The sequence below is a fragment of the Galliscardovia ingluviei genome (assembly GCF_014635685.1).
GTDB lineage: Bacteria > Actinomycetota > Actinomycetes > Actinomycetales > Bifidobacteriaceae > Galliscardovia > Galliscardovia ingluviei.
This window is the reverse complement of the sequence record NZ_BMDH01000002.1, coordinates 346,029-461,371: the sequence shown is the minus strand read 5'-3', so window position 1 is coordinate 461,371 and position 115,343 is coordinate 346,029. Positions and strand designations below refer to the sequence as shown.

Sequence of the window (115,343 nt, the reverse complement as noted above, 5' to 3'; positions counted from 1 at the left end):
CCACTCTTGCCATTAGCTGAGCTTGCCACTCACACTTTGTAAACAATCACACTCGTATGCATGCCTTTTCATAAACGCTAGGTATATACTGATTCGGTGCTTCAGTACACTGCTTTTTGTACGCCAGCCTGCACTGCCTTTTTAATCAGTGGCTGTCTCTGCAGTGCATCCTGAAATGTGAAACGGAAAATATTGCTAATGCCGCATTTGCTGAGTAAATTCTCACGTTCTCGCTCATCTTGCACTATTGCAGAGATAGATTTCCCCTGAGTCATTGACGGATTAACGTATTTCTCTTCTCCATCCAGCTCGCCAGCAACAATTCGTCCAGACGCACTATACCATGCAAAATCAACTCGAAAAGACATGTTATATATTTTAAACGTCACTTGAATCGAAGGTACTTCCAGCCCTGCTTCAATAAAAGTTCCCCTGCAAAATGATTCTCCTCCATTCTCGCTTTTCGGATTCGCATACCGTAGAGCGTGGAGAGTCTGACTACAATCTCTGCGTAGCGTATTGCAATAATGTTGCAGGTCTGCAATGCTTATTCCTTGCCGAACCGCGCTGTCGATAATTGGTAGTGCTTCTCTTAGTGGCAGGTAGTTGCAACAGTCAACAATGGTGCGTTCGATTGGTGCTATTCTTAGTCCCTGAATAGTTTGGAACCTAGGATCTGCGCAATAGAAGCGTTGTATAGGTTTATTAAGCTTCTTTGTGGTGTTAGTTCGGCTGAGCACATTAATTGGAATGTTGTGGTGGCTACTATGCATGTGGTCTATTTGATAGAAATCAGCGGCGGTTAACCCTGTAAATATGCAGTCTTGATGTGTGCAGGCGTAAGTATTGGCAATGTATCGTATACGTTCAAAATGAGTAAGTATGTCCCAATGTTCTTGAGTAATGTAATAAGTTGGGAATGGCGATATAAGTAGTCCCTTTTTGCATAGATAGGCAAGCGCTCGTTGCTCGCCTTGTGTTCGTGCTTTCAGACACAGTGATTGTTGCTGGTAATCGATGACTTGGTTAAGTAAAGAATCTCGTAACATAGCTGAACTGTACAATTGTTGTGTTAAGTAGGTAAAGCTGTTTGGTAATTGTGGACAAGCATGGTGTTCGTTGTGTGGATAAGTATGGTATTTGCAGCTTCGTTTGAGTAATTGGGCTCTTATTCGTGATTTCTATAGTGTTTTGTTGTTTGACATTGTGTTTTGTTCTTGGATTCTGTGTGGTTCGAAACATCTGATATTTCGAAGTAGCGGTTTTTGTAGGACAAACGTACGCATTTGAAGAGTTGATGTTCTAAACTAGCGACTTTTGTCAACTTGAAGCTTGCATTCTGTACTCTTTTGAATAGTTGCTGTTGCGGAGTAGCTGGATTGGTGTGGGGAAGTATACATGTTGGAAGAGTTGCTATTGCAAACTAGCGACTTTGCTGTGTTTTGCTCTTGGATTCTGTACGGCTCGAAACATCTGATATTTCGAAGTAGCGGGTTTTGTAGGACAAACGTACGCATTTGAATATCTGATGTTTCGAAGTAGCCATTTGTAGAGAGCGGGGATTTTGCGAACAGGGGGGATCGTTATGAATAGCAGGTGTTTCAAAGTATGAGACAATCAGCAGGGTGTGTGCGTGCACAATATGCTGTAAAAGCGTGTAAAATAGCGAAAGTAATGTTCGACGATGAACAAAACTAAAAAGAACGCCCACGTTGTGGAACGACTGCGCGATTTTGCCGCAATATAGATAGGATAGACCCAAGTTTGAGCGACACAATCGCTAAGCCCCTCGAAATGGCAGCCTACGCATGTGGCAACGCCCGCAATGCCAACGGCTGCAAGATAGTGCTAGAAAGCGCTGAAAGAAAAGGAGTGCCGGCAATGGCTGCACAAATCTGGTATGAAAACGATGGTGATCTCTCTGTACTCGACGGCAAGAAGGTCGCAATTATTGGCTACGGTTCTCAGGGTCATGCCCATGCGTTGAATTTGCGTGATTCTGGTGTGGATGTAGTTGTTGGTTTGCGTCCAACTTCAAAGTCTGTTGAATTCGCTAAGGAACAGGGCTTGGAAGTTAAGTCTGTTGCTGATGCCACTGCCGAAGCAGATATCATCATGATTTTGGCACCAGATCAGTATCAGCGCACTATCTGGGCAAATGACATTGAGCCAAATATTAAGCCAGGTGCTGCTCTTGCGTTTGCTCATGGTTTTAATATTCATTATGGCTATATCAAGCCAAGCGAAGACCACCCTGTATTCATGGTGGCTCCTAAGGGTCCTGGTCATATTGTGCGTCGTGAGTATGCTGCTGGCCGTGGTGTCCCTGTGGTGGTGGCAGTAGAGCAAGACCCACGCGGTGACGGCTGGGATATTACTCTCGCTTATGCTAAGGCTTTGGGTGCGCTTCGTGCAGGTGCTATTAAGACCACGTTCAAGGAAGAGACTGAGACTGATCTCTTCGGCGAGCAGAACGTGCTGATGGGCGGCGTGAACAAGCTCGTAGAAATGGGCTTTGAAGTATTGACCGACGCTGGTTATCAGCCAGAAATCGCTTACTTCGAGGTTTGCCACGAGCTCAAGATGCTCGTTGACCTCATGAATGAGGGTGGTTTGAACAAGGCTCGCTGGTCTTGCTCTGATACCGCACAGTACGGCGACTATGTGAACACTGTTATCGATGAAAGCTGCCGCGAGCGCATGCAGTACCACTTGAAGCGCATTCAGGATGGTTCCTTCGCTAAGGAATTCATCGACGATCAGGATGCAGGTGCTCCACACTTCAAGGAACTGCAGGAGAAGTACTCCAACGAGCGCATCGAGACTGTAGGTCCTAAGCTGCGTGCGATGTTCTCTTGGAATAATCAGGGTGTGGCTGATGCTGATGAAGCTAATTCCTTCACCGGTAAGATTGCTCGCGCTCAGGTGCAGGAGTAATTGCAGATTAAACGCAATTGTTACGGTGTAGCTAGCAAATCGCACGGTTACTAGCAAAAGCATAAATCGTAATAAGTAAAGTAAATCGTAATAAATAATAAAGGCGTGACTTCGAGGTGTTATTTACTTCGAGTCGCGCCTTTTTGAATTTGGAAAAATTGCAAGTTCTTGAACCTTCGGATACACAAAAACACAAACTACGACTAAGGTAGTGTGAGTGTGTAATCGGTCGTGCGGATACGCATACCGATGCGATAGTCCAGTGGCTATAAATACCTAACTTGAGTAGATCATAAAACGAGGAGCAACGTTGTCATCTCAGTCAACTCAGCATGTAGAGCATTCGCGTCATGCTCAATCTCATATGCGCGGGCAGCATTTTGCACAATCCCAGCATGTTGAACAAGAAGCAATTGCTACCTACCCAATTCGCAAAGCCCAAACAATGCGGTTTACGCTCGGTGCGCCGCGATCGGCAACTACAATAGGCGATGGTACTTTTGCCGTATTTTTGCGTTCAAGTGGTGCTGAGGATACACAAACTGCGCTGTGGGCGAGCTGGTTTGATGCCAACGGAGAGCATCACGAAACCTTGCTTGCTGACCCGCATACCTTGATGCAACAGGTCGGTGAACGCAATAAAGAAGATATTCCTGAGCAAGAGCGTGCTCGCCGTGAACGTGCAAGAGAGTCTGCTGCCGGTATAGTTTCATATTCACTCAGTGCTGACGGTAAGCGTATTGCATTTGTATTAGATGGCAATATTTGGCTTACTGACTTGGATACTACGCAGCCTGAGCAGTCAAACACGCGATTAATACAGGCAGAACCGGTATTGCCAGCACCAATTCTTATGCCAACTATTTCCCCAGATGGCAAACTTTTGGCGTATTCAACTGGCAAAAGCGTCGTGATTTTGGAACTTGGTAGAAGCACTAAAACAGCGGGAAGAGGCCATACTCGCCGCTCTAATAGTAAAACGCAATATGCTGATCACATTGCCTGCATGTGTGCTACTGCGAATGCACAAAACAGCGTACAAGTAGGTCTTGCTGAATTTGCTGCCGGCGAAGAAATGGATCGCTACGAGGGCTTCTGGTGGGCTCCCGATTCACAAAGCCTGATTATTGAACGCACGGACGAGTCTCCAGAGCCAGTATGGTGGATTACGGACCCGGCGCACCCTGACCAGGCGCCGCGTGCTACACGCTATCCGCGAGCGCTTACTGCCAATGCTGATGTGCAGTTGTATTACGTGGATTTGCAGCAGGTTAATAGCCAAGAACTGGTATTAGAGGAGCTTCCTGAAATTATTTGGGATAGGAAAGCCTTTGAATATATGGCTGCGCTTTCATGGACGCGCGGTCAGCAGCCAGTGATCCAAGTGCAAAACCGTGAGCAAAATATTACGCAAATTCTTGAGGTTGATCTAGCTGGTAAACGCAGTGAGAGTGCTGAAAATACTGCAAAAGGGACTGGCTGTGATACTACAGGTGCTGCTGCTAATGCAAATCAGATTACAACTACAGTGCTCGAAGAACAGCATCAAGGTCCATGGATGGATTTAATTCATGGAGTGCCGGCGCTTACTGAGTCTGGTGTATTAGTAAATGCATACGTGGATATGAACGCGGATACTGTGCGTCTGCATGCCAATGGTACGTTTATTTCGCCAGCTGGTTGGCAAATTCTTGAAGTACTGCAAGTCAGCGATAAGGCAGTTATTGCAAGGGCTACACGTGATTCACGCGGTGTTGCAGTAGTACGCTTTGCTATGCCACAGCAGGTGCAGAGCTTACCAAAGCGCGATACTGCCAAGCATGATTTGGCGCGCAATAGCGTGAGCCAGCATGATGGCGTCATTCAATACACGGAATCTGAACAAACTGCATATGCTGCCAATGCCTCATATACTGTACTTTCTCAAGAGCAGGGTGTGGCAACAGCGACTTGTGCAAGCCAAGGCATGGTACTTACTCAGCGCACCATGGATAGCACTCGTGTTTCCGTAACGCACACATATAAGGACTACCAGCCTGCAATGCTTACTGATAATTCTGCAGAACTGGGCTTTGAGCCAAACACGCATCTAGTGCATTTAGGCGAGGATAAGCTGTGTGCGGCAATTACACTGCCATCTGCAGGAAGTAAGTATGCTGCAAGTAAGCAGCTGCCAGTATTGCTACGCCCATATGGTGGTCCAATGCATCGCGAAGTTATGTTTAGCCTCGCCATGTATGCTGATTCGCAGTGGTGGGCAGATCAGGGCTTCATCGTAGTGAGTATTGACGGGCATGGTACTGGTGCTCGCGGCCCGCACTGGGATTATGCGATTAAGGATGCTTTTGCTGAGGTAACGCTGGCTGATCAGGTAGCTGGTGTAAAAGCTCTTGGTCCGGCGCTTGAACAGTTGCGTGCAGAGCTTGGCGGGCATCGTAGCGGCAAATCGCGTCACGCTGCAGCGGTGCAAATTCCGCAGCCAGATATGGGTCGCGTGGCTATTATGGGATGGTCGTATGGCGGATACTTGTCTGCTTTGGCAGTATTGCGTGCGTCTGATGTATTCCGTGCGGCGTGTGCTGGCGCTCCTCCGACGGATTGGATGCTCTATGATACACATTACACTGAGCGGTATTTGGGCTTAGATCCTGCGGTTTATGAGGACAATAGCTTGATTAACGATGCGCGCAAGTTGCGTAGTAAGTTGATGTTAATTCACGGGTTTGCTGATGACAATGTGACTGTGGCTCATACGCTGCGTCTTTCTCAAGCGTTGCTGGCTGCTGGCAAAGAGCATACGGTGTTGCCGCTTACTGGAATTACGCACATGACTAATGATCCAACTGTTGCGCAGAACCTCTTGCTACTACAGCGTGATTTCCTGTATGACGCACTCGCATAGCAGCGCAATGCAGTATATGTGCAACGTATTGCAGTGTAATGCAGCGGTTTGGGGCTTGCTTTTTGTAAGGCGATATTTGCAAGTCGGTGATTGACCTATTTTCGAACACGGTAAGGCGTGCCCTCGTGGTACGCCTTACGCATATCTAGTGTTTGCATATCTGTTTTATAGGGCAGTTTGTGTATCTGCAGCTACACTCCTTCTGTATGTTCTGAAACATTTAATATTTCGATGCGTCCACTTCGATATGAAACGTGCATGCGAATGAATAGTTACTGGTCTGGGATAGCGGGTTTTTTTGACGCTAGATCTTCAGAAAGAGTGCTTACTACTGCTTCGGATACTTATAATGCGCGGGTAAATGTGCCCCAAGCTCATCTGGATTAATACCAAGCTCCATAAGTCGTTGGCGGCGCTCGCGTGCAGCTTCAACCAGCATATGCTGCGTATACGTCATATGGTCAGATAACTCAGTAGGTAGTGGAGTACCGTGCAGGATATGCTGGCGAATAGCCCAGTGAGCGCGCACAACCTCATGCCAATCATGCGGGGCAAGCGGCGTATGTGCACTCAAAGCATCAAGGGAAAGGTGCGGCGCGAGTAATGGGGAATGCGCTTGCTTGGTTTCGGTGCTATCCAGCTTAGCGCCATCTGTGGTTGCTGCTTCTGCTTGCTTTACTAATTCAGTTTGGGCTGAAAGTGCTGCCGTTGCCTGCGCTAATTGTGTGGCTACTGGTTGCACCGTAGTAGTAGGCGTAGAAGCAGATTGCATAGTGGTAGGTTGCGTGGTGTCAGCAGTTTGCGCGGCTGTGGCAGTCTGAATCAATTCGGCAGTTTGCATATCTGTAGTTTGCATATTTGCAGTTTGCGTGCCTGTAGCTTGCCACCCTCGCATAGTACGAATCTCTCGCTCAGCACGCGCAATTTCACGCACTGCCTCGACAGGATGCATTTCTGCAATACGGTAAGTGATGCTGCCAAGCAATGGCATAAGAAACACGGTTACCGCGCCTGCAGCAACCAGCGTAGAAGCAGTTGCCTGGCTCATAGTGCCGGCAGCGGTCGCCACACTGGTTACAGCAACAATAATTGGCAAAGCAGTTGTGCAGTAAATAGCAACAGTAATGCGATGATATGCGGACATTGGATTGGCTTTGCAATCAAGTGTCATAGCAAGAAATACTGGTATTGCGCGAATTAAGAGTAGTGCAACAATAAACGCGATAAGCAGTGCAGGATTGCCAGCAACCGCAGAAATATCAATATCTGCGCCTGAAACAATGAAGAAAATAGGAATGAGAAAGCCGTAAGAGACGCCTTCTAGCTTCAATTCAAGAGTATGCACGCCATCTGGGCTGACGAATCGCAAAATAAAGCCTGCTGCAAATGCGCCGAGCACAACGTCTAAGTCAAATAGTTTAGAAAGTGTAATTAGTCCGATCAGCATAAATACTGTCAGGCGCATAAGGGTTTGCGAGGAAGTGTTGGCGTTGGAGGTGAGGAAGCGGTAGACCGCGGTGCCGGCTTTGCGTGCCTTGATTGGTAGGGCTGCCGCAAGTATGCAGATTGCTGCAAAAAGAGCCAGAATTGCAAATGTTTTCCAACCTGAACGTGAGGAAAGTAGGATTGCCATGGCAAACACTGGCCCGAGTTCGCCCCAGGTGCCGTAAGCAATAACAGCATTGCCAACGGGCGTTCCTTCTAATCTGCGTTCTTTAAGGATGGGCATTAGCGTGCCAAGTGCTGTGGTGGTGAGCGCGATCATTGTGGCGATGCTGCCAAGCCCGTTTGCACCGAAAAATGGGATAAAAGTGACTGCTGCTGCGGCAATGGCAAGAGTGATAAGCCATGTGGTAAGGCCGATTCTGCCTTGATGTCCGGTGATTTGCTGGGGGTTGATTTCGTAGCCTGCGAGCAGGAATAAAAATGCGAGGCCAAGTTCACTTAGTAGCTCTACTGCTGGGCTGAGAGTGATAACGCCGAGCATATGCGGACCAAGGATGGAGCCGGCGACGAGTAGCAGTACAGTTTGTGGCACAACATTGCCGGGAATGATTTTGGCAATAATTGGGCTGAGTACTGCTATCAGCATGGCAATAGTGAGTGAAAGCAAATCAGCAGTCATAGTGCCTATTATGGGCTTGGGTATGGAGTGCTGTTGAATCAGCGGTTGGTGTGTGGTAGGGATGCGGGGCGTGTAGTAGGGATGCGCTTGGCATGCATGTGGTTGATATAGGTGTTTGCCGTGTGCGTGGAGCGTGGTTGCTGTTCGGCTGGTGGTGCGTCTGCGGATGAGTCTGTGAATAAGCGTGTTGATATATAAATACACGAATTTCGGGGGGGGGGGAGTACAACTAAGCGATCCTATACAAAAACTATGTCCAATATTCGTATAGTGGAAAAGTGTTGTTCTTACAGGAAAATAGTTTGCTTTTATGTATAGAGGTTGAGCATAATTGGTATAGAATAATATTTTATAGTGTGCTATTTTCTGCTACTTAGGGGGATGGGTAGCGTAGGATTGCGAAACTGTTGATATAACTGATATTTGGGAAGGGGCTATTATGGCTCGCACAAGAGTAAAACAAGCGCTTGCGGCACTTGTAGCTGTGTTTACCATGGCTTGCATTATGCCGTTTGCTGGAGCTTCACTTGCTCATGCAGAAGATGCTGGCACAGCACCTGCGACGCATGCAATTAGTGCTGACGATTTGAGCAAAGCAGTCGAACTCAAGTTGACAGCAAATGAATCCATCCAAGGACACCAATTTACAGCTTATCGTTTGGCAGATTATGTTGCTGCTAAGAGTGATGGATCGCAGCTGCTCGGTGTGGACGTGACTACTACTTCTGGGTATGCTACTGCTGTCGCTGATGCTATTAAGAATGCAGGCATCGCTACTACTAACTCTAATCCAGTGGCATATGATGCAACAAATCCAATGCCTTGGGTTATCTCGAACCTACTTCAGGCTTCAAAGTACCCATATGCCGACGATAATCCTGCTCAGCCAAACTTGCGCGCGTTCCTGACAAACTTGGTTGCTGAGTTAAATAAGATCTCAGCCCCAACTGCTGGTACTACCTACGATATGACTATTGGTTCTGACAATAAGAGCGCTACGGCAACGGTTATTCCAGGTGCATATGTCATTTGGAATAAGACTCCAGCAACTACTGGTACAGCGGAGAATACCACTGATACACCTGCAGCTGATAAGGCATCAATTCCAATGTTCAATGGCACTGGCATTTATGATGGCGAGACCTTGCTGACAACACTCAAGGATTCAACGAACGACCAGGAATATACACTCGGTAGCGTTGAGTACAAGGTCAGCCAGTCTACTCTGGAAAAGAAGGTTCTTGACTCCGAAAACAAGCCTGCTGATGCAACAACAGCATCCATTGGTGATGAGCTGACATTCACCTTGTCAACTACTGTGCCAAACTGGACTGGTTACGATCATTTTGTACTCAAGATTGCTGATAACCTCTCTAAGGGGCTCAAGTTTGGTGCAACGAAGAGCGTAGTAGTTGGAAATACTCCGCTTGTTGCTGATGAATCTTATAAGGTTAATGCTGCAACTACTGCTGCTCAAGATGGTTCAAAGTCTGTAGAATGGATTTTTGCTCCAAAGTCAGACGGCACTTCAGATTTGGTGCAGAACGATAAGTTCAAGGGGCTATTCTCTGTGGGAGCAAAGATTGTAGTAACATACACTGCTTATCTCACTAAGGATGCCGTTATCAACAGCACCGGTAACCCTAACTCCGCAAATGTGCAGTACTCTCATAACCCAAATGATTCCAACGATTTAGAGAAGTCTCCAGATGATACGGTAAAGGTGTATACCGGCCAGTTCTCCATCACCAAGAACGATATGGAATCACACGCACTTGCTGGCGCAAAGTTCCAGATCTTCAAGAGTACTGATACTACAAAGCCGTTGAAGTTTGTTGCTGATACTGTAAATGACACCTATCGCTTGGCTGATGCGGACGAGGAACAAGCAAATCGCAATCTGGTTGCTGATAATAAGCTCACAAGCCCTCAAGGCGGTAAGTTCACGATTACTGGTCTGGCTCCTGGCAGCTACATCGTGAAGGAAACAGATTCCCCATTTGCCGGTGGCAATTTGTTCCTGCCAGAATTTACTACGACTTTGAGAGTAACAGCTCCAGAGCCTTCGGATACGACTGGCGCAGCATCTGTATCAACTATTGCAGGCGATAATGGCGATAGCAATAACTTGGTAACTGTTGCTAATGATAATGCCACAGTGAAGAATCCGCGCAATTTGATGCAGATGCCTAAGACTGGTGCTGCTTGGTTGGCTATTTACGCAGTAATGGCTGTACTGTTCATCAGCGCTGGCTTCATCTTGGTATGGCGTTCACGTCGTCAGGAGCAGGAGTAAGCTGCATTGTACTGAGTAGGTGAATACCACGTACAGGTGCAATGATTGTGAACACTTACTCTCCCAAATATCAGGTTGACCGCACAGTAATGCTCGTGCAGGAAGGCAGTGATCATGCTATGTTTACGCTTTCCTCATGTGGCATTGCTGTGTGGTGTCTCTGCGTCTGGCAACTGATTAACTGATTAGCCGATAAACTAATTAGCAAAATCTCAATCTGCACTACCTGCATGCATAGTTTGCACTGCCTGCATAACTATCTGTACCAGCAGAACTATCTACGCTATTAGCGGTTTACTGCAAACAGCAGCATGCATAGGACTGTCCTACGTACCAAACCTAAATTTGCAGAACACGTATCTACAATAAGGAACTTCAATGAGCCGGACTCGTTTTATACGAAATATTTTCGCTTCACTCGCAGCATTAGCATGCCTGTGTAGCGGCATTATCGTATTTGGAGCGGCTCGTCACGAAGCTCAAGCCGCAACGCAGAAGTCTGCGTATGCCACCGCTACGATGAACAAAGTCAGCGATGGAACGGGTCATGGCACAGATAACCAAACATTCGTCAATGCGCAGAATGGCTTTGAGCCGGGCGATAACACGCCGAACGATGGTATTGTTGCTAGCGGCGACTTCGTAGTAAATAACCTTTCATTGCGTTTTACTGCAGCTGGTGCGCGTAGTGTGCGTGTGCGCTGGGATTTAAGTAAGGCACCGTGGCTGATGGGTGATACTTCGTTTTGCTACGATGGTGCTCAGGTGAAAGCAGAAGCACAGCCAGATGGTTCGTGTGTGTTTACTATCGGCACGGGCGCTGTAGAAACTATGGATCGCACACTGTTTTTGGTGGGTAAAGATACTGTCGGCACAGTGCGCCCAGACAACCAAGCAACGTTGATTGTGGAGCGCGTAGCAAAGAACAAGCAAGGCGAGTGGGTTAACGACGGTCAGAGTTTTGAACAGAAAACTGCCCCTGTAACGGTTGTCTCTGCCCCAGCTGCTGATTTAACGATTCAAGATTATGGTTTAACTGGTTCTGAGCGCCGTCCGCAATGGTCGGCTGGTCAGGATCTTTCTGGATATTTTGATGTGACTATTAATCCACTCGGCTATCCGGGGTGGTCAAGTCATGGTGCCTCTACTAAAGGTGAATGGTGGGGCAAAGCTAATGTAAGCGAATTCCCGACTGATACAGTGTGGAGCATTGTGCCTATTGACGACGAAGGCAATGAAATTACGGATAAAGCGCAGCAGATTGGTAAAGCTGATGCTAATGGTCAGATTGACTTGCCGAAGATTTCTGGCAATGCACGCCTCAAGTGGACGATTAGCAAAGATCATTATCAAGATTATGCCAATAAAGAGGATCCAAGCGATAGTAAAAGCTACGCATGGAAGATCCAGCTGTTTCCCGATAAAGAAGCGTTTTCTGCAGCTGACACTGGCGACGGCACAACCCGTATGCTGAATATGGGCACAGGCGGCGAACCTGGACTTGGTGAAAAAGAAACCTATAATACAGCGAACCCTGAAACGAGCGCACTCAAGGGCTATCCATTTGCCAATAATGACTGGTCACAAGCACTGGTAACAGTGTTGGGCAATGGCAAGGCTCCTGGTGCTAAAATGCTTTTCCGTCCGTATACCTCTGGTAAAACGGCATTTGAGGATGAGAATCGATTCTTTGACCAAGCTGCAGGAGAAATCTCAACTCGTGAAAAGATTGGTGAGACGGACGTTGTTGCTCAAGGTGCGCAAGTGCGTACAGTACTTTCTGCAGATCCATCCAGGCCAGAAGCCAACCGTCCAATTCTCGGCACCCCGTTCACTATGCAAGATATGTGGGCGCAAAATGAGCAAATCTATGATGGTGCATTAATTATCAAACAAGGTCAAACCGTTATTGACCCAAGTAAATACACAGTGTACTACACCACAGATGCAAAGCCGAATGCCGATAAACAATGTGATACGAGCTTTACTGAGCCTCAATGGGTAAAAGGCACTCCTAACGCTGGCGATACATCAGTACGTGGTATTCGCGTAGTGTTTAAGAACGCAGACGGAGACTTGCAGTGGGGTGATGGAGCACCGCTGATTACCGTGTCGTTTGTGGCAAAAGCAAACCAGCCGAATAATAGTGGGTCCTCGGAAGGTGACGGCACAATTTCAGACCGCTATCGTCTCGGATGGACGCAGCCAGACCCAACTAGCGCAGATAATCAGAAAGCTATGACGCGCTGCATGGCGCAGAGTATTTGGGTGACGAAACCGCGTCCAATTGCTGCGGAAATTTCCATGGGGCTGAAAATTAAAGCTCCTGATGGTACTGAGCGTACGGGTACTGGTGCTCCGGGAGACACTGTTACCTACAATGTGATTGCTACTCCGAAAGAGGGCGCAACAAAGGAATCGTTGCAAAAACCAGATAATCAGTATCTCTCAGTCAAGAGTGTTATGCTTGCAGGCACTTCTATGCTGCCAACACTTCGTATTCCGCTGCCAGATGGTTTGGTTGATCCGGTTTCAAGTTCGTCGTTCTGGAAAATGGAAGTACGCCAAGAAAAGAACGAAAAAGGCGAGCTGCAAGATGTTATGTACTTTACGCCTGCGCAAGGCAAAATTACGCCGGAAGTTTCATCAGCAGGTACAGCAAAGTTTGAGCCACTGCTTTGGAGTGCGCGAGTTTCTAATACTGCGTCTGGCTATATTGGCGCTACCGCATCGATGACGGTCGATACTGATGCACACGATGCTGTGACTGCACAAACTGCCAGTGCGGCAGCTACTGCGGAAACTTTTGCTGTAAGTGATGACTGGCGTCAGGGCGCTGTACTTAATCCAGTAACCCCGGTAGTGGAAATTACAGAAGATGTAGCATTTAAGTTTAATTTAGCAGCTTCCGGTACAGGGCGTAGCGGCACGATGACAACTGTCTTGCGTATGCCAAACTCTGGTGCAGATGTGCCGACTAGTGGAGATAATGCTGGCAAAGACGATCGTGCAATGCGCGGTAAAGGCTGCGATCCTGTCGCGTCACAAACTGCAGAAGGCTGTAAAGGTCTTGACGGGCAGTGGAATGAATACCCTGGTGATTATTCTTCATATCAGGGTGGCACGGTGATGACGAAGCCTGTAGAGCTTGCAACGAAAGAGTCCACTAATACTGAAGTACTCTACGCTGTTGATAACGTCTACAGTGAGGATCCGAAAGATTTCACATGGCTCACATGGGATAAGCTGACAGTAAAGTACGGCAGTGCACCGCGCGTAACGGCGTTAAAACTGACTACGGATTTTGAAAAAACTGATCCTGATCATCCTGATTATCAGGTAGCTTCTTCTGTAGGTAAAGTCTATGTGTCGATTGATAAAGATAAGCCGAACCATTCTGGCGATAAGTACGTGATGTGGCTCGGCAAAGCACGCTATAGTCAAGAGCTTCCTGCTGATAAGCCTGCGCCAACGGTGCCATTCCCTGCACAAGCAGAGATTGTGGCTTCGAGTATTGAAGGCACGCTGTGGTGGGATCAAGACCGCTCGACTTCCATCAACAAAGATAGCCAAGGAAATCCAACTGAAGAGCTGATTTCTGGTGTCAAAGTGAGTCTGTACAAGCTTAATACTGACGGCAGTAAGGCAAGTGATACGCCGATTGCTACTCAGCTGACAGATGCTCAAGGGCACTATAAGTTTACAGAGCTGCACTCTGGTAATTATGCAGTAGAAGTAATCCGTAATGAATGCTCTGATAATGCGCAAACCTCCTGTGAAGTAACAGGTACTACAGCGTTTCCGGGCGTGCAAACCAAGAGCCGTACTTACTACAACCAGCAGTTAGATGTAGACACGACACGCTCGTGGAAAGCCGTGGGTGATGCGACCAGCGATAGTTCAGGCATGATTGGATTGCCGGTATCGACAGCACAGAAGAAAGTAGATTTTGGCTATGTGAAGCCAGATCCAAAAGTGACACTGAACAAGACGCAGCAAAGCCTGAACTGCGACGACGCTAAATGCGTGGTCAATTGGGATGTAGTTGTAGAAAACAAAGGCACAGAGCCAATTCCTGCGGGCACAGAGTCGGTGTTGAATGACCGAATGAGCTCGCTTGTACAGCATGTGAGCGCTACTGTTGGTGTGGAGACGGAAGACACTAATAAGAAGGTTAATTTCACACAAGTAGATAGCGGCTATGATCACACTCTTGCCCTAGATGAAGAGGGTCATGTATGGGGTGCAGGAGACAACTCCCAGTATGAATTAGGTGATGGCACTACTGTTGGAATTACTACGCCAAAGCGCTTGATAATTGACTCAACCAACCCTGATCTGAAATTCAAGCAGATAGCGGCTGGTGAGAACCACTCTTTCGCTATTGACGAGTATGGTCGTTTGTGGGGCTGGGGAGACAACAAGAGTTGGAGAATTACTGGCGCGCCCCTCGAATTCAATTCGAAGCAGACAACTCAACGGCAGTCAGACAACAGCCTTATTCGATGGGGTGATCAAGATAGTATTAACACTCCTAATGACGGTTCTCTCGCTTTTCTTGAAACACCACAGCTAATTCAGTTCACGCAAAACGGACAGCCAGTTTCTGATACTAACCCTGCGAAAGACATGAAATGGCGATACATTACATCAAAATATAACTCAACTATCGCTATTGATGATCAAGGACATATGTGGAGCTGGGGCTCTAACTGGGGTGACGCACTCGGTCGTGGTGTAGGTACCAGCGTGCTCATGGGTATTGGAAAAGTAATTAATGTATCTGATGACGAAAAGTTTACGACAGTGCATTCGGGAGATGCGCATAGTATTGCGCTAACTGAAAATGGACATGTTTGGAACTTTGGTTTTAACGAGTACGGTCAGCTAGGTCGTGAAGCAGTTTCTTTGTCAGGTGGTGGAAGTAACGTGCCAGCGCAAGTGCAAGGCGTAATCGCCAAGGATATTGCTGCTGGTGAGCGTGCTGAATACTATATTGATACTTCAGGGAATGTGTATTCTACGGGTGCGAATGGTTTTGGTCAGCTTGGTTTAGGGTATAAAGATAGCAGTGATGAGACTATCGGAAGTAGGAAAAAGCAGTTCTACAAAGTTGATGGAGTAACGGCTGACAGTATTTATGCTTCTGATGCTAATGCTGTGGTGATTACTCCAAGTGGCGATGTGTATGGCTGGGGTTCAAACCTCCGCGGACAGCTTGGTACAGCCGCATCAGATCCACAGCTCACACCGATTAAAGTATTTGATAAGGAATATCAGATTACTGCATTAAGCGTTTCAAGTGCGTTAAGCCGTTCTCATTGGGCGTTGGGTGGTAAAGTGACCGCTTCAGAGGGGGTGACCACCATCGCAGCTGTAACAGCTGACGGCAATGGAGTAGGACTGGGCAATAATGCGTCTGGTCAGCTTGCAAATGGAATGAAAACAAATAAGCAGGCCACACCAATCATTATGAAAGGATATGTGCAGCCAACCACACCACCTGTCGATCCTACTGCACAGCCAACGACTCCAACATCAGAGACTACTGCAGAGACTACTACCGGTTCGGAGGTGACGCGCACATACACTGTGCCATTTACTGTCAATCCTGGTGGGCGCATTGTCTGGCATATGCAGGGTACGGTTATGCGCACAAACGATGTGCAAAAGGCTTATAATCAGGCATGGTTCAGTTCCACACTTACTCCATATGCCATGGCTCCTGATGCTGCTGCAGGTCGTAGCCAGTGGGAAGGTGTGCCAAGTGCGCGTGGAGCGCAAGTTACCTTGCCAAAGGAGCCAAAGGACGCAAATCTGAACGAGAACACGCGCGATATTACCGGCAATACAGTGGTGAAAAACAATACCACATACAACGTGTGCTTAACAGGCACTGATGTAAATAGCGTAGATAAAGAGCACTCTTTTGCGACTAATGCGGAAGATTCCTGTGACCAAGTGGGCTTGAAGATTAACCCGTATACTACCGAGCCTATTCTTGGTAAGATTTCCGGCGTGATGTGGCGAGATAACGATAAGAATGGCGTGCGTGATGAAAACGAGCCAATGATTGCAGGGCAGAAAGTGTATTTACTTGACCAAGACGGTAACGAAATGCCAGGCTACGTCACGACCACTGACGCTAATGGTCACTATGAGTTCACCAATCTTGAAGTAGGCACTGCTGATCAGCCGAAGAAATACTCGGTACGTTTTGAGCCGGTCTACCGTTCGGAGTTCACAAAAGAGGATATGAACGACAGCAATCCTACGCTTGATACAGCTACAGACCGAGACTCTGACGCATCCACGAATCCAGACACCTACGGTTATGCCACGGTATACGCTTCACTTACCGATACGCATACCGAGCAAGACCATCTTGACGCAGGCGTAACCCCCGAAAAGCCGTGGCTTGCTTCCATGCCGCATACCGGTTTTGGTTTGTGGGCTTTGGCAATTGTTAGTGTGCTGCTGCTGGCAGTTATGAATATGCTGGCACTCTTGCTGCGTAAAGAACACTAGAGGCACATGGTGCAAGAGACTAAAACTATGAAGAGCGCATCAACTGCAGACAAACCGGCTAAGTTGTTCGAGCAGAACGAACCGAGCAACTCAGTCAAGCTGGATAATTCAGCCAACCAAGATAAACATACCAACCCAAACAAGGTGGGCAAATCAGACAAGGCAAGCAAATCTGGCAAATCGAGTAAATCTAACAAGGCAAGTGAATCCGGCAAGAAGAAGCTGCCAAAATCGCTGATCATCGGTTTAGTATTTGTGGGTATTGGCATTTTATTTGCCACACTGCCGTTCTTATTCATGGTGATCAACACGTATCAGTCGCATGAACAAGCAGATAGCCATGCCCAAGCAGTGCAAGCGCTTAAGCCTCCAAGCGGTGATGTCGCCTTACAGGAGGCGCGTCAATACAACCAAGACTTGTACCGTGACGGAGCCAAAGCTATTGGTGAAGTGCAAGACCCTTGGAGCGGCTCAAGTGATTCAGCATCCGAAAAAGATACGCGCTACCAGAAAATGCTTGATATTCCAGACGATGGCATTATGGCAACAATCCAATACCCGCGTTTAGGGATTAACTTGCCGATTCGTCATGGCACGGGTAATGAAGTGCTGTCGGCGGGAGCTGGGCATTTATATGGCACTTCGCTGCCAGTAGGTGGCGTCAATACACATGCGGTAATTAGCGCACATACGGGGTATGATCGCTTGATGTTTGACCGACTTTCGCTGCGAGAAGGTAAAATTGGCGACTTTTTCTATATTCAAGTGCTTGGCGAGACGCTTGCCTATCAAGTGCGCAGTATTGAAGTGATTGAGCCTGATGATTTCAGTCATTTTGGTATTGACGCAGGCAAAGACCAAGTGACATTGCTCACGTGCACGCCATATGGTGTGAATAACAAACGCCTACTAGTGACCGGTGAGCGGGTGAGTATGCCTGAACCTGCGCCAGATCCTGCTTCGATGCCGCAATCACATCCTGAGCGCGTGCTTATTGCAAGTGTGCTTGTGGTATGGCTGCTTTTTACGCTGTTCGTGTTGCTGTATTTACGTAAGAGGCGTCGTAGGAGTAAGAGCGCCGTTGGGCGTGCGTTGCACCGTGCCGAGTGATTGAGCATGACTTGGGGCGATGTTTTACGCTTTTGCCTCATCCATGCGTTCTACCTTCCAAGTTTGTACAGTTTGGAATATCATCCTCGTGTTTTACCTCCCAATTTTTTGTATAGCTCGAAACCTCAATTGTGCGTTCTACCTTCCCATTTTGTATGGTTTGGAATATCTGATGTTTCAAAGTGGCGACTTCACCGTGGTTACAGCCCCTATTCTGTACTGTTTCAAATATCTGATGTTTCAATGTAGCGGGTTTTTATGACGGAACGTACGTTCAGGAATAGTTGCTATTGCAAACTAGTGAGTTTGCTGCGTTTTGTTCTTGGATTCCGTACAGTTTGAAACATCAGATATTTCAAAGTAGCTATTTTATATACAGATCCGAAAAAAATAAATTGCGCAGCGCAAGAATTTGCAGTATACTAGTCACCAGCATTGCGCAAGCGTTTGCGCAACCTGTCGGTAAGCGATTGCTGGCATTGATACAAATGTGGATAGTAGGGTGGTGTTTGAGGGTAAGCGCACCTACAGGCTGCATAAGTAGGAATGTGGTAATTGGCGCCAACATGACAATGATAACAACGCCGTTATGAGGAGCTGCAATGACTCAAATAACCAACCCTGCACAAGAAGCAACAAACTCTCAGCAAGCAGAAGAACCTCAGCAATCCCAACAAATCCAGCAATCTCAGCAAGATCAGCAGGCTAAGCAGGTAAGTGGCACAGGTGCAGTTGCTGATCCAAAGGTATGGTGGCAACATGCCGTGGTATATCAGGTGTATCCGCGCTCCTTTGCTGATACGACTGGTTCTGGATTGGGTGATATTGCAGGTGTCACTTCAAAGATTCCGTATTTGGCAAAGCTGGGAGTAGATGCTATTTGGCTCAGCCCGTTCTACCCATCGCAGCTTGCTGATGGTGGTTATGATGTGGATGATTATCGCAATGTGGACCCTAAGTTGGGCACAATGGACGATTTCGACAAGATGGTAGAGACGGCGCATGCAGCTCATATTCGAGTTGTTGTTGATATCGTGCCAAATCACAGCTCCAACCTGCACCCTTGGTTTAAGCAAGCACTTGCTTCGGAGCCGGGGTCAGCTGCGCGTAACCGCTACATTTTCCGTGATGGTAGAGGAGAGCACGGCGAATTACCGCCAACGAACTGGGATTCTATTTTTGGTGGCCCAGCATGGACTCGAGTGCCAGACGGTCAGTGGTATTTGCACATGTTTGCAAAAGAACAGCCTGATTGGAATTGGGAGAATCCAGAAGTGCGCGAGGACTTCCTTAAAACCTTGCGTTTCTGGTGCGATCATGGCGTTGATGGCTTCCGCGTAGACGTAGCTCACGGACTTGCCAAGGACTTAAACCGTGATGACCTCGACGATTTTAACACTTCCTCGGCAGTGCTTCCAGCTGACGGCAGTCATCCGCTTTTCGACCGCAACGAAGTCCATGAAATCTACCACACGTGGCGCAAGCTCTTCAATGAGTACAATCCTCCACGTTTTGCCGTTGCGGAAGCGTGGGTCAATCCTGCTCGCCAGTACTTGTATGCAAGTGATGATGAACTTGGACAGGTCTTTAACTTTGAATATGCCAAGCATAATTGGGTGCGCGATGACATACATAAGGCTATTGAAGAGGGTTTGGCTGCGTCCAAGCGATCTGGTTCTACAGCAACTTGGGTAATGAGCAATCATGATATTCCTCGTCATGCCAGCCGCTATGGTTTGCCTCAAATTGCTTCCCGCACACATCATCAGCTTGCAAACGATTGGATTTTGCGCGGTGGCACCACGTATGTGGAGGATCGTGAGCTTGGTACCAAGCGCGCTCGCGCAGCCATTATGCTGGAACTGGGTTTGCCTGGTTCTACATACTTGTATCAGGGTGAAGAACTTGGTTTATTTGAAGTTCCTGATATTCCATGGGATCAGCTCGAAGATCCGACGGCATTTAATACCGAACGTGCCAGCATTTCCAAGGGTCGTGATGGTTGCCGCGTGCCATTGCCATGGAAGAGTGAAGATAATGAGCACACTGCATCCTTTGGTTTCTCTCCTGTAGTGAAAACTCTCGGCGCGGGTGTCAGTGAGCAGCAGGTTGGGCAGTCGGCTGAGCCAGCCCATTTGCCGCAGCCAGCATGGTTTGCTGATTTTGCTGCTGATAGAGAGGACACAGACGATAGCTCAATGCTAAATCTGTACCGTCGCGCTTTGCAGTTGCGCCATGAGTTAATGCCTGCTGATCACACGCTTGAATGGCTTCCTGAGGATCGCAATTCTGGCAAACGTGATGGAGCTGATGGCAACTTTGGTGGTGTTATTGCGTATAAGCGCCCTAGTGGTTGGGTTGTTATGACTAATTTTGGCGCAGATCCAGTTGATTTGCCTGAGGGTAAGGTGCTGCTCACTTCTGACGACCTTACGGAAGACGGCAAGTTGCCGCAAGATACTACGGTGTGGATCGCTCAGTAAATAGATAGCAATAACAATCGCAGCAACAGTAGCAATAATAACAGAATCAAGCATTAGTAAGTATGCATACGCACATATGGCGGCTGGGGGTTTCAACTTTCAGTCGCCATTGTGTAAATGCGGTATTGCTATTTGAGTAAAATCATACTGTGTATGAGCATTGATGTGAGCTTATGACGGCGGCATGGTAGATTGTGGTAGATAATGTGCAACATACACATGGCGCGTAGCATACGGCGTATAGCGTATGGCGCGTAGCAAACCATTGCGTAGCATACGGCGCATAGCATATGTTATACAGCACATGGCGCATAGTGTAAACGCATAGCACATAACGCACACCAAATAGCAAGGAGTACCATGCAAGACGTTGATGAGCTCGATGCTTCTAACGAAATGAGCCGTGGGCTGACCAACAGGCATGTGCAATTTATTGCTATTGGTGGCACGATTGGTACCGGACTGTTCCTAGGATCGGGCAAATCTATTGCGCTCACCGGCCCAAGTATTATTTTGGTGTACATTGTGGTGGGCTTTATGATGTTCCTGCTGATGCGCGCCATTGGTGAGCTGATGTATAAAGACCCAAGCCAGCATACCTTCATCAATTTCATCACGCGCTACCTCGGCCACGGCTGGGGGCATTTCGCAGGTTGGACATATTGGATTGCCTTAGTTCTGCTTGGAATGACTGAAATTACAGCAGTTTCTACATATTTTGTCACATTCTTCTCAACATTTGGTATTGATGTAAGTGGCTATAAATGGCTGATTGAACTGTGTTTTCTACTCGCGCTGATCAGCATTAATCTCATTGCAGTTAAAGTATTTGGTGAAGCAGAATTTTGGTTTGCCATGATCAAAATTACGCTTATTGTTGGCATGATTGTCACTGCCGTGGTAATGCTAGTTATTCATTACCACTACCCTGAAGTACGTGTCACTGGTTCTGACGTGGTTTCTCCTGCCGGCACGGTAAGTATTCATAATATTATTGACGGCTTCCAGTTGGCACCAAACGGATGGATGGCATTCCTGATGAGCTTCCAGATGGTGTTTTTCGCCTACCAAATGATTGAGTTCATTGGGGTTACCGTCTCAGAAACAGAAAACCCGCGTAAAGTACTGCCAAAAGCGATTAACGAAATTATTGTGCGCGTACTGATTTTCTACGTGGGTGCGCTCGCCGCTATTATGGTTATCGTGCCATGGCGCAATTTCCAGCCGAACGCTGATGGTTCTTTTGCTTCCCCGTTCATTATGGTATTCAAATACGCAGGTCTTGATTGGGCTGCAGCTCTGGTATTTTTTGTAGTTATTACTGCGGCTTCTTCTGCATTAAATTCGCTGTTGTATTCTACAGGGCGACACTTGTATCAGTTGGCATTGGATTCTCCGAGTGTAACTATGCGTAAACTGGGCGTTATTTCTAAGAATCAGGTGCCAAGCCGTGCCATTATTGCTTCTGGAGCCGTGATTTTGCTCTCTCCTGTGATTAACGCTTTTCCGCAGATTCATAGTGCGTTTGTGCTCTTTGCTTCGGCGTCAAGTTCGGTGGTGATTGGTATTTATGTGCTCACCATGTTGGCACATCGCAAGTATCGCCAGAGTGCTGATTTTATGCCGGATGGTTTCGTGATGCCTGCTTGGAAAGTTACTAATACACTGGCGATAGCGTTCTTCGTATTTGTGTTTATTACGCTGTTTTTGGCGTCTGATACGCGAGGTTCTGCAATTGCTGCCATAGTATGGTTTGTAGTATTTGGCACGTTCTGTATGCTTCGTGAGCGTTTTGTGAACCGTGACTTGAAGCACGCATTGCGCAGTAGCACAAAATAATAACAATATGAACACGCAATTGGAATTTTTGGTTACGCTAACATATACTTGAACACATATATTGTGAGCCCTCACAACTACGCAATAAAGACAGTTTGCGGCAAACCTAGTATCTGCTAATAACCTAGGTTTTACGCAAAAGTTGTTTGATAATTCATTCGAGCGTCAAGCTCAGTGAATGATAATACATGCAAGTAGAAGTGAGACTTACTACACATATAAGTGCGCAAACTAGAAGTTGCCAACTTCGCGGTACGGCAACCAAGTATCTACGTTAGGGTATAGCAGCCAAAAGGCAGATACGAAAGTGCGTGCGAGCAAACCTGCCAATGTCGGCAGGAGAGGACATTGAGGAGGATGTCTTATGAGCACAGGTGTAGGCACAGGTATGCGTCCTGAGTACAAAGAATCAGGAACGTATGCGGCGTCTCCGAATCATGGAACGAAAAAACAGTATGCGAAAACCGCACTAGCTTCAGCCGTTTCCGCAGCGACACTACTTGCTGTATGTGCAGGTGTGCCAACTGCTCTTGCAGCAAATGAATCAGATGTCGCGGCATCTGACACGACTTCGCAACCACAATTGGTGGCAAGCTATGATTTCACCGGCGGAAGTACGAAAGATACTACCGGACATTACGATATTACCTTGCAAGGCGGCGCCAAAGTTGAAAAATATGGGGACCGCAATAATAACGAGGCGCTTAGCCTACGCGGCGGCAGTCAATACGCTCAGCTTCCTGATAGTCTTTTTGCAGATTTGGGCAACTCATTCACTATGGAGTTCACTGCAAAATCACGCCATGATGATGATCGCCATCACTTCACATTTGCAGTTGGAAAAGACAAATCGAAGTATTTGGCGTACTACATGAGTACCACGAACTTCCGCATGATTATCTCAGATAATATGTGGAATAATGAACACGGTATTGGCTATACCGATGTTTCCAATAACAATAATATCTGGCACAACTGGAAACTTGCTGTTGATGGCACCAAGATGGCGGTGTACCGCGATGGTCAGCTAGTAGGTTTCAACCCAGATACTACACTTACTGTTTCAGATATTGGCAACACTGTTGCATACATTGGAAAGTCTCCATATGGCAGTGATGACAAGAATTGGGATGGCGCTATGGACGATATTCGCTTCTATAAGGGAGCGGATATCAATATCAGCGAACCACAATCAGTATCACTTTCCGGCGAAGGTGTTGTGGATGGCAAACTTACGCTACCTGTTGATGAGACTGCAAAATTAACTGCAACAGTAAGTCCAGAGGACGCTTATGATACTTCTGTACAGTGGAAGTCATCTGATCCTAATGTTGTAACGGTTGATAATGGAACGCTTACTGCAGTCGCTCCTGGTGTAGCCACTATTACTGCAACCACCAAACTGGGCGGTAAATCTGCAAGTGTAGCAGTAACAGTTAAAGATCTTGATGATGCTACGCGAGCACAAGTTGATCTGGATAAAGCTATTTCCCAAGTAAAAACCACCACTTCTGAGAATTTACCATTAGTTGCCCACGGTAAGCACAATACATCTATCACGTGGAAATCTGCTAATGAACAACTAATTTCCGGAACTAAAACGGACTATAAAGCACCTGCTGTTGGTGCTGCCGATCCATTTGAAGGTGCTGGTGTTGTTACGCGTCCTGCATATGGCAAGGGTAATGCAAAAACTACACTAACAGCAACAGTTACTGCTGGAGATGTCACGCGTTCTAAGGACATTGAAGTTACTGTACTTGAGCATACGCGAGCTGTTCCAGATGGTGCTTATGCGGCAGTAACCTTCCTTTCTGATGCTGCTTCTGATGGTGGCAAGGTTGGCGAGGCACTCTACGAGTCTGCGACTGACGGCAATAACTTCTTCTCCTTCTCTCAAATTAATAATGGTAATCCTGTTATTGTGTCGAAATCTGATACTAAAGGTTTGCGCGATCCGTATGTATTAAAGTCTAAGGATGGCGACAAATTCTATATGATTGCTACTGATTTGAAGGTGTCTTCTCAAGGATGGGGTCAAAATCAGCAGTATGGTTCCTTAAAGATTGAGGCGTGGGAATCAACTGATATGGTGAACTGGGTACGTACCAATGCAGAAGATGGTGATTTTGGCATCAAAGTAAATGATGACAATGCTGGTATGACTTGGGCTCCAGAAGCTTTTTGGGATGATTCTTTAGGCGCATATGTTGTATTCTTCTCCACTCGTGAATATACGGATAATACGCGCACGGAGGCTACTACTGGAAAGAACGGTTATGCGTACAACGAATTGCGCTATGTGATTACTCGTGATTTCCGTACGTTTACTGAACCAACAGTACAGTGGCAGGATACTGGTTACTCACGTATTGATTCCACAGTATTTAAGATTGGTGATTATTACTATCGTTTAACAAAGAACGAAGAAAGTGGTGCTGCTGGCGAGTATATAAAAACCGGCAAGTCTACATTCTTGGAGCGTTCTAAGGTGCTGACTGCACCAACTACGCAAACTTCTCCAAACAATGATCCAGAAACTTCTTGGCAGTTACTAGATGAGAAGATTTTGCCTTTTGAAGGCCCAGAGGCAATTAAGCTCAACGCAGGGGACCCAAATCAGAACGCTAAGGGTGATGCCATGGTGATTATGGCGGATTCTAGCGGTTATCAACCATATATGACTAGCGAATCTGATATTGCTTCTCATAATTGGAATAATCGTTTATCTCTCACCGAAGGATGGCATACGCAAAAAGTTGCAGGTCCTGGTGTAACTGGTTATGTATTCGACAATGGCATGCCAACTCCTAAGCGTCACGGTGCTTTTGTTAATGTTCCTGCAGCTGTTGCTACTAATATGCATCGCTGGTCTGCTGAGAACCCAACAACTATTGATGCAGTAGATTCGACAACAACAGTTATCGCTGATGGTCAGCAAATTACTGCTACTGTTGCCGCTGCTGATAAGGGAACCGTAGCTGGCAATGTAGTGTTTAGTGCGGATGGTTGGAGCGAGACAGTTGCTCTTAATGAGCAAGGTGTAGCTACAGCAATGCTTCCTGCATCACTAGCTGGCAAGAAGGTTGCAGTACATGCTGCGTATGATGGCTATACTGATGGCTTGGTGAAGGCATCTGAGAGTAGCCTTGAAGTGAGTGTGCCAGATAAAGGCGATAGCGGCAATACTGAGCAGCCTGGTAAGGACGATGGTGCTCAGACGGATCCAAGTGATCCGGCTGGTTCTCATGATGCTGGTAAGGATGATGCGCAGGCTGGTGATGGTGATCATGCTTTTGATGGTCATGGTTCTGGTGCGCAGGCTGGGGCTCAGTCACAGTCTGAGTTTGGTCCGCTTGCTTCGACTGGTAGTGTAGTTGCTGTTGTTGTAGTTGCGATGGTGGCGCTTGCTGGCGTTGGTATTGCAATGCAGCTACTGCGCAAGCGAGTACGATAAGCACTCTCAATACGTCTCTACTCTCTTGCCGTGCACACGACGACTATTTGCGTGAGTTGCGGCATGGTAAGAGAGTATATGTCAGCATACTTTCCTGTTAACAGTTAATACTTATGTAATGCTGAGTCAGTGTCTATACAACTATTTAGACGAAAACCATTTAGGCGAAAACTACTTAGACGAGGGAGTCTCATGTCTAGTCAATATCATGGTGCGCATGCATTGCGTGCAGGAGTTGGCGTATTCGCGGCGGCATCGACGCTTGCTGCTGGCCTATTACTTGCACCATCTGCTTTTTCAGCAGAAGCAACTGCGCCCACACTCGATGATTACAAAGCTGGTCCAACATTAGTGGATCTCAATTTTAATGATGTAAGTAATGGTGCTACAGGTGCTATAACCTCAGGTAAGACAACAGCAACTATTCACGGTGCTGCTGCTATTGCAGACGGTAATGATGGTACTCAAGCTGCACGTATCAGTAATAATTTCTGGCTTGATGTCAAGAATACTGATGGTAGTGCAGTGTTTAAGGGTAAGCATGCTATTACCATTTCCTACGATGCCAATCCTGATACAAAAGCAAATGGCAATTTGGGGTGGTCGCTTTTTGCAGCTTCAAATAGCAATGCACAGAAATATCAATTCGAGCATTATATTGGCTTCCTTGATACTGAGGGTCATGTTTATTTTGAGCGATATAACAACTCTGGTGCCCGTAATGATATGGGTGCTGCTAAAGACGGCGTGCGCTCTGGTTGGAAACATGTTGATGTTACAGTAACTGATGAAGCAACATCACTGTATATCGATGGGCAATTAGTCAATCGTCGCGTTCCAATTGATACCACGCATCAGCTCACCAAAATACTAGGCGAGTCTGGCGGCATATTACAAGTTGGTCGAGCCAACTGGGGCAACGGAGAATATTTCAAGGGCACTATTGATAATATAAAGATTGTCGATAGCACTGAGGCAGCAGTACAAGATGCTATTGCCACAATGAATATTCCGCAGACTGCAACAGAAGATTTCACGGTACTAACTTCAAGCAATGGTGTGCCAGTGACATGGAAGTCAAATAATGCAGCGATTGCTATCGACGAAAATGGCACTGTGAAAGTAACCCGCCCAGCTGTGGGGCAAAAGGATGCAGTAGTTACGCTCACTGCAACAAGCGGGGATTTGTCCAAAACATATACCGTAAATGTTCCACATATCCCATCCGATGCAGAGGATGCAAAAGCTGATTTAGATGCAATTACGCTATACGAACCAAACGATGTACGTAGTAATTTAGTGCTTCCGGCAACAGGTGAGCAAGGCTCTACAATTACATGGAGCGTTAAAAAACCTGGTAGTGTTGCACATGCTACTGTCGCCGACGGTTTCGATGCTGATACCAAGTCAGTAGTAGTAGATCGTCCAGCTGCTGGTTCTCAGGCAGATACTGTGGTACTGACAGCAACTGTGCAACATGGCGATACAACATTGACCAAGGATTACACGCTTACTATTGCTCCGCTACCGAGCGAGCAGTCGGAAAGTGAAGCCTATATTTGGGCATTCTTCACCGGTGAAGGTGTAGGTGGCGAAAAAATTAGTCTTGCAGCGTCTAAGGGAAATAATGCACTTGACTGGAATACCCTCAATGGCGGAACTCCAATGTTCACATCCACACTCGGTGAGCAAGGTTTGCGCGATCCATTTATTATGAAGTCGCATAACGGTGACAAGTTCTATATGCTGGCTACTGATTTGAAGATTTCAGGTCGTACTGGAAGCTTTAATGGTGCTCAGCGCAATGGTTCCAAGTATATTGAAATTTGGGAATCCAATGATTTGGTGAATTGGTCAAACGAACGTCATGTTAAAGTGAGCTCTGATTATGCAGGTAATACTTGGGCTCCTGAAGCATATTGGGACGACGAGCTTGGTGAATATGTGGTGTATTGGGCTTCTAATCTGTATGATACAGAAGATAACTCGTTGTCTGTGCGTACGAAACCAACGTATAACCGCATGATGTATGCCACCACTAAGGATTTCATTACTTTCTCTGAGCCTAAGACTTGGATTGATGTGGATCGTCGTGGTGGTGATGGATCAGGTTCTATCGATGTGACTGTGCAAAAGCAAGGCGATACTTACTATCGCGTCTATAAAGATGAGAAAGTAATGAAGTTGCGCCAAGAAAAATCCAAGGATCTTGTAGCAAGCATTGGTGGTGCCGGTATCAAAGATTATGCTACTGCATTACAGGATTCTGCATGGAGCGAAGTGGCTGTCAATATAGGCGATGGTCAGCCTAATGGTTATGGTGGTGTGTTCTCTGCTGGTGAGGGTCCTTCACTGTTTCCTGCGAATAAGGGTGATGTAAACGGTTATCAGTATTACTTATTTGTGGATCAGCCAAATTATCATGGTGGGCCAAACCACTATGTGCCAATGGCTACTAATGATATTGCACAGGGAGCATGGACTGTTATTGGCAATAAGATGCCAGAAGCAAACTTCCCTGTGAACACTGATGGTGGCAAGCCACGTCATGGTACGGTAATCCCTGTTACCCGTGCTCAATATCAGAAAGTATTGGAAGCAATGGCGCCTAGTGTAGCTGTACAGTCCGTCGTTGCTTTTGACCCTGTGAATACTACTGAAGGCAAAGACGTTGTACTTCCTGAGACTGCTCATATCACACATGTTGATGGTAGTGAAGAAGACGTGCCTGTAGTGTGGGAAAAGGCTCCAATAACCGCAGGCGAGTACACAGTTAAAGGTGTAGCACAGGATGATTCTCGTATGCCAGTTGAAGTAAAAGTTACTATTACACTTCCAACTCCTTCAGTTATTGTGGTAAAGCCAGATGAAGATACAGGTTCTGCCACTCAGGTGCAGTCTGTGAAGCAAGGTGAAGCTGTGACGCTTCGTGCAAGTGGCTTTGTACCGGGGCATAAGGTGAAGTTTGAGTTGCATTCAGAACCAGCGTTGCTGGGCGAAGCTGAGGCTAATCAGGACGGTGTGGCGACACTCGCTAATGTGACGATTCCAGTTGATACTGCTGTGGGAGCTCACCGTGTGGTGGCTACAGATACGGGCAATGGTGCGCAAGCTGAATATGCTTTGCAAGTAACTGCGTCAACAACCGATGAGGGTACGCAGACTGATCCTGTTGAGCCTGGTAAGGATGATGGTACTCAGACGGATCCTGTTGAGCCTGGTAAGGATGATGCGCAGTCTGGCGATCAGAGTGGTTCTCAGTCTGGTGTGCAAGCTGGTGGTGATGATCGTCAGTCTGGGGCTCAGTCGCAGTCTGAGTTTGGTCCGCTTGCTTCGACTGGTAGTGCTGTTGCTGTTGTTGTAGTTGCGATGGTGGCGCTTGCTGGCATTGGTATTGCAATGCAGCTACTGCGCAAGCGTGCTGTGCAGCAGTAGTAGCCTACATCAGTAGTTTGCAGCAAAAATGCTCAATTGAGCAGTATGGGCACTAATGCTTGCCTCTCAAAGTAACTGGCAACTCTGTAATAGGTCTGCATAGAGTGTATGTAATCTATTACAGGGTTTTCTATACTGGTATTTCTTGGTGTTATGAGCGCGCTCTCGTTCGATTGAGCAAGATTCACGTAAATACACGTGCGTTATGTGAGCGCAATAATGTTTGAACGGTCTATTGATAACGAAATGATAACAGTGCAGTGTTTTAATTCTGAAAATGTTACAATATAACAAGATTTGTGAGCGTTCACAATGTTGATGCAGGATTCGCGGCTTGCGCCAACATACAAGGAAGTAGGATCTGGGGATTGCTACGCTTAGTTGGAATGTTCGCAAATTGGATAATAGCGATGGGGCCAGAGATTATTCTTGAGGCTCGTCCATATCCATGTGCTAAGGGTATTTGATCAACGTATAAGGAAACCTATATGAGTTCGAATACACAAATGAGGAGGTAGTGCATCGTATATGGAAATCGTCTCGTAAGGGTAGTGCTGAGGATCGGTGACCAATGCACTACCCTTATTTGACTATGCAATTGCATACTACCTCCTCAAATTGATCGGCAAATTGGAAACGAGGAGGTGTCCATGCCTGATCCCCTAGTCTCTTATACTTTTTCCAGCGACGATGGCTCTGGTAAAGTGTCGAATACATCGTCAACTTCGCAATTTGGTGCGGCACAAATTATGATTGGTCAAGATGCTCAAGCTCAGCCAGCACAACAAGCTACCCAGTGCGTATTGTTACTCCAGAATATCCTTGGAATGTCACCATTGCTGAGGGGACTAATGTCACTTTGCATAATGGCAAACTGTATTTAATGTTCTCCGGATCTGGTGTAGGAATTACTTATACAACTGAATTATCCAATCCAAAAGTCAGGTCCTTTCAATGGCAAGATGCAGTTGGGTACTGTCCACGGTATGTAGAGTGAGGACGAAGATGGGAATCAAATTTACGTATTCCATGCGTATGCTGACCAGCATCTTGGGTCCACTAATGCCACCGGTCGAGATATGTTTGTGCGTCGTGTGCATTGGGCTGCTGACTACCCGATCTTTGATATGAGTTTGCAAGAAGAGCTCAATCCAACGCTACCTGTGACACTCAAGGTGAAGGTTGTTACTGCCGAGCCTGGTGATAATACTGAGCAGCCTGGTGATAATACTGAGCAGCCTGGGGATAATACAGAGCAGTCTGGTGGCAATACTGATCCTGCAGACCAGGGTAAAGATGAGGATACGCAGATGGATCCTGTTGGGCAGCCTGATGAACATCAGGGTGTCGATGAATCTCATGATTCTGCTACTGCTCAATCTGGTTCTGCTGCTGAATCTAAGTCTGAATTCGGTCCCCTCGCAGCTACTGGCGTCCACGTAGGCAATGTGATTGTTATCGCAACCATTGCATTGTTTGCAGGGGTTTTGGTGTTTGCGCGCAGGCGTCGCATTCAGTAGCATTAAAGAGCTACAACGTAGTATGCAAAACAGAGTGTGCGGGTATATGCTACGCACTCTGCATTGCTTATCCCTATCCAATGGAGGAGGAACATGAAAGGGAAAAGAATCAACGCAGTCATAGGAGCGTTCGCGGCGCTTCCTATGCTTGCAGCTGGATTCATTATGAGCCCTCTGCATTCATATGCAGCACAATCTGACACAGTACCAACTGATGGTCTGGTTGCAGCATATGATTTTGCAGACGGCAAAGGTACAACAGTTACAGATACTACTGGTAATGGGCACAACGGCACAGTGCGTGGTGTTGCTGACTGGGGTAAAGGAGTACTAAATTTTACTGGTAACACTAATGTGGCGCTTCCAGCAGATGTGCTACAAGGTGCTAGTGCAGTAACGGTGAGTGTACAAGCGAAGCCAGATTCGCAAGCTCTCAATCGCAATAATTTCCTATTCAATATAGGTGGTAAAGGTACAAGCCAAAATGGTGGTACTGGGCAGTTTTTTGTCTCAACTAATAATCATAAAGCCACTATTACAAAAACAAATTGGCAAGGTGAGCAAAATGCCTCATCCCCAAGCGCATTTAAGGCAGATTGGCAGTCAGTTATTGCAACACTAGCGCCAAATCAGGGCAGTGCCACATCAACGCTTACTCTCTATGTTGATGGTAAGCAGGTCGCGCAAAATACATCATCACAAGCTAATTTTGCTGATTTGAAAGATTTTTCAAAAACGGCAATCGGGGACTCTGCCTACGACGAAGATGCTAATTTTACTGGCACAATAAGTAATGTGCGTCTGTATAACAGAGCTATTAGCGCTCAAGAAGCGCAAAGTATTGCACAAGCTGATGCCGAAGAAGTAGTTGAGGAAGCCAAAGGTGCGGATACAGGTGGTGATACAACGCAACCTGAAACCCCAGTAGAACCTATTGACGCGCACGGATATTTGTGGCTTCATTTTGGTACTACCGATTATGAAAAAGTGTACTTTGGTTATAGTGAAGACGGCGTAAGTTGGCAGAAACTCAATAATAACAAGCCAATTATGCAGCTCGATAACGGCACTAAAGGTCTGCGAGATCCTCATATTTTGAAATTGCAGCAACCAGATAACCAAGGCAACAAGTATGTAATGTTAGGTACAGACTTGCACGCTGAAGGTAGTGCGCCCGGAGGTTCTTGGGACCAAATCAATGCGAGCAAGTATTTAGTCGTAGCAAAGTCTAAAGATTTAGTTAGTTGGACTAAGCCTGAACTCGTCTCTACCGGTCTTGAAGGCAAGGTTGGCAATGCTTGGGCTCCAGAGGCAATCTATGATCCTCAAACCAAAGATTATGCCGTATATTGGGCAAGTCGAGATCTCACTACTGGCGATACAACAGCGCTGAAAGTATACAAAGCGCATACTTCAGATTTCACATCGTTTGACAATCCGCAAATTTGGATCGATCAAAGTTCAGCCGATATACACAATATTATTGATACGACTATTGTACAAGGCGCTGATGGCGACTATTACCGCTTCTCAACCTCTGACTGGTATACCGTTATTGATACGGCACCAAGTTTAGATGGGAAGTGGACACGCCTTGTTGAGCGCGATAGTGATATCAACAATGGCAAGTCAATTGTTACTGGAGATACGGTAATAGGTACAAGTAATTCAGGGCTTTCCAACCATATTGAAGGGTTGACTGTATACCAGCTGCCTAACGGTAAGTGGATGGTTATGGGAGATTCGCAAGGGTATACTGGATGGAGTATTGATCGCCTTTCTGACATCAAAAAAGGGAAGACCTTCACTAAAGCTGCCACCAGTTTTGACCAGCGTTTCCGCCATGGAACGGTTATGCCATTAACTGCGGATGAACAAGCTGCTGTATTAGAAGCCTATGGTGCAAAGCCAGTGGTTCCTGTTGAACCAGATGAGCAAGGTGCTGGACCAATCGCACAATACACATTTGAAGATAGTAAGGGTACTGATTCTATAGGTAAGTATGACTTGGTATTCCACGGCAATGCCAAAGTTACGGCTGATACTACGGAAACGGAGCGTTCACCGCAGAGCAAAGTCCTGCAACTTGACGGTTCCAACGGAACATATGCACAGTTCCCGAGCGAAGTATTTGACCGCAGGAATAAGTTGACTATTGCTATGGATGTGACGAGTCAAATCAATGCTAATCAGTTCACGTTTACCTTTGGTCAAGACAGTAATGTGTATTACTTCCTGAAATATAATAATTCTGGTGAACTTGGCAGTCGTATTACTACGAACTCATACCAGCATGAAGCTGCTGCAAATACTCGACTTTCAGGCAATGGCGCTTGGCATTGTGTGACAATTGTGCTTGATGATACCACCATGAAAGTGTATGTAGATGGTGTGCTTTCAGCACAGAATGAGGATACTGGAATTACAGTAACTCAGTTAGGCACGGATTTGAACGCTTTCCTTGGCAAGTCACTCTATCCAGACCCATATTTCAAGGGTGCATTTGATAACATTACTATTTGGAATCGTGCATTAAGCAGTGATGAAATTGCGCAGCATGATAACGCGCCAATGATTGCGGGAGCAACTGTTGGTACAGTGCCAACTGCTGATCAAGCTGCTGATTTACGTGGAACGGATAACCATAGTGCTGTGCGTACTGTAGTAGATCAACAGACGCATACGATTACTTCTGCAGTTAATCGTCGTGCAGATATTACTGCAGTTCCTGTGAGCTTAACCGCTGGATGGCAGGGTGTGTCCATTAGTGTTGACGGTAAGCCATTTGACAATGGTACGCCACTCGATATGAGCAAGGATCATACTGTAACTGCTACATTATCTGATGCTAGTGCCTCCGATAAGACTGAGCAGTGGACACTAAAAGCTGCAACGGTAAGTAATAATCCAGTGTTGCCAGGGCAGTATGCTGATCCAGATATTGATTATTTTGATGGCAAATTCTGGATTTATCCAACAACGGATGGATTTAGCGGATGGTCGGGGAATTACTTCCATGCATTCAGTTCTCCAGATTTACAAAACTGGACTGATGAGGGTGTAATTCTTGATGTGAATCGAGATCATCAGCCGACCACTGATGGTAATGAGAATACTACTATTTCTCCATGGTCTGTCGGTAGTGCGTGGGCGCCAACTATCGAAAAGAAGCATGGTAAATACTATTTCTACTATTGCGCAAAATTCCCTAATGGCGAGTCTGCAATTGGCGTGGCTGTTGCAGATAATCCTGCAGGCCCATATAGGGCGGCTGAGCAACCTCTAGTGACTCGTTCAATGGAAGGAGTGAGCGTAGGACAGGCTATTGATCCGTCTATTTTCACGGATACTGATGGCACATCATATATTTTGTATGGTAATGGTTCGCCTGCAATTGCGCAGCTTGGCGATGATATGATGAGTATTGTTCCAGGCACTGTTAAGCGAGTTAATGGGTTGCGTGATTTCCGTGAATCTGTGGTAGTGAGTGTGCATGATGGCAAGTATCATTGGACATGGTCTTGTGATGATGCTGGCTCTCCAAATTATCATGTCAATTATGGTGTTTCTGATTCGCTGCGGAATGCTGATGGTAGCTTTGGACCAACGACCTATGTAGGAACATTAATCGAAAAGGACAGTTCGCTTGGCATTCAAGGTACAGCTCATCAGTCTGATGTTCACGTGACGGATGCTGATGGTAAGGAGCGCTGGATTTTGGCGTATCACCGTCATTACACTCCGTTAGGTGTGTTCAATAGCGGTCTTGGATATCATCGAGAAACTGCTCTTGATGAATTGCATTTTGATGCACAAGGTAATTTTGCAACAGTGAAACCAAGTGATGAAGGTGTCGGTGCCATTCGTATGGCTGATGGTGAGAAACTTGCTCAAGCTATCCAAGCAGCCGGCACTATTGGTTCTGAGAATGATGGTTATACTGCCACCTCTTGGGATACTTTTGTGGCGGCGCGTACTGCTGCAATCAGTGAGTATGAGCGGTTACAAAACCACGGTGCTGCGCAGGTTGATGTCGATAGGGCTGCACAAGCTTTGACTACGTCTTTTGCTGCGTTGAAGAAGGTGGATGCTGGTGGTAACGGTAGCACTGGTACGGATGGTAGCACTGGTACGGGTGGTAGCACCGAAGAGCCGGGTAAAGACGAGGGATCGCAGACTGATCCGAGCGATCAACCTAGCGGTGAGACAGGCGATGCAAATGATAATAGTGGCGATCAGGATGGTGACGCTAATCACAATAGTCATGATGGCACACAGTATGACTCCGAAAGTGGTTATACGCAGTCGCAGCATGCCTCACACGCTTCCCTGGCATCAACTGGCGTTAGTATTGTTGCCATAGCTGTAATATTGCTGTGTTCCATTGCTATTGGCATAGCGCTAATATCGGCTAGAGGTCGTGCATAATGCTTGTGCATGATCTGTAATACTGAACATGGTGTTTGAAATATGATGAGCATTATGTAGTGCATTGCGTATGCTTGAGCTCATCTCATGTGTTGGTGCTGTGCTCGATGGATATCATACATATGCTGACTTACACACTCATACTGGATAAGTGTGGGTAAGTTATGAGGCAGCACCAACATAGTTCCATATTGCGCTATGGACATAAATGTTTCAAATAGGCGTTGAACAGTGGCGTAATGTCAGGTCTTGCGGTATGATGGTTTAGTTGTGTGTCAAGCTGGAGTGGTTCCCAGCGAGACATGGGAGACTTGAAAGCAGTTAGTTTAAGAGGAGTCATCATGGCAGCTCGTTGTGCAGTGTGCGGCAAGGGACCGCAAGTCGGTTACACCGTGTCTCACTCACATATTCGTACTAAGCGCCGCTTCTTGCCAAACCTGCAGTCAGTCCACACCCACGTTGACGGTCAGAACGTCCGTCTGCGCGTGTGCACTTCCTGCCTTAAGGCCGGCAAGGTGCAGCGCGTCGCCTAAGCGCGATGCGTCGCTTGGTAGCGGGTATTTAGTGAGATATCTTATCTAGTAAGGTGTCTAGAAACAGTCCGCAATTAAGCCAAGACGAATTGCGCTTACTATGCGCAAACGTTAGCCCGATGGTTTGGTAATCCGAATCATCGGGTATTTTTTTTTCGCCTGCTTATTGACGTATAAGTTTGGGGTTATAAAGCATTGGGTTATAACCCTAGGGTTAAAGCATGATAAAAGGCTATTACTGAGCAGGATTGTTTAGATTGGACACAAGCTCCTCAAGTGTCCAACCTTGTGCCGTCATATATTGGGCAATTTCAGGCCCTACATAGCGATAATGCCAGTCCTCATATTCGATACCAGTAACATCCTGCTTACCATCAGGGAAGCGCAACACAAATCCGTACTGCGGTGCGATATGTTGAATTTTTTGAGTAATGGCAGGTCCTGCTCGTTCATGGATTCGTGCCACAAATGTTGCGTTATTGTGACTATTCTTGAATGTAATCGATATCAGTTACATTGGCAAGACGATATTGATGCGGGGTTACTCCACAAATTTGTTTGAAAATTTTGCCAAAGTAGCTTGCGGAATTAAAACCACATGCTTTGCCTATTTCGCTAACGCTGCGTTCGGGGTATCGTTCTAATAATAATCGGGCTTGAGATATGCGCAATTTATTGAGATAGGAGATGATTGTTTCTTCCTGAGTTTCTTTAAATATTGAGCATAAATACTCAGGGCTGCGGTGTATTGCTGACCCAAGATCTTGTAGACTAATGTTTTCATGAAAATGCTCTTCTAAAAAACTAATAATTGCAGATACTGTAGTATTTGTGGTCGTATTTTGGTGTTCATGAATTGGTTTGATAATAAATGACAGCTCGGTTAGTAGCAAATAGAGAATCTGCGATTTGCGTAGGAGTTGTTCGTGTCGGAATTGTTGTGAAAGACCTATTGATGAAAGTTCCTGCAAATAGTGTGTGAAAACATGTTGATCAGCTATCGCGTATTTTCCGGATTGCATATGAAATTTATCCATTAAGGTTTTGCAAATAAAACCGTTGCATCCTAAGAGATCAAGCGTCCAATTATGTGATAGCGCGTGGTAAATATGATCTTCGTATCGACGCACAATAAATAAATCTCCTGATTGGATGATGCTGCGTGAGTCATTAATAATAAGTTCACCCACGCCTTGTTTGCATACGAAAATTTGCTCAGTAGCTAAGCCGTGAGGTCGATTGATAGGTGTTTGTAGGTAGTTCATTCCAATAACAGTGACGTAGAGTGGATATTTTTTATATTCGGAACGTCGAATTTGATGGGACTCAAGCATATCTCCTCACAACCTTAAAATAATTATATAAATATAAAAATAATAATATAAGAATCGTTTGATTGCAAGGGTTTGTAAAAGTAGCATAGTGATTACCGACCAATGGAGGTATCGATGACTACGATTGCACATATTGCCAAGGATGAGCGCAACATTCCAACTCTATACGTACAAGACAAGCCTTTTTTCTGCAGAGCAGGAGAAATTCATAACTCAAGTGCTTCGGATCTTCAGTATATGCAAGAGCATGTGTGGGAAAAGATTCAAGGACTCAACTTAAATTCGCTTATTGTGCCAGTGTATTGGGAGCTACTAGAGCCACAGGAGGATCAGTTTGACTTCACTCTTGTGGATGGATTGCTAGAACAGGCGCGTGATAACAATATCAAACTCATTCTATTATGGTTTGGTTTATGGAAGAATAGTGAATCCATGTATACACCACATTGGATGAAAACGCAGCCGGCACGCTATTGGCGCGTGCATGATGTCAACGGTAAACCGATGAATATTATTTCTCCATTTTGTGGTGAAGCAGTGGAGAAAGATGCGCATGCATTTAGTGTACTCATGGAGCATTTGCGTGAAGTTGATGCAGAAGACTCGACAGTAATTGCCGTGCAAGTAGAAAACGAGATTGGCGTACTTGGTTCCGCAAGAGACTATAGTGATGAAGCCAACAGACAGTTTGCAAGCGCGGTTCCAACGCATATTGCATTTGAGCTTGGTGTCAGTGGCACATGGCGTGAAGCTTTTGGCGAGGATGCAGAAGAGCAATTTATGGCATATGCGTATGCTACAGCAGTTGAACAAATTACTCGTGCTGGACAGAAACAATACGAACTGCCATGCTATGCAAATGCGTGGTTAAAACAATACCCTTGGACACCAGGCTCGTATCCAATGGGAGGTCCTGTGCCAGATGTTCATCCGATGTGGAAGATATGTGCACCATCACTGTTTACACTTGCGCCAGATATCTACGTGGCATACTGCGCTGATGTTATTGACGAATATGCACATGATGGTAATCCACTATTTATTCCAGAGATTCGCAAAGACGCAGTGGCGTCATCGTATGCGCTCTATGCGTTCCTTGCCAAGAATGCTATTTGCTTCTCACCATTCGGTATTGAAGAGCTTGGTCTTGACCCTGACGCCATTGCACAACCACCAATGGATGTAATGATTGCACTCAATATTGACCCTTCGGCATTTGATACTCACGGTAGCGCACAAAAACTTGCTGCAACTAACCACCTATTAGAGCAGCTTGAGCCGTTGTACCTGCAATACCGAGGCACTAAGCATATGCAAACGGTGATTCGCCATGGCGAGTATGATTTCGGCGCATACCTACAATTTGAAGCATACGATATACAAATTGCCTACTCGCCAAGGCAGTCAGCACATGCATTGGGGTGCGTTAACGTTATTGAAATGTCGCCTGATACATTCTTGCTGACAGGTTGTGAGGCAAAGATAACGTTTGTGACTAAACCTTGGCAATCGACTACTGCTGAACTACTCAGTTTACAAGAAGGCGAAGTTGTCAACGGTCAGTGGTGCAAGCGTAGGACGCTTAATGGCGATGAAAAAATGGATATCAGCTTGGGAGAGACGCCGCATTCATACTTAGTACACGTGTATCAGTATTAGTCTTGCGCTCGTTTTAAGTCTGAGAAAACCTATGTGCATTCAAATGAACTACTTCGTTGGTAAATTGCAGTGCACAGTGACTATAGATTGCAGCGTTTAGAGATTGCTGTGTTTAGAGATTGCTGTGTTTATAAATTGCTCAGTCTCTTGGTTGCAGTCTATAGACAGCAGTCTTTGTAAGTTATCTATTTCTAATTCATACTACGCGTAATCAAATTATGGCTTTGAGCTCATATTGTGCACAGGATGCAATGAGCTCAGGGCTCAGTTACGCCAAAATACCAAAATCCACCTATTAAGGAACAATCATGTCTAACGCAATATCAAGTCTTGCGGATACAGAGCAACAACATGATGCCCAAAAACGACCACTCGTTGAGAAATGGTTCCCAAGGTTTGGCTATGCTTCTGCTGAAATTGGTACCATATTGATTTTTGAAATTATTTCCTCATATTTAGGGCTCTACTACACGGATGCGGTCGGACTCGCTCCAGCAATTGTTGCAGCACTGATGCTGATCGTTCGCATTATTCAATCGGTCGGTACCCCTATTGCGGGAAATATTATTGACCGCACAAAAAGCAGGTTTGGCTTGTGTAGACCATGGTTGCTATGGGGACTGCCGTTCCTTGTAGTGCTTAGCATACTCACTTTTACTACAGTAGGTCATACCACAGTTACCAAAGTGCTCTGGGCTGGTTTTACCTATATTTGCTTAAGTGTGGTATTTACCATGGTTGACACGGCAAAAGGTACATTAGTGAACACTATAAGTGCTGATATGAACGAGCGCGTGGTATTAAACTCCTACCGTTCGATGGGGTCAAGTGTTGGGCGCCTAGTGCTTTCAGGTATCACTATGCCGTTAATTCTCTTCTTTGGCAACGGCGCTCGCGGGTATTTTACTACTAACTTGATCTTTGCTATTGCCACTATTCCATTCCTGCTGTTCGCATTTGTCGCCTGTAAAGAGCATGTTGCTGTGGCTCCTGATGCTCCAAAAATTACTGTGAAAGAGTCACTTGTCTCTTTGATGCGAAACTCCCAATTGCTTTGGTTTGTACTCTTTAATCTTGTTGCAACAGGTGCTACACTATGGCGGGTCAGTATCAGCACGTACTATTACATTTATTCAGTGGAGCGTCCTGATTTGGTAAGTCCAATGTTAATGGCGTTCACTGCTGGTCAGTTTATTCCACCACTTATTGTGCCATTTATTTTGAAATATTTCAGTAAGAAAACTGCTTTGATGTTTGGTTCTATTATGCAAGGCGTAATACTTATTGCTATGCACTTTACTCCATATGACAATGTGGTACTTATTGGTGTACTGACTTTTATGTTCGGTGTTTCTATGATGGGCAGTATTATTGGATTCTCCGCTTGTTCTGATTGTATTGAATATGATTATTATCGCAATGGTCGTCGTATGCCTGGCACTGTGGTAGGTGCAGTATCACTTTCTGTAGCTGCCGGCATGGCAATCGGTGGTTCGCTTGGTATGTTCTTGCTTGGCGTGGTTGGTTACCATAAGGGTGTTGTAATGGATATGGCAATGCGCAGCAATATAAGCTTGGTAGTGAATTTAATTCCTGGCATTATTATGATTGCTGGAATTGTCATTCTTATTCCTTACAAACTTTCAAATAAACGCATGCTGGAAATTCAGGAAGCCAATAAGCTTAAGGATGATGCTATTGAAAGTGATGTAGCCTAATAATCTGCGTTTATGTCTTGTTGATTAGCAGTCATGCTCAAACTGCTGATTAGCAAGACATCTGCGTATGTATAGATATATGTGCATGTGATGTATATGTGTATGTGTATGTGCATGTGCATGTAATGTATACGCGGGAATGCAGGAATTGCAACAATTACATAATTACAATGTAGCTCCTCGCGCACTCTTGCGTATGACTATGTACTTGTATATGACCGTGTGCTTGCCAGTGTGACTGTGTACTTAGTCGCGATACACGCATGATGGAAGATGCATTTTGCATACTGTTGTGTGAAAAGTCATTGTGAAGCATGATGTGGCGTAAGTGTGCCGCATAATGTGTTGTAGATATGCTGCAGGTTAGAATGTATTTTGGAAGGCAATGTACAATAGTGGGCATGGCTGTTGTATTAGGGACTTCGCTTTCCTCAATTATTACTAATAAACGCCGCGTGAGTGCGCTGAAATCTCTTGGAATTACAACAGTGCGCGACCTCTTAACACATTATCCGTTCCGTGTGGCAAAGCCGTATCCTGTGCATGCGCTGAGCTTTGCAAAAGTGGGCGAACCAATGGCAGCAGTGGTGCAAGTGCGTCATGTTCGCGTTATCAGAGGTTCTGGGCGCTCGCCAAATCGAGTAGAAGCCATTGTTGAAGATGTGCCGCATGATGATATGCCATATGGCGATGTGGCGCATGAAGATATGCCATATGGTGGTAGCGGCATTGCAAACGATGCGCCATACAATGATGTTTCACACAATGATGGCAGCATTGCAAACGATAGTAGTGGCAGTCAACAAACACTGCTTTTTGATAACGTTGGCAGTGCAAGACTGGTATTTTTCTCACGCAATCGTGGTTATACCGACTGGATGGCAAAAAGACTGCAAGTTGATACCCAGCTTGTTATTGCAGGAACGCCGACTGAATTCAATAATCAACTGCAATTCACACACCCAGATATTATCGTCACGCGGTACGCGCATGGGGCAGCGGCTGAGGCAGATTCGCCAGCTCAAGCGTTAGCGCGCTTGGCACGTCCGCGGCCAGTCTATCATGCGAATGCTCGTATTTCTTCTGAGCATATTCATGACGTTATTATGAATGCTTTGCAACTGTTAGCGCAAACTTCACCTGAATATGGCGCAGGAACTACAGATGCTACTGCAGGGGATGATGACGCTATCACAAGTAATGCTGACACTAGTGCAGGAAAAGCGAACGTGATCGTAGGAAAAGAGAACGCTGGCGCGGGGAATGGTGACACTAGCATAGGAAATACTGATACCAGTGTAGGAAATACTGACACCAGTGTAGGAAAAATGAACTCTAGTGCAGAGTCAGAGTATGTTGACGTTGCTACAGCTGCTATAACAAGTAAATCTCAACCTGATGCTAAGTCTCTCAATCTAGCAGAACCTCGCATTACAGCAGCTAATTTAGCCTACGCGCTTCCAGATATTATTCCTGAGCAAATTCGCCAAAAAGAAGGACTTATGCATCGGGCGCAAGCATATCTTGCCATGCACAACCCTGATTCGCGCGAACAGTTTATGCAGGCGTTAGCAACATTGCGCTTTGAAGAGGCACTTATTGCACAAACGGCGTTAATTTCAGCTAGAGAGCACAGCAAACAAGATAGTGCTTGGCAGTGCGGCAACGCGGATACTGATGACTTATATTGCAAACTTGTGCAGTCATGCATCAATTCGCTACCGTTTGCATTAACGCAGGGGCAGCAGAATGTTATCGATACTATTGTGCATGATATGGCAAACACTCACCCTATGCAGCGCCTATTGCAAGGTGAGGTTGGCTCAGGAAAAACCATTATTGCACTCCTGGCAATGCTGCAAGCAGTAGGCTGTGGATATCAGGCAGTGCTGGTAGCGCCAACGCAAGTACTTGCAGAGCAGCATGCACACTCCATACGGGAGATGTTGGCGCGGATGCAGTCTGGTTTGCAGCAACGTTCTGAGTTGAATCAGCAGTCTGAGTTGAATCAGCAAGCAAACCCAGACCAACCTACAGTCTCAGGGCAAATTCCCGTCACTTTGCTCACTGGTGGATTGAAACTTGCCCAACGCCGCCGAGCTTTAGCGCAAGCTGCAAGTGGAGAACCGGGTATTATTGTGGCTACGCATGCCGCTTTTTCTCAGCATTTCCAAGCGCCTAACTTGGCGTTAGTGGTAATTGATGAACAACACCGTTTTGGCGTGCAACAGCGTGAAGTATTGCGTAATTTGAACGATCGTGCACCGCATATGCTGGTCATGACAGCCACGCCAATTCCACGAACTGCCGCAATGACCTGGTTTGGCGATTTAGATATTTCATGGCTTACCGAACTGCCAGGAGGTCGCAAACCTATAACCACAGTAGTTGTGCCAGAGGCGGATGGAGCTACTATGGGGCGCATGTTTGCGCATATTCGTGCTCGTATTGATGCAGGTGAACGGGCGTACATTATCTGCCCGCGTATTGACACAGGGATTGATGGTGAATTAGACGCTGGAATTGCGGAGTTAGATACTGCGGCAGTAGGGCAGAGAGCACAGCCTGAGCATGGCTCGGGCCGAACCCTGCGACCCATACAGCTAGGTTCAGATGAGATTGCAGAAGATGCTACTGGTATCGGGCTGGGATTAGACTCAGATGATAGTCAGGAATCGCGCTCGCAGCTACCTCCTATGCATGCGGTATTTGAAATTGCGGAACGTTTGCAAGCACTCCCACAATTCCAAGGCGTACCTTTTGCAACGCTTACCGGCAGAGATGATGATGAAACCAAAACCCGCGTTATGCAAGAGTTTGCAGCAGGGCAGAAGCCTGTGCTCGTGGCAACTACCGTTATCGAAGTTGGTATTGATGTTCCGCAAGCAAGCTGCATAGTGATATTTGATGCAGACAGATTTGGGCTTTCGCAATTGCATCAGTTACGCGGGCGAGTGGGCAGAGGGGGTACAAAGAGCTGGGCATTTATGGTGTCGCGCGCTCCCGCCGGCAGTCCTGCAGAAGAACGTTTGCGAGTAATTCATGATTCAAATGACGGTTTTGAGATCGCTCAAGCTGATTTGGAGTTCAGAGGCGCAGGCGATGTGCTGGGCGATGTGCAATCAGGCGGACAGTCATCGTTGAAGCTGCTGAGAGTGGTTAAAGACGCTGCGATTATTAGGCAGGCGCGTGAGTATGCGGAGCAGTTAATTGAGCAGGATCCGCAATTGCATGATGCTACACAGCTTGCCGGTGCGGTGCTTGATTTTATGCGCGGCAATGAGCAGTATCTTACGAGTAATTAGTGAGTAGTCATTAGTTACCAGTTATTAGCAATTAGTGTGCGTGTGCAGTGTGCTTGGTGTGTGCAGTGCGCTATGTTTAGCATGTAGCGCGTTCAGTGTATGCACTGTGCTTAACATGTGGTGTGCTTAGTGTATGCACCGTACTCAGCATGCAGTGCGTTCAGTGTATGCGCTGTGCTTAGCATGTGTTATGTACTGGTTTGAGTAGTTGTTATTCCTAACTAGCGGTTTTCTGTATTTCATTCTTAGATTCCGTACGGTTTGGAATGTCTGATGTTTCAAAGTAGCGAGTTTTGATATGAGAGTGTACGGTTTGGAATAATTGCTATTACAGATGAGCTGTTTTTTGGAGTGCGACACCTCTATTCTGTATTGTTTGGAATAGTTGCTGTTGCGGAGTGGCTGGATTGGTGTGGGAAAGTGTACATGTTGGAAGAGTTGCTATTGCAAACTAGCGGGTTTTGTTAACTTGGGTCTCGTCTTTTGTATTCTTTTGAATACTTGCTATTGCAAACTAGCGACTTTGCTGTGTTTTGCTCTTGGATTCTGTACGGTTCGAAACATCTGATATTACAAACCAGCTGTTTTTGCATGCCTGTCAGTGCAGAGTGTACGTTTTGTAATATCTGATATTACAAAGTAGCCACTTTAGGCTGGTATGAGCTGATATTCTGTACGGTTTGAAACATCTGATATTTCGAAGTAGCTGTTTTGCGTAGTGTATGATACAGGCATGCGCATTATTTCTGGAAGATTCAAAGGGTTTGAAGTTCGCGTACCAGCAAAAGGTACTCGTCCGACAACTGATCGCACTAAAGAAGCAGTATTCTCCCACCTAGAATCTATGGGAATGCTTGATAATACGCGCATTTTAGATCTTTACGCCGGCTCTGGCGCGCTCGGTATCGAAGCACTTTCTAGAGGTGCGCATTCGTTGGTTGCTGTTGAAATGGCAAGTCAGGCAGCAAATATATTACGAACTACGTTTGCGCAATTACGAAAGCATGCTTCTTGGCAACCGCATGATAGTGCGCAAGTCGTTAAAGGTAAAGCAGAACAATTTCCGCAAATGTATGCTGTCAATTTCGGGGGCGATGGCGCTGATGAAAAGACAGATAGTCATCTAGTCGTGCACGCTAACAAAGCTGATAAAGCTAACAAGGCTAATAAACAAGTAAACGAGCAAACAAACAAGTCAGCAGGGTCGCAGACCAACCAGCCTTTCGATGTAGTATTTATAGATCCTCCATATGCAGTATCAGATGAGGTTTGTAATGCGCTACTTGCAGATTTGGTGCAGTGTGGCGTAGTTGATAGATATAGCGTAATCATTGTGGAACGTTCGGCGCGCTCGCCAAAACCGCAGGAGCCACAGGGGTGGGAAATTACGCGGGCAAAAGATTACGGAGAAACAGCCGTGTATACCCTAGAAGCAGTAGAAAATGCAGCTGCGACGAATGTTGAGTAACAGTTCGCATTTGACTAGGGATTGCAGTACAATAACAGACTGTTATTCATCGCTCGTGGCGCCCTCTACACCCCGAGTAGATGAGGACGCGCAGACTATGTAAACATGCCCCACATGTGCGCATAGCATGCAACCCTAAGTAATAAGGAGAGCCGTTTTGGCAACCAAGATTCGTCTGAAGCGTTTTGGCAAGAAGCACTATGCGTTCTACCGCGTGGCAATCATGGATTCACGCAAGGCACGCGATGGTAAGACTATTGAAGAGATCGGTATTTACGATCCAAACAAGCAGCCATCTTTGATTCAGATCAACTCTGAGCGTGCACAGTACTGGTTGGGCGTTGGCGCACAGCCAACTGAACCAGTATTGAAGCTCCTGCAGATTACCGGTGACTGGCAGAAGTTCAAGGGCTTGCCAGGCGCAGAAGGTACTTTGAAGGTAGCAGCTGAAGGTCCAGACGCAGAAGCTCGCGTAGCCGCTGCTGCTGATGAAGCACAGAAGTTGAAGGCTGCAAAGTCTGAAGCTGAAGCAAAGGCAAAGAAGGAAGCTGAAGAAGCTGCCGCTGCAGAAGCAGAAGCTGCTGAGCCAGAAGCTGAAGCAACTGAGGAGAAGGCTGAGTAAGATGCTCACCGAAGCTGTAGAACACTTGATTAAGAATATCGTAGATTTTCCGGACGATGTGCAAGTTAGGTCACATCAAAATAGTCGCGGAGAATTGTTGCGCGTGCGCGTGAATCCTGAGGATATCGGTCGTGTAATTGGGCGCGGCGGTAGAACTGCGAATGCTATTCGCACTGTGGTGCAAGCGCTTGCAGATCACAAGGTTCGCGTAGATATTATGGATGTTCGCTAAGTATTTACAGCTAACCCAGTTTGAAATGTTGAAGTAGGTAAGGTGCTTTTGCGCTTTACCTACTTTGGTTTATTGGTAGATGTAGTGGTCGGCTATTAGCGGTTGGTTAGTAGTGGTCGGCTATTAGCGGTTGGTCGTTAGCTGCTGACTGTTTGTAATTTGGTATCAGGGTTGTATTGTCGTTAGTTTATTGCTAGTGATTTATTGCTGGTGTTACTTGGTAGAGTTATTTTAGTAGTTTATAAAACTGCGGATTATTGTTGGAATGTAAGCGAACTTGGTGGATTATGGCGCAGCAACAGGATTTGATGAGAGTATGCCGTATTGGTCGTGCACAGGGGCTTAAAGGCGAAGTTAATGTGATGGTGACCACGGACTCGCCAGAGCAGCGTTTTGCACCAGGGTCGGTGCTACTTACGCAAAATGGCGGCAGTATGACAGTGGCTTCTTCGCGCAAATTCAAGCAACGTTGGATTATTCATTTTGAAGGTGTGGATGATCGTAATGCTTCTGAGGCGCTTAAGGGATTGGAACTGTTTGTTGAGCCGGATCATGAGATTGCTCGAACTGGCGATAGTCAAGGACATTCCGAATTGAGGGCGGAAACCGGCGGCGAGTTTGCTGATGGTACAGAGTTTACTGATGGCGCAGATTCTGATGTATTGGCTGATAGCACTGATTTTGAAGATGTAGTAGATGCCGATGCCATTGAGGAAGATGGTGCTGGAGATGAAGGTGCTGGAGATGAAGATGAAGGATTTTATGCAGAAGAATTGATGCATTTGCAGGTGCGCATTCCGCACGATACTGCTGAGCCTGAGGGTGAATATGATGTTGCTGGTACGGTTATTGATGTTACTGAATCCCCTGCGCAATGGTTGCTTACAGTGCAAGAGCCAAGCGGCGCGGAATCACTAGTGCCATTTGTTGATGCGTTTATCCCAGTAATTGATGTGGAAGAAGGGTATTTGGTACTAACTCCGCCAAACGGTTTGCTGCAGGATAGGTAGAGACTGTAAATAGGTAGAAGCTATAGGTAGAAGCTGCAAATAAGTAGAGACCGCGAAATAAACAAGGGATGCAGAATAAGCGGTATTGCAGAATAGGTAGAGACCTCAAAATAATCAATGGTTGCGAAATAAATAGGATAAGTAAGTAGTACGAATAGAACAAAGTAGACAAAGCAAGGTAGGAGTGTGTATGCGCATTGATATTGTGTCAGTTTTTCCAGAATATTTTGATGTCTTGAACTTGAGTTTGCTTGGTAAGGCACAAGATAAGGGATTATTGCAAGTCACTGCGCATAATTTACGCGACTGGACGCATGACGTACACCGCACAGTTGATGATACGCCTGTGGGTGGCGGTGCTGGCATGGTGATGAAGCCTGAAATTTGGGCACAATGTTTGGATGATGTACTGGGGCTCCCTGCGCGCGAGTTGGAAAACGTGGAGCTTACGCTTGACGATGATTTGCCAGTAGGACAGGGGTATGGTGTGCATGCTACTAAGCATGGCAGTGAAGTTGGTGCCGCAGAGCAGAGTAGCGCGATCGCGACCACACAACTTGAACATGGTCACAAGCCTTCTCAACTTAAGCAGGTACTTATTTTCCCCAATCCTTCTGCACCATTGTTTAACCAGCAAGCTGCGACAGAGCTATCACACGCAGAACAGCTGGTATTTGGTTGTGGACGATATGAAGGTATTGATGCGCGAGTGCCACGATATTATGCTGAGCAGGGCGTGGATGTGCGCGAATATTCGATTGGCGACTATGTCTTGAATGGTGGAGAAGTCGCTGTTTCCGCGATGATTGAGGCGATTGTGCGCTTAATTCCAGGGTTTATGGGCAATCCTGAGTCTATTGTGGAGGAAAGCTATACTGGAGATGCGCTGCTGGAGCATCGTCCATATACGAAACCAACTACGTGGCGTGGTATTGCAGTGCCGCAAGTGCTAATAAGTGGTGATCACGCCAAAGTAGACCGGTATCGTCGCGATGAGGCGATTATGCGCACCAATGCGATTCGCCCAGATTTGATTGAGCAGCTTGATTGCCGCCGTCTTGATAAAGCCGACCGCAAGTTGCTGATGTCTCTCGGTTGGGAAGTATCGTTAGCTCATCCGCGTAAATCGCGGGGGTAGTGTAGTGTGCACTGGTGGATTGGTGCATTGGTGCATTGGTGCATTGGTGTATTGACGTATTTGATGTATTGGCGTATTAGTGGGAAATATATCTCTAATGCGCTGAGCGCATTACAATTCATGTAAGTGGGCTTATGAACCTATATACTCCAGTGCCAGCATTCCATATAACAAAAAAGGCTCTGAGTGAAAACTCAAAACCTTGATGGCGGAGGATACGAGATTCGAACTCGTGAGGGCGTGAACCCAACACGCTTTCCAAGCGTGCGCCATAGACCACTAGGCGAATCCTCCATGTTGTTAGCCTTGCACAACTGTCATATCATGCACTGCTTAGGCAACTTGACTAGAATACCACACTCTGCGTATTTTGCAAATCAAGATACTTACTGTGTGTCTTAAATCTCGTTGAGATTGACGGGTGATGATGAAGCTGGTGTGAAAGTAGTGCAGTTTAGTTTGAAACATCTGATATTTCCTAATAGGCAGTTTATTGGACATGGAAAACTTTGCATAGTTTTGACGAGCAGAGAACAGTTTTGTGGATTATCTGTCAAGTTTTAGATGTGTTTGGTTATAAGCTGACTGCGTTTGACGAGCTCTATAGTTATCGGACATGTTGTAGAGTATGGTTATGGTCGGATTGGGTAGAAGTTTTTGGGGCAGTGCTGGCGAAGATGCTCATGCTGCTGGTAATAACATTGATAATGCTGTTGGTAATAACGGTAAAAATGTGCGTAATAACGCCGATGGCACGGCGAACAAAGGGGCTTGCAGGGGGCGTCACACTAGGCAGGCTGTAGAGCGAAGGCAGAAGGATTCTGCGTCTCTGCCTGCTTCTAGTTCTGCAACTTCTCCAGCTCCGGCTCCTCCAATTCAAATGGGTAATGCTGGAGTTAGTTGGACGATTAGTTCAACCCGCTCGGCATCAGGGCCACACGCCTCGTCACAAACTCCGTCACAACGTCCAATAGCCGACAAAGACAAAGTTAATACTGGTCATTCTGCTGCTAACTTATCCGCAATGAATGCCAGTAGTGTGAGACAACTTGCACAGCATTCTGTGCAGCAGACTGTGGTGCAAACTACGCAACAATCTAATGAGCAGTCCACGCAGCAAGTCCAACGGCAGTTTATTCACCAGCCAGCTCAACCTGCTGTTCAACAAACTGTCCAGCAATCCAAACAACAATCTGCTCAGAAACCTACACAGCGGCAACAAAAGCCTGCCGTTCCAACGATTCTTTTTGTATGTCATGGCAATATTTGCCGCTCGGTGACCGGAGAATATATGCTGCGCCATGCGGCTGCACAATATGGCAGACGTGTAAGCGATGGTACGCATGACATTTCGGGTGTGAGGAGTGATGGCATCAGCCAGCAAACCCAGATGCAACTAGGGCATGTGCAACTAGGGCATGTGCAATCTGATCAGGGACTGCCTGCCAAGACGCTATCTGTCCAGATACAACCTAATCTGACACAACCTGACCAGATACAACCAAGTCAGAGGCAACTAGATCAGGCGCAAACTGACATGACGCTACCAGCACAAGTGCTACCTGATTGCATTATTCGCAGCTGTGGATTGCTGCGTCATATGCACGGTAGTCCTGCTGAACCGACGATTGTGCAGCTATTGCGGGAGCGCGGTATTGATGCCTCTAGTTCGCGCTCGCAGTTTGTACAAGCTCGTGATTTGCAAGAAGCGACAGTGGTATTGTGCTTCTCACGTGGTCAGGCGAATGAACTTATTGATATAGAGCCACGCGCTGCGCGCAAGATTTTCCTTATTGATGAGTTTGCTATGCTATGCCAAGCCGCCGAGCGTGATCAACGTTTGCAATGGACAAATAGTTGTGCTGATCGTTTGCTTCAGATTATTAGATTGGCGCCAATGTTGCGTCCACTTATTGCTTCTGCGAAGGGTGTAGAGGATCCGTTTGGTAAGGAGTATGAAGTGTTTGTGCGATCGGTCAATCTCATTGAAGCATCAGTGCAAACAATTGCACGCACGCTGTTTGCGCAATAACTCATTACTTTCTGGCTACGCAACTTACCTACTATTCGGCTTACTGACTGCACGGTTTGCTGGGTGTGCAACTTAACGATTTGCCAAAATTACTGATTGGCAAACTTGTATTGTGCCAACCGTTGCTGTACTGGCTCGGTGAGTTGATACGTTGCTGGTTTTTGCTTCTCTCGTTGAACCAGTTGTTCACGTTCCAGTGTTTGTAATGCATGTACCAATTTGCGCTCGCCCCACTGTAACTGTTCACCTAATGTTTTACGTGAAACACCCACAGGCGCGGAATTTAACACAAAATACTGTGCCAAAGTCTGTATTACTAATCGCTCAGAATCCCGTAATTGGTAGGTAGTAGCTAAAAATGCAATCTCTGAACTCAAAATAGTGATTATAGCCTGCTTTTCCTCTAAATTCTCAAGCAAATCTTGTTGAGCATGCGCAATATATTGCAATGTCTGATAACAGAATAAGGACAGGTCCATGCAATTAAGAGGTTGCTGCACTGTATCAAACGCCTTACTGTACTTACCTTTTTCCTGTGATATTTGCAAGCTGAGGCTTAAAGTCGTTGGTAAACAGAGCACGGATTGAAGTTGTAGAGCAAGTAAAAATCGGCCTGTTCTGCCGTTGCCATCATAGAATGGATGAATATGTTCAAAAATATAGTGGCAGCAAGCCGCACGGATTAGTGGAGGAATGGACGTATCACGTGTGATCATAAGCCATTGTGCTAGTAGCGTTTGGATTTTTGTCTCCGGATATACTCCGGAATGCACTACTTCACCGGTACCGTCAAAAATTCTGACCGGACTAGCTCTAAATAATTCGCCATCTGGTTGCTCGTTTGGCGCAAGCTCTTCTGAAACAACTTGATCGTATATTTCTCGAATGTCCTCTAGAGATTGCACGAATGGTATATGCTGCTGCGCTATGCTTAAGAAAAGTTTTGCGAACTCACTAAATCGCGTATGTTTGCCAAGGCTGGCCGATTGCAAAGCGAGGGAGATTTCCTCTTTTGTGCTGTGCACTCCTTCAATATTATTGCTGTTCTCAATTTCTATGTTGATAAGCTCAAGGATATAAGCATGCTTGACGGTTTGTGGCAAAGCATTCCATTGTTCGCGAACTGGTGTTTCAGTCAAATAGATCTGCTCAATAAGAGTATGTAATTCGCGAAAAATGGTAACAAATGGCTGATGTGGGCCAAGCTTGCACGGAATAATGTAGGTTGAAGGATTTGATATGCGGCGCTGATATTCTATTTCTGCTTGGCTGGTAGGTGGCTGAGACGAAGCATTCATATGAATGGTTTGCGTAATGGTCTTATAATGCATAATGCTTTTCTCCAAAAAAAATCAATAATAATAACTGATTGATAAGTATATTTTTATAATAATAACTTCATTTTTAAGAAAAAGCATAATAGAATAATAAATTTATTTCTGAAATAGTCGATGCTTGTACATTGAATGTACAAAAAATCGCACATCGGATGTACAAAAAATCGCAAAATGCACGGATGAATGCACGAATATGATGTACACTCTGCTACCCAGAGTTTCTGGTAGTCGATACAAAGTAGTGCACACCGTATTGTGTTTACGATGTGCACTATGTGAATCTTTAAGCTGAACCGAGCCGTGCAGCAAGTAACCTAATAAATAAGCGACATGCTGCACAGTAAATATTTAAACTCAGTGAGCACACAGTAAGTATCTAAACTCAGTGAGCACGCTTGCGATGTGACGCCGCATACGCGGTAAACAGCACAGCAAGCCCAATAATGCCTGCAATAACGGCAATGCGGTAACTCGCAGAGAAGCACATAAGCGCCACCATTAGAGCGAGGAATGTCAGCACTACCCAAGGTGTTACTTTTGCAAACGGTAGCTTAAACGCAATCGCTTGCAAAGCAGCATCTCCACTCAGCCCCGCAAGAGCTGAATCCTTTGGGGAAGCCCCCGCTGCAACAACTTTGCGGAACTTCATTTCCGTGATCATAATAATAGTCCAGTTGATTACTGCTGCAATCGTTGCGATACTCATTAAATAATTAAACGCAAACTCAGGCCATAAGAATACAACAACTACTGCAATCACAGTAATAGCAGAGGAAGTAAGTACACCAGCTACTGGAACGCCGCGCTTATTGAGCTTGCCCAAATATGCTGGAGCGTTACCCTGCCGGGCGAGCGAGTAGAGCATGCGGGAGTTGGAATACAAGCCGGAATTATATACGCTCATTACCGCAGTCAAGCATACGAAATTCAAAATACCGGCAGCAGTATGCACGCCAATCGAATCAAAAATTTGCACAAACGGACTGGAGTTGCCGTCAATCTGATTCCATGGAACTACTGCCATAATTACGCCAAGCGCAACCACATAAAACACGAGAATACGCCAAATAATGCCGTTTGTTGCCTTTGGAATAGTGCGGCGGGGATCTGCCGTTTCGCCAGCTGTAATGCCGATTAACTCTGTGCCGCCAAAGCTGAACATAACAACAATCAGTGCCATCAGCAAACCAGACCAAGAGCCAGCAGCGGCGCCTGCACTTGCACCTGCATTAGCGCTATCTGCGGCAGCTTGCCAGGAGAGCAATCCGTGTGGCATAAAGCCGCCGCCTACCGTAAACCAGTTTGCAAAGCTCGCGCGAATACCACTATCGGTTGGAAGTCCCATAATAACTACAGCGATGCCTCCAACAATCATGGCAAGTACTGCAACAATTTTGATAATGGCAAACCAGAATTCAAATTCGCCAAACTTGCTCACTCCGAACAGGTTCATTGCGGTAATCAGCACTAGGAAGAACGCTGCGGAAGCCCAAGCCGGAATATTCGGGAACCAGTAGTTGACGAACGAACCAACCACAGCAAGCTCGACCATGGCCACGAGAATGTAGTTAAACCAGTAGTTCCAGCCTGAAATGAACCCGGCCCTGCGCGACCAGTAGGTGCTGGCGTAGTAGCTGAATGCGCCGGCTTTTGGATCTTCCACACTCATTTCGCTGAGTGCGCGCACAATCAGGAAAATCATGGCGCCGCCAAGCAGGTAGGCCAGCAAAATCGAAGGTCCAGCCAGCGCAATAGATTCACTTGAACCATAGAAAAGGCCGGTTCCAATGGCACCGCCTAATGCAATCAGCTGGATATGGCGATTTTTCAACTGTTTGCGCAGAGAAGGTGGCATTGGCGCATCGGTAGTGTGTACTGGCTTGTTGGTTGTCTTGCTAGTCACGCTTGCAGTGTTGCTTGTATTTGCTGCGCTTGTTGTATTTGCTGTATTTGTAGCTTCTGCATTGCCTGCTGCTGTACTATTGGCGTTTTCGTTTCCTGATGATGCCTGTGCCATATGTTCCCTGCGGCTCCTCGTTGACCTGTTATCTCATGCTTATGAGCGTTGCCTTATAAGTGCTGTCTCATGAGCGTTACCTCATAAGCTGCGTTCTTGCGAATACCTACTTTTGTGGTAATCCTTTGCGCACGCAATTCCTAATGCAAGAGCCTAGCTCACTGTGTACCTTTATGGGCAGTTGTGTTCCATTTTTATGCTCTAATACGGTGTTTTGTATTGTATGAACCAGTTACTGGTTCGCGGTATGCAAAAATATGGGTTGGAATGTATTGCGTGAACTAGTTACTGGTCTGGTTAATACAAAACTGGTATGGATATCCTCTAGATTGCTTTAGAAGCTTAACGTTGTGTATGGTTTGAAACATCTGATATTTCGTACTAGCGGTTTTATGTGTTGATATCGCTTTATTCTGTACGGCTTAGAATATCTGATGTTTCGAAGTAGCGAGTTTTCTTCTTGGAAGTGTATGTCTTTGAATGCCTGCTATTGCAAAATAGCGGTTTTTGGAGTGTGGCTGTTGCGCTTTGTATGGTTTGGAACATCAGATATTTCGGAGTAGTGGGTTTTGGGTGGGGAAGTGTACGCCTTTGAATAGCTGTTATTGCAAAGTAGCCACTTTGCGGGCGCTGCGTCCTCCAGAATATCCCTTTTCAAAGGAACTGTGATAATTTAGTCTGCAATAGCTTGGCAAAGTTGTGTAGTCCTACGTGTTGTAATCCGCGTATCTCTTCAAAAAACGTCCGTGGTGGAAATTGCTTTTCTTGGATAAGATCCTGTATTGTTGCAACCACGGTTTTCTCATCGCTATTAAGTAGTGCAGTTAAAAACTCATCTGGAGTTACTGCGGTAACGCCTAATGGTTGCAAAACTTTATCTGGAAAGTCTCGAATATTATTAGTTATGATAATCGATGAATCGGAAGCAAGTGCTAGTGCGAGAACGTGGTTGTCATTTGGATCCGGAAGTATGAAATTTCCTAAATATTGATTCCAGTTATCGTGCGAGGACCATGGAAAAGCTTTTTGAATAGCAGTAAGAAAGCTTGTGATTTGCGTCATTTGAGCTTTTTCCCAGACATCAGGCAAGTGCTGTTGTACTTCGTTGATAATTTGCTGTGACCAGACTGGTTCAAACAGTCCTGTATCTGCGATTGAAAGGATTGGATCTAGAATCCACATGGAAAAGAATATATTTGCATCAAGTACGGCTCGTTCAATTTGTGAAGATTTGCCAATGTCTAAAGCTCTTGGATTCATGATGCCTACTTTGATGTGTTCTGTGGTTCGCCTGCTATTAGTGTTCTATGAACTGCGCTGGCGGTATTCTGCTCGCTGGTTGGTAGCACACTGCTGACTATGCTGGAGCACTCCTAACTTAAACAATTACTTATTTATGTCGTATAGATTCATGTCTTTTGCAATCATTCGCATCTGGTGAAGGGATTGTTTTCTATCATGTTGCATTTGCGCTTTATATAGTAGGACATCACGTTCTCGCATCATTCGATTGCCTCGTTCGCCGTTACGTGTATAGGGGATTTTTCCTGCATCTAGAATGCGTTGTACTGTTTTCTGAGAAACACCTAATATTTTTGCTGCTTCTCCAGTTGTGATTGCTTGTCCGGCATTAGGTTCGCTGCGTTCAAATTCAGAAATAGCTATTGCTGCATGGAGTGCTGCTTCAAAAGCAGTGTAGTCTAGTTCATAGGTTCTTCCTTGTCCTTGCAAAATAAATGGTTTGTCTGCTCTGATTGGTTCCGCAAGTATTGGTGTAATGCTCATTTCTCCTCCATTCTGACTAATTTGACCAGTATATGTCCAATATGACCAATATGCAAGTATGTTCTTAGTTTTTCAGCTTGTGTTTATTTGACGACACTTTATGTAGTGCTTTTTGCTTGAAAATGTATTATGCGTACTAGTTAGTGGTCTGGTTAATACAAAATCGGTATGCATATTCCCAATGGATCTAGAACCATAATGTTGTGTACATGTTGGAATATCAGATGTTTCGGAGTAGTGGGTTTTGGGTGGGGAAGTGTACGCTTTTGAATAGCTGTTATTGCAAAGTAGCGGGGTTTCTGAGTGTGGTTTCTGTGTTTCGTATGGTTTGGAATATCTGATATTTCGCACTAGCCGGTTTTGGGTGGGGAAGTGTACGGGTTGAAACATCAGATATTTCGGAGTAGCCGGTTTTGTTAAAGGTGAGAGGATTGTAGAGTGTAAGAGGAGGTTTCGGCAGAGTACAAGGGTCGCTTGGTGCTTGGGAGGGGTACAAGGTTTGCTTGATGGAGTGTGTGGGTTTGTGCAGGGTGCGTGAGCTACTTGAGAGAGGTGACAGGACGGTAAAAAATTCATTAGGGGGTGTGGGTGTGATGCTGGGCAATAACATAAAATGGCTAAATAAAAATGTGAATTACATTACATTATAAAATTGACATATTGTAAATACTTGGGCGAAAAAGAGCGGCTGAAAATGCGTCGAGGGCGACATCTGATTGCATAAAAGAGTAAAATTTCACGGTAAAAATTGACAATTTTGCAGTTTCTGTCAGGAAAATTCGCTACCTGCATGCTAAAGATGTATTTTTACAAAATATAGAACGTGAAAATTTACCGAGTTAGAAACCTTAAAATAACCTGAGAATTTAATAATAAAAGTATGGGAGAACGCACGGAAAACACTAAAAGGTTGAAAAATCGTTGTTTTAGAAAGGGGTAGTAATTTGTAATAAGCTGAAAATCTTATCTGGATAAATTAGATAAGCGGTCACTGGATATGAGGGAATGCTGGTTTGCTCTACGAAATTTCATCAAACTCTATACAAGAAAAGAGAACAAAATAGAACATTTACTTGCAGAAAATAGCGAATATTTACATAAGAATGTTCAAAAATGCTACTTTTGAAGCAGGGAAGATGTCGATATCAGCGACGCAAAACCAGCATTCTACAGAGAATGACTCATGTAATGCGAAGTAGATTAGTGGGGCCTCGTGACGGACGAATAGCAGCTGACAGGGTGTCAATTATGAATCAAGGAAGCGAAATGTTGCATTTGCAAATACGCATGCTGTGCTTTAGTGTATGCAGAGGAAGAAGAGAAAAGTAAAAAGCGAATTGACTTGTAGATCCTTGTAGGTCATCTATCTGGAGCATTCAGACAGGGGTTGCCGCGAAATATCGCAACATATTTTGAGGCTTTTGATTGCTCAGGCAGTAAGGATTGTTCGGGCAGTGAGAATTGTTCGGGCAGTAGGAATTGCTCAGATAGTAGGGGTAGGTGTATAGAACAAATCTATACAGGACACACAAGATTTGCGGGTTGGGGATGAAATTTGCTGACACAGATGTACGTAGTTTGTCAGCACAGGTCTGTGAGCTGGGAACTCACGGATAGCAAAGTCTGCAGACAAGGGAAACTGCAGATATAAACTTGCGGGTTGGGGAACACGCATGTAGAGGGGAAGATGAGAAGGGGATATGAAGGTTACGAGTAAGGGGAATCTCGTATCTGGTAGCAGAAAGCATGGTAAGACATCTCGTCGCCATGCTTTCTGTTTTTCTGCCTACGTGCCTTTTTCTGCCCATAAGTCGTATTTACATAAGTCGTATTTACATAAGCCGTACTTATTAAGCTGCACTTGATAAGCTTCACTTACATCACAAAGCGCTTAACTGGCATAAGACGGCATAACACGCACAAGATGTCAGATTACAGATTACAATATAAATGTTGTACACTGTGAGTTAGCGCATGTTCCTTTGGGGAGGAGCATAGGTAACTAGGGGTGGTTCGCAGTTTGGGGAGAAAAGCTGTGAGCGTAGAGAGCCTCATGAGGGAAGCATGAGAAGGGGATGTGAAGGTTATGAGTAAGGGGAATCTCGTATCTGGCAGCAGGAAGCATGGTAAGGCTTCTCTCCGCCATGCTTTTGCGCTATTGGTATCAGGTGCTTATCGCAAAGTGTCATCAGATGTTCGCCACAAAGCATCATCAAGTGTTCACCGCAGTACAGTATTTACATTATTTACAGTATCAAGTAAGGTTAAGGCGAATACATTGCGTATACGTAGCACCTTTGGCAAGCTAATTACAGCATTGACGAGCGTTATTCTTGCTTTTGCATTATTTGTAACCGGCTCAGGCGGGGGGTTACTACCAGGAGTAGGTGAATTCTATTCGACACTTCCTCAAGCAAATGCGGCAACGGCACCTGATATTCGCTTACAGCAGGTAGCTATTGACATTGATGGCAATGTTACTAAAACCATCAATACCCAAGGTGGCACATATGACGGTGCTTATACCTATTCCACTGCAAAAATAGATACGTACCCTAATTCTGATGCAAAAGTAAAAGCGGGCGATATTACGTACCAGTTCGTCGGCTTGTATTATGAAGCAGAGGATGACAATCACCAAAAGCGCTCTATTGAAGTGGACAGCATTGGCTATTACGACAATATTGAAGATAACAAAGGCACGAACCAAAGCTATTATGTGATCCACCCTAAGGATACTGATAATGCTTTCCCAAATGAGCAATATGTAGATCTTCTTGCTACTTCTACTGATCTTGAGAAGCACCTTTTTGCCAAATTCTATTCCCTTAATGATCTTGAATACATTACCTATGATATTCCTGACAATGAGAAAAATGGTAATGGCGGCGACATCAAAATTTCCTCTGACAATAAGCTTGATAGTTTCGGTCGTCAATGGGTGAAAAAGGGACAATCCACTACTATCACTATCGATCTCAAACGTGATAGACACTTAGTGATGGGAGAGGATACGTGGAATGAGTATAAGCTCGATGGCTGGAAGCTCCAAACAGATAGCTCTCACGATAAAGCAATTCCTAAGATTAACGTCAATCGTGTGAATCTCAATGCTCTAAGTGAGGATGAGCAGTATTGGAAGTACTACAAGGATTGGCGTGAAAATAAAGCTGCGTTTACGAATAACGACCCAGCTGCGAAAGAGGTGGGTCGTACTGTGCAAACATATGTTGTGACTCCAAACACGAATGCGAAGTTTACAAATATTAAGCTTTCTACTACGGCAAAGACTGTATCTCTTACTCCAATTTCTAAGACGCAAAATTACAATACGCCAGGTTTTAATTTTGGTTCTGGCGAAGAAGTATGGGGATTGGGGACACAATGGCCGTTCGTTGCGCGCCAGTGGGGGCGCGACATCCCTTCGGGCAACTCCGATCCGAAGAATGATGTGTCGATGGCAAAAGCCAGATATCAAATGAATACGAAAAACTGGGATTGGTGGTTTAACCCAGAAACTGGCGACATCAAAAGGGATTCATCATATAACTGGGGTTATTTCACTCGCATTATCAAATCCCCAACGTTTGATACAAGCGATGGCACGATTGCACAGTGGAATGCTAAGCCTACTCGACCAGACGGTTATTCCGGATTACCGTTCCGTACAGGTGTTGATTGGACCTTCGATTACTGGGGTTTGACAGCTGATACGCGCACTTGCGGAAATTCTACTGTACCGACAATGCGTAATCTTGACACTTCTGATCGTGCTGTAAGTTGTGCTGCTGGAGAGCAGGAGAATTGGCATTTCGGCTCGGCGTATATGACCGATTTTGTGCTTAACGGTCAGCATTTTGCTGTGCCTCTGCCAACGGCTCCGGTTACTCGTGCAAAAGTGACAGACCTCTACCTTGATAAAAATGGCAATCCAATTGATTACTGGACAGATGTCTATACTAAGACGCGCGAGAAAAACCTCAATACTAAATACCAGTCTGAAAATAATGAGGATTTGGGCAGCTGGCAAGTACGCTATCACGTGACAGAAGGCAAGAATGCCGGTGCTGTTATTTCGATGAAGCTGTACAATTTCCGCTCTATTATGGACTGTCCGAGTGAGTCTGATGGCGATTGCCAAGAGGATGAGTCGCATAATGGCTACGAGGTGTATAGGGATTGGGGCCAATTTTGGACCTTTAACGTCAAGGGTGCTCTCAATAATCGTGATTTGCCAGTAGGAATGAAAAATCATGACTATATTGATCGAGCTGATGGTCCATGGCTAGGTGGCACCACACGAACAGGCGACAACCAGAATAACTGCGTGTGGACAAGCGATGATGTCAAATATAATGACGTTTCCCCTGGTATTACCTACCGTCAGGATTCAGCACGATGCCTCTATAAGTTTGCCACTCGTGTGGAAATCAATCTTGAAAACTTGCAAAATGAGAGCAACGACTGGTATGTGACGTACCAAGATTACAAGAGCAGTCATGCCAAGCTCGTGCAGACAGAAGGCGTGGAAACTGCTGACGGCAGTGACGGCATCGAAATTTTTGCTGCCTCCGATATCAACAAAAATGATCACAACTGGCAGAATCTGTGCACTGATACCAGTATGAGTAGTGACACATCCAAGTGCCCTGAAATTACCAATTGGCAGTGGCAGAAGCAGCCAAGCCGAGGTGGATTGATTGATAATACGCCAGGAAGTGGCCAAACATCTCAAGATGTGCCCGCTTTTATGCGCGTGCATTACAAGAATGGTTATCTTCCTAAAGAAGGCTACACTGACGAGCAAGGTCGTGGCATTTTGCGCAGCTCTTTTGATAACAAAAAGACCATTGCGCCACTCTACGGTGAGGCGCTCAGAGACCTTTCCGTCAACTGGAATAATGTGAAACAACTCAACCCAGACGAGTATGGCTATCTTAAGTCAGACGGCTATATCAACAGTTTTGACGATGCTGCATATTTCGTGGTACCAATGATTCCAGTCAATCAAAGCTACTTCAGAGCAGGAGGTGTAAATAGATATATTGACGCAGGCGGTCAGCAAATGTTACGGGTTCCTACCCAGCCGTATGACGTGCCAGTACGCTATGCCAATAAAGACGGTATAGTGCTTGCCGGTATGCCATCGATCGCTGACCAAAAAGACACGGTAAATGTAAAAGATGATTTCTCACACAAAGTCTCTGGCGTAGTACCAGTGCGAGTTGGTAATGCACCTTTCGTTGGCTATGATGTGTATCAGTGTGCCGCAGGTGACCCCAATGCCATGCGCTCACTGCAAGACGATCAATGCACTCGTGCAACCGATACAGTAATGACGTACTTCCCGGGCGAAATATTCGATATTCGCCAATTTGAGAAACTCAAGCTCTCGAACCCTAATGGCACTATTGCTACCAAATATTTGCGCCTTGTACCGGCTGACACCGCGGGTGCAGTGCCTGCAGTCTACACATTTGACTTCCGCGGTAAAAAAACCGATGGCACTGTGCTTCATGAGGCTTTCCAGCTGACTGATAAGCAGAATGACTACTTGACTTTCCGTGGTGTGCCAGGTTTGAAAGCACGCTTGAATGCCAAAGGTATCGCCGCTGTTAAAAGTCGTATGGACGCTATTCACAATGCTACACAAGGTGAAGATTTATACACTGATAAAACCTTCACTTCGGGCGGCAAGCAGACGATTATGCATCGCGATGTCAACCAGAAGAGTGGCCCGTGGTATTGGGCAGCAAAAGATGAGATCGGCATGACTACTGGTTTGCCTTCGCAGAGCCTTGGATCTGGGCCGATTGGCATGGATAACAAGAAAGGCATCGTATCACTAGGCATTGAGCCTGACCCATTCTACTTCTATTATGAGCAGACTGCTGCACAGATTACCGTAGATGTGGCATATAAGTTTATTGATGCCACAACTGGTAAAGAAATGACATATACACCGCAAGCCAATGGTTCGCCATATGGTATTAGTACGCGGATTGCTTACCAAACTGGAACTGCCGCTGCAAAAACAGCTGATATCGGTAAGCCATACAAGTTCGGTGTAGGCGAAAATGTTGCTATTATGTACGATTCGTATGTGGAGCAGCAGGTTGTGCCAGGATGCCCGGTAGAACCAAATGAAGCGTCAATTGAGCGTACTGATGTGGATGCATCAAAGAAAAATACGCAAGCACTCTACCCGAATGAGAAAGCGCATATTGCCGACCGAGATGCTGGCTCAGGAACAGCGCGCTACTCACGCGATCCAAATACCTATAACGTCACTATGGAGAAGGACAAGAACAGCTATACACTGACCCTTACCTACAAGTGCGCACAGTCCATCATGATTTATTCCATGGGTGATGAGGTGGCGTTTAGAAATAGCGGGACAGTGCCAATGCCTGATTCTGCTGACGGTCAGAGGGGCGACGCAAAGGTTAATGGTCCGGAAGATTACGTGAAAGACGGCACCCCAACAAATGTTGCCGGTGCTGGTACCATGACGGCCTCTGCACGTCGTGCATGGTTGTTGGAACAGATTAAGAACTATACAGATGATAAAGGTGAGAAACCGTATAAAGATGGTTGGCAGCCATTCCACAAGCAGTATGATTCCAAGGACCGCAAGGGTCAAAAATTCAAAGCGAATGTGAAAAATGGCATTCTTCCAGCTCATAAAGAACCAGGGGATGGCACAGCTACACCTGGTATAGAAGTGGCAGGCGAAGGCAATCACTTTAAGTTCTGGGCTGACCCAATAGGTGCAACTAATCAAAAGCAGGACACGTATGTAGGTGCTCGCGATCCAAAGTGGCTTGCTGCACAAGTGTATAAGCCAGAACTTTCCAATCACCGTAGTTGGTACTTCGATTATGACTGCCCAACTTCGATGAAATCAATGGTTAAGGATTCGCCAGGAGCTCCGGCAGCGTTTTTGCAGCCAGGTCAGAACATTGTGTGCTATGTAGAATTCCATACTTCCGAGCTCACGATTCTTGCTGAGGGAACGGATGCGGCTAAGCAAGCATTTGCAGTACATACTCAAAATGCAGATAGTGGTAAGATCGATAGTAGTATTGATTTTGGCGTGGATCAAAGCGTTATAGACGCGGCTCCAAGCGATAAGAAAACTGGCTATAAAGTAGGTCCGCTTACCAGCGTGGTAGAGCAAAATAATACACGCCATATCTACCCAAGTGCTTTGGCGGTGAACGCTTATCAGAAGGACGGAACCACAGGCACATATTTTGAACCGCAATACTACTTGTACACTGGCAATGATCCAAACAATGCTGATGTCAGTGACTCCTCACAGTGGGAGAAGCTGGCTACTTCCGACCAAGTGAAGACTTGGTACATGGGTAGATATGCTAATTCAATTCCAGATCATACGCTGTTCCGAGTGAAGGACTGGACTACTCATAAAGTGAAGGATTTTGAAGATGTGAAGAACACCCCTGATAAACCTGAGGATGATATTCCAGCTCCATTTTCCACTACGGTGGATGAACACTCGGTGATTAAGGTGAAGTTCGTAGAGCCAATTTCACCAAATCTACCGCGTACCGGTGGTTCAGCTGCGACAACATTCTTGATTATTGGTGCGGCAGTGTTAACAGGTGGCGTGCTTTCCGTGGTCTTTAATGAACGCCGACGTAAGTCGCTTGCAGGGGATGTGGAGTAATTCAGCGATTGTTGAGCATGATTGAACATTGTTGAGCATGATTGTGAATACTCGCTGAATCTCATTCAAGATTTCTAGTAGTGCGCGGCTATGGTTCGTGCTTTGGAAACTGTGGAAACTGCCGAGTAGGTCGATAGTTCAGTCCGGTAGACAAGTAGCTATGCGAGGTGGCTGAGTAGGTAATAGTGCCGTGCTCTCCTTGTGAGGGGAGCACGGCAGTTACCGCATTAGAGCGCGAAAATGTAGCCAACGATAACCGCTACAAGTAGTAGGGCTAGCACATGATTCATGTGTGCGACTACTACGGCTATGGTTGTTAGTGCTACAATTTTCTTGCCCTTGTGCGGCTTGTTATGTTTGTTTAGTCATATTGACTCCCAGTACTTAAGCCGCATGCCGTAGTAGCATACGGCTTGCTCCACATCACGGTTGTAATGCGGTTGTTCACTCTGTGCAAAGAGAGTTACTTAACATGGTTAAGCATATGTTGTATAGTAGATATTGACAGGTTCGTGGCGTGCAAACTTTCCCCCGTGCTTTGGGTGCGCAACTAGAGACTTTAGGGGGTTGGCTACAGCTGTTAGGGCGTTTTATGTTTGGCGTCCTCAGTACTTAAGCAAAAGGGACTCCTCGTCGAGTCCCTTTACTGCTTCTTGGCTGGATAATCTTACACCTTGATAAAGTACAGCGATAGATAATAGCAATAGATAACAGCATTTTCTACCTATATGCCAACGTTTTATCTAGAGTGTGATCCTGTGTATTATTTATTATTGAGCGTCTGAAAGCAGAAGCGGTGGAGCCTAGTAGCGGTCGGCAAGTGGAACACGCACAAGGGGTGTAGGTTTTGTGTTTGGTGAGGGTCGGGCTATACTGGTGAACTAAACAGGCAAACTGTGGGCATGTGCTGATTTGGGGGAGTGGCACGAAAGTCACAACGGTCAGTGTGCTGGATAGTTTGCTTGAACTTAATGCATGAAGAGGGTTGCGGGTTCGTTACGTAATTTGCGACTACTCTGAGAGCAAGGGTTGGAATGTAGAGATAGTCGGAGGGGTACCGGCTAGACACATGGAAGGATTGCAGTTTCTATAACTAGCGTTAACTGGGGATTTCGTTTCGCACACTTCGGTATTACATAGCATCGTTGGTTGCGAACCGTGAGCGTCAGTTCCCGCGAGTATCACAAACTGCTATAAGTTGCCATAGCGCATTCCACCTCAGTACCCAAAAAGAGTCGAGGGGCTCAATTATTAGGTAAGGAGAGGATCATGCGCAAAGCACGCATGTTTGCCGCAGTGGCAACAGTAGCAGCGCTTGCATTCACCACTTTCGGTGTCGCAACCGCAAATGCTAAACCAGAAGATGGAAACCATGAAGAAGCTGAGGTTACACTGAAGAATGGTGAAATTGCTGCTAACGAGGCTACCAAGGTAACCATTTATAAGTACGATGGAACCGATGAAACAGTAAAGAATGATGGTCTGGCAAAGACTATCGATACTACTAAGCATCACTTGGTTCGCAATGTAACGTTCAACTTGATTCCTGTGCAGGTAGAGAGCACCAACTCGGATATTGATTTATCAACTACCGCTGGTTGGGAAGCAATCCAAAAACTGGATCTAACTAAGGATAATGCATCCAAACTCGTTGAGGGCCAGTTGGAAGGTTTTAAGCTTAACGACGCTGCTAAGTCAAGTCAAAAAACTGGTGACAACGGACAAGCGGAATTTACTAATCCTGCTAAGAAGTTGTATCTTGTAACTGAGACTATCGCACAAGGTGACACTCCTGAGATTAAGCTTAATTCCACTGATGATGGTTACAATGCGGAGAATCCTTGGAAGGCAGTTACTATTAACAAGAAGACTGCTCCATTCTTCCTGACTGTCCCACTTTCAACTTCTGATACAACTGGCAAGAATGGCTGGCTGTACGATATCAAGATTTATCCTAAGAACGAAGTCACTAAGGATACCATTCAGAAGCATTTGGAAAGTGTTTCTTCTAATGAGATGGGAGACGACGGAGTAGACGTAACTTGGAGCGTGAGCTTGCCACTTGGTCAGCCATCCAGCGGCGATGCATATAGCAAGGTAGAGCTGGTAGATAATCTTAATGAGGCATTGACATATAAGTCAGTGAGTGACTTCAAGATTTCTGGTGGCAATAAGGACGGTTCGCCAAACAACGATCCAAGTAATTTGACTGATGGTGGTCCAACTCCCGACTTTACTGTAAAGACTGAGGGTCAGAAGGTCACCATTGCACTGACTGCGGCTGGTCTTGCAAAGGCAAATCAGCATGTGACTGGTATTTTGACCGGTAAGATTGTAACCACTCAGACCATGGTACAGACTGTTCCTAACGACATTAGCGGTACTATTGACAATAACCCAACTGTATCAACAGACGGTGTAAACAACGGTGGTGGCGCTTCTAACTGGGCGACAGTGAAAGTACAGAAGGTGAAGGCTGGTGACAAGAATACTTTCCTCCCAGGTGCAAAGTTCAAGTTTGTTGACTACAAGCTCAAGGATGATAAGACTTTGGTTGCTGGTGATTATTCAAAGGAACAGGTTGAGGAAGCTGCAACTATCCAAGACATTCCCGATGCAACTTATACCTCCGATGAAGAAGACGGTACTTTCACTGCAGAGCTCTTCGTTGGTAAGGACGCTGTAACGTCTCGTAATGTTTGCCTCGTGGAAACCCAAGCTCCTAAGGGCTACGATTTGCCAGAAAACAATTACAAGTGCTTTACTCTCAATGCAGATGCGACTGAGGATTCGGATACCACGGATTACACGATTGAGAACTCCCAGAGCAGCAAGCTCACCGAGGTTCTTGACAACCTGCCAAAGACTGGTGCTGCTGGCTTGGTCTTGATGACTCTTGCAGGTGCTCTCCTCATCGGCGCTGGCTTCTTCGCAGTAGCTGCAAACCGTCGTCGCGAACAGGAGTAGTCTGTAGTCTACTGGATAAAGCTACTGAATAAGGCTACTGAACAGTAGTTCTATAACTCAATAACAACTTAAAAGACAGGGCAGGACTTACAAACGTATCCCTCCTTCCCAAACCCTACCACCTAACTACAGTAGATTTTCACACACCTGTTCTACTGCAAGGGGTAACGTAGGGATGGCGCTGGCGCAAGCTTTTATCTCGCTTGTGTCAGCGCCTTTTTGCTTATTTAAGTGACCTTATATCAGATTTTCTGACTATATGCCTGATCCTTGTTCAGTACAGTGAACAAAATCATATAAAACAGGAAAGTTGTTCAGTATAATGAACAAAACATAGAAAAAGTGGTAAGTTGTTCAGTATAATGAACAGCTTGGCAAATATGGATGCGAATACAGATCTATAAAGATTGCTGAGTATGGATGATATAGACCGTGGTCGGAACGGCAAACATCGTGTGAACATACCACAACTTTACTTAAGTGCGATGAGTATTTAGAGCAAGAGGAGTATACTCAATGCAGAGAGACACTAAGTGTGCGCAAGTGGGGTTGTGGGTGCTTAGTAGGCGAGCTCTACGTGTTCGGTAGGCGAGTTGCACATGCTCAGTGTATGCGTTGCAGGTGCCAGACAGTGTTCGCTGAGTGCTGCACTTGCCGAACATGTGAGCAGTGAAGAGTTGGGGATAGGGATATGGCTGAGAAAACAGGTGTGGTAACAGACACAGCAGGTGTGGTAACTGACACAATCACTACAGCTGCTACTGGTAGCAGAACATCTAGTCAGGCTGAGCGAAAACTCGCCAAGCTTATACCGCCTCATCATGCTGCGCGGCATCCTGGCAAATGGCGACTCACGATGTCGGTGGTGCTTTCTGCGCTTACTATGCTGCTTGGTTTGTTGATTTTGTTGTATCCGCAAACAACTATGTGGTTGACACAATATAATTTAAGCAAAATCAATAATAACTACAATCATGCGGTGGATAACGCAGAGCCAGAAGCAAGACGACAATTGCGACTCGCACGAGAATATAACAAGTGGCTTCAAGAAGGTGGCGAATCTGCAGGAGCTGTGTATGAGGCGAATACGAATATCCCAGTCTCCAGCGCTAACGAAGAAGAGAGTGCTGAAAAGGATATGGATCCGGCACACAACTATTGGAATCAATTAAAAGCCAATAATGATGGGCTTATGGCACGTCTGATGATTAAGAAGATCGACCTAGATTTGCCGGTGTATCATGGCACCTCGGACGAAACCTTGCTTAAGGGTTTGGGACATTTGCGTGGTACCGCATTGCCTGTGGGCGGTGTGGGCAATCGTGCAGTAATTACCGGGCATCGTGGGCTTGCTTCTGCGGAAATGTTTACGCGATTAAACGAGATTGATAAGGGCGACACGTTTACTATTGCTGTGTTTGGTGAAGTGCTGACCTATCAGGTGATTGAGAAAATCGTCGTAGAGCCAACCGAGCGTAAGGCTATCCAGCCAGTGCCGGGTAAGGATTTAGTGACACTGGTGACGTGTACGCCGCTTGGTATTAATACGCATCGAATTTTGGTGACCGGTGAGCGCATTATTCCAACGCCGGCGAAAGATAAGGAAGCTGCGAATAAGCCTTCCGAAGTGCCGCGGTTCCCTTGGTGGGCGCTCGAATTTGCGCTTGGACTGCTGCTGATTGGCTTGTATGTGTGGTGGGCAGGTTTACCGCCAGTGCCACGTCCGAAGAAGGACGACCCGGATAAGAAGAATGCGAAGAAGTTGAAGAAGCGTGGACTGCTAGGTGCTGGGGCGCTGGCGGCAGCTGGCGAGGGTGCTTCTGCCGATGCCGAGGGTAGCGTGGGTGGTTCGGAAGCTGATGCGGCTGGTACAAGCACCACTACTGCTCATAATTCCGCTGTTTTGGAATAGTAGCTATTCGTGTGAGTATGGTTTTGTTGCGTAATCCCGCTACTTTGGAATATCAGATGTTTCGAATGGTACGTAATAGAGGTGTTATGCTTTCTAAAGTTACTACTTTGGAATAGCAACTAGTCATATGAGTGTGTTTTGCTGCAAAAACCCGCTACTTTTGGCGCTCGTGCCCGTAATACTTATGGTAGTAGTAGCTGTTATCTGAACGTAATGCTTTGGCACGATTAAGTACAGCACCCACAGGTAGTGTATTCACAGTTTTAAGCTCAGCAATAACACGGCGCAGATGCCCCTTCAAAGTCTTACCGCGGCTGACCACCAGCAAGAGCAGACACCCCATATTTGCAAACACCGTAGCATCATTAGCCACATTTAAAGGTGTGGTATCGATAATCACGTGATCATATTCAGCGGCAATACGGTCCAACAGGTGCTTCATGGCACGAGAATTGATAATCATTCCAGGATTTGTAGTCTGGTTACCGGCAGGAAGGACATGAAGATTATTATGCCAATACATTTGGAAGGATTCTTCAGAGCTAACTCGACCGGTCAGTAAATGTGTCAATCCAACTTTACCGTTAATGCCAAGTACCTGCGCAACTGATGGTTTGCGTAAATCTGTATCGATTAATAGCACGTGTTCACCGCGCTCGGCATATGCAACAGCAAGATTAGTGGCAATTGTTGTTTTTCCATCGGATGCCTCTGTGGAAGATATCACTAATACATTAGAAAATTGTTGTTTATCAGGAGCAATAAACTGCAAGTTTAGTGCAAGTCTACGCACCTGCTCTGCAATATACGAATTGGGACTGGTGATAATTACGGGTTTGCCTGTTAGTGCGGTCGCCTGAATTAAGTGACCAAGAATAGGAATATCGATTAAACGAGTTATATCGCTATCTTCTCGAACTTTTCGATCTAGTGCTTCACATGCTACACCAGCAATAATGCTTACAATAACAGAAGCTAAAAAGCCGATAAGCAGAGTGCTACGACCAGAAGAGCTAGGCTGCGACGGTACGACCGCTGGTTGAATGGCAGTAAGACTAATCTGGGAGATTGGCTGACCGTTAATATCTTTGGAAGAAAGTTGTGTATTAGCCTGTTTGCCAATGGCATTAGCAATTTTCGCAGCAAGATTTGGACTATCATTGCTGACTTGTACAGTGATGAAAAGACTATTCTCACCATTACCAACAGTAATATGCTTTGCAAGAGTTTCTGGAGTTGTATCAACCTTATATTCGTCAATAATCGGCTGTAAAACGGCGCTAGTTTTTATCAATTGCGGTATCATGCCTGTTTGAGCCTTAATAAAATCTTGTTGGGTTTTAAGCGCATTTAGGCCTTGGGCATTATAAGCACCATTCGGGGAATTCTGCGAATCACTTTGTAATTCATTAGCAAGATATTCTTGCCGCATACTTGCATAATATTGTGCAGTCGCCGTGTATTGCGGTGTTTTGGTTAGAGCAAGACTTAGTGTAATTGCCATTGCAATAACAAACGTTGCGATTACAGCTGACAGGTGTTTTTTCAGTACAGTAACAAAATCCGCAAGTGTCACGATTCCTCCAATAATGGTGTATGCAGGCGAGCGGTATATTCAGAAACTTCGTAACTGATACAGCAGCTAGTAATGTAGTAGCATAGCGACCAATGTAAGTCCTGAGTGTACAATACGTCTAGTACAACTCGTTGCTTTAATTCGTATAGAACATGTTTGAGGGTTTTATACACAACAAGGAACTGTCTGCTGAACCACGCAATATGTAGGGATTTGGACACATTAAATAGTGTTCATTATTATGAATAACTATTTGGGCAACAGTGATTGTGAAATCGTACAGTATCGTACTATAGTCATTACGATTGTTAAATGCATATATCGAGAGAGCTTGGAGAGATAATTGTCTATAAACCAGCCTACAACAATAGCCGAAACAAGGCGCATCAAGCTCCTATTGCTTACGGAGCCTATGGGTGGCGGTATAAGGAGATATATTCATGATGTGGTATACGGATTAGATCCAAACCTATTTGATATTACGCTGGTATACGGGGCTTCGAGAACTGATAAGTCGTTTCAAGATAATCTTCAACAAATGTGCGAGCATGCTACTCTGATTCCGTGTAATGAACTTGTGCGTGAAGTATCACTTCAGCATGATTGGCGTGCAATTCGGGCAGTAATACGTATTATGAGGCAAGTGCAACCAGATATTGTGCATTGCAATAGTTCAAAAGCTGGAGTAATAGGCAGAGTTGCGGCAAAGTTACAAGGAATACCTGCAATATATAGCTCGCATGGTTGGGCAATGCAAAATATCGACTTTGGTAGACGGAAAAAGCAGATTTTTGCAGGGATTGAAGCAGTGCTCAGCCGTTTTGCTACTGCAACCACTATTAATGTATCACCGACAGAAAAGCAGTGTGCTCTCGATTGGCATATTAATTCTAGTAATCAATTCATCGTGATATCCAATGGTGTGGATCCTTCCACAATGCTTTCTCGTGAAGAGTCGCGTGCTCGACTTGGGTTGAGCGATAATGCAATCGTAGTAGGTACAGCTATCCGCTTAACTGCACAAAAAGACCCTTTACAGATTATCGATATATTTGCGCGGGCGCATCAGCAAAATCCGGCATTGCATCTGGCGATATTGGGCGATGGCGAGTTACGTGATGCAGTCAAACAGGCGATTAACGAAAATGGTATTGAACAAGCGGTCACATGCTATGGCTATCGTGCAGACGCATCACAACTGATGGCTGCGTTTGACGTAGTGATGATGACATCGACGGCTGAAGGATTGCCTTACACATTGCTGGAAGCTGAGGCAGTAGGCGTTCCTATTGTTGCCACAAATGTGGAGGGGATTAGGGATATTGTGAAACCTGGTGTTACTGGAGAGTTATTCCCCTTCGGCGATGTAGAACAAGGGGCCAATGCATTATTGTCAGTGCTGGATGCAACAAGTGCATTGGCTTCGGTGAATGAAGCTGGTGAGGGAGATATGGATGCGATAAATATGCCGTATTCGCGCCAAGCTATTTACCATGATTTTATGCAGCGTTTTTCGCTGAATCTCATGATTAAAGAACTCACTTCGGTATATCAGCGTTTTGCAAAGACATCAAAGTGATGATTTGGTTACATGCATGTACTGTATATGCGTGTATTGATGTCGGGTTTTAACAGATCGCTAAAAGCACATAACATATTTTGGACTGGTTGCTAGAGAATATTGGAGGTGGGATTTGAGTATGGAAAATATGCAAGTCAATACACCTGAGCGCGTGCTGGTACTGCTGACCGTACTCGATCGTGGTGGAGCTGAGACCATGGCGATGAATTATTTGCGTCATTTTGACCGTTCACGCGTGGTGTATGATTTCCTTGTCAATCGCAAGTACCGAGGAGACTACGAGGATGAAATCGAAGCGCTTGGTGGTCGAATTTACCGCATGTGCCCGATGTATCCGCAGTATTTTGCGCGGTATAAGCGCGAATTTCGAGCGTTTTTGCACGAGCATCCCGAGTATCGGATTATCCACTCGAATTTAGAAGATCGCAGCTACTTTCCTTTGCGTATAGCCAAGGAGGAGGGTGTGCCTGTGCGCATTGCTCATGCGCACAATGCGATGCGAGGCTTCAACGCGAAAACACTATTTCGTGATTATTTCAGACTACGATTGTCTGGCAATCCCACACATATGTTTGCGTGCAGTCAGGAAGCAGGAGACTGGCTGTTTGGTAAGAAAAACCGCGAGCAAGTAATCCAAATTCCTAACGCGATTGATGTGGAGCAATATCGATACAACCCTGAAACTACCCAGCAAGTGCGTGCAGAATTTGGGGTAACAGGCCCAAACACGCTTGTTGTCGGGCATGTGGGACGTTTTGCGCCTCAGAAAAATCACAAGCAGTTAATTGAAATTTTCGCGGAAGTACATAAGAGGCAATCTAATAGTGTGCTTTGGCTAGTAGGCGGCGGACACGGTACGGAAAGCCTACAGGGAGAAGTGCGCGCTCGCATACGAGAACTCGGGTTACAAGGCGCTGTGAAGTTCTTGGGAGTACGCAGTGATGTGCCTCGCATTTTACAAGGGATGGATGTATTTGTGATGCCGAGTTTGCATGAGGGACTGGCGATTGCGTTATTAGAAGCACAAGCTGTCGGGCTTCCCTGTGTAATGAGTGATGTTATTACCCAGCAAGTTAATGTTTCAGGGGCAATACGTACATGCGCTTTACAGGATGAACCTGAAATATGGGCTGAGACAGTACTCGAATGTGTTTCGACCCGTCACAATGACGCAGATCGAACACAGCAGGCTGATGTTGTACGCGCAGCAGGATTCGATATTGCGCAAAATGCGAGGCAGCTTGAGCAGTGGTATCTTGATACTCTTGCGAGGAGCGTCCATGAATAGCGCAGGTGACGCCTTATGGCAGGAGCAGACTAATAAAAACATCACACTTGCGTTAGTATTGCCCGTGGCGATTATTGCGAAGTTGTTGGTCGCTTATTTCTTCCCACCGAAATATTTTTTTGACAGCAATAGAATTCTTTCCATGGCACTCCATAAGCCAGATGTTATTGCGTGGGAGGGTAGCTATGAGGTAACTGCAAAACTGTTTGAATATATTAATGTTGCCCAGCTTACTACGGTATTGCAGTGGAGCATGGTTATAGGAATGCTGTTTACCTGCCTGCTCTTTGTAGCTCTGCTGCTTACTCCTGCACCGGATTTTCTGCAGTCGATTTTTATCCTTGCCTCCGTAGGGCTGCTTAATATTTACGTATTTACGATTAGTAAGGATGTTATTCAATTTTGCTTTTTTGCGCTTGTCCTGTTAGTAATTGTATTGCCTATACGTTCTGAAATAGTACGATTACTGTTGGCTGTAAGCATTCTTGCTGCGGAAAGCATCTTCTTTCGCTCCTACTACATCCTGATTGCGGTATTTGCTTTGATGGCATATGTGATTATGAAACTATATCAGCAGTATGCATCAAGCTCTCGCGTAAGCTCTCAGGTACTAAAAATTATTGTGACACTTGTGGTGTTATACGCAGCAGTATATGGTGCATTGTTGGTTGCTTCCTTTATTACTCCTGCAGAATTTCAGTCATTGCTGGATGTTCGCGCGGGTTATGAATTGGTAATGGTAGATAATCCGAACGCAGTTACCTATATTCAGAACTGGATTCCTGGCGATGGTTTGGCAGTGTTTATGCTTAACTATGGCATCAATGCACTGCGCATGATGATTCCTCTTGAACTGGTGTTTAAGGGCGCATACTATTTGCCGTTCTTTGCTTTTCAGATGCTAGTTACTTTCTATATTGTGCGTTTGTTGACAAGAATCCAAAATATACAAGATGCTCGTATTATGTTGGCATTATGCGTAATGCTAGGATATTTGCTGGCATCATTTACGTTTGAACCAGATTTTGGCTCATGGGTGCGCCATGAAATAGCAACATTTCCTATTTTGGCTCTACTGGTAGTGAATTCGTATCAAACCATAAGTGTTCGTGGTAATAATGTTTCCTTAGATGGCGGTGAATGAGCATGGATAACGCAAACAAGCAACTCCATATTGCGTTCTTTGCAGGCGATATTACCCAATATTGGGGTACTGAGCGGGTATGCACGCGGATTGCGAGTGCATTAGTGCAGCAGCATAGCCATCAGGTGAGTATTGTGAGTATGTTTGAGAATCATAAGCAGAGTTCCTTTCCACTTGATACGGCTATTACTCGGCATACGCTATATTCTCACGAAGTACATGGCGTGTGGCGCTGGCCGTTCACTGTTGCAAGATTATTAGCTTTTGTGCGCAAAGAGCATATTGATATCCTGATTGATGCAGACGGTATTCTCGACATGTACTCGCTTCCGGTAAAGCTTGTTACCGGTGTAAAAATAATTTCATGGGAACATTTTAATTATCTGCAGCATCCAGATGTGCCATATCGCAAAGTGACGAGAAAACTTGCTGCTCACTATGCGGATGCTATTGTTACGCTCACTCATCAGGATGCTGAATTTTATCAGCACTATGCACACCCAAAGTGTCCAGTAGTTACGATTCACAATCCCATCTCTCTTCCCCCCCGCCCAGTTGCCTATGATAGTAATTCACATATCATCGTGAGTGCAGGACGATTAGAGCCTCAAAAAGGCTTTGATATGCTGATTGAGGCAGCAAAACACGTACTCCCCCAGCATCCAAATTGGCAGTGGGTGATATTAGGAGAAGGATCCAAGAGAGCTGAGCTCACTGCCATGATCCAAGAAGCACATTTGGAGCAGCAACTGCTACTTCTCGGTAGAGTGCCGAATATTGATACGTGGCTGAGTAAGGCAAGTATGTTCGTGCTGACTTCACGCTTTGAAGGTCTGCCGATGGTCTTACTCGAAGCGAAATCGCGAAAGCTGCCAATAGTGAGTTTTAATTGCGTGACAGGGCCTGCTGAAATTGTTGCCGATACAGTCAACGGATATCTTGTTGATTGTTTTGATATTCAAACATTTGCCTCGAAAGTAAATGAACTTATTGAAAACAAGCAGAAACGGCAGCAATTCTCAGAACATGCATTACAAGGCATTGAAGAGTTTAATATTACAACAATTATGAATCAGTGGCAGCAACTTTTGGAATGCATGGCGTAAATCGGCTATCGAAAATAGTAATAACAATACAAGTAGTGAATTGGAACATAATTTACAGGTAGACAGTAAGGAAGTGGCCATGGCAAATGTAGGATTAATAACATACCATGCTTCGCAAAATCAAGGCTCATTCCTGCAGGCCTATGCCACGCAGCAAGCCATCACGAGGCTAGGACACCAATGTACGGTTATAGATTTTTCGCTACCCATGCAGCAGTATGCATATCAGGTATGGAAACCCTTACGCTCACCAAAAGATGTGCTAAAAAACATATTTGCTCTCGCGCACTATCGCGATTACACCGGTAGATATCGTAACTTTGTTGAAACCCAGCGCACATTGCTACATATGACTGCTGAGCATTATTCAGATCCGGCGCAATTACAAGCATTTGCAGATACGTTTGACGTAGTAGTAGCAGGATCAGACCAAATTTGGAATACCAGTGCTTGGGATTATGACGATGCTTATCTGCTGAATTTCGTAGGCAATCATACGAAAAAAGTTTCTTACGCTTCAAGTATGGGCGGGCATATTCTTGATAAACAATCAGATATGACGCTTGCCCAACATTACCAAGCACTACTGTCGGATTTTGCAAGTATTGCTGTGCGTGAGCAAGATGCTGTGCGCTATCTACAACCGTTAGTGCGCCAGCAGGTTCAGCAAGTAGTAGACCCAACATTACTGCTGACGAGCGCAGAGTATGATGCAATCGCAGCGCCTCGGATGATTGACGAGCCGTATATTTTCTACTACGCCATTGATGCCATCGATCGAAATGCTGCTGCAGCACGTGCAGTGCAACGATTTGCAGCTCGGCTGGGGCTGCCGGTGTATGTGATGTGGACTGGCAACCGATCCTACGGATTGAAAAAATACGGATTCCGTTTGGTAGACGTAACTGCAGATCCGCGCGAGTATATTAGCCTGATCAAGCACGCTGATCATGTGCTTTCTGCGTCCTTCCACGGCACGGCGTTTTCCGTTATCTATCGCAAACCATTCCATGTAGTGCGCGGAGTGAATCCAGACGGCACCCTCAATATGGATAATCGTTTAAGTTCCTTGCTTGCGCTGGCACAGCTTGAAGCGCGACAATTATTTGCAGATCGCACATCAGATAACAATTGGCTAGATGACGTTGATATGAGCGTGATTGATTACGATACGGTGTACGCGCATCTTATGCCAGAGATCCAGCGCTCGCGAGCGTATCTAGCGAAGGCTTTGGAGGTGTGATATGGCGCAGCAGGGCGTTGAGAATGATAATGCAATTCCGGGTAATTCTATAGCGGGGAAGCAGTCATCTGATGATGCATTGCTTACCAATTCGCTGGTTTCAGTATGTGTAACTGCATATAACGTAGAACAGTATATTGGTGATTGTATTGCATCTATACAGCATCAAAGCTACCAAAACATAGAAATTGTGCTAGTAGACGATGGCTCAACTGATACTACCGGCATAATTATGGATCAGTTTGCCGAGCAAGATCCGCGTATTCGCGTAATTCACCAGCAAAATGGCGGGTTTGTAGCAGGACGTAATGCGTGCTTAGATGCGGCAACTGGCGACTTTCTGTGCTATGTAGATGGCGATGACAAGCTTATGCCGGATTTCGTGGAATATATGCTTAGCATTGTGCAGCAAACAAACGCGCCAATGGTGATGTCAGCTCATTGCTTTACCAGCACAGACCATACACAGGTTGAGCATGATGAAATCACTACATGGAGTGCTGAGCGCGCGATTTGCGAATTTTTCTACCCACGGGTGCGCCTAGGATGCTGGAATAAACTCTATAACAAGCAGTTTTTAGATAAACATCAGCTGCGCTTTGTGTCAGGCCTCACTACTGGAGAAGGCTTGCAATTTATTACCAATGCAGCAGCTCATACTGAGCAAATTGGTGTGGGACGGCGCAAAGTATATGAGTATCGCACGGATAATCAGCATAGCGCTACTTCCGCAGCGAGTGTAGAACAACAAGGTATCGGCGCACTAAAAACCCTAGCCTATATTGATAAGCATCTACCATTGCGCACGCCTACTATTGATAGAGCGATTCAATGGCATTGGTGGGAGTGCTACGGGTATTGTTTGCGGCAAATTATGGCGGCTCATGTTCAACGCGAGTACCACACGCTATACAAGCAATGCATCCATGAGCTACGCTTTCGAGCCTTGCCAGTGGTATTGCATAGTGATATTAGCTTACATAATATGCGCTTTGTGCTTGCTCATATTGTAAGTCCTGTGCTCATTACACGGTATGTGATTTGGAGAATGCGTCAGCAAAAAGCGCAACCTCGATCTCAATCGCAGGCACAAGAGCAAGTAGGACAAGGGGCACGATTGGAGCAGGCACAGTCGAAAACACATCAGAGAAAAGAAGCGCAGTGAAGCATACTATAGTTAACACCGTTGCCACTGGCCTTGCAACGTTTATCCAGTTCGGGATTAGTTTTTTCCTAACCCCGTATATTGTGCACACTATTGGTGCAACGGCGTATGGGTTTATTGGCTTAGTGAACACGATTATCGGCTATAGCGGCATCATCACTATTGCGCTCAATACGATGGCTGGGCGTTTTATCACTATCGAATACAATCGCGGCAACTTACATAAAGCCAATGTGTATTTCAAGTCGGTGCTCATATCAAGCGCCGTGCTGGCGGTAGTATTCCTGATTCCCGGAGTGCTGTTTTCCCTGCATCCTGAGTGGATTATGAATATTCCTCAAAACCTCTTGCAGGATGTGCGCATTACGTTTTTCTTTTCTATGCTGTCTACGGAGATTGCGTTACTCCTATCGGTATACGGCTGCGTGTACTTCGTGCGTAATCGTCTTGATAAAAGTGCCTTACGTAATATCGAAAGTAATATCCTGCGCGCGATTATTTTAATTGCTCTCTTTGCTCTGCTGCAGCCCAAGATCTACTATCTAACAGCAACCATGCTTGTAGTGACGCTCTACACTGCCGCCGCAAATATCTACTACACGCGCAAACTCACGCCAGAATTAAGCATGCGCAATGCTCGCTTTAGTGGGGCGGCTGTGCGCGAACTTGTCAGCGCCGGCGTGTGGAAGTCAGTGGATAGTCTCAGCTACACACTGCTGATTTCCCTAAGCTTATATATGGTGAACTTATTTTTAGGTCCGGCGCTCGCAGGACAGTTTTCTCTTGCTAATACGATAAAAATTATGATTACCAGCGTAATGTGGTCGCTTACTGGGGCGCTGACGCCACAATTTTTCCATCTTTACGCGCGGGGCGAGCAGCAAGAGCTTGTCTCTTGGATTACTAATACGATTCGCCTTGCGACGGCAGTGTATTGCATCGATATCGGCTTTCTTATTGTATTTGGGCGTGATTTTTTTGCATTGTGGGTGCCAAGTCAAGATAGCGCATTCTTACAAGCGATGTCTGTGGGTATTCTAGCGCCGACAGTTTTTTCTGTTGGTAGTAACATCGTGAACCAAGTCTATATTACGCTCAATAAGCTCAAAATTCCTTCCATAGCATTTTTTATTTTTGGTGCGCTTAATGTCAGTATTTCATTGGTTTTGCTCCACACTACACAGTGGGGTATATGGGTGATTATTGGCGTGATGGGCGTGCTTGATGCTGTTAAAAATGCTATTTGGGTGCCATGGTATGCGGCGCATTGTCTGGGTATTTCATATAAGAAATTTGCCCGTTCTATTTTCGCCAGTATCTTATGTATTGTTCCCGTGCTCGCTATTGGCTTTGGCTATCGGATGCTGTTTCCTGTGCATTCGTGGATAGGATTCATTGCGGCAGGTGTGGTGTGCTGCGCAGCGAGTGCGGCAGTGCTGTTTGTTCTTGCAGTACCAAAGCCATTGCGCACAGAGATTATTAGCAGAGCTAGTTCTGTATTACTAGGGGGTAGTAAAGGGGGTCATAGCCATGGCTAATAATTTGACTAATATTTGTAGTAATTCTTCCGATACTGCTTCTAGTATGCGGTATGGTACTCGTGCTTCGCAAAAGCCTGTACGCAATTCTCGCGTAGAAGCATTGCGCATACTTGCTATGTTTCTTATCGTGGCTCACCATGCAGTGTATTTCAGTGCAGTAGATCCACTTACTGGGCTAGCAATAAGCAATAGTACAAGTAACTATCTTCTTAAACAGCCATTGAGCATATCAAAAGTACTCCTCGAAACCTTCTTCTACTCTGGCGGAAAAATCGGGGTAGTGGTATTTTTTATGATTTCTGCATGGTATTTGCGTGAGGAATCGAGTATTAAACAATGCTTTAAGCGTGTGTGGATACTGGAACGTGAAGTATTGTGGTATAGCCTCGGGCTGCTCCTACTATCGATAGGTGCTGCTGCAAGTAAAATAGCGATACCTGGGTTGCCAGTGGTTGCAGAAAATGAAATAAATTTGAAACTTATTGTCGGTTCTGTATTTCCTACACTTACTGGTTTTCATGGTTTATGGTGGTATGTGACAGCATATGCAATGTTCTTGCTATTGTTCCCATTTATTGTGCGAGGGCTGCGTGCTTTGAGTAAAAGGCAGCATGCCATACTAGCGATGCTATGCCTTGTGATGTGGAGTGGATTTGCTGGGTTTATTCCTATCATGAAGTTGGGAATGCTTGGAGGAACATTCCTTAGTTTTATTTATTTGTATATGCTCATGTCTTTCTATAAATGGCATATGAAACCAATTCGTGTCCGTACGGCATGGCTAACCATTGCAGGATCATATACAGTGCTACTTCTTGCTGCGGCAGCTGGCGGTGCGATTTACGAGCAAACAGGGAAGTTAGCACAGGCACAAGTTTTCCTCGCAGCTGCTGAAACAAGAATAATACCAATACTTATTGGCTTCAGTGCAGTAATTGTTGCCACGCAACGAACTGCTAATATACCGTGGATTAACCGACTTGCGTCCACTATGTTTGCTGTGTATCTGATTACGCAGTACCCGCCAGTGCTCACCGCGCTATGGACTTACACGGGGATCGGTCTTGTAGAGTCACGGACATGGGCAATCGGTTATATTGCACTTTGTGTCGTACTTATTATGGCAGTATGCGTATGTATGGATTTGCTCCGTCAGTTAGTGTTTGCATGTGTAATTGATAGGCGAGGTGGCTCCGGCGGATGGTTTGAAAAGCTGTGGGAGCGTATCAATAAGCGCGTTGTAGAAGTAAAAAGTATTACTAAACTTTCTAACGAACTAAAGTAATGATGAAAGCAGCACTGCAGGTATGATGCTGTTCAAAATTATTCGAGAGTGAAGTATGCTAGTCATCTAAGTTGTGAATAGTAGCAAACGTTATTGCTTTAAGATTGTCAACGCGCCCTTGAAATATTGTGCATAGCTTGCTGCAAAAATTAAAGGAATATACTTCGTGCGCAATATTGCTATTTGGATAGTCTGGCTTATGGTTTGAGGTTGTGCATGAGTAAGTAAAATCTTCCACTTTGCAGTTCGTAATATTGATTTCATACACTGTAGTTGTGTATTCCAAGGAACTCGACGAACACTCTGCTCTCGAAAAAGTCGATATATTGCAACGCATGAGCTAGCAGCATATTCGCTGGAAAACTCTGGATTCCAAGAAGATAAATACTGGAATGCCTGATAATAAATATAGAAACGCTCCTGAATAAATTGATTGTCATATCGTGCGCAGATACCATTGCTTCGTGGAGTATAATAGTAGGTGCTTTCAGCAATGTATGAAGCACGCTGCAGGCGGGTGTATGCATGCAGGGTAAAAATGGTATCAGTACCAGTTTGAACTTCGTGAGGAAACTCAGGTTGAAAAGCTCTAATAAAGTCTGTACGAAACAGCTTCCCCCAAACCGCCGCTGTGCTGAATTTGCTTTTTATATGTTTCCAAGCTGCGCGAAATTCATCATTCGAATTAAATGGTGTATAGGTTAACTGCTTTGTTGGCTGCGGTGCTTCGATATAAAACCGCTGGATAGCATCGTTAACCGGTGCGGTTTTAGTACTCGCAAACACCACATCGTCATAATGCTGTTCAGCAGCAAATACCATATGCTCGATAAGCGTGAGATCCCACTGGTCATCAGGATCTACAAAGCATATATACTCACCTTCCACATGCTGCATACCAAGATTTCTAGCAAGAGCAACGCCCTGATTTTCTGTATGAAATACGCTAATACGTGGGTCTTGTTTCGCGTATTGGTCAAGAATTGTAGCGCTCGCATCAGTAGAACCGTCATCAATGCACAAGATTTGCAAGTTGGTGTATGTTTGGTTTACTAAGCAGTTAAGAGCAGTTGGCAGGTATGGGGCAACGTTATATACCGGCATAATTACCGATACTAATGGGGAGCTGCTTGCAGTGCCGTCTGTTGATGATTCGCTGCCGAGGCTTGTGGTACTCATCTTATTGGTACTTGGCAAATCGGTCATGAGCGGCACTTTCTACTCAGGTAATCTTCGTTAAATATAGCATGTTCATATGTGAAATGTAGCCCAAGGTATTACACAATGAGTAATATTATGGAGAGTACGCAAGGTGGCTCTGTTGTAACTACACAAGGTATTTACGCCTCGTGAATGATGGCCTTACAGTAAGGATTGCTATGCGTGTTGCTGTTGCTGGTATGGGGTATGTGGGGTTGTCGTTGGCGGTGTTGTTGGCGCAGCGTCATGAGGTGGTGGCGCTGGATGTGGTGCCTGAGAAGGTTGCGTGCTTGAATAGGGGTACATCGCCGATTGTAGATAGTGAGATTTCGCGGTTTTTGGATGAGTGTGCTCGTGGTGAGCGTGTGCTTGATTTGCGGGCTACCCTGGATGCTGCTGAGGCTTATACGGATGCTGAGTTAGTGATTATTGCCACGCCTACAAATTATGATGAGCATACGCAGTATTTTGATACGTCGAGTGTTGAGGATGCGATTCGTGCGGTTCGTGCGGTGAATCGTGAGGCGTGGATTGTAGTGAAGTCGACGATTCCTGTGGGGTACACCGTGCAGGTGCGTGAGCGGTTTGGTGATAAGAGGATTCTGTTTTCACCGGAATTCCTTCGCGAAGGCAAAGCTTTATATGATAATTTGCATCCTTCTCGTATTGTGGTGGGTGTTGATTTGAGTGATGCTGCGTGTGTGGCGTTTGGGCATCAGTTTGTGTCAATGTTGCAGGAGGCGGTTGAACATGGAGTTGATAGTAAGCCTGTGCCTGAGTTGATTGTTGGGTTTACTGAGGCTGAGGCGATTAAGTTGTTTGCGAATACGTATTTGGCGTTGCGTGTGGCGTATTTTAATGAGTTGGATACGTATGCGAAAGCCCGTGGGCTTGATACGCGGCAGATTATTGAGGGTGTGGGGTTAGATCCGCGTATCGGGGCACATTATAATAATCCGAGTTTTGGGTATGGCGGGTATTGTTTGCCGAAAGACAGTAAGCAGTTGTTGGCGAATTATGATCGGGTGCCGCAGAATTTGATTGGCGCTGTGGTGAGTGCGAATGCGACGCGTAAGGATTTTATTGCTGATGATGTACTTCGTGAAGTGGATCGGTTGCGTAGTGAACGCGGTGTTGAGGATCCAGTGGTTGGGGTGTATCGGTTGACGATAAAGCCTGGTTCGGATAATTTTCGTCAGTCGGCTATCCAAGGTGTGATGCAACGGATTAAAACTCACGGCGTGCGTATGGTGGTGTTTGAGCCGGTATTGGATACTGCTGAGTTTTTGGGTGTTCCGGTGATTCGTGATTTTGATGAGTTCGCAGCACAGTCTGATATTATTCTTGCAAACCGCTGGAATGAGTGTCTTTCTCCATATGCTGATAAAATCTACACCAGAGACCTCTCGCACAATGAACAATAACGTTTGAATATCATGAGTAGTCAGTGTAAGTCAGCTAGTATGAACGTACTGTTTGCTACAGGCACCCTGAGCCTTGGTGGATTACAGCGTGTGACAAGCATTCTTGCTGATGGATTAGAACAGTACAGTGATGGGCATGTGCAGACAGCGCTTTATATTATTGACAATGCGTATAGCAAGCATTATGAAGTGCATACTCGGGTGGTTGCTCAGGAAACTTCGCCGTGGCATGTGTTTGTCAGAAAAGCGCACTCTGGACTGCATCGAATATTCCCTAATATGGCACATGGAATAAGTTATGAGGTGGCAGCTCTTGTCAAGCGCGAGCATATTGATGTTGTTGTCGTGAATCCAGAGCTGTATCGCACGCTTCCAGGAATAAAGAAATTATGCCCTCAGACGCGCGTAATAATGTGGACGCATAACGGGTATGAAACGTATACGCAGCGGTATTATGCCTCAGAAAAACAGCAGATGGTGTTGCAACGTGCGGCTCATGCCGCAGACGATATTATTTGTGTAAATAGTGCTTCGGCGCGTGGCTGGCAAGAGCAGTTTGAGCGTGAAGCAAGCACTCATATGCCGCGCATTCACACTATGCATAACCCAATTACCATGGATACGCTTGGGCTGCAGTCGGGCTTAACGCAGCCTGTTATTGCTATGAGCTGCCGGCTGGTGATTGAGGCTAAAGGACTTGACTACGTGGTACAGCTCGCGCAGCGCTTGCCGGATCCTTGGCATATCCGTATTGCAGGGGATGGGCCGGATCGAAGTAGGTTTGAGCAGATGATTGCTGAGGCTGGTATGCAGCACAAAATCGAGCTTGTTGGGGCATTGCATGATGACGCGCTACGCGAGCATTATGCTACTGCAAGTGTGTTGCTGCTGCTGAGCCGGTGGGAAGGGTTCCCGCTGGTTGCTGGAGAGGCGATGGCGTTCGGACTTCCTGTAGTAGGATTTGATATTCCAGCACTCCGCGATGTTGCTGATGATTGCGGCGGTACAAGGAATTGTGATGCTGCTGGTGGCTGTGGTGGTGCAGGGAATTGCAGTGGGGCAGGTGATTGCGGTGCTGTGCGCATGGCACGGCTTGGCGATGTAGAAGACTTGTATCGCGTACTGCAACCACTATTGGAATCTATTGAAGAGCGTCGAGCTCAATCCGAGCGATCCTTGAAACGTGCTTCATAGCTTACCTTACCGAAGATTGTTCAACAGTGGGAAACTATGCTGAACAAACGCAGTTAAGCATGTGAGCAGAATGAGTAACTGATTATTGGAGTACTTCATATTAGAAGCGCCATTGTGAGTAAAACGCGCTTGCTTTGTCATAAGTACTATTTGTGTACCATTGTACACGAATGTACACTATTGTCCGCGAATGTGTACGGTTGGCTATTTCTATCTGCTGTTGACTACGAATGTGCAAATAACAGAATGTAAGATGTGGACTAGTTACTGGTCTGGGATATGCAGAAATATGGGTTGGGATGTATATGTGGGACTAGTTGCATTGTGTGCCAGGCTTGTTGTGGGTCAGTTGTTGGTTTCCAGGTACGAAAATGTATTAACGTGACCGGTTACTAGTTCATAGTATGCAAAGTGGTGTATGCGCGCGTAGTTATCCTAAATCACAAGAGCCTCTAAGTGGTGGAGAACGCAAAAACCCTCAGGCGAACCTGAGGGTGATGGTGGCTCCGAGCGGCATCGATCCGCTGACCTAACGATTTTCAGTCGTTCGCTCTACCAACTGAGCTACAGAGCCAAAGTGAATAGTTAAAAAAACCCGGACGAACCGGGTTGCTATCCGCGACTCCGACCGGACTTGAACCGGCGACCTCCGCCGTGACAGGGCGGCGCTCTAACCAACTGAGCTACGGAGCCGTTGCTTTGGTTCTTAGTGAACCGCAACGAGTTATTACTATACCGTAAAGTTTGTATCTGGCAAATTATTGACGGTTTTCGGCGTGTTGCGCTATTTTGCAATGTTTGCTGTAGAGAATATCAAGGACTGAAGGCGACTATAATCGCTCTTCTGGGATAGAACGGAAGATGTGTGTATGAGATAGCTGTGAGTTTTGAAATCAAATTATGTAAATGAGTAACAATGATGTATACTCAATAGTGACAAAATATTACACAAAATAGCAAAACTTAACAAAGCTTGATAGAATCTGAACGTAGACACGCGTAGATGCTTGAAAACTACACATGCGGTAGCTGATATGTGCATGTAGTTACTGTGTGTAGAGTAAAACCGTTCAAACTGTTTTGGGAGGAACTATGACTGTTCTCGTCACGGGTGGATGTGGCTATATTGGAGCCCATGTTGTTCATGCATTGCATGAAGCAGGTCAGCGTGTGGTAGTCGTGGATGATTTGAGCTACGGTAAGCCAACGCGAATTGGAGATTCACGACTGTATGGCATGGATGTAGCGGCTCCTGGAGCTGGAGAGCGTCTTGCACAAATTATGCGTGATGAGGACGTGGACTCGGTAATTCACTTTGCAGCGCGTAAGCAGGTTGGCGAGTCTGTAGAAAAGCCACTTTGGTACTACCAGCAAAATATTAACGGCATGCTGAACGTACTTACTGGTATGAGCCAGTCAAATGCTAAGAAGCTCGTATTTTCCTCCTCTGCAGCAACATATGGCGTGCCACCTGTCGATGTAGTGCCAGAAGATGTGGTGCCAATGCTGCCAATTAACCCATATGGGCAGACCAAGTTGTTTGGCGAGTGGATGGCTCGTGCTTGTGAAGAAGCGCACGGTATTCGTTTCTGCGGTTTGCGTTACTTCAATGTGGCAGGTTGTGGTCCTGTAGAGCTTGAGGATCCAGCTATTTTGAACCTGATTCCAATGTTGTTTGACCGCTTGAAGAAGGGTAAGGCGCCAGCCATTTTTGGCGACGATTACCCAACTGATGACGGCACCTGCGTGCGCGACTATATTCATGTCTCTGATTTGGCAGATGCACACGTTGCAGCATTGTCATATTTGGATCGTGATGAGCGCAAGTACGATGTATTTAATGTGGGTACTGGTGAAGGTACTTCTGTGCGTCAGATTGTTGACGAAGTGAAAAGGGTCACCGGTTTGCCATTTACTGAGGCTGTAATGGCTCGTCGCGCAGGTGACCCTCCTCATCTGATTGGCTCTCCAAAGCGTATTAATGAGGAAATGGGCTGGCATGCACGCTATAACGTGGAAGATATTGTGAAGTCCGCATGGCAGGCATGGCAGGCAAATCCTGAACATCATATTGATGTGGAGACTTGGAAGCAAGTTGACTAAGTAGATAACATATTGAGGTGCAGTCCCATTTGTTGTGGCTGCACCTCGTTTATATGTTTGATATTGGGGAACGGGTTTTGTGTATTCTGCTTGTTCTGCGTGTTTTATATGTTTTGTGTGTTCTGCGTCCAAACTGCTTGTATATGAATAGCGGTTATTTGGAAATATCGTTTTTGTGGCTCAAATGAATCTGTTTGAATAGTTATTATTGCTAAATAGCGGTTTTTAAGTATTATCTCCTGCATTTCTGTACTCGTTTTAATAGTTGTTATTGCAAAGTAGCCACTTTGTGGAGCATGCACCTTACATTCTGTATGGTTTGGAACATCTGATATTACGAAGTAGCTGCTTCTTGTACAGCTTGAAACATCTGATATTGCGAAGTAGCGGTTTTTTCGTGGTTGTTAGTGCAGAGTGTATGGTTTGGAACATCAGATATTTCAAAGTAGCGGCTTTTTGGGGTAGGGGAACTTATTGGCGCTCTGCGGTATCAGGTAATCTAAGCTGTAGGTAGCGTAAATGTGCGCTTGCAGACGAATTCATGAATGATATTTGTGATATTGCGAGAAAGTATGAGAGTGCGATCGGGCAGAAAGATGAAGAAATGAGTGGGCGCATGGGTGGTAAAGAGAATATGAATGAATATGGTGTCAATGAGGAAAGTGTTGAGCAGACTGCTGAGCGAGTTGAGGAGCGAGGAGAGTTGAAGAGGCAAGCAGAGTTGAGAGAGCAAGAAAAGCAGAGAGCGCAAGAAGAGCAAAACCAAGAACGAGAGGTGCAGAAACATTTTCGCCCTCTCATGTCATTTGTGCGCAGAACTTCGCGCTTAGATAAGCGTTTACAGCATGCTTGGGATGCGTATGCTGACCAGTATTTGCTTGATATTCAGGGTGAGCACGAGCTTTCGGTGGCTACTGATGTGCGCATTGATAAGGCGTGGTTGCGCCAGCAGTTTGGTAATGACAATCCAGTGATTGTGGAGATTGGTTCTGGGCAGGGTGAAAATGTGGTTGCTGCGGCTGCAGCAAATCCTTATGTGAACTTTATTGCGGTCGAAGTGTATCAACCAGGTGTGGCACATACGATGCTTTTGGCTGGCAAACAGGGGCTGAATAACGTGAAAGTTGCACAGGTTAATGCTCCTGAACTGTTTGAGCATATGGCTGATGGGATAGTAAGCGAAGTATGGACGTATTTCCCTGATCCGTGGCCTAAGATGCGTCATCATAAGCGACGTTTAGTGCAGGATAGTTTGGCACAGCAAGTACATCGCGTGCTTGCTCAGACGCTTGCTGAACATGGTGAACGTGTAGATAGTGTAGATGCTGCAGATGCTGGGGTCTGGCGCATTGCGACGGATATTGACGACTATGCGTTGCATGTGCATGAAGTAATGGATGTGCGCCAAGATTTCATGAACGAGGGTAGTGTGCAAGTGAGTTTGCCAACTGAGCATGTTGGTAAGGGGAACGCAGAGGATGCGGCGCAGTTGCCACATGCTGATTTTCTCGAATCTGAACGTTTTGCTGGGCGTGTGCTGACGAATTTCGAGAAGAAAGGGTTGCAGGCTGGGCGAACTATCCATGATTTTACCTATCGTGCGGTGTGAATTTGTAATTAGGAATCCAGATTTTTCAACAAGACACGCCGAAGAGCTAGCCAGCTTGCCAAGATGCGCTTGACCGTGTATCTTTAATCGAGTTGTCGCCCCCGTCGTCTAACGGTTAGGACATCAGACTTTCAATCTGACAACGAGAGTTCGACTCTCTCCGGGGGTACGAGTTAATCCAGTGCTAATGCACTGGATTTTTTGCTATGTGGGATCATGCTATTGCGATGCGACCTCACTGAATAGCTTGTGCGCGAATCAGACGGCATTTCCTATCTTAAGTGGCTAATATGCAAGCTTTTTGGTAGTCTGAGAACTGTCAGATGCGGCTTTGGTGCTATTCGCTGTGTTTGGGGGAATGGATCTGGTTGTTTCTGTGAAAAGTTATGGCAAGCGGTTTTCTAGGCACTTGCCGAGAGTGCATTTTTACATGTACTTTGTCGCTATGAAGCATAGCGTGAATTGAAATGTTTTTGTATGTGATTAAGTTTTTGCTGGATAGTTCGCTATCCAGCTTTTTTATTAGACGTCAACTAATAATCTAATACTAAAACGAACTTGACAATTGTTAGCGAAATATACTAACATTACGAGCAATAAGAATCGTGGCTATACGAGTGAATGTTCAAAGGCGAATAGTTGTAGGAAGGTCTGGTCATAGTAGGGAAATCAGTTGTTTAAGATTGTTCATAAGGGCGATTTGGAGAGAAATTAGTAATTCTAGAGGGGAGAAGTTGAGATGGAGCTGGATATTGAAATACTGAACCTTATTATTCAGGCAACAATAAGTCTATTTACTCTTGGCACGTTGATCTCTGCTCTATGGAGCAATGCGCAAAATAAAAAGCAGTTTGATATTGAGTTGCAACGTGTAAAAGATCAAGAACTACGTAGTCAAGCAGAGCAAATTGCAGTTTGGTTTGAGGAAGATGCTGCTTTTGATGGTATTAAGCATGCAGATCAGTACAGCATTCCACGGGGATTTATTGTTAGTAATAATAGCGGTTTACCAATTTATAATGTGATTATTTCTGAAGTTGGGTTAGTGGGTGCTGGTCCGCCAATTTATGGCGAAATGAGGGGAAATTTTAAGGGAGAGTATTATTCGAGACGTACTTTGTTTGCAACGTTGCCACCGGGGCTATGGGGACAAGTTATAGGTACTGATGGCGGTGGTATGCATGTGCGTACCTCACTTGAGATTACTTTTACTGATGCGAGAGGTAATAATTGGATTCGAAGGGGCAATGGTCAGCTAGATAGGGTTTTACAGGATACGCTCGTGTTGTATAACATTCCTCTTCCTGCAGAATATGCTGAACCAATCAGGCCTAAACAGTTTCACGGAAAATAATGGGTTTATTAATGTCTGGATTCCATGCTTACTTACCGACGTATGCTTACTCATCAGCGTGTATTCCGATATTAATATGATCTCCATATTCAAGTAGTATGCTTGTAATTGCAAATATAGTGTTGCTGTACTCGTTAGACTGATTATAGTGATATGCGATTGCTTTTATCTCGTTTTCGCTTTGTTTTCCTGCAGTCGCCTTGAGTATTTGTGCTGCACGAATGATGCTTTGTGAATCTGTTAGCGGGGTGCAGGACATAACTTGCGCAATTCCAACAGTCATTTGCTGAGAAGTTAATCGTACTAAAATATTTTCAAGCTTCCGAATTAGAACGGGTCTATTCAAGTTTTCAAAAATGAGTATTGCTTGAAAGATATATGGGTTGACATAATATTTTTCGCACATCTCGCTAATAAGTGGTCCAAATTTTGTATCAATATAGCGTTTGCTTTTCAGGATACGTTGCACAAACCGTTCTTGTTCGATAGGAGGAAGAATGTGTGTTTGCTTATTAGAATCAGAAGATTTTATTGCAACTGTCTGTATATAAAACCGAACAATTAATGCGCCTAATAGAATTCCCCATAAGCCGTCAACAGTGCCCGTAAAGCTAGGAGCAAAGTCTGAAAAATCTACAATCGATGAAATATAGGCAATCAGTAGAGCAAGAAGAGGGAATAGGACAGTAAGTCCAAGGCGGTAGAGTTTTCTTGAAAAAGAGTATTCGTGAATACAGGCAATAAGTTGTGTAGGAAAATAGTAGAGGAATGCAGTGCAGGGCAAAGTCCAGAAGATTACTGCAGTAGAGGTAGACTCTCTTGAGAGTATAGCCGCTTGAAGGAAGAAAATAAGAGCAGGTGGGAAAATTGCGTATGAGAAAAAGCGTGTTACTCGTTTCGGCTCCCAAAAATGCGAAGATACCTCAACAAGTGTCATGTAGGTATTAAATCCATATTGTAAAGATGAGGAATTTTCCTTTTCGAGAAGCCGATAAATTCCCCATATTGAGATTACGCCAGTGACACAAATCCAAAATGGCAAATAGGTAATAAGTACTTGTTTGAGTGATATTTTTACCGCGACAATTGTGGTGATAGCTAGGTATGAGGACTGAGTGATGAGATCCATATTTGGAAGATTTCTTCCTATCTATTCTGATGATTTTGGCTTTATATTTTTGAATGAGCTTGACTTCGAATCCATTGTACTAGAGTATGCGTGGCATAGGCTATTTGGTATCCATGGCGTATAAATTGCTTGATGGTGAGTAAGCAATACATACAGGGGGATTATTGCAAATATTTGGCAATGTTGTATAGGAAAGAGTTGAGATCCTTAATCTGTTGTTCTACAGGAACACTCTGCAATTTTATATAAGCTCGTTGGGTTTGTTTCATTAATAACTTTTGATACTTGTCATTTTTGACGTACCTTGCTATCAGTAGCGTAATATAATCCTCTAGGATTTTGCAATGAATATTAAGGTTTGAATTATTATTGGCTGTTTCACGATAGTGTATTTGATTCATTCGCTGAGCGTGCGCGATACTATCAAAATACAGGAGTATATTAATTCGAGTCTCTAATAAAAACATTCCAGTATTGGGCACACTTGCTCCAAATACTTTTTCTGCAAATAAATTATCGAGTGAGAGTGCGCTATCAACTAATGGATCATGGTTAATGTGCTGTATTGTTTGAAGATTAATTTGACTGCTATGAATTGTTCGTATCAATGTTAATATTGATTTTTCTACATGTCTATATTGAGTAAGGGGAATAGCAATAATCGCCCCAAGAATTACAAGAACTGCTGTATTGACAATTCTCATGGTAAGTATGTTTTCGTTTACCTGTGTATATATTGCTAAAAGGAAGAGAACTATTGAAAGGAACGCAGGATTAATTACCTTAAAAAATACGAAGAATCTTTTACTGGTTACTCCTATGGTTAGTGGATTTATAGAAAGAATTTTGTTAAAGATGATAGAACCAATGCCTAAAAGTAGAACCATGAAAACTATAGATATTGGATCAAGTACTCTTTCATTTAAGATTGCGTACATTATGATATATAACGCAAAAAATTGAAAAACTAAAATTCGGGAAAATTGTAGTATGACAACTACGATTTTATTTATTATTTTCAGTATAATAGCTTCAGCTGTGTTCTCTGGGGCATCGCTGTAAAGCAAAGCGATCAGGGGAAGCAGTACGAGTATTACAAGCAAATCTAGGGAAAGACAAAAAACAGAAATAACGCTCAAAATAGGTACTGCTAAGATTAGCACTGCGGTAGTGAGTGTGAGTAGTGCATAAAATACTCTATGCGCCGTGGGTGGAATTTTAGAGATTATTGGATGTGCGTTCTTTGCAATTTTATATTTTTCAGAATCATAGCTATCTGCCCAAGTCAGTGCTGCTGCTGTTGTAAAGAAGTGATACCACTTGGGATGCTCTATCTCAGTTTTATGTAGTGTCGCAATAGGAGAATTTAATATAGCTTTTGCAGCTTCTTTTTCATAAGATCGTAGCATCATTATTTTCCGTTTAAGGGTGGATGGGGGTATCAGATATACTTATTCTAATCATGAATTACTGAAAAGAATATTCGTCAAGCTGTTTTTAGAATTGCTGAGTTTTTCGCATGAATTCGAATAAAGTAACGCAGTGGATGCCATAATGCTGTGCAACTGTTGGAATCTTAAGATGCTTCCATGGCTGATCTTGCTCATTTTGTTTTTGCTCAAATGTAATCAACTCTGCATGAGAGGTCATTGCGGAGGCGATAAGCCAAGGATCAGCAATATCTCTATCGGTCCTAACCCAGTCGTGCCAAGCGGAATTTTGGTAACCAGATTCACTCGAACGTATGAAACTTAATACTTTTCTGTAATTGTTAATGATAGCTGGGCGTTGAGTCGGGTGAATAACGCAGTTTTGTATGCTTTCCAACCAATTATGTAACTCTGCTGAGTGGGTATTTATTGCCTCGTCATAAACTTGATTAATTATTCCGACGGTGCTGCTTTCAATGAGTTCTTTCAGTGTCTTCCAGAATGTTTCTGACATTGAAAATGCTGGATTGTAATAGTCTTTATTTGGCGTAATTAAACAGTTTGTATCAATGTAATATTTAGGCTCTAACAGTGGCGGTTGCTCAACTACAACGCCGTAAACGTTTGTAGAATCCATCACAAGCCCTCCACTAGGTTAGAAAAAGTTTTATCAGTGGTATGTGTAAGTCGATATGCATCAACATAAGATGTACGACCTTCTTGCACACTGGCGACTATGTGAGAGAAAAGTCTACTGTCGAAACGGCTGTGGAAGGTTCTATAGTAATCTCCACCAGAAGCATGATGATGCTTATCGTCAAAATTCGCTAATTGCTCGTTTGCTTCTTTTTGAATCTCGTCGAACTGGGATTGTGTAATTTTCTTATGAGAGAGGGCACGCAAAGCTATAGCAGAATAAGAAAGTGGAAATACCTTTTGCAAACTTCGAATAATGCTATCTAAATCTGGTTTTTCCATATCTTTCAATCGTGCGTTGTTAGTGATTTGCAGAGCTTGCTCATTCCAGATATTATCGAATTCTTTGTCAGGCATGAGAATTTCCGAGGCGACATTATTGCAAAGTGCCTCTAACGAGTTATGCGCAAAATCACTGTTTGAGGCATTATAGAGCTCAGATTTACCTAACAAGATATGTGCAAATTCGTGTACTAAAGAGAATAATCGTGCTGTTTCGGGTCCGTCGTTTCGATTGATAAAGATGAGAGGGGCGTAGTCATCTATGAGCGAGAAGGCACGAAACTCATTTGGGTCGAGTTTTCTTCTAGTATTACTGCCAACGATTCCACTCACCATGACAATCACTCCAGTATGTTGAATTCTGTCACGCAAATATTTGAACGCAGCATTCGGAGTGCTGACTGCTGGGGTGCTGTACCATTGCGTGTCGATATTTAATATTTCTCGAATCGAGGCATCAATACGAGATGCCGATGCGGAAGAATTTTCGCTACCTACAAATGCCAATTTATCGTTACCTTGGTCGATTTGATCCTGACGAGCCCAATCTTGCAGAGTCTGCATTTCATAAACAAGATCTACCAAATTACGAGAAGGCTTTTGAGATACATCCTTGTTTTTTATAGTACGATGTGCAAAAAGTTCAGGAGTGTCATCAACTGGGCTATCGAAAAAGAAATATGCGTAAGGAATTTGTAGTTTCTTACTGAGTGCGACGATGTCGTCAAATGTGAATTTCGGATTTGGGTGTTGCGCAATATCGAGTTTTGCTAGATGTATATCATCCAAAGCAGTTGTGTTGCCAATATTGCTGATCCATTGCAAAACTTGAGGAGAAACAGATACTTCTACAGATGTAGACATTGCTCCTCCTCTCGCGGCTCAATAAAAAGTAATGAATAATACGGTGATTGATAATTCTATCACTTATGTATCAGATTGTTTAACGAAATATGAATTGGATGTTTTTGTGTGACAAAAGTGTGAGGGATAGTGGCAATAAGAAGGTTATAGAATAATTCTTCTAAACAATATGTTTTTATTATAGATGAAATTAATCGTGGTGAAATCTCCAAAATTTTTGGCGAATTATTCTTTGCTATTGATCCTGAGTATAGGGGCGAAAAGGGGTCGGTCACCACTCAATATTCAAATATGTCTGATAATGGTGAGGAAGAACGTTTTTATGTTCCCCCGAATGTTTATATTATCGGCACAATGAATGATATTGATCGGTCTGTCGATACATTTGATTTTGCTATGCGCAGGAGATTTAGATTTATTGAACTTAAGGCAAATGATTGTCAGGAAGAGATATTTAAGAAACTAAGTGATAGTACAGCTAATGAAGCTAAACAGCGAATGAAGAATTTGAATGACGCAATTTCTACGATAGACGGTTTAGATGATTCTTATCACATTGGTGGAGCGTATTTCTGCAAATTGGGAGCACTTCATGCGGATGAGCTTTGAGAAGACTATTTAGAGCCGTTGCTTCGCGAATATGTACAAGGAACTGATGATGGAATGGATAATTTGACTATTCTTAAGGCAGCATATGATAAAGAAGTGGTTGAATGAGATCAAGAATGATGCATCGATTTAGATTTAGAGTTTTGTGAAAAGAGTTAGCGATGGGCACTGGAGTACGTGTATGAGAACATACAGAATTTCAGACAATACTTCTGTTGATAAATCGGCTCTTTCTGAGATAAGTGTGCTTGTCAAACGGATTGTTAATAAGGATTTAAGCAAACTTGAACAGGAAGGTATTTTTATCTTTCCAGAAATTCCTAAAGAATCCGAGGATCTTGATAATAATCGAGTAGTATTGCGCGAGATAGTCCATAGTGGGAAAGATGTTTTTAAGACATATAATATTATGGGATTTCTTGGCTATGCTGATGAATGGCTGATTATTACTTCTCGATTTTCAGATATGGGAGAAGACCAACAAGCTGATAATTTCTTGCAATATATGCTCAAGAAAGTATTTGATTTACCAAACAGTGTAAATCTTTTTCCAGTGGCAATAAGAATGAGATGCTCTTTGAACTCAGTTTATTCCTTTTTCCTTATTACTTGAAGCAAGCTTTACGAAAAGGGGGTTTTAAACGATACCAGCATCGCATGTATAACGATGGAAATATCAGAGGACCCATCGAGATTGCCAATCATATCAAGCGAAATACGGTGTATACTGGGAAAATTGCATATAGTCGGAGAGAATTATCCTATGATAATGAACTGACAGAATTGATACGTCATACTGTCGAGTATGTAAAAGGTAGGCCGAAGATTTGTAATATTCTCAACCGTGTGCAACCTGAGGTCAAACATATTGTTGAAGTAACAAAGGCGTATAACTTTTATGATAGGAACAAAATTATTCGAGAAAACGTTGTGCACCCTGTCACACATGCATATTATCAAGAATATGTTCAGTTGCAACAATTGTGTTTATCAATATTACGGCATACCAAGCACCAATTTGGAACTGGAAATGATCAGCTTATAGGAATCCTTTTTGATGGCGCATGGCTTTGGGAAGAATATTTGAATAAACTATTGAGTCCGTATTTTCATCATCCAAAAAATAAATCAAAAGAGGGTAAGCAGCATTTGTTTGTACATACTGCCAAAGGTAAAGACTCGGAAGTGGGTGAAGTTTATCCAGATTTTATTAGTAGAGCTAGGAGCATTCAAGGCGAGAAAAACGTTGATGGGAAAGATATTAGAAGTCTTAACCATGTAGTTGCAGATGCTAAGTATAAGCCAGTTGATCATATTTATGGTCGTGATTACCAGCAGGTATTAGCATATATATCGTTTCGAAGCAAAGACTGGTTTGTATATATACCCTCAAAAGAGTGAAGAGTCAGTTCTAGGACAGAGAATAGTATTGGACCGTTTATATGTATGTAGAGGAAATACTTATGAACGCAATAATACGATTATGCCTCGGAGTGATACCCAGGTTGTAAAGCTTGGCTTAGTAATACCGAGTGACGGGCAAAACTACGCTAAGTTTGTAGTTCAAATGCAGTGTAATGAGCGTGAATTAGTGCAAAGAATCCTAGAGTTTTGCTGATGATTGAGGGTATGTATATTTTTTGAAGAGTTGAAGAATCCTTTGATGAAAGAGTCTTGCTGTATCAGGGTGGGAGAGGTGAGTGTTTCTCTTTTTAAATTTGATTTTGCTTGCGGAACAATTATGTGTCTTTATTAAGTAGACATTAATAGATATCTAGAATGTTCACGTGTGAGACAAACTGTTGTAACTTGCATTAAAATCAGAATTGCACTAAGCTTTTACTCTTAGTGCAATTTGCTTTTTTTAAAATTATACATATAATAGAAGTACATTGCCTTTCCATTTTGAAAGTCAGCTCCACGCTGTGTTACCCCTTAGGTAACTAGGAATGTGAAGGGCAATCATTCGTTCCAGAGCGGTTTTTCCCAAGACTCAAATCCAACGGCGGTTGCCGATAGAAGATTCCTTCTAGTATAGTAGTTCTTATTTTTATCATATTTAGTGCTGTCATATAAATCGAGCACGAGACTAATTTTTGACTTGAGCATCTCAAAATATTCATCTTCTCCACGTTCATAGACGCGCTGAACGGTCCAAAGGCAGTAGTCTGTAATAGAGAGAAGCAATTCGTGATCAAAGGGCTGCACATTAAATCTAATTTGATTATCTAAGACACGGGGAATCTTACCTCGCACGCTACGTTTTTGTGCAATTCGAACAGCCTGTTCCAAGTTTGTATTGGAAGTGCTACTTCCTCGACCTGCAATATCCAAAATTAGTGGATCAATTTTATCTTTATCCTTGATAAGATGTGACATTACATCCGCATACAATGTTTGATTGTTCCTGTGGTGTTTATTGACATAGATATCTGGAATTTTTCTTGCGACAACAATTTGTGCGGAGAAATTTATTTCGGACATCAGATATTCTATATACCTAAGCCGTAAGTCGTTTGGATCCTTACTGGCATGCGGATAGAACCCGTTGTTTCCACGTTCCGTTCTTTTCCTGACGCTTTCATACTTTTGGAAAGCTGGGTTACGGTCAATTCGAGAACAGAAATCCATGACTTTTCTTCGAGCATCATGCAAGTCTTCTTTTACATGCACCATTCCGATCATGAAGCAACGTGATACACCATTATCGCCAATGACAGATATCTCTCGACCATGTTTCTTTGTAAAAAATGTCATGTCACCGGCTTCATCGATAAATCGATGATGATCTTGTATGCGGTCCTCAGCTTGCTTCTTCATACTGAGATTATATAACAACCGTATCAGAGTAACGACGAAATGCTTTGTTATATAAGCGGGTGCTTGCCAACTATGACATTGTAACTAGCAAATTTTATGAGACTAAAATTTCTTGAACATCAAACGTAAAAACCAGAAATACTATAAACGGTGTGTAAATAGTTGTATGCTTAGAAAGTCAGAATCGGGTAGTTCTCAAAGGAGAGATATAAATGTCATATGTGCATCATTTCAGTGTTGCGGAGAAACAGACTCTACTAAGGTTCTTCGTACAGGGTGGGTATGTACTTGATTTTTCGGATTCTGATTTTGATAGATTCTTTTCGGGGGTGCTTGGAAGGACAATTAGGGTCAAAGATCTTTCGAAAGGTAAGTCCTTAGAACACTCTATTTACTCATCTTCTGATGAGGAGATTTCATTTGCGGTAAAAGAGCTGCTCAATTACTACAAATGTAATTTTTTGATGATGAATCTGTAGACAAGCAAAAACAATTCATTAGATGCGAGAATATCCTGAGTGATACTGGTGCTTTTCGAGTGAATCAACAATTCTATAACCTTATAATAAGGGCAGATGAACAGTCCCCATTCCCCGTAGAGAGAATCTTTGATGGACAAGTTGAAATTGATGAATCGCTTAAAAATAGTAACGGTGAAATTGATTGGAATTATATAGTTAGTCTTCCTACCATTACAACTCGTGAATTTATAAATGTTAAGAATGCGATGGCACAGATAGGGTATATTTCTTCAAAGTATGATAATAAATTACGATTTGTAGTCACAACGTTTCCTGCAGATTTGATTGTTAACTTTTGTGATGGTCCTGAGCTATCTTTTGGTTTAGGTGGTCGTACCCGTTGGAAGATATTAAAAGGTGATCCTTATCGAAAACTGGGAGAGCTCAATACTCCAAAAAGCTCGGCAGATAGAACAGATATTCCTCAGTTCTCAGATATGAAAATTAATCAATCACAAATTGCATTGATGATGCCATTCCGAGAAGGACTTCCGACGCCTATGAAGGATCCAGTATATGAGCATATTCATGGGGCAGCTGTAGATCAAGGTTTTGAGTGTAGAAGAGTTGATGAGATATGTACTCCAGGCAGCATCTTACAAGATATATACGATCTTATTGAAAGTTCGGCAATTATTATTGCTGACTTAACAGGAGCTAATCCAAATGTATACTATGAAGTTGGATTAGCCCATGCCAGAGGGAAGGATGTTATTCTTATATCGTCTGATAGGGGTTCATACCCGTTTGATATTAGTATGCAAAGAATAATTAGATATTACTCGGATGATGAAGGATCTCTGAAAAATCTAAGTGAGAATATTTCAAAATCTATTGTCTCAATACGAGAACGAAAAGTGCCCGGGAAGTTTTGAATTATCTCGTAAAATTTTTGCATAAAGAAGAAATCCTATACCAGATATCATTACGATTCTAGCTTATAGGAATTGTGATGATAGCAAACTACTTCAAGCAGTAGATATTTTCAGGTATATAGGCATCAAAGAACCTCCAATTTTTCGCCCAGGGATTTCTTGCTGCCTATACACCCGTAAGCCCGAGATGAAAGAGTGCTGAGATCCATAGTTATTAGAATTATAAATCCCCCGACATAGGACGTTTTTAAGTGTTGTAGTCGATGTTAATAGTGTCAATGAACTTTACCGGATGTAATCATTTTTTATCTTTCATCATCATTTCGTAATGAGCCTTATGACCCATTTCAGAAAATACTTTTTTAAATACTTCCTTATATCTATCTATTGAATCCTCGAAGCTGCTAGCATACAGATCATCAGGAATAGTGTGAGAACCATCATTGACCCAGCTTATTAGAGAACGACATGTCATTTTCTCTTCAATCGTCTGAAAATGTTCCAAGATATCATCATTTGATACCCCACCGATGACCTTAAAATAAATTTCTAATATTCTCCGCATGGTATTTTGTGTTGTGATAATAGAGGCATCTTCATTCTTCTTTAGCTCTTCCCACAGCAATTCATAAGATGTTTTGATCGGATTTGTTGTACCATATGCCCTGATAGTTGAGATGTTATTGTTTTTCCAAAGAATCCAATGATGTATATCATTACACTCGTCTGCTCTTCGGTCGATAAAAGCGATCTCTTTATAGAAAAATACGTTGTGGGTAAGAATAAAAATCTGTTCTACCTCAGATCCTCCCTCACGTACATCTTTTATTATATTCTTAACCAAGGAACTAACAAAGTATAGGACTGTGCTATCGAGGCTACTAATCGGATCATCTATTACTAAAATCCTACGATTGGAGACTTTCGAAGCATCGATAGACCCTTTTGCGAGCTGCAAAAAATATAAGAATGATATAAATGTGCCTTCGCCTTCGCTTAATGTACTAGATGCGAGAGTGCCATCTTGTCGTTGTATCTGATACGTATTTGTTTTTGCATCAGAAGGGACAATTCTGAAATTTGTAAAGCCGAAATTTTGTAATGAACGATTAATTTCATTGACAGTCGGTTGTATACTAGTTATCCCATTTTCAACATCAATTATATCTTTCTCAATCTTTTTTAGCTCTATTGCACAATTAGAAAGTTTGTTTTGTAAACTATCTATTGCCTTACTGGCTTGATCAATTTTACTCAAGTATCTATCAATCAGTGTTTTATTTTCGTGCAATACGAAATTCCAAATATCATTGATAAGTCTCTCTTTCTCTGCTTTATGGTTATCAACTATTTCATTATGTTTGTTAATATTGGAGTTTCCAACGCTAACTAATTCCAATAAAGAATTGATGATTTTAGATGTATCAGATAGTAAGGCGATTTTTCCGGGTTCTTTTTCTTTGGAACGGATTTCTACCAGGTTATTGCTAATCTGGTAGATTAGTGAATTAGTTAATTTTTCAAGTTCGTTTGTGTCAATCCCTGCGACTGGACAGGAGATGAGTTTCTCTTTAAGGGCAATAATTTGCTCCAATAAATTCTTGCTATAAGAATCGTACTGATCCGCAAAGCTCTTTATCTGGTTCACAGCTTGTTCGTATTCTCCGCTAAAATAGGCTTCTAGCTGTTGTTTTATTTCATCAGTTATGGTTGGCTGTTGGCAAAACGGGCAGGTTCTTTCTCTGATATGTGATCTTCCTTGGCTTACCCAGTTAGCTATATCTAGCTCTTCAATAAGCTTTCCAATTGGAATATCCTTGTTGCCTATAACCTTCTTTTTCCAAATATCTGAGTTTTCAATTTCAAAGAGTATTCTAGTAAGCGAATCTGATGAAAATGGAATGTTTGAGTATTTTTCTGGATTATTTACAAGCACAGCTTTTGCTCGAAGTACGAGTTTCTCTCTTGTCTCGCTAGATATATCTAGAGATTTATAGTGGCGAAGCACTTCATCTCGAAAACTATTCTTATTGTTTCGCAGCCCGCTAAAGGCACTTTGGAAGTCGCTTTCGTTGGATTTTAATATAACAAGCCAAGCAGTATCCTTAAATTCGTCTTCGTATCCCCGCTTTTCTTCTTTTTTCTCTTTAAGAGTATTAGCTAGCCTTTCGATCATATTATTTTTATCTGATCTTTTCTTTTTCAACTCGCCAAGTTCCCGAGTTTTTTCAATCGTGTCATGACCTAATGTAAAGACACCGGGAATATTTTCTACTAAGTTCTTTTCGCGGAAGTATCGGTTATATACAAGAATATCTGCTTCAGCACTGTTCTCATATTCTATTTCGCACTTACTATACTGAGAGCTACTCGGATTATGTAAGAAATTACTAATGGTAGTTTTTCCACTTCCATTTGGTCCATAAATAAAATTGACTTTTTTACAATCTTCAATAGAAACACCTTCTGGTGAATAAGTAGCACAGTCTCTGAGTCGAATTGTTTTAATCATGGTGAGCACCTCATAGTAAACTCCGTAATGCTACATATAAACATACACTTACCCCAGTATGATTCTCCTTTGACCGAAACTCATATTTTACTTATATTCCGTGTATATATTTCAAATAAAGTGCATTTTGTAAATCGTTTGAGGCTGCTTTTTGACAAGTGTAATGGGATTAATGATTAGGAATACTGATTGATGGGTAAGTTGATAAAGTGGCTATTGTGTACTAGCGCTCCGCACTTGGATGTGCATCTGTATATGTAATCATCAAATCACTGGATTTATAAGGTCAGTTGTAGGCCGAGTATGCGACACCACGATGCGCGGGGAACTATCTCTACAAGTGTTGGAACAGGCAATCGGGCAGACTGCAATAGAGATCTTAGTGGTTAGGTTTTCCGCTACAAAGGTTTTGCCCATGGCTGGTGTTGCATACCTGAGATTTTGCGAATGGTGTTTACAACCGGAGTTTGTGCCATTCGAAACATTTGCATTGTGTGTGGGGCTCTATTTGATAGGGAGTTTCACGTACAATGACTGTGATGTCAGTGAAGAAGCATATTGACGTATCGAAGGCTGTCGGGGTTAGCTAAGCTTATCAGTGAGTTGTCAATTTCGCTGTTGATGTCAATTTGTTTGATGTGTGGCCTGTTGTAGATGTCTATTAATACTGGATTGTAGGCTGAAATGGATGCTCATTTGGGTTATGAGCACTACGATTGCGTGCAGAAGACACAGTCTTATGATGGTACTAACTACCGTAATGGGTTTTATTCAAAGACGATGGATTCTATTATGTCCCGTTTACTGTTACGATGCTTCGTGATAGGGCGGGATTGTTTAACCCGCAGATGGTGCTTCAGGGTTCGCGTAGACTCAGTGATCTTGATGAATGGTTACTTCATTGTATGCCGGTAGGATAACGGTGCGTGATATTCAACATCACTTAGCGTCTACGCTAGGAGTACAAATGAGTTCGGATACTATTTGCATGATTACTGATGCAGTGTTGCAGGAGGTGATGATTTGGAAAATTGTCAGCTTGATCAGTTTATCCCGTGATGTTTTGACGCATTACGGGTGAAGAACTGCCCCCGAATTGAGTACCTAGTGGAAAATATTACGCTACAAGTCGAAGTAGTGAAGCCAAATGGTGCTCGAAGCTATCCAATAGCCAGAGGAGAAAATCGATGTCGTGCCATCGAAATTCATGCATAAGTACATGTAAAGTGGAATGAAAAAGCAGGAGCGAGGTGTGGTTTAAATACTCGGAAATATTTATTATTTATCTCCCTCCATTGTTACGAATCTATGCATTATTCTTTGATACCCAGTCCAATACTTCATAAGGCATGATAATTATCATGACGAAAAATACAGCTGCATCGATTATTATCAGTATTAATATCAACGCTGATAATATAGGTATTGTAGGATTGTGATATATGTAGATATAACTTAAAATAAAGAAAGTTGTGCTACAGGTGTATGTTAAAAAAGTTTCGAATTTTCGTTCGGCTTGTTTATGGAGAAGTACAGAAGATAATTTACCGGTAGATTTTTCTCTCAATATGTACAGTTTTTTATCCATATAGTTTGCGAAACAATATACCAGTATTACTAGTAATATCGTTGAAATTAGTATTTTTGTTGAATTTATATTTTCTTGCGCAGAGCTTGCACATCGTTGGGTAAAGTGTTCCTCTTTTTGGTCATGGTTTGTATCTCGTTGTATAAAAAAGATTGGTAAATATGCGAATGTAGAAATATATATAGCTGTAAGAGTTTGAAAAGAATAACTGAATATTGTCAGTACGAGAATTGTTGGGAATAAGAATATACCTATAATAGCAGTTTGGATGAGATCTTTTATTATCAAGTAAACTGCGAACAATAAAGCAACTCCAGTAAGTAAGCTGCTAATTATGATATAAGAATCACATCGATATGTTCTAGTGTAGGTTCTTTCTCCCTTTAATTGCGCAGCAAGAATATGTCGATACTCATCTTTGGCTAGGTATAGTTCTCTATCTAACTGTTCTTTATGGTCTATTCCTAAGCGTTTTGAGAAACTTTCATTGATCGTCTGAGTGTAATTGGTGCTGTTGAACTCATCTTCCGCTTGTTTAATTATGTTTTTTAAACGTATGCTTTTATCTCCATATTTTGCAAGTAAATATATAGCAAGAAGAACAAAAGAGCTAACTCCAAGTATATCACTTAGACTATTAACTAAATCAATCACGGATATATTGTAAACCAGTTTATTTGCACACCTGTATAGAGAGGAAGTGTATGCTTAATTCTATTAATAGTTAATTTGGTTGATGAGAAAAAGGCTGGAAATTTAGTTGCGATGGAATAGTTAGATAATTGAGGGTTTGGGCTAGTCGGTAACCTTGAGACAGGCATAGTTGCATGTTGGTTAATTTGAGAAATAAGTAGTTACTATGAGAAGAACTTATTGATAGTTTTGAAATGATTTGCAACTGGAAATAATACTTTATGGATCGATGTAATCGGAATCCTGTAATCACACAACAATCGCACTGTCTCATATTTTGAAATTAGTGTTTTCATTTAATTATTTGAGTAATAAGAGCACGGCAACCAAGCTCAACAGATGAGATACAAACGATTGCAACGATTTGCAAACGTTGCGTAAAAAGAGAAATACAACCTGATAAATCGTAGACCCATAATCTACAAAAAATGTTAGCTTTAACATTTCAAAAAACTCATAAAAATCCTAAAAATAGTGATATAACTAACTTTTTTGTGCCATACTTGTATCTTAGTCGTATTTTTTCATAGGTGAAAATACGACTAAATATAATGACAACGCTTGCAAAGAAGCAGCATGCGTAGTGAAGATGAAGAGGAGTATAATGGCTGGTCAACATTCAGAACCAACTAATGCTCGACATGCAAAACGATCTTCAACGATGCAGATTTCGCAGCGATGCGTATCGGCAATGAAGCAGTCTCGTATGTCAAGAAATAATTCAAATACAAGTAGCAAACCAAAGTTGTTAACTCGTATTGCAGCAGGTTTGCTATCCGTAGCCACTCTTGCAGGAGGTGCTGTACTCGGCGCTCAAACTGCTTCAGCTGCCACTACTGAGCGCGATAGCTATGCTGATACTGTGGGTAATGCTACATTCGAGCAGGCGCGGCAAAAGTATGGTTTGACGCAATCAATGAAGAATGGTGCAATCCTTCACGCCTGGATGTGGTCATTCAAGACTATTACCAACCATATGGAAGAGATTGCTAAGGCTGGTTACACCTCAATTCAAACCGAGCCAATGAGCCATATTAAAACCAATCCAGCAAACGGTAAGAAGTTTGCTGAAAATTGGTACTACGTGTATCAGCCAGCAAGCTCCAGTATTGGAAATTTTGTAGTTGGTACAGAAGATGATTTGAAAGAAATGACCGCTACGGCACACAAGTATGGTATCCGTATCATCGTGGACGTGGTAGCAAATCACTTCACTTCTGATTGGAATGCTATCGATCCCTCTTGGCAGGACAAGAACTTATTCCATGCACGTACAAACTGTCCTGGACCTAATGGTGAACAAATCAATTACGGCAATCGTTGGCAAGTGACGCAATGTCATTTGTTAGGCCTTTGGGATATCAACACTCAAAATCAGGACGCTGCCAATCGTATGCAAGACTTCCTCGTGCGCGCAGTAAATGACGGCGTAGACGGTTTCCGTTTTGACGCTGCAAAGCATGTGGAGCTTCCTGATGAGCTTGGTAGTCACTCCGTATACTGGGATACTATTTTGCAAAATGGTGCCCAATACCAGTATGGCGAAGTGCTACAAGGTGATGGCGGTCTGAACTACAAGGGATACGCCGATATCTTTACCAAGTACTCTCATGACGGTGGCGGCAATACGGCTTCTGATTACGGTAAGACCGTGCGTGCAGCAATTCGTAGCTCCAACTTAAGCGCTGGTCAAATTAGCAATATTAGTAATGGCGGTGCAAAAGATGACCAGCTAGTGACATGGGTAGAATCCCATGATAACTACGCTAATAGTGATAAGGAATCCACTTATCTGAATGACTACCAACTAAAGATGGGCTGGGCTTTAGTAGGCTCTCGTAAAGCTGGCGCACCACTATACTTCAATCGTCCTGTCGGATCTGGTGGCAGTAACCCACAGTTCGCTGAGCAAAGCCAGCTCGGTGATGCAGGCGATGATATGTGGAAGGATCCTTCTGTAGTCGCCGTAAATCACTTCCGTAATGCCATGGATGGGAAGAGTGAATATCTGCGCAATTGTGGTAGCAACTCTTGCCTGATGGTTGAGCGCTATGCCAAGGATGGTAAAGCTAATGATGGTGTAGTAATTGCCAATATGGGAGGAGATGCAAACCTTTCTGGTACACAGACCACACTTGATGACGGCACATACAAGGATGAAGTTGGTGGCGGTACTATCACCGTCTCTGGTGGCACGATTACTCAAGGTAGTGTAAAGGGCGGTGCGGTAAGCGTATTCTATAACGCAGATCAAGCAAGCCAACCTGTTGCACAAAGCTATGCGTATGCAGAGGGCGCTGCCAGCTTCACTGGCGACACTACTACAGTAACTTTCCGCGCTAAGGACGTGACTGGAGCCACATACTCTACATCCGAAGGTGCAAGCGGCAGTTTCAAGGATGGCGATACCATTACTGTTGGCGCGAAGTCAAAGATTGGTGACACTATTACTGTCACTGTCAAGGCTACGAACAGCACGGATGGTAGTGCAATTAGCAATACTATTAAGCTTGCAAAGCAGGCTGTGCCTGAGCAGAAACTCGCTCAACAATATAAGACTAATACTGTTGGGTTTGGCAAGAAAAAGACTATCACTATTGATAAGAGCGTCTCTGACTGGGATAGTTCCATGATTATTGCGCAGGGCGCTGCGAATGATGACCCTCGCGTTTATCGTCCAAATTCCATGTATGAAGTGCCTATTGACTTGTATACACTCTATGGTGCATACGATGACAATAATGCGTACCTCATGTGGGAAATGACCAATGTGCAGGACGTAGTCGCTCCAAATGATAACTACCCATTAACTCAAGGTACACTCTTCCAAAATATGAATGTGCCATTCTTTGTCGCATTCAACACCGGCGATAGTTCAACTCGCGTAGGCAAGAACGCAGGCTTAAGCACGGGTGGCACTATCTGGGATACGGGTATTACATGGCAGCAGCCAGTAAATAAGCTCGTGGCTATTTCTACTAATGGTGCCAATGGTCCATGGGTGTATGGCGGCGATGCGAAAGGCTTGAACGCTAACGCAATGTATGGTCCTGCAGCTAATGCTAAGACGAATACCAAAGCATCTGGTATCAAGTTTGGTTATGGTCAAGGTATCCTGAGCCAGCAGGTGAAAGGTATTGACGGAGGCTACGGCGAGAATAATGGTCGCGTCATTGGTGATGTCAGCAATGACAGCGCTCGCTGGGTTGATTTCAACACCAAGGGTCACAACTCTTCTACCATGGATTTCCATTATGAGATGGCAATTCCGCTCAGTGAACTTGGTATTACTGCAGCTGACATTGAGTCAAAGGGGTTAGGTGTTGAACTTGTAGCTACTATGGGTAAGTCCGGTATGGATGCATTGCCATATGACATGGCAATGAACGACAATGCCGCCCTAGACGATGCTGCAGGCAGCCAGGAAAAGAATTCCTTCGAGAAGTCAGATTTTGATAACCTGACCACTACTATGGCGTACATTGGTAAGCAAGGTAGTGCTGGAGGAGATAATACTGGAAGCGAAACCGGTGGAGACACTGGTGAAACGCCTGGTGGCAATACAACGGTAGCAGTGGAATCTGTTGCAATCTCAGGCAATGGCGTAGCTGCTGGTAAAGCAACACTTGATTTATCACAAGGCGCGTCTGCATTGCAATTAAATGCAACAGTAAAGCCTGATAATGCCACAAATGCAAACGTTGCTTGGAAGTCTTCTGATGAAGCCGTGGCAACAGTAAGTGCAACTGGATTAGTTACACCGCTCAAGGCAGGTACTGCAACGATTACAGCAACCGCTGATGGTAAGAGTGCAAACGTTACTATTACGGTTACTGGCGAAGTGCAAAAGGTTGCAGATACCACAGTGTACTATCCAAATACCGTGTTTGGAGCAGACTCTACGTTCATTCACTACAGCAAGGATGGCAAGACTTGGACTACTGCCCCCGGTGAGAAAATGACTGCTGCTTGCGATGGCTGGGTAAAGGCCACTATTAAGGATATGAATGAGGGTGAGCTCACATTCGTATTCACGAATGGCAGCAGACGTTGGGATAACAACAGTCGCAAGAATTACAAGGCCAGTGGATCAACTATTGTGGTTAATGGTGGTGCTATCTCGGCTGATGCTCCATGCTCAATCCCAGTGGAATCTGTAAGCATTATTGGTGAAGGTATCGCAAGCGGTAAACTCACGATGAAGTCAGGCGCCAGTACTCAGTTGAGCGCAATTGTGAATCCCACTAATGCAACAAAGAATACCGTAACATGGTCCTCTTCGGCTCCACAAGTTGTGAATGTAACTAGTAACGGTACAATTTCCGCAACTTCGCAAGGTAGTGCAACGATTACGGCAACTGCTGATGGCAAGAGTGCTTCAATCACTGTAACTGTTCAGAGTAGTAAAGCAACGCCGATGACTGTGTGGTATAAGCCAAGTGCGAGCTGGACGAATGTGAAACTGTATTACCGTATTTATAGCGATCCTCAAATCGCAAGGCATGGTATTACGATGGAGAAAGCTTGTGATGGTTGGTACTCATACACTATTTCTGACACCAAAGGCGCAAAAGTTAACGTGGCATTCTTTAATGGTATTCAGTGGGATACTAATAAAGGAAAGAATTATTTTGTGACAGGGGATACTATCACTATCCAAAATAGTTCTATTACTACACAAGCTCCGAATTGCTCGGTTGATCCTGTTAATCCAAGCGCTGATGGTGAAAAACAGACAGTTGTCTGGTATAAGCCAAATGCAAGCTGGAAAACTGTGAAAGTGTATTATAGAGTATACAGTACAGTCGAAGTAGCTCGGCACAACATTGCTATGACAAAAGGATGCGATGGCTGGTATAAGATTGTTATTGACAATCCTGAACAGGCTAAAGTTAATGTAGCGTTTACTAATGGCACTCAATGGGATACCAACAATAATAAGCATTACTATGTAAATAGTGACGTTGTATCAATTACACAAGGAGCGATGATTGATGGCGTAGTACCTCAATGCTCAGTGCGTTAGCAGTATACATAATTTCATAATCTAAGGTTTGTTGAGGACCAAAGATTGTGCGCAGTTATCAATCCAGAGATAGTTAAGCAATGTTTATTTAGCTTTACTGAACTGTCTCTGGATTATCTTTTGCGAGGATATTATCAGAGCTTTGTATAACTCGAGAATAAATAGTTTGTTACGGATTTAGCAAACCTGAATAAGTGTAGTGCAACTACATACTGATGAGTACAATACTGACGAAGCTAGATACGAATTATGTTCTATGAGAGAGAATTGGGATAACAGTTATGATTCAACGATTCACTGAAAATAGGCTGATGAATATCAGGGCACTTGCCATAACCCTAGTTGTTTTAGGGCATAGCATTATTTTGTATTCAACTTCATGGAATTTATACGAGACCAATCAGCATTCTGTATTTTTCGATTCACTAAAAGCAGTAATTAACGTTATACAAATGCCGCTATTTATTGCGATAGCAGGATATAGTCTCTATTTTACGCTACAACGATATGATAATTTGAGTTCTTTTCTACGTAAAAAAGTGAAAAGATTGCTCATTCCTTTTTTCATTATTGGTTTGTTATGGATGGTTCCATTTCGGTTGCTGAGCAATTACGAAGCATATCAAAATGAATCAATAGTAAAAATTATTGTTAATATACTCTTAGGCATTGATAGTGGACATTTATGGTTTCTTCCCACGCTGTTTCTAATATTTTGCGGTTGTGGTTTGACTATTTGGATACTGAAAAGTTGTGATGATAAAAAAATTTCAACAGTCTTTATGATACTAAGCCTCATAATGATTGCCATGCAATGCATAGGTTGGCATATTCCTTCGTATGCAGGAAGCGTCGTAGAGTATTTTCCATTCTTTGCTGAAGGATACCTTATCCACGTGTATCAAGAGAGGTTCAATACTTTATACGTGAGCATTATTAGCTCTGCACTGTTAATCACATGCGTTCTTCTGAATTATTATGTATACCGTTCTGTGCTGTTCTCTATTGTTATATCTGCATCTTGTATAATTTTGTTGTTTGTCTTGATTCCAAGAAGGACATGTGAGTGGGCTAAACTCCTGTCAAAGGATAGTATGGGGATTTATCTGTTGCACTCTCCAATGATATATACTGCGTTCGCTTTTGCGCCAGAAATTCCGCCAGCGCTGATGCTCGTGCTTAACTTCTTTGGTTTTGGTTGTATTGCACTGATACTGACAGAAGTACTGCGTGCTCTTAAGCTGCGGTTTGTACTTGGGGAATGAATGGGTACTTTATTTTTTAATTTGTAAGCATTATGCATACATGTTTGTACACTTTCACTCAGTTGTGTAACCGTACAGATGCGGAGAATGTTCATGAATCCTAAATATATTCCATTACGTTTGGCTAATAAAGTTCGTTCAATAAGGTACAACACATATGGTCGCTTACGAACAGTACAGCCCGAACTGCATATGCCACCTGCGCTTATTGATGCATCACTAGGGACGAAAAATGCAGGTGATGAAATTATTATGTATTTTGCCAATAAGCAGCTGACTCGCTTATGGCCAAATTATGGGTTTTATCGGATTCCAAAGCATGGCTTTACATGCACAATCGATGAAGAACAACAAAATGCATTAAAAATATTATGCGGCACTAATGCGCTCTCTGCGTATAGTGATATATACTGTTCATTTGCCTTACCAGCAGATCCAAAGTTTTACTATCGTAGTGTTTTGCTATTAGCTGTAGGCATTTCAAATATTAAGTATGTGAGTACCTTTAATAGACCCACCCAGCAATTTTTACGTACTATACTTACTCCGAAGTGGGTGCATTCGGTCAGAGACAGTAATACAGCTAGACAATTGCAAAAAGCAGGTATTGCAAATGTCGTTAACACATCTTGTGTAACGATGTGGGATTTGACCCCTGAATTTTGCAAGACAATTCCTACCAGTAAGAAGCGTGACGTTCTAACGACGATTACAGACTATGAATTTGATTCCCAGCAGGATCAATATATGTTGACAACACTGTGTAGTGAATACGAAAATGTGTACTTATGGATACAAGGAAGCGAAGATCTGAAAAAAGTCCAAACGCTTCATTTGCCACCTAATATTCAATTTATTCATGGTGGTTTTCAAGGATTACAACAATTTGTTTCCACACATCATGAAATTGATTATTTTGGTACACGACTTCATTGTGGAATATACTGTCTCAACAATGGTATAAGAAGCATGATTGTCGAAGTTGATAATAGGGCTCGAGATATTGCTGTGGACACGAATTTGCCTACAGTACAGCGAGCTCAATTACGCGATTGTATGGTTTCGCTTATTCGTGAAGATAGAGAAACCAATATTGTGTTACCAGTTGAGAATATAGAACGTTGGAAGAACCAGTTTAAGAGTAATCAATGAATCGGTATCTCAATCTCATAAGGAATATAGGGTTATTTGCGATTAGTAATATTGCTCTTAAACTGATCAGCTTCTTTCTCATCCCACTGTATACAGTACAGCTTTCAACAGCTGAATATGGTGTTGTTGATATGCTCAATACCGTTATATTGATGGTGTTGCCACTTGCTACCCTTTCTGTGTGTGATGCAGTGTTACGATATTGTATTGAAGATAAGCAAAATCAGACTATATATGCTACTGTAGGACTCGGGTTTACCTGTTTGAGCTGCGGTATCGTAGCTGCATGCCTTCCTATTTTGGATTTACATTTTTTTGGAGGGCTTGGAGATTATAAGGGATGGTTTTTGTTGTGTTATGCTGCAATCGCATTCCAGACACTTTTTTCTAATATTTCGCGAGGTGTCGGAAAAGTCTCTGTTATGGCTACAGCATCGGTGCTCTCGTCTGTGACCAACATACTCGCTGTGCTAGTGACACTTATCGTATTCCGATATAACGTTCGTGGCGTATTCTTTTCACTTGCTCTTGGCAATGGCGTTGCCTGTTTGTATTACTGCTTTGCTGGTAGACTATATCGCTATTTTAGAGTGCAAAAAGGTGAGTTTCGACATATTTCTAAAAATATGCTGATATACTCACTACCATTAATCCCTAATTCGCTTTCTTGGTGGATGACGCAGAATATCAACCGCTTTTTTATTACTGGAATACTCGGTATCGGTATTTCTGGAATGTATGCTGCAGCAGCAAAAATTCCCAGTATTCTTTCGCTAATTACATCAATTTTTGACCAAGCATGGAGTTTATCTGCATTTCAAGAGTACAAGCACAATAGTAAGGTAGACTTTTTCAAAGCAATATTCACTGTGTATAATGCCTTTCTTACAATATGTGTTTCTGTAATGATAGTTTTTTCGCCATATATTGCACATATATTACTGCAGAATGATTTTTATGAAGGATGGATTTACATTCCGACATTACTTATTGCGTTCTATTATATGGCACTTAACTCTTTTTGGGGGTCAGTATATACATCAAGTTTGAAAACAACATATTTATTTATTACAACATTAGTTGGCGCAATACTGTGTATAGTATGTACGTACTTTTTTATCAACTGGTGGGGTGCTATTGGTGCTTGTATTGCATCTGCAATAAGCGCGATGATGACGTGGATATTACGAGTAATTCATGCACAAACGATTATTCCAGTGTTTATCAACAGAATATCGCTTAGTTTGACACAAATAGCGATGATAGTGCTCGCAGCAGTAAATACATTACTGTTGCCATGTAGAGTATTATTCAATGTTATTGCAGTGATAATAGTATGTGCATTACAGCTACAGCAGACTGTACCATATATATCATTGTTAAAAAAGAAACTATTGCAGAAAAAGTAATGAAGAAATACCTATGAGTTTGTGTCTTTGCCGATATGCAGATATTCCTTCCTATAAGGTCTAATATAGAAAAACTATATGTAGAGAGGATTTTGTGTGTACATGGGTATTTCAGATTTATAATGGATTTCCTAAATATTAATAAAAGCTGACGCTATGCTTTCTTTTGGTCGGATTAATGTTGCAATATGTAACGTCGTACGCTAAGAATTACATATTATAAAACTAAGGCTATGTGTAAATATGAATATTCGTTGTAAGTCTGGAATATGGCATGATAGTAGACGATAATAATAAGGTGCTATATCATATTTTGGGCAAGATAACAAATAATTGATAGTCTGTCAGTACACGCTTTTACGGTTGTAATGTATTTGTGCACTTTATGTTGTACATTATGGGTGTACAAAAAGGCGATGCGCGAAGAAAGTATATGCATGGCGGTATGTACAGGCGCTGGAACCCTGACAGGACATATGACTTAACTATGGAGAGAATACGCCAACTGGAGCGGGGGTATTGATTATGGCTCACTGTAGAGCTGATTCGTCATCAGCACATTCAGTGTATGATGTGCATGACTTTCATGACGAAACAATCGACTGTGAGCCCTCTTCTGCAGTAGGTATCAATTTATCACCTCGACCAATTCGTCAGGATATTGCTGTAGCGGTTAAGCGCTTGCGAGAACATCGCGCAGCGTATCGCTATGCCAAGCGAATTCTTGATTTTCTCTTTGCGCTTACTGTAATTCTTGTCTTTTCTTGGCTGTTTATCATTATTGCTATCGCTATCAAAATTGATGATCCTCGAGGACCTGTGTTCTTCCGGCAACCCCGCGTTGGTGCGGGCGGACGCATTTTCATGATGTATAAGTTCCGTTCTATGGTGTCCAATGCTGGAGAGATTCTAGAGCAGCTCAAGGCGCAAAATGAGAAAACGGGTCCTGTGTTCAAGATGGAGCATGATCCCCGTATTACGCGAGTTGGGCGCATTATTCGTGCGCTTTCTATCGACGAACTTCCACAATTTTTCAATGTACTACGCGGTGATCTCAGCGTAGTAGGTCCTCGTCCTGCGATTGTGCGCGAAGTTGCGCAATATACGCCGTATCAAATGCAACGTCTGCTCGTGCCTCAAGGAATGACCTGCCTGTGGCAAATCAAGCCGCATCGCGACAAAATTAGTTTTGATGAATGGGTTGAGCTCGATCTCAAATACATTACTAAGTGTTCACTATGGACTGATTTGAAGATTATCTTCCGCACAGTGCTTATCGTGATTACTGCGCAAGGGTTATAGCAGTCTGCGCGAGTTTAAGGGTCATAGAGTCTGATGTTATAGAGACTGAGGGATTTCAGGAGATTCAGCGCTGAATATTAAGAGGTTGGGATAGATTTGCTAGAAGTAAGCACCTATTCCAACCTCTTTTGGTCGTTTACCTCTTACGGTTATTTATCTTTTGCATTACTGCTTGCGGTTGGAGTTTTTCTGAATAGCCAGCAGACTAATGGCAACAACCGCGATGATCAATACCGCTAACACCGTTACTGCAATATTCACTCCTGTGGCGCTGAGTTCGTGAATGCCGTATTTATCCTGTGAGTTATCTTGTGCACTGGTCAAGTTTTGCGTTCCGGTTGAGTTTTGTGCGCCGTGTGGTTTATCTTGTGCAGTGTTTGAGTTGGTATTAGCAGTATGCTGCTGATTGTTTGGCTGTTCGGTATTATTCTTGCCTGTATCATTAGGTTTCTCAGCATCGTCTGAGTCTGCAGGATCAGCAGGCTTGGTAGGTTCGCTGCCTGTATTCCCATTATCTGTGCCACCTGTAGGTATTTCAGGATTCTCTATAACAGTCAGGGTAGTGCTTGCCCGTAAATCACCAGCTGTTACAGTAAGTGTGTGCTTGCCAAGTGGCAGATTTGCTGGAATAGTAACTGAACCTTCGGCAAGCAAATTGTCTGCAGAAACTTTGAATGTTGCCAGCTGACGTGCTTTATGGGAGTCCTTGTTACCAGCTTTGTTGGCAGCTTTATTACCAGCACCTTGCTCATCAACACTCACCGTTGCCTTCGCATCGCGAGCAAAAATACCAGCTTTCACGTCCACGCTCTTCCCAGCCATTACAGTATCGCTAGAAAGCTCCACCTTTTGGTGACCACTTGGAGGCTTCGTGCCATCAACCTCATACGCGCCATACGGATTCACTTCGGGCACTTCATTGCCAGGGGTAGCATCACAGGCATCTCCTACGCCGTCGCCGTCACTATCTGCCTGATCGGTATTCGATACGGTTGGGCAGTTATCCTGATCGTCAGGAATAATGTCGCCATCCTTGGTAATAGTCACCAGGGTTGAGCCAGTAGCTTGCAAACCGTTGCCGTCTGTAACGCGCACACCGACAGGACCGGTGTATTCACTCATAAACGTATGCTTGGCCTGAGGTTTTGCAGTAGTTTCTTCAAACTTACCATCGCCGTCAAAATCCCACTCATACTTCACAAGACCAGACCCATCCACAGCATATGAATTGCTGGCATCAAACGTGAGTGTGGCACCAACTTTGTCTTGGTATGGTCCGCTTAGCCATGCAAATGGCTTATTGGCTGCCTTATCAAGTGTCGCAGTGATAGCATCTGCCGCTTGGCTGGCGTTACTAATAGTAGTTGCCATACCGCCAGACTGTTTGACAAGCGTTTGCATATTTACAGAAGTCATAATTTCGCCAGAATCAATAGCATATATCTCTACTGGGTCAAGCGCGTACGCTTTATCAGCCATATCCTTCCATGTGAAATTGGTTTCCGGCTCAGGCTCTTTCGGCACTGCATCGCCATATACTAGCGCAACTTTTTTCACGCCATCGCACCACTTCAACTGAGTGAACGCTGCGTTCAGACCGCTATACACTGTCTCTGGATTATCGCCACCTCCGCTGACTACAATTTTGCCAATCTTATCTTTTACCGTGTTAATATCCTCAGTAAACGCTTGCTCTACTTGTGCAGGATAGTCGGTTTCAGCGCCATAATGCTGAGGGAAATCCTTATATGTAACTACTGCCACGCGCACGGTTTCACTCTTGCCGCGTACTTTGTCAATAATATTATTGATATTGTCACGTACTGCTTCAATATCATCTTTCATCGAGCCAGTAGCGTCCAGTACAATCGCCACATCCATATGAGGCGCATTCTTATCAATTTTGCGCGTAACTGCAGGAATGCCAAGTTTTTCAGCTAAAATATCGGCTTCAACTTTATGTCCATTAATATTCGGATGGTAGAAATTCGCTTGATTATCATCGCCAAGTAGAGGGAGTCCTTTGGAATATATTTTGAATGCAGGTCGAGTATTTGGATTCTGCACGCCCATAGTTTCTTTGAATTCGTTAATCCAGCGGAAATCATTATAGGAAGTCCAACTTGGGTCTGGTTCGTGCCCTGCAAAAGCCTCTGGGATTGAGTCAATATATGTCACTTTCAGCGAGTGGTTGCCACTATTCCACTCGTTTACTGCGCGCCTCTGCTCATCTACTGCTTCCATACCAAGCTCCCGTACGGCAGTTGCAGCAGGATAGGCTCCAGGGCCCCAACCGCCAATACCATCTTGCGCAACATATGTTGGCTTATCCATAGAAAGCAGTGGGTAGGCAAGTAATACGGCTTGTGCTTGCTTATCGCTCGCAATTTGCTGCTCTAATTTATTAAACAGGGCCAGCGTGTTCTGCTTAACTGTAGGCAAGAGAGAAAATGCTTCATCTACTGCCGCTTTGCATTTTTCTGGAGAACGCATCAACATAGCAAAGCAGCTCTTTGCAATGGTAGAGAATTTCA

Annotated in this window: 64 protein-coding genes, 4 tRNA genes and 2 pseudogenes (1 of these 70 only partly in view); 49 read left to right on the top strand and 21 right to left on the bottom strand. The window is 44.3% G+C overall.

The window, feature by feature from the left end; genetic code table 11:
• Positions 1-101: 101 nt before the first annotated feature.
• On the bottom strand, positions 102-368 hold the full coding sequence (locus IEU85_RS08720; RefSeq protein WP_229714790.1) for a hypothetical protein: 267 nt from the start codon (positions 366-368) through the stop codon (positions 102-104).
• 1,513 nt (positions 369-1,881) lie between these two features.
• On the opposite strand from IEU85_RS08720, the gene ilvC reads away from it, so the two are divergent.
• Together ilvC and IEU85_RS05930 are read left to right on the top strand one after the other, a co-directional pair.
• Complete coding sequence (gene ilvC / locus IEU85_RS05935) at positions 1,882-2,937, top strand: ketol-acid reductoisomerase (protein ID WP_188355298.1); 1,056 nt, start codon at positions 1,882-1,884, stop codon at positions 2,935-2,937.
• A 364-nt stretch (positions 2,938-3,301) separates the two neighbouring features.
• Positions 3,302-5,839 (top strand): S9 family peptidase, encoded by a 2,538-nt coding sequence (locus IEU85_RS05930; RefSeq protein ID WP_188355366.1) that lies wholly within the window; start codon positions 3,302-3,304, stop codon positions 5,837-5,839.
• A gap of 328 nt (positions 5,840-6,167) precedes the next feature.
• On the opposite strand, the gene IEU85_RS05925 is transcribed toward IEU85_RS05930, so the two are convergent.
• Positions 6,168-7,964 carry a cation:proton antiporter gene (locus tag IEU85_RS05925; RefSeq protein ID WP_188355297.1) on the bottom strand — a complete coding sequence of 599 codons (1,797 nt, stop codon included), beginning with the start codon at positions 7,962-7,964 and terminating at the stop codon, positions 6,168-6,170.
• Positions 7,965-8,403: 439 nt separating this feature from the next.
• Between IEU85_RS05925 and IEU85_RS05920 the strand changes: the two genes are divergently transcribed.
• From IEU85_RS05920 to rpmB, 11 genes are all read left to right on the top strand, one after another.
• Positions 8,404-10,260, top strand: coding sequence for an isopeptide-forming domain-containing fimbrial protein (locus tag IEU85_RS05920; RefSeq protein ID WP_188355296.1), 1,857 nt, complete (start codon positions 8,404-8,406; stop codon positions 10,258-10,260).
• 378 nt (positions 10,261-10,638) lie between these two features.
• A complete protein-coding gene (locus tag IEU85_RS05915; protein ID WP_188355295.1) occupies positions 10,639-16,788 on the top strand; it encodes an SdrD B-like domain-containing protein in 6,150 nt (2,049 codons plus the stop codon).
• Positions 16,789-16,815: 27 nt separating this feature from the next.
• Positions 16,816-17,898 (top strand): class C sortase, encoded by a 1,083-nt coding sequence (locus IEU85_RS05910; protein WP_188355294.1) that lies wholly within the window; start codon positions 16,816-16,818, stop codon positions 17,896-17,898.
• 602 nt (positions 17,899-18,500) lie between these two features.
• The gene (locus IEU85_RS05905) at positions 18,501-20,381 is read left to right on the top strand and encodes a glycoside hydrolase family 13 protein (protein ID WP_188355293.1); all 1,881 of its coding nucleotides are present in this window, start codon (positions 18,501-18,503) and stop codon (positions 20,379-20,381) included.
• 360 nt (positions 20,382-20,741) lie between these two features.
• Complete coding sequence (locus tag IEU85_RS05900; protein ID WP_188355292.1) at positions 20,742-22,220, top strand: amino acid permease; 1,479 nt, start codon at positions 20,742-20,744, stop codon at positions 22,218-22,220.
• A 364-nt stretch (positions 22,221-22,584) separates the two neighbouring features.
• Entirely contained in the window at positions 22,585-25,677 is a 3,093-nt protein-coding gene (locus tag IEU85_RS05895) for an immunoglobulin-like domain-containing protein (RefSeq protein ID WP_229714789.1), read from the top strand.
• Between the two features lie 192 nt (positions 25,678-25,869).
• Positions 25,870-29,112, top strand: coding sequence for an immunoglobulin-like domain-containing protein (locus IEU85_RS05890; RefSeq protein ID WP_188355291.1), 3,243 nt, complete (start codon positions 25,870-25,872; stop codon positions 29,110-29,112).
• A 650-nt stretch (positions 29,113-29,762) separates the two neighbouring features.
• Positions 29,763-29,996: a hypothetical protein gene (locus IEU85_RS05885; protein ID WP_188355290.1), complete on the top strand. Its 234-nt coding sequence runs from the start codon at positions 29,763-29,765 to the stop codon at positions 29,994-29,996.
• A 195-nt stretch (positions 29,997-30,191) separates the two neighbouring features.
• A complete protein-coding gene (locus IEU85_RS08715; RefSeq protein ID WP_229714788.1) occupies positions 30,192-30,632 on the top strand; it encodes a hypothetical protein in 441 nt (146 codons plus the stop codon).
• Between the two features lie 93 nt (positions 30,633-30,725).
• Entirely contained in the window at positions 30,726-35,060 is a 4,335-nt protein-coding gene (locus tag IEU85_RS05875) for a family 43 glycosylhydrolase (protein WP_188355289.1), read from the top strand.
• Between the two features lie 341 nt (positions 35,061-35,401).
• Positions 35,402-35,593 carry a 50S ribosomal protein L28 gene (rpmB, locus tag IEU85_RS05870; RefSeq protein ID WP_188355288.1) on the top strand — a complete coding sequence of 64 codons (192 nt, stop codon included), beginning with the start codon at positions 35,402-35,404 and terminating at the stop codon, positions 35,591-35,593.
• A 312-nt stretch (positions 35,594-35,905) separates the two neighbouring features.
• Here rpmB and IEU85_RS08890 read toward each other — a convergent pair.
• Positions 35,906-35,996, bottom strand: a pseudogene (locus tag IEU85_RS08890) (D-alanyl-D-alanine carboxypeptidase family protein); the annotation flags it as partial.
• Positions 35,997-36,078: 82 nt separating this feature from the next.
• Positions 36,079-36,927, bottom strand: a complete 849-nt coding sequence (locus tag IEU85_RS05860) for an AraC family transcriptional regulator (protein WP_188355287.1) — start codon at positions 36,925-36,927, stop codon at positions 36,079-36,081.
• A gap of 114 nt (positions 36,928-37,041) precedes the next feature.
• Here IEU85_RS05860 and IEU85_RS05855 point away from each other — a divergent pair, with 114 nt between their 5' ends.
• The 8 genes from IEU85_RS05855 (at position 37,042) to trmD (ending at position 48,079) form a co-directional block, all read left to right on the top strand.
• Positions 37,042-38,586 (top strand): DUF5597 domain-containing protein, encoded by a 1,545-nt coding sequence (locus IEU85_RS05855; RefSeq protein WP_188355286.1) that lies wholly within the window; start codon positions 37,042-37,044, stop codon positions 38,584-38,586.
• Positions 38,587-38,894: 308 nt separating this feature from the next.
• On the top strand, positions 38,895-40,304 hold the full coding sequence (locus IEU85_RS05850; RefSeq protein WP_188355285.1) for an MFS transporter: 1,410 nt from the start codon (positions 38,895-38,897) through the stop codon (positions 40,302-40,304).
• A 401-nt stretch (positions 40,305-40,705) separates the two neighbouring features.
• The gene (locus tag IEU85_RS05845) at positions 40,706-43,609 is read left to right on the top strand and encodes an ATP-dependent DNA helicase RecG (RefSeq protein WP_229714786.1); all 2,904 of its coding nucleotides are present in this window, start codon (positions 40,706-40,708) and stop codon (positions 43,607-43,609) included.
• Between the two features lie 733 nt (positions 43,610-44,342).
• Positions 44,343-45,077: an RsmD family RNA methyltransferase gene (locus IEU85_RS05840; RefSeq protein ID WP_229714785.1), complete on the top strand. Its 735-nt coding sequence runs from the start codon at positions 44,343-44,345 to the stop codon at positions 45,075-45,077.
• 157 nt (positions 45,078-45,234) lie between these two features.
• Positions 45,235-45,699, top strand: a complete 465-nt coding sequence (gene rpsP / locus IEU85_RS05835) for a 30S ribosomal protein S16 (RefSeq protein WP_188355284.1) — start codon at positions 45,235-45,237, stop codon at positions 45,697-45,699.
• A 1-nt stretch (position 45,700) separates the two neighbouring features.
• Positions 45,701-45,931 carry an RNA-binding protein gene (locus IEU85_RS05830; protein WP_188355283.1) on the top strand — a complete coding sequence of 77 codons (231 nt, stop codon included), beginning with the start codon at positions 45,701-45,703 and terminating at the stop codon, positions 45,929-45,931.
• Positions 45,932-46,218: 287 nt separating this feature from the next.
• The gene (locus IEU85_RS08830; protein ID WP_188355282.1) at positions 46,219-46,941 is read left to right on the top strand and encodes a ribosome maturation factor RimM; all 723 of its coding nucleotides are present in this window, start codon (positions 46,219-46,221) and stop codon (positions 46,939-46,941) included.
• A gap of 190 nt (positions 46,942-47,131) precedes the next feature.
• Positions 47,132-48,079, top strand: a complete 948-nt coding sequence (gene trmD / locus IEU85_RS05820) for a tRNA (guanosine(37)-N1)-methyltransferase TrmD (protein WP_188355281.1) — start codon at positions 47,132-47,134, stop codon at positions 48,077-48,079.
• Positions 48,080-48,285: 206 nt separating this feature from the next.
• On the opposite strand, the gene IEU85_RS05815 is transcribed toward trmD, so the two are convergent.
• Positions 48,286-48,373, bottom strand: a tRNA-Ser gene (locus IEU85_RS05815).
• 340 nt (positions 48,374-48,713) lie between these two features.
• Between IEU85_RS05815 and IEU85_RS05810 the strand changes: the two genes are divergently transcribed.
• Complete coding sequence (locus IEU85_RS05810) at positions 48,714-50,111, top strand: arsenate reductase/protein-tyrosine-phosphatase family protein (protein WP_188355280.1); 1,398 nt, start codon at positions 48,714-48,716, stop codon at positions 50,109-50,111.
• Positions 50,112-50,200: 89 nt separating this feature from the next.
• Here the strand turns inward: IEU85_RS05810 and IEU85_RS05805 are convergent, their stop codons facing one another.
• The 4 genes from IEU85_RS05805 to IEU85_RS05790 form a co-directional block, all read right to left on the bottom strand.
• The gene (locus IEU85_RS05805; RefSeq protein WP_188355279.1) at positions 50,201-51,442 is read right to left on the bottom strand and encodes a Fic family protein; all 1,242 of its coding nucleotides are present in this window, start codon (positions 51,440-51,442) and stop codon (positions 50,201-50,203) included.
• A 388-nt stretch (positions 51,443-51,830) separates the two neighbouring features.
• Positions 51,831-53,303: an amino acid permease gene (locus IEU85_RS05800; RefSeq protein ID WP_188355361.1), complete on the bottom strand. Its 1,473-nt coding sequence runs from the start codon at positions 53,301-53,303 to the stop codon at positions 51,831-51,833.
• A gap of 816 nt (positions 53,304-54,119) precedes the next feature.
• Positions 54,120-54,725, bottom strand: coding sequence for a PIN domain-containing protein (locus IEU85_RS05795; protein ID WP_188355278.1), 606 nt, complete (start codon positions 54,723-54,725; stop codon positions 54,120-54,122).
• Between the two features lie 126 nt (positions 54,726-54,851).
• The gene (locus tag IEU85_RS05790) at positions 54,852-55,250 is read right to left on the bottom strand and encodes a helix-turn-helix domain-containing protein (protein ID WP_188355277.1); all 399 of its coding nucleotides are present in this window, start codon (positions 55,248-55,250) and stop codon (positions 54,852-54,854) included.
• Positions 55,251-57,336: 2,086 nt separating this feature from the next.
• Between IEU85_RS05790 and IEU85_RS05785 the strand changes: the two genes are divergently transcribed.
• The 3 genes from IEU85_RS05785 to IEU85_RS05775 all read left to right on the top strand — a co-directional run bounded on the left by IEU85_RS05785 (position 57,337) and on the right by IEU85_RS05775 (position 67,822).
• On the top strand, positions 57,337-62,943 hold the full coding sequence (locus tag IEU85_RS05785) for an LPXTG cell wall anchor domain-containing protein (RefSeq protein ID WP_188355276.1): 5,607 nt from the start codon (positions 57,337-57,339) through the stop codon (positions 62,941-62,943).
• A 1,269-nt stretch (positions 62,944-64,212) separates the two neighbouring features.
• A complete protein-coding gene (locus IEU85_RS05780) occupies positions 64,213-65,910 on the top strand; it encodes a SpaH/EbpB family LPXTG-anchored major pilin (RefSeq protein ID WP_188355275.1) in 1,698 nt (565 codons plus the stop codon).
• 691 nt (positions 65,911-66,601) lie between these two features.
• Positions 66,602-67,822: a class C sortase gene (locus IEU85_RS05775; protein WP_188355274.1), complete on the top strand. Its 1,221-nt coding sequence runs from the start codon at positions 66,602-66,604 to the stop codon at positions 67,820-67,822.
• Between the two features lie 154 nt (positions 67,823-67,976).
• Here the strand turns inward: IEU85_RS05775 and IEU85_RS05770 are convergent, their stop codons facing one another.
• Entirely contained in the window at positions 67,977-69,398 is a 1,422-nt protein-coding gene (locus IEU85_RS05770) for a tyrosine-protein kinase domain-containing protein (protein WP_188355273.1), read from the bottom strand.
• A gap of 343 nt (positions 69,399-69,741) precedes the next feature.
• On the opposite strand from IEU85_RS05770, the gene IEU85_RS05765 reads away from it, so the two are divergent.
• The 8 genes from IEU85_RS05765 (at position 69,742) to IEU85_RS05730 (ending at position 79,752) form a co-directional block, all read left to right on the top strand.
• Positions 69,742-70,977 (top strand): glycosyltransferase, encoded by a 1,236-nt coding sequence (locus tag IEU85_RS05765; RefSeq protein ID WP_229714784.1) that lies wholly within the window; start codon positions 69,742-69,744, stop codon positions 70,975-70,977.
• 121 nt (positions 70,978-71,098) lie between these two features.
• Positions 71,099-72,268 (top strand): glycosyltransferase family 1 protein, encoded by a 1,170-nt coding sequence (locus tag IEU85_RS05760; RefSeq protein WP_229714783.1) that lies wholly within the window; start codon positions 71,099-71,101, stop codon positions 72,266-72,268.
• A complete protein-coding gene (locus IEU85_RS05755; RefSeq protein ID WP_188355271.1) occupies positions 72,261-73,412 on the top strand; it encodes a hypothetical protein in 1,152 nt (383 codons plus the stop codon). The genes IEU85_RS05760 and IEU85_RS05755 overlap by 8 nt, the downstream gene beginning before the upstream one ends.
• 2 nt (positions 73,413-73,414) lie before the next feature.
• Complete coding sequence (locus IEU85_RS05750) at positions 73,415-74,518, top strand: glycosyltransferase family 4 protein (protein ID WP_188355270.1); 1,104 nt, start codon at positions 73,415-73,417, stop codon at positions 74,516-74,518.
• Between the two features lie 79 nt (positions 74,519-74,597).
• Positions 74,598-75,761, top strand: a complete 1,164-nt coding sequence (locus IEU85_RS05745) for a polysaccharide pyruvyl transferase family protein (protein ID WP_188355269.1) — start codon at positions 74,598-74,600, stop codon at positions 75,759-75,761.
• A 1-nt stretch (position 75,762) separates the two neighbouring features.
• Positions 75,763-76,926 carry a glycosyltransferase family 2 protein gene (locus IEU85_RS05740; protein ID WP_188355268.1) on the top strand — a complete coding sequence of 388 codons (1,164 nt, stop codon included), beginning with the start codon at positions 75,763-75,765 and terminating at the stop codon, positions 76,924-76,926.
• Entirely contained in the window at positions 76,923-78,464 is a 1,542-nt protein-coding gene (locus tag IEU85_RS05735) for a lipopolysaccharide biosynthesis protein (protein WP_188355267.1), read from the top strand. Before IEU85_RS05740 ends, IEU85_RS05735 begins: the two co-directional genes overlap by 4 nt.
• Positions 78,457-79,752: an acyltransferase family protein gene (locus IEU85_RS05730; protein ID WP_188355266.1), complete on the top strand. Its 1,296-nt coding sequence runs from the start codon at positions 78,457-78,459 to the stop codon at positions 79,750-79,752. The genes IEU85_RS05735 and IEU85_RS05730 overlap by 8 nt, the downstream gene beginning before the upstream one ends.
• A 90-nt stretch (positions 79,753-79,842) precedes the next feature.
• Here IEU85_RS05730 and IEU85_RS05725 read toward each other — a convergent pair whose 3' ends face one another.
• Positions 79,843-80,958 (bottom strand): glycosyltransferase family 2 protein, encoded by a 1,116-nt coding sequence (locus tag IEU85_RS05725; RefSeq protein WP_188355265.1) that lies wholly within the window; start codon positions 80,956-80,958, stop codon positions 79,843-79,845.
• Positions 80,959-81,131: 173 nt separating this feature from the next.
• On the opposite strand from IEU85_RS05725, the gene IEU85_RS05720 reads away from it, so the two are divergent.
• Both IEU85_RS05720 and IEU85_RS05715 read left to right on the top strand, forming a co-directional pair.
• Positions 81,132-82,376 (top strand): nucleotide sugar dehydrogenase, encoded by a 1,245-nt coding sequence (locus tag IEU85_RS05720; RefSeq protein ID WP_188355264.1) that lies wholly within the window; start codon positions 81,132-81,134, stop codon positions 82,374-82,376.
• 12 nt (positions 82,377-82,388) lie between these two features.
• A complete protein-coding gene (locus IEU85_RS05715) occupies positions 82,389-83,570 on the top strand; it encodes a glycosyltransferase (protein WP_188355263.1) in 1,182 nt (393 codons plus the stop codon).
• Positions 83,571-84,068: 498 nt separating this feature from the next.
• On the opposite strand, the gene IEU85_RS05710 is transcribed toward IEU85_RS05715, so the two are convergent.
• Both IEU85_RS05710 and IEU85_RS05705 read right to left on the bottom strand, forming a co-directional pair.
• Positions 84,069-84,144: transfer RNA gene (locus IEU85_RS05710), tRNA-Phe, on the bottom strand.
• 45 nt (positions 84,145-84,189) lie between these two features.
• A tRNA-Asp gene (locus IEU85_RS05705) sits at positions 84,190-84,263 on the bottom strand.
• A 399-nt stretch (positions 84,264-84,662) separates the two neighbouring features.
• Here IEU85_RS05705 and galE point away from each other — a divergent pair.
• From galE to IEU85_RS05685, 4 genes are all read left to right on the top strand, one after another.
• The gene (galE, locus tag IEU85_RS05700; protein WP_188355262.1) at positions 84,663-85,673 is read left to right on the top strand and encodes a UDP-glucose 4-epimerase GalE; all 1,011 of its coding nucleotides are present in this window, start codon (positions 84,663-84,665) and stop codon (positions 85,671-85,673) included.
• Positions 85,674-86,472: 799 nt separating this feature from the next.
• Positions 86,473-87,282 (top strand): tRNA (guanine(46)-N(7))-methyltransferase TrmB, encoded by an 810-nt coding sequence (gene trmB / locus IEU85_RS05695; RefSeq protein ID WP_371866652.1) that lies wholly within the window; start codon positions 86,473-86,475, stop codon positions 87,280-87,282.
• Between the two features lie 97 nt (positions 87,283-87,379).
• A tRNA-Glu gene (locus IEU85_RS05690) sits at positions 87,380-87,451 on the top strand.
• A gap of 570 nt (positions 87,452-88,021) precedes the next feature.
• Positions 88,022-88,636, top strand: a complete 615-nt coding sequence (locus IEU85_RS05685) for a hypothetical protein (RefSeq protein WP_188355261.1) — start codon at positions 88,022-88,024, stop codon at positions 88,634-88,636.
• A 46-nt stretch (positions 88,637-88,682) separates the two neighbouring features.
• Here the strand turns inward: IEU85_RS05685 and IEU85_RS05680 are convergent, their stop codons facing one another.
• The 4 genes from IEU85_RS05680 to IEU85_RS05665 form a co-directional block, all read right to left on the bottom strand.
• A complete protein-coding gene (locus IEU85_RS05680; RefSeq protein ID WP_188355260.1) occupies positions 88,683-89,765 on the bottom strand; it encodes a hypothetical protein in 1,083 nt (360 codons plus the stop codon).
• A 161-nt stretch (positions 89,766-89,926) separates the two neighbouring features.
• A complete protein-coding gene (locus IEU85_RS05675; RefSeq protein ID WP_188355259.1) occupies positions 89,927-91,177 on the bottom strand; it encodes a hypothetical protein in 1,251 nt (416 codons plus the stop codon).
• 85 nt (positions 91,178-91,262) lie between these two features.
• On the bottom strand, positions 91,263-91,832 hold the full coding sequence (locus IEU85_RS05670; RefSeq protein ID WP_229714802.1) for a DUF4411 family protein: 570 nt from the start codon (positions 91,830-91,832) through the stop codon (positions 91,263-91,265).
• The gene (locus IEU85_RS05665) at positions 91,832-93,037 is read right to left on the bottom strand and encodes an ImmA/IrrE family metallo-endopeptidase (RefSeq protein ID WP_188355257.1); all 1,206 of its coding nucleotides are present in this window, start codon (positions 93,035-93,037) and stop codon (positions 91,832-91,834) included. Before IEU85_RS05665 ends, IEU85_RS05670 begins: the two co-directional genes overlap by 1 nt.
• A gap of 177 nt (positions 93,038-93,214) precedes the next feature.
• Here IEU85_RS05665 and IEU85_RS05660 point away from each other — a divergent pair, with 177 nt between their 5' ends.
• The 3 genes from IEU85_RS05660 to IEU85_RS08700 all read left to right on the top strand — a co-directional run bounded on the left by IEU85_RS05660 (position 93,215) and on the right by IEU85_RS08700 (position 95,047).
• Positions 93,215-93,646, top strand: a complete 432-nt coding sequence (locus IEU85_RS05660) for an AAA family ATPase (protein ID WP_188355358.1) — start codon at positions 93,215-93,217, stop codon at positions 93,644-93,646.
• A gap of 181 nt (positions 93,647-93,827) precedes the next feature.
• Positions 93,828-94,259, top strand: a complete 432-nt coding sequence (locus tag IEU85_RS08705) for an McrC family protein (protein WP_229714781.1) — start codon at positions 93,828-93,830, stop codon at positions 94,257-94,259.
• Complete coding sequence (locus IEU85_RS08700) at positions 94,217-95,047, top strand: 5-methylcytosine restriction system specificity protein McrC (RefSeq protein ID WP_229714780.1); 831 nt, start codon at positions 94,217-94,219, stop codon at positions 95,045-95,047. Before IEU85_RS08705 ends, IEU85_RS08700 begins: the two co-directional genes overlap by 43 nt.
• A gap of 561 nt (positions 95,048-95,608) precedes the next feature.
• Here IEU85_RS08700 and IEU85_RS05650 read toward each other — a convergent pair.
• Entirely contained in the window at positions 95,609-96,466 is an 858-nt protein-coding gene (locus IEU85_RS05650; RefSeq protein WP_188355256.1) for a hypothetical protein, read from the bottom strand.
• 538 nt (positions 96,467-97,004) lie between these two features.
• On the opposite strand from IEU85_RS05650, the gene IEU85_RS05645 reads away from it, so the two are divergent.
• Positions 97,005-97,862 carry a TIR domain-containing protein gene (locus tag IEU85_RS05645; RefSeq protein ID WP_188355255.1) on the top strand — a complete coding sequence of 286 codons (858 nt, stop codon included), beginning with the start codon at positions 97,005-97,007 and terminating at the stop codon, positions 97,860-97,862.
• A gap of 298 nt (positions 97,863-98,160) precedes the next feature.
• On the opposite strand, the gene IEU85_RS05640 is transcribed toward IEU85_RS05645, so the two are convergent.
• Complete coding sequence (locus IEU85_RS05640; RefSeq protein ID WP_188355254.1) at positions 98,161-100,374, bottom strand: AAA family ATPase; 2,214 nt, start codon at positions 100,372-100,374, stop codon at positions 98,161-98,163.
• A 582-nt stretch (positions 100,375-100,956) separates the two neighbouring features.
• Here IEU85_RS05640 and IEU85_RS08695 point away from each other — a divergent pair.
• A pseudogene (locus IEU85_RS08695) lies at positions 100,957-101,430 on the top strand (transposase); the annotation flags it as partial.
• A gap of 250 nt (positions 101,431-101,680) precedes the next feature.
• Here the strand turns inward: IEU85_RS08695 and IEU85_RS05635 are convergent.
• Positions 101,681-102,616, bottom strand: coding sequence for a hypothetical protein (locus IEU85_RS05635; protein ID WP_188355253.1), 936 nt, complete (start codon positions 102,614-102,616; stop codon positions 101,681-101,683).
• Between the two features lie 643 nt (positions 102,617-103,259).
• Between IEU85_RS05635 and IEU85_RS05630 the strand changes: the two genes are divergently transcribed.
• The 5 genes from IEU85_RS05630 (at position 103,260) to IEU85_RS05610 (ending at position 112,809) form a co-directional block, all read left to right on the top strand.
• Positions 103,260-107,681: a carbohydrate binding domain-containing protein gene (locus tag IEU85_RS05630; RefSeq protein ID WP_188355252.1), complete on the top strand. Its 4,422-nt coding sequence runs from the start codon at positions 103,260-103,262 to the stop codon at positions 107,679-107,681.
• A gap of 311 nt (positions 107,682-107,992) precedes the next feature.
• Positions 107,993-108,946 (top strand): acyltransferase family protein, encoded by a 954-nt coding sequence (locus IEU85_RS05625; protein ID WP_229714779.1) that lies wholly within the window; start codon positions 107,993-107,995, stop codon positions 108,944-108,946.
• A 93-nt stretch (positions 108,947-109,039) separates the two neighbouring features.
• The gene (locus tag IEU85_RS05620; protein ID WP_188355250.1) at positions 109,040-110,098 is read left to right on the top strand and encodes a polysaccharide pyruvyl transferase family protein; all 1,059 of its coding nucleotides are present in this window, start codon (positions 109,040-109,042) and stop codon (positions 110,096-110,098) included.
• Positions 110,095-111,507, top strand: a complete 1,413-nt coding sequence (locus IEU85_RS05615; RefSeq protein WP_188355249.1) for a lipopolysaccharide biosynthesis protein — start codon at positions 110,095-110,097, stop codon at positions 111,505-111,507. Before IEU85_RS05620 ends, IEU85_RS05615 begins: the two co-directional genes overlap by 4 nt.
• 525 nt (positions 111,508-112,032) lie before the next feature.
• Entirely contained in the window at positions 112,033-112,809 is a 777-nt protein-coding gene (locus IEU85_RS05610) for a sugar transferase (RefSeq protein ID WP_188355248.1), read from the top strand.
• Positions 112,810-112,974: 165 nt separating this feature from the next.
• On the opposite strand, the gene IEU85_RS08885 is transcribed toward IEU85_RS05610, so the two are convergent.
• Positions 112,975-115,343, bottom strand: the 3' portion of a protein-coding gene (locus IEU85_RS08885; RefSeq protein ID WP_188355247.1) for a VWA domain-containing protein. 715 nt of this gene lie beyond the right edge of the window; the window shows 2,369 of its 3,084 coding nt (coding positions 716-3,084); the start codon falls outside the window, past its right edge; the stop codon is at positions 112,975-112,977.

Excerpts from the sequence above, each read along its gene's own strand:
- IEU85_RS05760 (WP_229714783.1), top strand. The coding sequence starts at position 71,099 with ATGGAAAATATGCAAGTCAATACACCTGAGCGCGTGCTGGTACTGCTG.
- IEU85_RS05675 (WP_188355259.1), bottom strand. The coding sequence starts at position 91,177 with ATGATGCTACGATCTTATGAAAAAGAAGCTGCAAAAGCTATATTAAAT.
- IEU85_RS08720 (WP_229714790.1), bottom strand. The coding sequence starts at position 368 with ATGTCTTTTCGAGTTGATTTTGCATGGTATAGTGCGTCTGGACGAATT.
- IEU85_RS05920 (WP_188355296.1), top strand. The coding sequence starts at position 8,404 with ATGGCTCGCACAAGAGTAAAACAAGCGCTTGCGGCACTTGTAGCTGTG.
- IEU85_RS08715 (WP_229714788.1), top strand. The coding sequence starts at position 30,192 with ATGTTTGTGCGTCGTGTGCATTGGGCTGCTGACTACCCGATCTTTGAT.
- trmB (WP_371866652.1), top strand. The coding sequence starts at position 86,473 with ATGTCATTTGTGCGCAGAACTTCGCGCTTAGATAAGCGTTTACAGCAT.
- IEU85_RS05745 (WP_188355269.1), top strand. The coding sequence starts at position 74,598 with ATGGCAAATGTAGGATTAATAACATACCATGCTTCGCAAAATCAAGGC.
- IEU85_RS05610 (WP_188355248.1), top strand. The coding sequence starts at position 112,033 with ATGGCTCACTGTAGAGCTGATTCGTCATCAGCACATTCAGTGTATGAT.
- IEU85_RS05905 (WP_188355293.1), top strand. The coding sequence starts at position 18,501 with ATGACTCAAATAACCAACCCTGCACAAGAAGCAACAAACTCTCAGCAA.
- IEU85_RS05715 (WP_188355263.1), top strand. The coding sequence starts at position 82,389 with ATGAGTAGTCAGTGTAAGTCAGCTAGTATGAACGTACTGTTTGCTACA.
- IEU85_RS08700 (WP_229714780.1), top strand. The coding sequence starts at position 94,217 with ATGCTCTTTGAACTCAGTTTATTCCTTTTTCCTTATTACTTGAAGCAA.
- IEU85_RS05780 (WP_188355275.1), top strand. The coding sequence starts at position 64,213 with ATGCGCAAAGCACGCATGTTTGCCGCAGTGGCAACAGTAGCAGCGCTT.
- IEU85_RS05630 (WP_188355252.1), top strand. The coding sequence starts at position 103,260 with ATGGCTGGTCAACATTCAGAACCAACTAATGCTCGACATGCAAAACGA.
- IEU85_RS05755 (WP_188355271.1), top strand. The coding sequence starts at position 72,261 with ATGAATAGCGCAGGTGACGCCTTATGGCAGGAGCAGACTAATAAAAAC.
- IEU85_RS08705 (WP_229714781.1), top strand. The coding sequence starts at position 93,828 with ATGAGAACATACAGAATTTCAGACAATACTTCTGTTGATAAATCGGCT.
- IEU85_RS08830 (WP_188355282.1), top strand. The coding sequence starts at position 46,219 with ATGGCGCAGCAACAGGATTTGATGAGAGTATGCCGTATTGGTCGTGCA.
- IEU85_RS05720 (WP_188355264.1), top strand. The coding sequence starts at position 81,132 with ATGCGTGTTGCTGTTGCTGGTATGGGGTATGTGGGGTTGTCGTTGGCG.
- IEU85_RS05685 (WP_188355261.1), top strand. The coding sequence starts at position 88,022 with ATGGAGCTGGATATTGAAATACTGAACCTTATTATTCAGGCAACAATA.
- IEU85_RS05730 (WP_188355266.1), top strand. The coding sequence starts at position 78,457 with ATGGCTAATAATTTGACTAATATTTGTAGTAATTCTTCCGATACTGCT.
- IEU85_RS05885 (WP_188355290.1), top strand. The coding sequence starts at position 29,763 with ATGCCTGATCCCCTAGTCTCTTATACTTTTTCCAGCGACGATGGCTCT.
- IEU85_RS05785 (WP_188355276.1), top strand. The coding sequence starts at position 57,337 with ATGAGTAAGGGGAATCTCGTATCTGGCAGCAGGAAGCATGGTAAGGCT.
- IEU85_RS05625 (WP_229714779.1), top strand. The coding sequence starts at position 107,993 with ATGAATATCAGGGCACTTGCCATAACCCTAGTTGTTTTAGGGCATAGC.
- IEU85_RS05670 (WP_229714802.1), bottom strand. The coding sequence starts at position 91,832 with ATGGATTCTACAAACGTTTACGGCGTTGTAGTTGAGCAACCGCCACTG.
- IEU85_RS05750 (WP_188355270.1), top strand. The coding sequence starts at position 73,415 with ATGGATAACGCAAACAAGCAACTCCATATTGCGTTCTTTGCAGGCGAT.
- IEU85_RS05740 (WP_188355268.1), top strand. The coding sequence starts at position 75,763 with ATGGCGCAGCAGGGCGTTGAGAATGATAATGCAATTCCGGGTAATTCT.
- ilvC (WP_188355298.1), top strand. The coding sequence starts at position 1,882 with ATGGCTGCACAAATCTGGTATGAAAACGATGGTGATCTCTCTGTACTC.
- IEU85_RS05665 (WP_188355257.1), bottom strand. The coding sequence starts at position 93,037 with ATGTCTACATCTGTAGAAGTATCTGTTTCTCCTCAAGTTTTGCAATGG.
- rpmB (WP_188355288.1), top strand. The coding sequence starts at position 35,402 with ATGGCAGCTCGTTGTGCAGTGTGCGGCAAGGGACCGCAAGTCGGTTAC.
- IEU85_RS05850 (WP_188355285.1), top strand. The coding sequence starts at position 38,895 with ATGTCTAACGCAATATCAAGTCTTGCGGATACAGAGCAACAACATGAT.
- IEU85_RS05875 (WP_188355289.1), top strand. The coding sequence starts at position 30,726 with ATGAAAGGGAAAAGAATCAACGCAGTCATAGGAGCGTTCGCGGCGCTT.
- IEU85_RS05805 (WP_188355279.1), bottom strand. The coding sequence starts at position 51,442 with ATGCATTATAAGACCATTACGCAAACCATTCATATGAATGCTTCGTCT.
- IEU85_RS05650 (WP_188355256.1), bottom strand. The coding sequence starts at position 96,466 with ATGAAGAAGCAAGCTGAGGACCGCATACAAGATCATCATCGATTTATC.
- IEU85_RS05725 (WP_188355265.1), bottom strand. The coding sequence starts at position 80,958 with ATGACCGATTTGCCAAGTACCAATAAGATGAGTACCACAAGCCTCGGC.
- IEU85_RS05615 (WP_188355249.1), top strand. The coding sequence starts at position 110,095 with ATGAATCGGTATCTCAATCTCATAAGGAATATAGGGTTATTTGCGATT.
- IEU85_RS05840 (WP_229714785.1), top strand. The coding sequence starts at position 44,343 with ATGCGCATTATTTCTGGAAGATTCAAAGGGTTTGAAGTTCGCGTACCA.
- IEU85_RS05890 (WP_188355291.1), top strand. The coding sequence starts at position 25,870 with ATGTCTAGTCAATATCATGGTGCGCATGCATTGCGTGCAGGAGTTGGC.
- IEU85_RS05790 (WP_188355277.1), bottom strand. The coding sequence starts at position 55,250 with ATGAGCATTACACCAATACTTGCGGAACCAATCAGAGCAGACAAACCA.
- trmD (WP_188355281.1), top strand. The coding sequence starts at position 47,132 with ATGCGCATTGATATTGTGTCAGTTTTTCCAGAATATTTTGATGTCTTG.
- IEU85_RS05795 (WP_188355278.1), bottom strand. The coding sequence starts at position 54,725 with ATGAATCCAAGAGCTTTAGACATTGGCAAATCTTCACAAATTGAACGA.
- IEU85_RS05895 (WP_229714789.1), top strand. The coding sequence starts at position 22,585 with ATGAGCACAGGTGTAGGCACAGGTATGCGTCCTGAGTACAAAGAATCA.
- IEU85_RS05830 (WP_188355283.1), top strand. The coding sequence starts at position 45,701 with ATGCTCACCGAAGCTGTAGAACACTTGATTAAGAATATCGTAGATTTT.
- IEU85_RS05855 (WP_188355286.1), top strand. The coding sequence starts at position 37,042 with ATGACTACGATTGCACATATTGCCAAGGATGAGCGCAACATTCCAACT.
- IEU85_RS05810 (WP_188355280.1), top strand. The coding sequence starts at position 48,714 with ATGGTCGGATTGGGTAGAAGTTTTTGGGGCAGTGCTGGCGAAGATGCT.
- IEU85_RS05930 (WP_188355366.1), top strand. The coding sequence starts at position 3,302 with ATGCGCGGGCAGCATTTTGCACAATCCCAGCATGTTGAACAAGAAGCA.
- IEU85_RS05800 (WP_188355361.1), bottom strand. The coding sequence starts at position 53,303 with ATGCCACCTTCTCTGCGCAAACAGTTGAAAAATCGCCATATCCAGCTG.
- IEU85_RS05915 (WP_188355295.1), top strand. The coding sequence starts at position 10,639 with ATGAGCCGGACTCGTTTTATACGAAATATTTTCGCTTCACTCGCAGCA.
- IEU85_RS05640 (WP_188355254.1), bottom strand. The coding sequence starts at position 100,374 with ATGATTAAAACAATTCGACTCAGAGACTGTGCTACTTATTCACCAGAA.
- IEU85_RS05925 (WP_188355297.1), bottom strand. The coding sequence starts at position 7,964 with ATGACTGCTGATTTGCTTTCACTCACTATTGCCATGCTGATAGCAGTA.
- IEU85_RS05860 (WP_188355287.1), bottom strand. The coding sequence starts at position 36,927 with ATGCTTGAGTCCCATCAAATTCGACGTTCCGAATATAAAAAATATCCA.
- IEU85_RS05680 (WP_188355260.1), bottom strand. The coding sequence starts at position 89,765 with ATGGATCTCATCACTCAGTCCTCATACCTAGCTATCACCACAATTGTC.
- IEU85_RS05620 (WP_188355250.1), top strand. The coding sequence starts at position 109,040 with ATGAATCCTAAATATATTCCATTACGTTTGGCTAATAAAGTTCGTTCA.
- IEU85_RS05775 (WP_188355274.1), top strand. The coding sequence starts at position 66,602 with ATGGCTGAGAAAACAGGTGTGGTAACAGACACAGCAGGTGTGGTAACT.
- galE (WP_188355262.1), top strand. The coding sequence starts at position 84,663 with ATGACTGTTCTCGTCACGGGTGGATGTGGCTATATTGGAGCCCATGTT.
- IEU85_RS05900 (WP_188355292.1), top strand. The coding sequence starts at position 20,742 with ATGCAAGACGTTGATGAGCTCGATGCTTCTAACGAAATGAGCCGTGGG.
- IEU85_RS05845 (WP_229714786.1), top strand. The coding sequence starts at position 40,706 with ATGGCTGTTGTATTAGGGACTTCGCTTTCCTCAATTATTACTAATAAA.
- IEU85_RS05910 (WP_188355294.1), top strand. The coding sequence starts at position 16,816 with ATGAAGAGCGCATCAACTGCAGACAAACCGGCTAAGTTGTTCGAGCAG.